Origin of the sequence: Stenotrophomonas rhizophila, assembly GCF_001704155.1 — a bacterium.
GTDB lineage: Bacteria > Pseudomonadota > Gammaproteobacteria > Xanthomonadales > Xanthomonadaceae > Stenotrophomonas > Stenotrophomonas rhizophila_A.
In genome coordinates this window covers 3,850,681-3,966,023 of record NZ_CP016294.1, presented here as the reverse complement: position 1 = coordinate 3,966,023, position 115,343 = coordinate 3,850,681, and the positions used below count along the sequence as shown (strand labels likewise).

95 protein-coding genes and 2 tRNA genes (2 of these 97 only partly in view) are annotated in these 115,343 nt (G+C 66.9%); 54 read left to right on the top strand and 43 right to left on the bottom strand.

The features are described from left to right. Window positions 1-407, top strand: partial view of an adenosylmethionine decarboxylase gene (gene speD, locus BAY15_RS17645; protein ID WP_017354544.1) — the 3' portion only. Its footprint begins 388 nt before the window's first position; 407 of the gene's 795 nt are visible here — the last part of the coding sequence; its start codon lies beyond the left edge, outside the window; it ends in the stop codon at window positions 405-407. A 168-nt stretch (window positions 408-575) separates the two neighbouring features. Next, window positions 576-893 (top strand): DMT family transporter, encoded by a 318-nt coding sequence (locus tag BAY15_RS17640; protein WP_068854281.1) that lies wholly within the window; start codon window positions 576-578, stop codon window positions 891-893. A 2-nt stretch (window positions 894-895) separates the two neighbouring features. Here the strand turns inward: BAY15_RS17640 and coq7 are convergent, their stop codons facing one another. Next, a complete protein-coding gene (coq7, locus tag BAY15_RS17635; protein ID WP_068854844.1) occupies window positions 896-1,540 on the bottom strand; it encodes a 2-polyprenyl-3-methyl-6-methoxy-1,4-benzoquinone monooxygenase in 645 nt (214 codons plus the stop codon). Between the two features lie 182 nt (window positions 1,541-1,722). Here coq7 and rplM point away from each other — a divergent pair, with 182 nt between their 5' ends. Together rplM and rpsI are read left to right on the top strand one after the other, a co-directional pair. Beyond that, a complete protein-coding gene (gene rplM, locus BAY15_RS17630; RefSeq protein ID WP_017354548.1) occupies window positions 1,723-2,151 on the top strand; it encodes a 50S ribosomal protein L13 in 429 nt (142 codons plus the stop codon). Window positions 2,152-2,153: 2 nt separating this feature from the next. Continuing rightward, a complete protein-coding gene (gene rpsI, locus BAY15_RS17625) occupies window positions 2,154-2,546 on the top strand; it encodes a 30S ribosomal protein S9 (RefSeq protein ID WP_017354549.1) in 393 nt (130 codons plus the stop codon). A 100-nt stretch (window positions 2,547-2,646) separates the two neighbouring features. On the opposite strand, the gene BAY15_RS17620 is transcribed toward rpsI, so the two are convergent. Further along, complete coding sequence (locus BAY15_RS17620; protein ID WP_068854280.1) at window positions 2,647-3,282, bottom strand: RNA pyrophosphohydrolase; 636 nt, start codon at window positions 3,280-3,282, stop codon at window positions 2,647-2,649. A gap of 121 nt (window positions 3,283-3,403) precedes the next feature. Here BAY15_RS17620 and BAY15_RS17615 point away from each other — a divergent pair. From BAY15_RS17615 to bfr, 4 genes are all read left to right on the top strand, one after another. Continuing rightward, window positions 3,404-3,480 (top strand) — tRNA-Met (locus BAY15_RS17615). Between the two features lie 49 nt (window positions 3,481-3,529). Beyond that, a tRNA-Gln gene (locus BAY15_RS17610) sits at window positions 3,530-3,604 on the top strand. A gap of 171 nt (window positions 3,605-3,775) precedes the next feature. Next, on the top strand, window positions 3,776-3,985 hold the full coding sequence (locus tag BAY15_RS17605; protein WP_068854279.1) for a (2Fe-2S)-binding protein: 210 nt from the start codon (window positions 3,776-3,778) through the stop codon (window positions 3,983-3,985). 84 nt (window positions 3,986-4,069) lie between these two features. After that, entirely contained in the window at window positions 4,070-4,540 is a 471-nt protein-coding gene (bfr, locus tag BAY15_RS17600; protein WP_068854278.1) for a bacterioferritin, read from the top strand. Between the two features lies 1 nt (window position 4,541). On the opposite strand, the gene BAY15_RS17595 is transcribed toward bfr, so the two are convergent. Genes BAY15_RS17595 through BAY15_RS17585 form a run of 3 tightly spaced genes read right to left on the bottom strand, consistent with a single transcriptional unit; the run spans window position 4,542 to window position 9,376 of the window. Further along, entirely contained in the window at window positions 4,542-6,812 is a 2,271-nt protein-coding gene (locus BAY15_RS17595) for a hybrid sensor histidine kinase/response regulator (RefSeq protein WP_208856154.1), read from the bottom strand. Between the two features lie 38 nt (window positions 6,813-6,850). Next, window positions 6,851-8,728, bottom strand: a complete 1,878-nt coding sequence (locus BAY15_RS17590) for an EAL domain-containing protein (protein ID WP_093534915.1) — start codon at window positions 8,726-8,728, stop codon at window positions 6,851-6,853. A 24-nt stretch (window positions 8,729-8,752) separates the two neighbouring features. Continuing rightward, a complete protein-coding gene (locus tag BAY15_RS17585) occupies window positions 8,753-9,376 on the bottom strand; it encodes a DUF4126 domain-containing protein (RefSeq protein ID WP_068854276.1) in 624 nt (207 codons plus the stop codon). A 182-nt stretch (window positions 9,377-9,558) separates the two neighbouring features. Here BAY15_RS17585 and BAY15_RS17580 point away from each other — a divergent pair, with 182 nt between their 5' ends. The 5 genes from BAY15_RS17580 (at window position 9,559) to ampE (ending at window position 13,198) form a co-directional block, all read left to right on the top strand. Next, window positions 9,559-10,311: a DUF6776 family protein gene (locus BAY15_RS17580; RefSeq protein ID WP_068854275.1), complete on the top strand. Its 753-nt coding sequence runs from the start codon at window positions 9,559-9,561 to the stop codon at window positions 10,309-10,311. Window positions 10,312-10,315: 4 nt separating this feature from the next. After that, window positions 10,316-10,780 carry a bactofilin family protein gene (locus BAY15_RS17575; protein ID WP_068854274.1) on the top strand — a complete coding sequence of 155 codons (465 nt, stop codon included), beginning with the start codon at window positions 10,316-10,318 and terminating at the stop codon, window positions 10,778-10,780. 46 nt (window positions 10,781-10,826) lie between these two features. Next, window positions 10,827-11,222 carry an iron-sulfur cluster insertion protein ErpA gene (erpA, locus tag BAY15_RS17570; RefSeq protein WP_068854273.1) on the top strand — a complete coding sequence of 132 codons (396 nt, stop codon included), beginning with the start codon at window positions 10,827-10,829 and terminating at the stop codon, window positions 11,220-11,222. Window positions 11,223-11,285: 63 nt separating this feature from the next. Next, window positions 11,286-12,191, top strand: coding sequence for an NAD(+) diphosphatase (gene nudC / locus BAY15_RS17565; protein ID WP_068854272.1), 906 nt, complete (start codon window positions 11,286-11,288; stop codon window positions 12,189-12,191). A 113-nt stretch (window positions 12,192-12,304) separates the two neighbouring features. After that, complete coding sequence (gene ampE, locus BAY15_RS17560) at window positions 12,305-13,198, top strand: regulatory signaling modulator protein AmpE (RefSeq protein ID WP_068854271.1); 894 nt, start codon at window positions 12,305-12,307, stop codon at window positions 13,196-13,198. On the opposite strand, the gene BAY15_RS17555 is transcribed toward ampE, so the two are convergent. From BAY15_RS17555 to BAY15_RS17515, 9 genes are all read right to left on the bottom strand, one after another. Continuing rightward, window positions 13,195-13,614, bottom strand: coding sequence for a DUF2752 domain-containing protein (locus BAY15_RS17555; protein ID WP_068854270.1), 420 nt, complete (start codon window positions 13,612-13,614; stop codon window positions 13,195-13,197). The genes ampE and BAY15_RS17555 overlap by 4 nt on opposite strands. 64 nt (window positions 13,615-13,678) lie before the next feature. After that, the gene (locus tag BAY15_RS17550) at window positions 13,679-13,957 is read right to left on the bottom strand and encodes a CD225/dispanin family protein (protein WP_068854269.1); all 279 of its coding nucleotides are present in this window, start codon (window positions 13,955-13,957) and stop codon (window positions 13,679-13,681) included. Window positions 13,958-14,000: 43 nt separating this feature from the next. Continuing rightward, complete coding sequence (locus tag BAY15_RS17545; protein ID WP_414715859.1) at window positions 14,001-14,291, bottom strand: CD225/dispanin family protein; 291 nt, start codon at window positions 14,289-14,291, stop codon at window positions 14,001-14,003. A gap of 153 nt (window positions 14,292-14,444) precedes the next feature. Then, window positions 14,445-16,334 carry an MFS transporter gene (locus tag BAY15_RS17540; protein ID WP_068854267.1) on the bottom strand — a complete coding sequence of 630 codons (1,890 nt, stop codon included), beginning with the start codon at window positions 16,332-16,334 and terminating at the stop codon, window positions 14,445-14,447. 29 nt (window positions 16,335-16,363) lie between these two features. Continuing rightward, window positions 16,364-18,541 (bottom strand): YccS family putative transporter, encoded by a 2,178-nt coding sequence (yccS, locus tag BAY15_RS17535; protein ID WP_068854266.1) that lies wholly within the window; start codon window positions 18,539-18,541, stop codon window positions 16,364-16,366. A gap of 133 nt (window positions 18,542-18,674) precedes the next feature. Further along, window positions 18,675-20,732 (bottom strand): TonB-dependent siderophore receptor, encoded by a 2,058-nt coding sequence (locus BAY15_RS17530; RefSeq protein WP_068854839.1) that lies wholly within the window; start codon window positions 20,730-20,732, stop codon window positions 18,675-18,677. Between the two features lie 221 nt (window positions 20,733-20,953). Beyond that, window positions 20,954-24,076 carry an efflux RND transporter permease subunit gene (locus BAY15_RS17525; protein WP_068854265.1) on the bottom strand — a complete coding sequence of 1,041 codons (3,123 nt, stop codon included), beginning with the start codon at window positions 24,074-24,076 and terminating at the stop codon, window positions 20,954-20,956. Further along, complete coding sequence (locus BAY15_RS17520) at window positions 24,073-27,303, bottom strand: efflux RND transporter permease subunit (protein ID WP_068854264.1); 3,231 nt, start codon at window positions 27,301-27,303, stop codon at window positions 24,073-24,075. Before BAY15_RS17520 ends, BAY15_RS17525 begins: the two co-directional genes overlap by 4 nt. Before the next feature lie 86 nt (window positions 27,304-27,389). After that, the gene (locus tag BAY15_RS17515) at window positions 27,390-28,634 is read right to left on the bottom strand and encodes an efflux RND transporter periplasmic adaptor subunit (RefSeq protein ID WP_068854263.1); all 1,245 of its coding nucleotides are present in this window, start codon (window positions 28,632-28,634) and stop codon (window positions 27,390-27,392) included. Between the two features lie 241 nt (window positions 28,635-28,875). Between BAY15_RS17515 and BAY15_RS17510 the strand changes: the two genes are divergently transcribed. After that, window positions 28,876-30,192 carry a M20 family metallopeptidase gene (locus tag BAY15_RS17510; protein WP_068854262.1) on the top strand — a complete coding sequence of 439 codons (1,317 nt, stop codon included), beginning with the start codon at window positions 28,876-28,878 and terminating at the stop codon, window positions 30,190-30,192. A 24-nt stretch (window positions 30,193-30,216) separates the two neighbouring features. Here BAY15_RS17510 and queF read toward each other — a convergent pair whose 3' ends face one another. Continuing rightward, complete coding sequence (gene queF, locus BAY15_RS17505) at window positions 30,217-31,035, bottom strand: NADPH-dependent 7-cyano-7-deazaguanine reductase QueF (protein ID WP_068854261.1); 819 nt, start codon at window positions 31,033-31,035, stop codon at window positions 30,217-30,219. A gap of 144 nt (window positions 31,036-31,179) precedes the next feature. Here queF and BAY15_RS17500 point away from each other — a divergent pair, with 144 nt between their 5' ends. From BAY15_RS17500 to BAY15_RS17450, 12 genes are all read left to right on the top strand, one after another. Continuing rightward, window positions 31,180-31,476, top strand: coding sequence for a LysM peptidoglycan-binding domain-containing protein (locus BAY15_RS17500; protein ID WP_068854260.1), 297 nt, complete (start codon window positions 31,180-31,182; stop codon window positions 31,474-31,476). A 46-nt stretch (window positions 31,477-31,522) separates the two neighbouring features. Beyond that, a complete protein-coding gene (locus tag BAY15_RS17495; protein WP_068854259.1) occupies window positions 31,523-32,020 on the top strand; it encodes a hypothetical protein in 498 nt (165 codons plus the stop codon). A 166-nt stretch (window positions 32,021-32,186) separates the two neighbouring features. Next, window positions 32,187-34,412 carry an NADP-dependent isocitrate dehydrogenase gene (locus BAY15_RS17490; RefSeq protein ID WP_068854258.1) on the top strand — a complete coding sequence of 742 codons (2,226 nt, stop codon included), beginning with the start codon at window positions 32,187-32,189 and terminating at the stop codon, window positions 34,410-34,412. Window positions 34,413-34,663: 251 nt separating this feature from the next. Next, the gene (locus tag BAY15_RS19305; protein ID WP_157771779.1) at window positions 34,664-35,509 is read left to right on the top strand and encodes a sel1 repeat family protein; all 846 of its coding nucleotides are present in this window, start codon (window positions 34,664-34,666) and stop codon (window positions 35,507-35,509) included. Window positions 35,510-35,528: 19 nt separating this feature from the next. Then, complete coding sequence (locus BAY15_RS19410) at window positions 35,529-35,984, top strand: hypothetical protein (RefSeq protein ID WP_083214226.1); 456 nt, start codon at window positions 35,529-35,531, stop codon at window positions 35,982-35,984. Between the two features lie 299 nt (window positions 35,985-36,283). Then, complete coding sequence (locus BAY15_RS17480; protein WP_068854256.1) at window positions 36,284-37,237, top strand: hypothetical protein; 954 nt, start codon at window positions 36,284-36,286, stop codon at window positions 37,235-37,237. 2 nt (window positions 37,238-37,239) lie between these two features. Beyond that, a complete protein-coding gene (locus BAY15_RS17475; RefSeq protein WP_068854255.1) occupies window positions 37,240-37,788 on the top strand; it encodes a GTP-binding protein in 549 nt (182 codons plus the stop codon). Continuing rightward, complete coding sequence (locus BAY15_RS17470) at window positions 37,781-38,218, top strand: roadblock/LC7 domain-containing protein (RefSeq protein WP_068854254.1); 438 nt, start codon at window positions 37,781-37,783, stop codon at window positions 38,216-38,218. Before BAY15_RS17475 ends, BAY15_RS17470 begins: the two co-directional genes overlap by 8 nt. 27 nt (window positions 38,219-38,245) lie before the next feature. Further along, entirely contained in the window at window positions 38,246-38,605 is a 360-nt protein-coding gene (locus tag BAY15_RS17465) for a hypothetical protein (protein ID WP_068854836.1), read from the top strand. Window positions 38,606-38,719: 114 nt separating this feature from the next. Further along, a complete protein-coding gene (gene aceK / locus BAY15_RS17460; protein ID WP_068854253.1) occupies window positions 38,720-40,456 on the top strand; it encodes a bifunctional isocitrate dehydrogenase kinase/phosphatase in 1,737 nt (578 codons plus the stop codon). A 58-nt stretch (window positions 40,457-40,514) separates the two neighbouring features. Further along, window positions 40,515-41,384, top strand: a complete 870-nt coding sequence (locus BAY15_RS17455) for a hypothetical protein (protein ID WP_068854252.1) — start codon at window positions 40,515-40,517, stop codon at window positions 41,382-41,384. Window positions 41,385-41,401: 17 nt separating this feature from the next. Beyond that, complete coding sequence (locus tag BAY15_RS17450; protein WP_068854251.1) at window positions 41,402-42,271, top strand: hypothetical protein; 870 nt, start codon at window positions 41,402-41,404, stop codon at window positions 42,269-42,271. Between the two features lie 47 nt (window positions 42,272-42,318). On the opposite strand, the gene BAY15_RS17445 is transcribed toward BAY15_RS17450, so the two are convergent. From BAY15_RS17445 to BAY15_RS17435, 3 genes are all read right to left on the bottom strand, one after another. Then, window positions 42,319-43,905 carry a GGDEF domain-containing protein gene (locus tag BAY15_RS17445; RefSeq protein ID WP_068854250.1) on the bottom strand — a complete coding sequence of 529 codons (1,587 nt, stop codon included), beginning with the start codon at window positions 43,903-43,905 and terminating at the stop codon, window positions 42,319-42,321. Window positions 43,906-44,026: 121 nt separating this feature from the next. Next, window positions 44,027-45,043 carry a cupin-like domain-containing protein gene (locus tag BAY15_RS17440; protein WP_068854249.1) on the bottom strand — a complete coding sequence of 339 codons (1,017 nt, stop codon included), beginning with the start codon at window positions 45,041-45,043 and terminating at the stop codon, window positions 44,027-44,029. Between the two features lie 61 nt (window positions 45,044-45,104). Beyond that, a complete protein-coding gene (locus BAY15_RS17435) occupies window positions 45,105-48,113 on the bottom strand; it encodes a TonB-dependent receptor (RefSeq protein WP_068854248.1) in 3,009 nt (1,002 codons plus the stop codon). Between the two features lie 421 nt (window positions 48,114-48,534). On the opposite strand from BAY15_RS17435, the gene BAY15_RS17430 reads away from it, so the two are divergent. Beyond that, complete coding sequence (locus BAY15_RS17430) at window positions 48,535-49,806, top strand: sugar MFS transporter (RefSeq protein ID WP_068854247.1); 1,272 nt, start codon at window positions 48,535-48,537, stop codon at window positions 49,804-49,806. Window positions 49,807-49,810: 4 nt separating this feature from the next. Here BAY15_RS17430 and BAY15_RS17425 read toward each other — a convergent pair whose 3' ends face one another. Next, window positions 49,811-50,818 carry a LacI family DNA-binding transcriptional regulator gene (locus tag BAY15_RS17425; protein ID WP_068854246.1) on the bottom strand — a complete coding sequence of 336 codons (1,008 nt, stop codon included), beginning with the start codon at window positions 50,816-50,818 and terminating at the stop codon, window positions 49,811-49,813. A gap of 330 nt (window positions 50,819-51,148) precedes the next feature. On the opposite strand from BAY15_RS17425, the gene BAY15_RS17420 reads away from it, so the two are divergent. Continuing rightward, window positions 51,149-53,677: a glycoside hydrolase family 3 protein gene (locus tag BAY15_RS17420; RefSeq protein ID WP_083214291.1), complete on the top strand. Its 2,529-nt coding sequence runs from the start codon at window positions 51,149-51,151 to the stop codon at window positions 53,675-53,677. Between the two features lie 154 nt (window positions 53,678-53,831). Beyond that, window positions 53,832-54,044 (top strand): hypothetical protein, encoded by a 213-nt coding sequence (locus BAY15_RS17415; RefSeq protein WP_157771777.1) that lies wholly within the window; start codon window positions 53,832-53,834, stop codon window positions 54,042-54,044. Between the two features lie 116 nt (window positions 54,045-54,160). Here BAY15_RS17415 and rho read toward each other — a convergent pair whose 3' ends face one another. Together rho and trxA are read right to left on the bottom strand one after the other, a co-directional pair. Further along, window positions 54,161-55,933, bottom strand: coding sequence for a transcription termination factor Rho (gene rho, locus BAY15_RS17410; protein ID WP_068854243.1), 1,773 nt, complete (start codon window positions 55,931-55,933; stop codon window positions 54,161-54,163). Between the two features lie 222 nt (window positions 55,934-56,155). Next, the gene (trxA, locus tag BAY15_RS17405; protein ID WP_068854242.1) at window positions 56,156-56,485 is read right to left on the bottom strand and encodes a thioredoxin; all 330 of its coding nucleotides are present in this window, start codon (window positions 56,483-56,485) and stop codon (window positions 56,156-56,158) included. 540 nt (window positions 56,486-57,025) lie between these two features. Here trxA and rhlB point away from each other — a divergent pair. From rhlB to ung, 5 genes are all read left to right on the top strand, one after another. After that, window positions 57,026-58,738 carry an ATP-dependent RNA helicase RhlB gene (gene rhlB, locus BAY15_RS17400; RefSeq protein ID WP_068854241.1) on the top strand — a complete coding sequence of 571 codons (1,713 nt, stop codon included), beginning with the start codon at window positions 57,026-57,028 and terminating at the stop codon, window positions 58,736-58,738. Between the two features lie 82 nt (window positions 58,739-58,820). Continuing rightward, window positions 58,821-59,507 (top strand): cell division ATP-binding protein FtsE, encoded by a 687-nt coding sequence (ftsE, locus tag BAY15_RS17395; RefSeq protein WP_068854240.1) that lies wholly within the window; start codon window positions 58,821-58,823, stop codon window positions 59,505-59,507. Continuing rightward, the gene (ftsX, locus tag BAY15_RS17390) at window positions 59,504-60,454 is read left to right on the top strand and encodes a permease-like cell division protein FtsX (RefSeq protein WP_068854239.1); all 951 of its coding nucleotides are present in this window, start codon (window positions 59,504-59,506) and stop codon (window positions 60,452-60,454) included. Before ftsE ends, ftsX begins: the two co-directional genes overlap by 4 nt. Window positions 60,455-60,466: 12 nt before the next feature. After that, window positions 60,467-61,309, top strand: coding sequence for a response regulator (locus BAY15_RS17385; RefSeq protein ID WP_068854238.1), 843 nt, complete (start codon window positions 60,467-60,469; stop codon window positions 61,307-61,309). Then, complete coding sequence (gene ung / locus BAY15_RS17380) at window positions 61,306-62,010, top strand: uracil-DNA glycosylase (RefSeq protein ID WP_068854237.1); 705 nt, start codon at window positions 61,306-61,308, stop codon at window positions 62,008-62,010. The genes BAY15_RS17385 and ung overlap by 4 nt, the downstream gene beginning before the upstream one ends. Window positions 62,011-62,040: 30 nt before the next feature. Here the strand turns inward: ung and BAY15_RS17375 are convergent, their stop codons facing one another. Continuing rightward, window positions 62,041-62,391 carry a helix-turn-helix domain-containing protein gene (locus BAY15_RS17375; RefSeq protein WP_237334372.1) on the bottom strand — a complete coding sequence of 117 codons (351 nt, stop codon included), beginning with the start codon at window positions 62,389-62,391 and terminating at the stop codon, window positions 62,041-62,043. 582 nt (window positions 62,392-62,973) lie between these two features. Here BAY15_RS17375 and BAY15_RS17370 point away from each other — a divergent pair. The 5 genes from BAY15_RS17370 (at window position 62,974) to BAY15_RS17350 (ending at window position 81,282) form a co-directional block, all read left to right on the top strand. Then, window positions 62,974-64,902, top strand: a complete 1,929-nt coding sequence (locus BAY15_RS17370) for a DUF11 domain-containing protein (protein ID WP_068854235.1) — start codon at window positions 62,974-62,976, stop codon at window positions 64,900-64,902. 97 nt (window positions 64,903-64,999) lie between these two features. Further along, complete coding sequence (locus BAY15_RS17365; protein WP_068854234.1) at window positions 65,000-75,433, top strand: Ig-like domain-containing protein; 10,434 nt, start codon at window positions 65,000-65,002, stop codon at window positions 75,431-75,433. A gap of 10 nt (window positions 75,434-75,443) precedes the next feature. Further along, window positions 75,444-79,058, top strand: coding sequence for a hypothetical protein (locus BAY15_RS17360; protein WP_208856114.1), 3,615 nt, complete (start codon window positions 75,444-75,446; stop codon window positions 79,056-79,058). 305 nt (window positions 79,059-79,363) lie between these two features. Next, the gene (rpoH, locus tag BAY15_RS17355; RefSeq protein ID WP_068854233.1) at window positions 79,364-80,239 is read left to right on the top strand and encodes an RNA polymerase sigma factor RpoH; all 876 of its coding nucleotides are present in this window, start codon (window positions 79,364-79,366) and stop codon (window positions 80,237-80,239) included. Window positions 80,240-80,319: 80 nt separating this feature from the next. Further along, window positions 80,320-81,282, top strand: a complete 963-nt coding sequence (locus BAY15_RS17350) for a hypothetical protein (RefSeq protein WP_157771776.1) — start codon at window positions 80,320-80,322, stop codon at window positions 81,280-81,282. A 140-nt stretch (window positions 81,283-81,422) separates the two neighbouring features. Here the strand turns inward: BAY15_RS17350 and purD are convergent, their stop codons facing one another. The 6 genes from purD to prmA form a co-directional block, all read right to left on the bottom strand. After that, window positions 81,423-82,709, bottom strand: a complete 1,287-nt coding sequence (purD, locus tag BAY15_RS17345; RefSeq protein ID WP_068854231.1) for a phosphoribosylamine--glycine ligase — start codon at window positions 82,707-82,709, stop codon at window positions 81,423-81,425. 44 nt (window positions 82,710-82,753) lie between these two features. Beyond that, entirely contained in the window at window positions 82,754-83,788 is a 1,035-nt protein-coding gene (locus BAY15_RS17340) for a virulence RhuM family protein (protein WP_068854230.1), read from the bottom strand. Window positions 83,789-83,865: 77 nt separating this feature from the next. After that, a complete protein-coding gene (gene purH, locus BAY15_RS17335) occupies window positions 83,866-85,449 on the bottom strand; it encodes a bifunctional phosphoribosylaminoimidazolecarboxamide formyltransferase/IMP cyclohydrolase (protein WP_068854229.1) in 1,584 nt (527 codons plus the stop codon). A gap of 64 nt (window positions 85,450-85,513) precedes the next feature. After that, window positions 85,514-85,789, bottom strand: coding sequence for a DNA-binding transcriptional regulator Fis (gene fis / locus BAY15_RS17330; protein ID WP_068854228.1), 276 nt, complete (start codon window positions 85,787-85,789; stop codon window positions 85,514-85,516). Window positions 85,790-85,901: 112 nt separating this feature from the next. Further along, window positions 85,902-86,642 (bottom strand): DUF3426 domain-containing protein, encoded by a 741-nt coding sequence (locus tag BAY15_RS17325; protein WP_068854227.1) that lies wholly within the window; start codon window positions 86,640-86,642, stop codon window positions 85,902-85,904. Between the two features lie 8 nt (window positions 86,643-86,650). After that, a complete protein-coding gene (gene prmA, locus BAY15_RS17320; protein WP_068854226.1) occupies window positions 86,651-87,571 on the bottom strand; it encodes a 50S ribosomal protein L11 methyltransferase in 921 nt (306 codons plus the stop codon). A 172-nt stretch (window positions 87,572-87,743) separates the two neighbouring features. On the opposite strand from prmA, the gene BAY15_RS17315 reads away from it, so the two are divergent. The 3 genes from BAY15_RS17315 to BAY15_RS17305 all read left to right on the top strand — a co-directional run bounded on the left by BAY15_RS17315 (window position 87,744) and on the right by BAY15_RS17305 (window position 91,399). Further along, the gene (locus BAY15_RS17315; protein WP_068854225.1) at window positions 87,744-88,703 is read left to right on the top strand and encodes a hypothetical protein; all 960 of its coding nucleotides are present in this window, start codon (window positions 87,744-87,746) and stop codon (window positions 88,701-88,703) included. After that, entirely contained in the window at window positions 88,700-89,071 is a 372-nt protein-coding gene (locus BAY15_RS17310) for a hypothetical protein (protein WP_068854224.1), read from the top strand. Before BAY15_RS17315 ends, BAY15_RS17310 begins: the two co-directional genes overlap by 4 nt. 147 nt (window positions 89,072-89,218) lie before the next feature. Then, on the top strand, window positions 89,219-91,399 hold the full coding sequence (locus BAY15_RS17305) for a hypothetical protein (protein WP_068854223.1): 2,181 nt from the start codon (window positions 89,219-89,221) through the stop codon (window positions 91,397-91,399). Between the two features lie 143 nt (window positions 91,400-91,542). Here BAY15_RS17305 and accC read toward each other — a convergent pair whose 3' ends face one another. From accC to aroQ, 3 genes are all read right to left on the bottom strand, one after another. After that, window positions 91,543-92,910 carry an acetyl-CoA carboxylase biotin carboxylase subunit gene (gene accC, locus BAY15_RS17300; RefSeq protein ID WP_068854222.1) on the bottom strand — a complete coding sequence of 456 codons (1,368 nt, stop codon included), beginning with the start codon at window positions 92,908-92,910 and terminating at the stop codon, window positions 91,543-91,545. A 10-nt stretch (window positions 92,911-92,920) separates the two neighbouring features. Beyond that, the gene (gene accB, locus BAY15_RS17295; protein WP_068854221.1) at window positions 92,921-93,409 is read right to left on the bottom strand and encodes an acetyl-CoA carboxylase biotin carboxyl carrier protein; all 489 of its coding nucleotides are present in this window, start codon (window positions 93,407-93,409) and stop codon (window positions 92,921-92,923) included. Window positions 93,410-93,472: 63 nt separating this feature from the next. After that, a complete protein-coding gene (gene aroQ, locus BAY15_RS17290; RefSeq protein ID WP_068854220.1) occupies window positions 93,473-93,916 on the bottom strand; it encodes a type II 3-dehydroquinate dehydratase in 444 nt (147 codons plus the stop codon). Window positions 93,917-94,102: 186 nt separating this feature from the next. On the opposite strand from aroQ, the gene BAY15_RS17285 reads away from it, so the two are divergent. Then, window positions 94,103-94,696: a hypothetical protein gene (locus BAY15_RS17285; protein ID WP_157771775.1), complete on the top strand. Its 594-nt coding sequence runs from the start codon at window positions 94,103-94,105 to the stop codon at window positions 94,694-94,696. 95 nt (window positions 94,697-94,791) lie between these two features. On the opposite strand, the gene BAY15_RS17280 is transcribed toward BAY15_RS17285, so the two are convergent. The 5 genes from BAY15_RS17280 to BAY15_RS17260 all read right to left on the bottom strand — a co-directional run bounded on the left by BAY15_RS17280 (window position 94,792) and on the right by BAY15_RS17260 (window position 101,052). Beyond that, a complete protein-coding gene (locus BAY15_RS17280; RefSeq protein ID WP_157771774.1) occupies window positions 94,792-95,232 on the bottom strand; it encodes a nuclear transport factor 2 family protein in 441 nt (146 codons plus the stop codon). 56 nt (window positions 95,233-95,288) lie between these two features. After that, complete coding sequence (locus tag BAY15_RS17275) at window positions 95,289-96,107, bottom strand: type 1 glutamine amidotransferase domain-containing protein (RefSeq protein WP_068854217.1); 819 nt, start codon at window positions 96,105-96,107, stop codon at window positions 95,289-95,291. 91 nt (window positions 96,108-96,198) lie between these two features. Continuing rightward, entirely contained in the window at window positions 96,199-97,215 is a 1,017-nt protein-coding gene (locus tag BAY15_RS17270; protein ID WP_068854834.1) for an AraC family transcriptional regulator, read from the bottom strand. Window positions 97,216-97,302: 87 nt separating this feature from the next. Beyond that, window positions 97,303-100,329 carry a sensor histidine kinase gene (locus BAY15_RS17265; RefSeq protein ID WP_068854216.1) on the bottom strand — a complete coding sequence of 1,009 codons (3,027 nt, stop codon included), beginning with the start codon at window positions 100,327-100,329 and terminating at the stop codon, window positions 97,303-97,305. Window positions 100,330-100,398: 69 nt separating this feature from the next. Then, a complete protein-coding gene (locus tag BAY15_RS17260; protein ID WP_068854215.1) occupies window positions 100,399-101,052 on the bottom strand; it encodes a hydrolase in 654 nt (217 codons plus the stop codon). Window positions 101,053-101,210: 158 nt separating this feature from the next. Here BAY15_RS17260 and BAY15_RS17255 point away from each other — a divergent pair, with 158 nt between their 5' ends. Then, complete coding sequence (locus BAY15_RS17255; RefSeq protein ID WP_068854832.1) at window positions 101,211-102,104, top strand: LysR family transcriptional regulator; 894 nt, start codon at window positions 101,211-101,213, stop codon at window positions 102,102-102,104. A 28-nt stretch (window positions 102,105-102,132) separates the two neighbouring features. On the opposite strand, the gene arsB is transcribed toward BAY15_RS17255, so the two are convergent. Together arsB and BAY15_RS17245 are read right to left on the bottom strand one after the other, a co-directional pair. After that, window positions 102,133-103,200, bottom strand: a complete 1,068-nt coding sequence (arsB, locus tag BAY15_RS17250) for an ACR3 family arsenite efflux transporter (protein WP_068854214.1) — start codon at window positions 103,198-103,200, stop codon at window positions 102,133-102,135. Window positions 103,201-103,209: 9 nt separating this feature from the next. After that, entirely contained in the window at window positions 103,210-103,524 is a 315-nt protein-coding gene (locus BAY15_RS17245) for an ArsR/SmtB family transcription factor (RefSeq protein WP_068854213.1), read from the bottom strand. Between the two features lie 95 nt (window positions 103,525-103,619). Here BAY15_RS17245 and arsC point away from each other — a divergent pair, with 95 nt between their 5' ends. Together arsC and arsN2 are read left to right on the top strand one after the other, a co-directional pair. Then, entirely contained in the window at window positions 103,620-104,039 is a 420-nt protein-coding gene (gene arsC, locus BAY15_RS17240) for an arsenate reductase (glutaredoxin) (RefSeq protein WP_068854212.1), read from the top strand. Between the two features lie 46 nt (window positions 104,040-104,085). After that, window positions 104,086-104,511, top strand: coding sequence for an arsenic resistance N-acetyltransferase ArsN2 (gene arsN2 / locus BAY15_RS17235; protein WP_068854211.1), 426 nt, complete (start codon window positions 104,086-104,088; stop codon window positions 104,509-104,511). A 44-nt stretch (window positions 104,512-104,555) separates the two neighbouring features. Here arsN2 and BAY15_RS17230 read toward each other — a convergent pair whose 3' ends face one another. The 3 genes from BAY15_RS17230 to BAY15_RS17220 form a co-directional block, all read right to left on the bottom strand. After that, window positions 104,556-105,239 (bottom strand): type 1 glutamine amidotransferase domain-containing protein, encoded by a 684-nt coding sequence (locus tag BAY15_RS17230; protein WP_068854210.1) that lies wholly within the window; start codon window positions 105,237-105,239, stop codon window positions 104,556-104,558. A gap of 101 nt (window positions 105,240-105,340) precedes the next feature. Further along, window positions 105,341-105,946: a TetR/AcrR family transcriptional regulator gene (locus tag BAY15_RS17225; protein WP_068854209.1), complete on the bottom strand. Its 606-nt coding sequence runs from the start codon at window positions 105,944-105,946 to the stop codon at window positions 105,341-105,343. Window positions 105,947-106,012: 66 nt separating this feature from the next. After that, window positions 106,013-106,399: a response regulator gene (locus tag BAY15_RS17220; RefSeq protein WP_068854208.1), complete on the bottom strand. Its 387-nt coding sequence runs from the start codon at window positions 106,397-106,399 to the stop codon at window positions 106,013-106,015. A 401-nt stretch (window positions 106,400-106,800) separates the two neighbouring features. Between BAY15_RS17220 and BAY15_RS17215 the strand changes: the two genes are divergently transcribed. Both BAY15_RS17215 and BAY15_RS17210 read left to right on the top strand, forming a co-directional pair. Next, the gene (locus tag BAY15_RS17215; RefSeq protein ID WP_237334286.1) at window positions 106,801-107,739 is read left to right on the top strand and encodes a DUF1254 domain-containing protein; all 939 of its coding nucleotides are present in this window, start codon (window positions 106,801-106,803) and stop codon (window positions 107,737-107,739) included. 62 nt (window positions 107,740-107,801) lie between these two features. Further along, complete coding sequence (locus tag BAY15_RS17210; RefSeq protein ID WP_068854206.1) at window positions 107,802-108,434, top strand: M23 family metallopeptidase; 633 nt, start codon at window positions 107,802-107,804, stop codon at window positions 108,432-108,434. A 17-nt stretch (window positions 108,435-108,451) separates the two neighbouring features. Here the strand turns inward: BAY15_RS17210 and BAY15_RS17205 are convergent, their stop codons facing one another. Both BAY15_RS17205 and BAY15_RS17200 read right to left on the bottom strand, forming a co-directional pair. Beyond that, a complete protein-coding gene (locus tag BAY15_RS17205) occupies window positions 108,452-109,063 on the bottom strand; it encodes a DNA-3-methyladenine glycosylase (RefSeq protein ID WP_099047418.1) in 612 nt (203 codons plus the stop codon). Continuing rightward, the gene (locus BAY15_RS17200) at window positions 109,063-109,950 is read right to left on the bottom strand and encodes an RNA polymerase sigma-70 factor (protein ID WP_068854205.1); all 888 of its coding nucleotides are present in this window, start codon (window positions 109,948-109,950) and stop codon (window positions 109,063-109,065) included. The genes BAY15_RS17205 and BAY15_RS17200 overlap by 1 nt, the downstream gene beginning before the upstream one ends. A gap of 138 nt (window positions 109,951-110,088) precedes the next feature. Here BAY15_RS17200 and BAY15_RS17195 point away from each other — a divergent pair, with 138 nt between their 5' ends. The 6 genes from BAY15_RS17195 to BAY15_RS17170 form a co-directional block, all read left to right on the top strand. After that, window positions 110,089-110,352, top strand: a complete 264-nt coding sequence (locus BAY15_RS17195; protein WP_068854204.1) for a hypothetical protein — start codon at window positions 110,089-110,091, stop codon at window positions 110,350-110,352. Then, window positions 110,343-111,377: a LysR family transcriptional regulator gene (locus BAY15_RS17190; RefSeq protein ID WP_083214221.1), complete on the top strand. Its 1,035-nt coding sequence runs from the start codon at window positions 110,343-110,345 to the stop codon at window positions 111,375-111,377. The genes BAY15_RS17195 and BAY15_RS17190 overlap by 10 nt, the downstream gene beginning before the upstream one ends. 128 nt (window positions 111,378-111,505) lie before the next feature. Then, entirely contained in the window at window positions 111,506-112,261 is a 756-nt protein-coding gene (locus BAY15_RS17185; protein WP_068854203.1) for an SDR family oxidoreductase, read from the top strand. A 32-nt stretch (window positions 112,262-112,293) separates the two neighbouring features. Continuing rightward, entirely contained in the window at window positions 112,294-112,800 is a 507-nt protein-coding gene (locus tag BAY15_RS17180) for an Ohr family peroxiredoxin (RefSeq protein WP_068854202.1), read from the top strand. A gap of 31 nt (window positions 112,801-112,831) precedes the next feature. After that, complete coding sequence (locus BAY15_RS17175; RefSeq protein ID WP_068854201.1) at window positions 112,832-113,839, top strand: bestrophin family protein; 1,008 nt, start codon at window positions 112,832-112,834, stop codon at window positions 113,837-113,839. Window positions 113,840-114,045: 206 nt separating this feature from the next. Further along, window positions 114,046-115,343, top strand: partial view of a methyl-accepting chemotaxis protein gene (locus tag BAY15_RS17170; RefSeq protein WP_068854200.1) — the 5' portion only. 1,231 nt of this gene lie beyond the right edge of the window; the window shows 1,298 of its 2,529 coding nt (coding positions 1-1,298); its start codon is at window positions 114,046-114,048; its stop codon lies off the right edge, out of view.

The following is a 115,343-nucleotide window of genomic DNA, read 5'->3' as shown; positions in this document are numbered from 1 at the left end:
CGACGTTCCGCGCGGACATCGATGTGGCTACCTGTGGCGTGATTTCGCCGCTGAAGGCGCTGAACTACCTGATCGAGAGCCTGGAATCGGACATCGTGATCATGGACTACCGCGTCCGTGGCTTCACCCGTGACGTGAAGGGCAAGAAGCATTACATCGATCACAAGATCAACTCGATCCAGAACTTCCTGGCCAAGAACATCAAGTCGCGTTACGAGATGTTCGACGTCAACGTCTACCAGGAAAACATCTTCCACACGAAGATGCACCTGAAGGACTTCGACCTGGACCAGTACCTGTTCGAGGAAAAGGCCAAGAACATCTCGTTCAAGGAACGCATGAAGATCGAAGCGCTGCTCAAGCGCGAGATCGAAGAGCTGTTCCACGGCCGCAACCTGTCCGAGTAACACCACGCGACACCCGCCCGGGCCATGGCCCGGGTGGTGCTGCACAAGGCGGGACGCCCCGCCCTGTGGAACATCTGTTTTGCGCAGAAGTAATGTTCCACGGCAAGCTACCGACGACGGTCCGGTGTGAAGACACCGGGCCGTTTTGTTTTTGTTTAGGAGGCACCCATGCCCTGGATCTACCTGCTGCTGGCCGGCATCTTTGAAATCGGCTTTGCGATCGGAATGAAATATTCGGACGGCTTCAGCAAGCCGCTGCCCACGCTCGCCACGGTCGGCGCGGCACTGGTCAGCCTGTACCTGATGAGCCAGGCGATGAAATCCATCCCGGTGGGCACCGCCTACGCGATCTGGACCGGCATCGGCGCCCTGGGCGTGGCCACGCTGGGCATCTTCCTGTTCGGCGACAGCGCTTCGGCGCCGCGCCTGGCCTGCATCGGGCTGATCGTGGCCGGGGTGATCGGGCTGAAACTCGTCTCGGGCTGACCTTAAAGCCGGTACGCGATGGTCTTCATGACCTTGGAGGCCAGCGCCATCACGCCCGGGATCGGCGGCGGCAGCCTCCGCGCGCCGGCATGCTCGGCGTGGTCGGCGTGGCGGGCTTCGTCGATCTTCATCACCTTCAGGATCTCGCGGCTGCGCTGGTCGACCGGGGGCAGGGTGTCCAGGTGCTCGTCCAGGTGGGCTTCCACCTGGCGCTCGGTTTCCACCACGAAGCCCAGGTTCCAGCCATCCCCGCGCAGCCCGGCCAGGGTGCCGATGGTATAGCTGCCGGCGTACCAGATCGGGTTGAACAGGCTGGGCCGGCTGTCCAGCTCGCGCAGGCGCTGGGCGCACCAGGCCAGGTGGTCGGTCTCTTCCTGGGCCGCCTCGAGCAGGTGGGCACGGGTTTCCGGCTCGCGGGCCACCGCGGCCTGGCCGAAGTACAGGCCCTGCGCGCAGACCTCGCCGACATGGTTGATCCGCATCAGGCCGGCCGCGTGGCGGCGGGCCGGGGCGGGCATCGGTGCGTCCGGGGTCGCCTCGGCCGGGTACGGGCGGCTGGCCGGCGGGTTGCCGAATACCGTGTCCAGGGCGCGCTGGGCCTCGGTCAGCAGGTGGTCGAGCGGGGTGATCTGGCGGAGCGCGGTCATGCGGTCGGGCATCGCGGCGGGGGATCATCGATTCTCGCCCCCCGGCGCCGGTCTGCCAAGCCATGCCGCCGGTCGATTTGCATGTGGGCCAAATGGCCAGTACAATCCCGCCTCTTCACAACGCGTGGCAGAGTTCCGGCCGCTCCATGGCCGCAATGAGCCCGACCTACCTGAGTTCTTTCATGAGCACTTTCACTGCAAAGTCCGAGACCGTCCAGCGCGACTGGTATCTCGTCGACGCCTCCGGCAAGACGCTGGGCCGTCTGTCCACCGAGCTGGCCCGCCGTCTGCGCGGCAAGCACAAGCCGGTCTACACCCCTCACGTTGATACCGGTGATTACCTGGTTGTCATCAATGCAGAAAAGATTGCCGTCACCGGCAACAAGCTGCAGGACAAGCTGTACCACCGCTTCACTGGCTACATCGGCAACCTGAAGACCGAAACTCTGGCCCAGGCGCTGGAGCGCCACCCGGAGCGCGTCATCGAAACCGCCGTCAAGGGCATGCTGCCGAAGGGCCCGCTGGGCCGCGCCATGTACCGCAAGCTCAAGGTGTACTCGGGTTCCGAGCACCCGCACGCCGCTCAGCAGCCCCAGGTTCTGGATATCTAATCATGGCTATCACTCAAAACTACGGCACCGGCCGCCGCAAGTCCTCCACCGCCCGCGTGTTCCTGCGCAAGGGCGCCGGCAACATCACCGTCAATGGCCGTCCGCTGGACGAGTTCTTTGGCCGTGAAACCGCACGCATGATCGTGCGTCAGCCGCTGGAACTGACCAAGAACACCGAATCGTTCGACATCATGGTCACCGCCGCTGGCGGCGGCACCACCGGCCAGGCCGGTGCGATCCGCCTGGGCATCGCCCGCGCGCTGGTCGAGTACGACGAAACCCTGAAGTCCGAGCTGCGCAAGGCTGGCTTCATGACCCGTGACGCCCGTGAAGTCGAGCGTAAGAAGGTCGGCCTGCACAAGGCACGTCGCGCCACCCAGTTCTCCAAGCGCTGATCCATCGCGCCTGGCGTGGGATCCTTTGGGATCCCGCTGGGAGGAAAGCAAAAGCCCGGCTTTGGCCGGGCTTTTGTCGTTTCAGCGGGGCAGGTTACGGTTACACCGCCCCCGGCTCACCCTTGGCCTTGCTGCGCGGCCAGTACCCGCCGCCGCGCTTGGGTGCCGGCGCGCGCTTGCGCGGGCGGTCATGGCCCGCCGCGTGCCCCGGCATCCAGGCCTCCTGGGCGGACTTGGGCATCGACTCCACGCCGGTGCCGGCCACGCCCCGGGCCAATGGCGCCAAGTGACGCAGCGCCCGCGCATAGACCCCGCGCTTGAACATCACCACGTGTTCGACCGGGTACCAGAAATCCACCCAGCGCCACTGGTCGAACTCGGGGCTGTCGGTATGGTCCAGCTTCACGTGCGATTCGTCGCCCGACAGGCGCAGCAGGAACCAGACCTGCTTCTGTCCGATGCAGACCTGCTTCTCGTTGCGACGGATGGCACGGGCGGGCAGGCGATAGCGCAGCCAGCCCGGTGTCGCACCCAGCACTTCGACGTGCTCTGGCAACAGCCCGGTTTCTTCATGCAACTCGCGATACATGGCTTCGACAGGCGTCTCGTCGGTGTTCATGCCACCCTGCGGGAACTGCCAGCCATCCCGGCGCACACGTCGTGCCCAGAACACCTGCCCGTCCTGCCGCATCAGCACGATGCCGACGTTCGGTCGATAGCCGTCCGGATCGATCACGATGCGGACTCCTAGAAAAATCTACTGGTCAGGACTGTGACACGCCCGCTGCCCACTCACAAGCGCGGTGAAAAGGTGTTGACAGATTCCGTTTACATGTCCAGAATTGCCGGCTCACTAAGGCTATGTAGCTCAGCCGGTTAGAGCACAGCACTCATAATGCTGGGGTCGGTGGTTCGAGTCCACCCATAGCCACCAAGTCCGCTTGGTTTTCCAGTGAGAAAGTGCAACAATTGCACGCACGTTTTGCCCCGTCGCCAAGCGGTAAGGCACCTGACTCTGACTCAGGCATTCGGTGGTTCGAATCCATCCGGGGCAGCCAAATACGAAAGAGACCGATCGAAAGATCGGTCTTTTTTTTTGCTCCGCGCCGGGCCGGCTGAACGGGCACGCTGAACCGTATCGAGAATGATTCAGTTACGAAATTGACAACCATTCTCGTTTCGATTGGAATACGCACAGGCCGATCCGGGCCTGCCTGCCGAGTCCGCACGTGTACGTCTGCATCTGTAACGGGGTAACCGACCACCAGATCCGCGAAGCCGCCCAGAGCGGTGTCGCCAGCGTGTCCGAGCTGACCATGCGCACCGGCTGCGGCGCTACCTGCGGTTCCTGCCTGGACATGGCGGCCGACCTGCTGGCCAAGGCCCGCAACACCCACGACCTGCCGTTGCCTGTCCTGGGGTTGGCGCAGGTCGCGTAAACCGATCGATCATGATTCGCGTTCCCTCATCGTCTGCGGGGACGCGTTACAGTGCCGGCGTTTTCACGCTGCAGGAGCACGCTCATGAAAGGCGACACGAAGGTCATCGAATTCCTCAACAAGGTCCTCTACAACGAGCTGACCGCAATCAACCAGTACTTCCTGCATGCCAAGATGCTGAAGAACTGGGGTCTGAAGGAACTGGCCGACCACGAATACAAGGAATCGATCGAGGAGATGAAGCACGCTGACGTGCTCTCCGATCGCATCCTGTTCCTTGAAGGCCTGCCGAACTTCCAGGCGCTGGGCAAGCTGCGCATCGGCGAAAACCCCACCGAGATCCTGCAGTGCGACCTGGCGCTGGAGCGCGAAGGCACCGTCACCCTGCGCGAAGCGGTGGCTTATGCCGATTCGGTCGGCGATTACGTCAGCCGCCAGCTGTTCGTGAAGATCCTCGACAACGAGGAAGAGCATATCGACTGGCTGGAAACCCAGCTGGAACTGATCGAGCGCATCGGCGAGCCGAACTACCTGCTCACCAAACTGGAAGACTGATTCAGCGCGCGGCCGTGGCGCCGATGCCGGCCTGGTAGCCGGCCAGCGCCAGCCGTGCACGCGCGTATTCGGCAATCAGCAGCGCCACGGCCACGGCCGGGCGCTCCAGCGTGCCGGCGCGGGCGTCGTGTTCAATCCGACGTGCCGCCACCGACAACGCCATCGCCCCCACGTTCGCACTGGCCGACTTCAGGCTGTGCGCCAGCGCGCGCAGCGTTTCCAGGTCGGCGGCCACCGACGCGTCCTGCAGCTGCCGGATCAAGGGCGGGGTGTCTTCCAGGAACACGGCGATGATGGTGGCGGTCTCCGCACCAATCACCTCCTGCAGCTCATCCAGCACACCGGTGTCGAGCACCCCGGGCGAAACGTCGTCATTGCCGTTGTCTGCGACCAGCGGCGGCAGCGGCGGCGGCAATGGGGTGGGTGTATTGCGCGCGTCGGCGGCGTTGTCTTCCATCGTGAGCTGCCAGCGCAGCAGGCAGGCCTGCAGCGACTCGCGGTTGACCGGCTTGGACAGGTAATCGTCCATGCCCGCCTGCAGGCAGCGCTCGCGGTCGCCGGCCATCGCGTTGGCGGTCATCGCCACGATCGGCAGCCGGGGGCGGCCTTCCGCCGCTTCCTGCTCACGCCAGCGACGGGTAGCGCTGTAGCCATCCAGGACCGGCATCTGGCAGTCCATCAGCACCAGGTCGAAGGCGCGGGTCTGAAGCTGCAGCAGGCCCTGTTCGCCATCGGTGGCGGTGGTGACGGTGCAGCCCAGCACCTGCAGCAGGCGCTGGGCGACCAGCAGGTTGACGCTGTTGTCTTCCACCAGCAGCAGGCGCAGGCCCAGCTGCGGCGCGTCCACCGGACCGCTGTAGGGCTCCACGCTGGCCAGCAGGGGGGCCGGGCGCGCACTGGCCACTGCCGGGCGCAGCACCGCATGCAGGTCCACGTCACCAGCCTCGCGCGGCAACACGCAGGTGTTCTCGCGCAGCAGTGCGGCCAGCTGCTCGTCGCCCTGCAGCCAGAGCAGGCGCGGAGTGGGCGTGCGGGCATCGTGCAGCACCGCGCGGTGCAGGGCGGTGGCGCCGTGGCGTAGTGCATGGGTGTCGGCGATCACCCAGGCAAGGTCCGGCTCGATCCCCGGGCGTACCGGCGCGCGCAGGATGTCCAGCGCGGCGGATGCGCTGTCTACCGTGTGCAGGCGGATGTCGTGGTGCTGCAGCACGCGCTGCAGGCGTTGCACCAGCAGCGGGTCTTCGCTGACCAGCAGGGCGCGCGTGGTGAGCGGCGCGGCCGGCAGGTCGCCGACGACCTTCAGCAGCGGAATCTCGAACCAGAACGTGGCGCCGTGGCGCGGGGTCGAACTCACCCCGATGTTGCCGTGCATGAGGTCGATGATGCGCTTGCAGATGGCCAGGCCCAGGCCGGTGCCGCCGTAGATGCGCGTGGTGGAGGCATCGGCCTGGCTGAAGGACTGGAACAGGCGCGCCTGCAGGGTGCCGTCGATGCCGATGCCGGTGTCGATGACTTCGAAGCGCAGCTGGTGCTGGCTGGCGGTCTCGCCCTGGCGGGTCACGCGCAGGCGGATCTGGCCGCGCTCGGTGAACTTGATGGCGTTCACCATCAGGTTGCCCAGCACCTGGCGCAGCCGCACCGGGTCGCCGCGCACCGACAGGCGCACGGCGGGGTCCAGTTCCAGCGACACCGCCAGGCCCTTGGCTTCAGCGCTGCGCTGCATGAGCTGGACGATGCCCTCCAGCAGCTCGCGCAGGTTGAACGTCGTGATCTCCAGGTCCAGGCCTTTGGCCTCCAGCCGGGAGTAATCCAGGATGTCATCGACGATGCGCAGCAGCTGCTGCGAACTGACCGTGGCGGTCTGCAGCATCTGCCGCTGGTCGGTGCCCAGCTGGCCGCGCGCGATAAGGTCCAGCATCGGCAGGATGCCGTTGAGCGGCGTGCGGATCTCGTGGCTCATGGTGGCCAGGAACTCGCCCTTGGCCAGCGCGGCGGCCTCGGCCGCCTGCTTGGCCTGCAGCAGCTCCTGTTCCAGCATGTCCTGCTGCTGCATGGCGCGCTGCAGGTGGTCGCGCTCAACGGCCAGCGCCTCGTGGCGGCGCTGCCCCAGGGCCAGCTGCGCCTGCACCTCGCGCCAGCGGCTCACGCCGACCAGCGCGGCGATCAGCGCCACTGCGGCGGTGGCAGCGGCAATGACCGGCCATGGGCCGTTGGCGCCGGCGGCGGCCATGCCGCTGGCGGTAGCGGCAAGGGCGGCCGCGATCGCCGCCAGCCACAGTGCGAAGGGAACCCGTCCTTGGGCCGTCATGCTCAGAGCACCGCGGTGTGGAAGTCGAAGTTCAGCTCGCTCCCGGCCGACTGCACCATGTTGCCCTGGATGAAATCGACCCCGCCCATCCACATCGCCGCTGCGGCCTGCGGGTCTTCGATCTGCTGGCCGATGATCTGTGCCCCGGCACGGTGCGCGGCATCGATCGCGCCACGCAGTTCATCGCGGGTCTGCTGGTTGGCATGGCTGCTCGAGAAACGGGCGGCCATGCGCACGAATGCCAGCGGCAGCTGGCCAAGCAGGGCATTGGCTTCACCGCTGGGCTCGAACTGGCTCAGGCAGAAGCGCACCCCGGCCGCGCTCATGCGCGAGCAGAACTGCTGCAGGGTGACGGTGTGGATCAGTGCGTCGGGCAGGCGCACGTCAATGACCAGCGCGCTGCCCGGCAGTCCACGCTGCTGCAGCGTTTCCAGCAACCAGTCGGCGAAAGCATCGCGGGCCAGGGTGCGCAGCGACTGCGACACGAACAGGCTCAGTGGCTGGGTGGCGTGCCGGTACAGATCGAGCAGGCCCAGCGCATGGTCCAGCACCTGCTGGTCGAGGTCGGCGATGCGACCGGCCGCTTCCGCAGCGGGGATCACCTGGCCCGCGTTGAGTACGCTGCCATCGGCCTGGCGCAGGCGCAGCAGCACCTGGTACTGGGCGGTATTGCCACCGGCCACCGCCACGATCGGCTGGTAGGCCGGTTCCAGCTGGCCTTCGAGCATGGCCAGGTGTTCCTGCGCGGCGATGTCCTCGCGCCGCACGTGCGCGGCCACGCCGGAGGGCAGCAGCCGCGCCTGCAGCGTGGTGCGCTCCACCGCTTCCAGCGCCGTGCCGGCATCGCCAAAGCCACCGGAGAGTTGTGCATGCCCGACCACGCCGCGCAGGTGCACCGATTCCTCATCGCGGATCACGAACGAGCGCGCGGACAGTTCATCGCGCAGCTGGTGCGCCATCGCGTCCAGTGATTCCTCGTCCAGGCCACGCGCCACGACGAGGAAGCTGTTGTCGTTCAGGCGCGCCAGCAGGTGCGGGTGTGCGTTGTCGGCCAGCCGCTGCGCGGCCTGCACCATCAGCCGTTCGAACGCGGCATAGCCGTAGCGTTCGCGCAGCCCCAGTGCGCTGGCCACCTCGATGAAAAACAGGCCGCCATGCTCGCCGTGCGCCAGCGCCGCGCCGAGCTGATGCATCACGTGGTGGCGGGTCGGCAGGCCGGTCTCCGGGTTGTTCATGGCCGGCGCGCCCTGCGCACCCGGCTGCAGCGCCGCCTGCGCGCGGGCGCGGCGGATGCGGTTGGAGACGGCGGCAATCAGGTGGCGCGGGCGGATCGGCTTGCTGAGGAAATCGTCGGCGCCGCTGTCGAGCACTTCGAACTGGCGCTCCGGGTCCGGGTCGCCGCTGAGGAATACGATCGGCAGCAGCTGCTGGCCGGGCTGCTGGCGGATCAGCGCGGTCAGGCGCATGCCATCCAGGCCCGGCAGGTGCAGGTCCATCAGGATCAGGTCCGGGCGCTGTTCGTTGATCACCTGCTGCACGCCTTCGGCGTCGCTGTGCACGATCGCTTCCATGCCGGCGCCATGCAGCACGCTCTGTGCGAACAGGGCCTGCGAGCGGTCGTCTTCGACGATCAGCACACGGTAGGGCGCCTCGCTGCCCAGCGGTGGCGTAGTGGCATCGTCCTGCTGCCACTGCGATGGCGGCAGCACCGGCGGGGTGGACACGGCAGCGGCGGCGGCAGCGTTGAGCGGCACCACGTTGCTGGGCGCGGGCGCCACGGCGGGCGCGTCGGCGCTGGCCCAGCGCTGCCAATGATCGGCGGGCGGGGTTTCGGCGCGGGTGGCGCGGGTGGATGCAACAGCGTTGTCTTGGACGGCCATCAGTACTCCCAGTCTGCGGCGCGATTATGCGGCATCGCGGTCGGCCAGTGCCCCGGGCTTGCCCGCCGGTTGCCGCAACAGCCAGCGCATGCCCTTCCAAAGGGTGCGCCAGACCAGCCAGACCACCAGCGCGCCCACCAGGCTGCAGGCCACCACGACGATCAATGCCAGCCACGGGTGCGCCAGCGCCAATGCCAGGCCGCCCACCACCACCGTGTCTTCCGCGGCCGAGGCGACCCAGTTGCTGGCCGGTTCGGGCGAGGTATTGAGCAGGGCGCGGGTACCCGATTTCAGGCCATGGCTGGCCAGGGCCACGCCGGCACCTGCGGCCAGCGCCGTGGTGCTGAGTTCGCCCGTGGGCGAGAGCGTGGCTGCAGCCAGGAAGGCACCCGCCGGTACCCGGGCCAGGGTCTGCACCAGGTCCCAGGCCGAGTCCACCCCGGGGATCTTGTCGGCGAAGAATTCGGTGATGGCCAGCGCGGCCGAGGTGCCCAGCACCCACCAGGACTCGGTCGCCTGCAGCGCCGGCGGCAGCTCGACCCAGCCCAGCATGCCGGCCAGGCCCACCCCGAACACCGTGAGGTACACGCGGATGCCGGCCAGCCAGGCCAGCAGGATGCCGATCACGAACAGGTGGGCCTCGGTCATGGCAGGCGCTCCGGCGAAAGTGTGCACAGGCCCACACTATCGGGGATGACGTCCCTGAACGCTACTGCCCCGCAGGGGGTCAGGGGCGAAAAATGTGCCAACCCTGACTTACACTAAGCAGTCGCTCTTCCCGACAGGGGCCGTGTCGGTATCGCCCAAGCTGCGGTGCCGCCGTATTCGCCATGAACAACCCGACACCTTCCCGCATCCAGATCCGCCGCCCCGGAACCCCGGTGGCGCCCGATCGCCGCCGGCTGCTGATCCTGGCCGGCATCTGGCTGGCCAGCCTGGTCCTGGCCGCGCTGCTGGGGCGCTGGACCGCCGGCCCCGGCGGTGACGCCGGCCGCCAGCTGGACGCCGCCCAAGCGCGTGCCGAAACGCTGCAGAAGCAGGTGGTGGAACTGCAGCAGACCCAGGCCACCCTGCAGGCGTCGGACCGGATCAGCCGCGCGGCCAACAACGAGGTGCAGACCTCGCTGGGCGAGCGCGACGAGGAAATCGCCGGCCTGCGTGCCGACGTGGCCTTCTACGAACGCCTGGTCGGGTCCACCAGCCAGCGCAAGGGCCTGAACACCCATTCCATTGAATTTTCGCCGGAAACGGCGGGCACCTGGCAGTACGCCGTAGTGCTGACCCAGAACCTCAACCGTGGCGCGATCAGCCAGGGCCAGATGCGGTTTACGGTTGAAGGCGTCAAGGACGGCAAGTTGACCTCGGTCAGCTGGGACGAGCTGCACCAGCGCACCAAGGTGCCGGGCCAGGAGTATTCCTTCCGGTACTTCCAGCAGCTCACCGGCAGCGTCATGTTGCCCAAGGACTTCACCCCGCAACGTGTGCGGGTCACGCTGGGAAGCGGCGCAGGGGGCGCCACCCAGGTATTCGACTGGAAGCAGTCCGGAGCACCGGCTGCAGCAACGGCAAAAGAAGGGGAGTAAGCCCATGTTTGGCAGCAACAAATCCAACCGCGACGGGCATCTGGTCGTGGACGCGCTGATCGGCGCGCAGGTGGTGATCCGGGGAGACGTGGAATTCAGCGGTGGCCTGTATGTGGAAGGCACCATCCTGGGCAAGGTGATCGCCCAGGAAGGCGCGACCACGGCCACCCTCACGCTGGCCGAGCAGGGCAGCATCGAAGGCGAGATCCGCGCCCACGTGGTGGTGCTCAGTGGCCGCCTGGATGGCGACGTGCATGCCAGCGAGCGGGTCGAGCTGACCCCCAGCGCCCGGGTCACCGGCAATGTCCACTACCAGGTGGTGGAAATGAACGCAGGCGCCCAGCTGACCGGCCGTCTCATCCATGGTGGCGCCCAGATGGCGCTGCCGCCGCCGGCCGACGACAGTGCCGACCGCAAGGATGGCAAGGACGGCAACGCGCGCAGGAAGCTGGCCGATGCCATGGCCTGAACGGCCGGTGCTTGAAAGCGTGCCCATGCACCCCCATGCTGGGTGCATGAGCACGCTAGTTTCCCTGCCCGGCGCCCCCACCCCCGCCGCTGCGCCGAATTACCAGTCGCTGGACCGTCCCCTGAACTTCACCGAAGCCGCCGCGGCCAAGGTCAAGGAACTGATCCAGGACGAGGCCAGCGATGCATTGGCCCTGCGCGTCTACATCCAGGGCGGTGGCTGTTCCGGCTTCCAGTACGGCTTCGAGTTCGACGAGAACCGCGCCGAGGATGACCTGGCCGTGGACACCAACGGCGTCACCCTGCTGGTCGATCCGCTCAGCCTGCAGTACCTGATGGGCGCCGAAGTGGATTACACCGAAAGCCTGACCGGCGCGCAGTTCGTGATCCGCAATCCGAACGCGAAGACCACCTGCGGCTGCGGCAGCAGTTTCAGCATGTGATCGCCATGGCGGTGCGGCACGGCACCGCTTGCTGTTCCGGTTGAATCGCGGCAGGCTTCAGGGATGTCCAATGTCTCTTTGCCGCTTGCCGGTTTTGCTTTCACCACCGACCCCCTTGAACGCGCCGATACCCTGCGCGACGACGCCGATGCGTTGTTGCGGCTGTGGCCGAAGGCGCACGTGCTGGTGCTGGATCCCGATGGCCGCGCGCTGGCCGGTGACGACGGCCAGCCGCTGGCGCTGACCGGCGCCCAGGTCGGGGGCGGCCCCGGCACGGCCATCTTCCTCGGCCTGCGCGGCGAGCAGGCGTGGTTCTCGGTCGAATCGGCCGCCGTCGATATCCCGGCGCCCCAGCGCGTGGACCTGCGCGAATCGGCCACCACCTGGTCGGCCGCCGATGCCAGCGCCTTCTGTTATGCCCGCGGCATGTCGTACTGGCAGTCCCGCACCCGCTTCTGCGGCGTGTGCGGCGGCGCCGTGGCCTTCACCCGGGGTGGCTTCATCGGCCGCTGCGTCGCGTGCAGCACCGAACACTACCCGCGCGTGGACCCGGCGGTGATCGTGGCGGTGGAAAGCAACGGGCGCCTGCTGCTCGGCCGCCAGGCCAACTGGGCCCCGCGCCGTTACTCGGTGCTGGCCGGGTTCGTGGAGCCCGGCGAGTCGCTGGAACAGACCGTGGTCCGCGAGGTTTTTGAGGAAAGCAAAGTACGGGTGCGCAGCTGTCGCTACCTCGGTACGCAGCCATGGCCGTTCCCGGGCGCGCTGATGCTCGGCTTCAGCGCTACGGCCGAAGACGACGTGCCCACCGTGGATGGCGAGCTGGAAGACGCGCGCTGGTTCACTGCCGAGGAAGTGGGCGCGGCGCTGGCCCGTGACATCGAGGACGATGGGGTGGGCATCCGCCTGTCGCCGCCGATCTCGATATCACGCAGCCTGATCGAGCACTGGTACCGCAGCCAGGTGAGCTGAGCCGGGCACCACGTTGCCGCTGCCTGAACACGGGGCGGCATACATTACCTGTGACCCGGGGAATTGCCGGGTCCCAAGGCATAGTAGCGCCCAGAAACCGAACGGAGGCCGCCATGTTCACCACCCTGGTCGCAGTACTGGTCGCCTTGGCCCTGGGCCATGTCGCGCCTGCCGCGGCCGTGGCGCTGCGTCGATTCGGCTGGTACCGGCGCTGGCTGCAGTGGCTGGACGCTCACGCGGCCGAAACCGGCTTCTGGCGTGGGCGCCACGGCTGGCTGGTGGCGGTGGTTCCGTTCGTGCTGGTGCTGGCCCTGCTGCAATGGGCGCTGCATGACCGTCTGTTCGGGTTGCCGTCGCTGCTGCTGGGCATCGCCACGCTGGTGATGTGCTGGGGTCCGCGCGACCTGGACCGTGACGTGGAAGCGGTGATCGACGCCGATGACGCGCCCGCCCGGCATTCGGCTATCGGCCAGCTGCAGTCCGCCGGCGGCAGCCTGCACGAGGACGTGCCCTCGCTGGTGGAAGCCACCGTACTCAACGCACTGCGGCGCTGGTTCGCGGTGCTGTTTTGGTTCCTGCTGCTGGGCCCTGTAGGCGCGCTGGCGTACCGCCTGCTCGCGCTGCTGGCGGTGGGGCCGATGCGCTCGTTGGCCGACGTGGAGACGGTGGTCGGCGCACGCCAGGTGCTGTCGTGGCTGGAGTGGCCGGTGGCGCAGCTGATGTCGCTGTCGATGGCGCTGGTGGGCAACTTCGACACGGCCTTCAAGGTCTGGCGCGAGGCGCACGGCAATAGTTGGGCCGCGTCCACCGATTTTCTGGGCGCCGTGGCGCGTGCCAGTGTCAGTGCCGAACTGCGCGAAGACGCGCACGATTACAGCGACGCGGGCATGGTGCCGGTGTGGCGCCGCCTGCCGGAGCTGCGCGATGCGATGAGCCTGGTCTGGCGCATGCTGTTGTTGTGGATGGCAGCGCTTGCGTTGCTGGTCATCGCCGGTTGGGTGACCTAGGGCGCCAACAGCGCGAACGGCATCCATGGCAGGTTGCGCAGCACTGCATAGCCGACCAGCAGCACCAGCCAGAAGGTGGGATTGGCCAGCACCCGCATCAGCGGGTCCAGTGCGCGCATGCGCACGCCTGCGTTGTTGAGCAGCATCAACAGCAGGAATGGCAGCGAGATCACCAGCAGCGGATTCATCGCCATCGCGCCGGACCAGTCGAAGTGGACCAGCGAATACAGGCAGCGGGTGCTGCCACAGCCGGGACAGTACAACCCGGTCAACGCATACAGCGGGCAACCCGGCAGCCGACTATTCCCGGCATACGGGCTGACATGACGCAGCACTACGGTTGCGCCCACGGCCAGCCCGGCCGTGACGGCCAGCGGCGCCCAGCGCGACAGGGTGGAACGGGAAGGCAGGCTCATGACGGCAGAACGGCCCGAGCCGGGCACCCTGCGCGGGCGCCGGACCGGGCCGTCCAGGGGGCGATCAGTAGTTGCCGCCGCTCATTGCGCCGCCGACGCCCATCACCACCACCAGGATGATGTAGAGCACGATGGCCACGACGCCGATGATGGCCGACCACATGGCCCACTTCTTGGCGTTGTTCGACGATTCCTGCGCGCCGGCGATGTCACCCGAGGCCAGCTTGCCATTGACCTGGGCGGCATACACGATCGAGACGATGCCGGCCGGCAGGCAGCAGAACAGGGTGGTCAGGATGGCCCAGACCAGGTGGTTGGGGACTTGCGGGGCAGTGGCGTTCATCAGTGAAGCTCCATTTTCTTGGGTGGGTTGAACGAAGGGTGTTTCACAGGTCGGAAAGAGCGCCCAGCGCGGCCATGCCGCCAAACAGGCCAAACCACAACAGCAGCAGTACCGGCAGGGCCAGCGCCGATGCCAATGCCCATCCACCGGCCTTGCGCGATGCGTCGTAGGCACCGGCCAGGTCGCCGGCCGCGCGGCGGCCATCGACCTGGGCCGCGTACACGATCGACACCACGCCCAACGGCAGGCAGCAGAACAACGTTGTCAGGATCGCCCAGACCAGATGGTTGGGGACGACAACGCCCGACGGGGTCGGTGGCGGCAGATGATTCAAGTACGACTCCATTCCATTGGTTGTCCCTTGGCATCTCCCAACGCCAAGCGACACCCCCTATGGGCGGTAATCTACCCGATGTTCCCGCCGATGTATGCGTTTACATGAGCGCCGCATTGGATTTCTTTGCGGAATACCCTGATCTGGTCGCTTTCAGCCTTGATCGCCGCGCAGTGTTCTGACCTGCGCTTCCAGCCCCTCGGCGGTGGCCGCTGCGCCGTCGACCGGCGGGCCGGCCATGACCTCGACGTGGGCGCGCAGGCGGCGCGGCACCCGCATGCGCCCCAGGCGCGTATCGCGGCGGCTCCACATGCTGGTCCACATGCCGCGCAACGCCATCGGCACCACCGGCACCGGCCGGCGCTCGAGGATTTTCTCCACGCCGGATTTGAAGGCGGCCATTTCGCCATCGCGGGTAAGCGCACCTTCGGGGAAGATGCAGACCAGCTCACCTTCGGCCAGCGCCTTGTCCACTTCATCGAACGCGGCCTGCATCAGCGCCGGGTTCTCGCGCGCGCCGGCAATCGGAATGGCCTTGGCGGTGCGGAAGATCCAGCGCATCACCGGGATGTTGAAGATCTTGTAATACATGACGAAGCGCACCGGGCGCGGGATCGTTGCCGACAGGATCAGCGCGTCCATGTAGCTGACATGGTTGCAGACGATCAGCGCGGCGCCTTCATCCGGCACGTTGGCTTCAATGCCATGCGGGCGCAGGCGGTACAGGAAGCGCACCATCACCCAGCTGAGGAACCGCATCAGGAATTCGGGCACGATGGTGAAGATGTAGATCGCCACCACCGCATTGGCGATCGCCAGCGCGAGGAACAGCTGCGGGATCGTCCAGTGCAGGAATTTCTGCGTGGCCAGCGCAATCATCGCCGCGGCGACGATGAAGCCGGAATTCTGGATGTTGAGCGCGGCGAACACGCGCGACATTTCCGATTTCGGCGTGCGGCTCTGGATCAGCGCGAACAACGGCACCACGAAGAAGCCGGTGAACAGGCCGATGCCCACCAGGTCGACGATGATGCGAATGCTGCCCGGCGCGGCCACGAAGGCGGCCACGCCCAGGCCCGCCGTGGTGGCGGTGCCGGCGCGCGCGAAGTACAGGTCCAGCATGAAGGCGGTCATGCCGAAGGCGCCCAACGGCACCAGGCCGATTTCCACGGTGCGGCCGGACAGTTTTTCGCACAGCAGCGAGCCCACGCCGGTGCCGATCGAAAACAGCGCCAGCGCGAAGATGTACAGGGTCGGTTCGCCGCCCAGGTTGACCACCGCGTAGGTGGGCAGCTGCGAGGTGAGCATGGTGCCCACGAACCAGAACCACGACACGCCCAGGATGGCATTAGCCACGGCCTTCTGCTTCTTGGCCAGGCGCAGCACCGCCAGCGATTCCGGGATGGGGTTCCAGTTGATCTTCAGGTCGGGCGCGCCGGCATCGACCCTGGGGATCATGCGCGCGGTGATGTTGCCGGCAATGGCCAGCGCGATCACTGCCGTTGCCGCCACGATCGGGCCGAAACTGCCGGCCAGGGTGAAGATGATGCCGCCGCTGATCATGCCGGTCAGGATCGACATGGAGGTGCCCATTTCGACCAGGCCGTTGCCGCCGGTGAGCTCTTCGGGCTTGAGCACCGAGGGCAGCACCGAGTACTTCACCGGGCCGAACAGCGTGGACTGCAGGCCGGTACAGAACAGGGCAACGAGCAGGATCGGCATGCTCTGGGTGAGGAAGCCGACCGCGGCCAGGGTCATGATCCCGATCTCCATCGTGGTGGTGATCACGATCAGCCGCGATTTCTCCAGCTTCTCGGCGATCTGCCCGGCCAGGGCGGAGAACAGGAAGTAGGGCAGGATGAAGATGGCCGGCGCCAGCGTGGTGTACAGCGACTGCTCGGCCTGGCTCACGCCGAGGTAGAACAGCAGGCCGATGATGGCCTGGCGGTATACGTTGTCGTTGAACGCCCCCAGCGACTGCACGATGAAGAAGGGCAGGAAGCGGCGCTGGCGGAGCAGGGCGAACTGACTGTGGCCGGACATGGAATCTCCTTGCGAACCGGCGCAGCCTATCACGCGGTCCCGGTCCCTATTTCGTTCGCGGCGGCGCGCAGCTTGGGCAGCAGGCGCAGCATCAGGCCGATCTGGGTGCGGATCAGCTGCAGCTTCGGCGGCATCTCATCATTGAGCTGCTCCAGCTGCTCGGCCAGGGCCCGGTCGCCCTCGTTGGCGGCCTCGTCCACTGGTTCGCGCCGTTCCAGCGCGCCGGCGATCTGCTGCATGGCCTGCTGCACGCGTTCGCCGCTGGAACGGGCCAGGGGGTCCTGCGCATAGCTGTCCAGCTGCGCGCGGTGGGCGCCGAGCGCGGACAGGTGGCCGAGCAGGGTGTTGGACAGCGCCAGGAAGCGGAAGCCGGCGTCCAGGTTGCCGCGCACGTGGCCCGGTTCGCGCAGCATGTTGGACAGCGCGGTGGACAGGGCGACGTCTGCGTTGTGCATGTCGCGGCGGGCGATGCGGTAGGCCAGGTCGTCCTGCATGCCGCTGCCATACTGGCCCAGCACCGCCTGCAGGTAGCCGGCGCAGCGTTCAAGCACGCGCGCCATGACCAGGTCGAGGCGGCGGCCCTGCCAGTCGGGCAGGATCAGGAACGCGGCGGCGGCGGCGATCGCGCAGCCCAGCAGGGTATCGACCAGCCGCGGCCAGATCAGCAGGAAGCCATCGCCGATGAGGTTGAAGCAGGTCAGTGCCATCACGGTGATCGCGGCCGAGGCGACCAGGTAGCGGTCGCTGCGGGTAAAGAAGAACAGCAGCGCGGAAAGCAGGGCGATCAACAATTCGATGCGCAGGTCCTGGAACAGCTGCATCAGCGCCCAGGTGAGCACCAGCCCGATCAGGGTGCCGGCGATGCGCTGGGCCAGCCGCTGGCGGGTGGCGCCGAAGTTGGGGCGGCACACGAACACGATGGTGAGCAGCACCCAGGAGCCGTTCTGGGCATTGAACAGGCGGATGGCGGCAAAGCCCACGATCAGCGCCAGCGCCATGCGCAGGCCGTGGCGGAACAGCAGCGAGCCGGGAGTGAGCTGCTGGCGGATGCGCACGCCCATTTCGCGCAGGGTATGCGGGTTGGTGTCGCGCAGGCGGGTGTCGACGTTGTCCAGGGTGGATTCGGACTTGGCCGCTTCGGACAGGCGGCGTTCGATGCTCTGCAGGTTGTGGCCAAGCAGTTCCAGCGAGGAGAGCAGGCGCTGCCACTGGGGGTTGTGCTGGGCGCGCAGCCAGGCGAGGGAATCGGTGAGGTCGGCGGTGGCCTGGCGGGTCCGGTCGCCGTACTGGAACGGCCGGCGCATGCGGATGGCGGTGCCCAGGTTGGCACACGCTTCGCCCTGCAGGGCGAGCAGGCGCTGGCAGCGGTAGAGCACGTCGCTGTGGAAGAAGGCGTCGGTGAGCGCGCCATAGGGGTAGTGCGAGGAACTGGCGCGTTCGTGGAAGTCCTGGGCCATGTAGTACAGGCGCAGGTACAGGCCGGATTGCACGCCCGGGCGGCCGGAGCGGCCAAACCGGGCCAGGATGGCGGTCTTGGCGATGTTGAGCGCTTCAACGACGCGGCGGTTCTGTTCGGCCAGGGCCAGCTGGCGCTTCTGCACGTCGGCATCGCGCACCGGTTCGAACAGGTCGGCCTTGAGCTGAAGATAGCGGCCGAGTTCAAGGTAGAGGCGGGCGAGGCGTTCGCGCACGGGGCGGTTGGCGAACAGGGCGGTCCACAGGATGGACAGCAGGCCGTACCAGAGGGCGCCGGCCAGCAGGTGGCTGACGGCGCTGATGGCCTGGGCGCGGTCGTCCGCGCCGTGCTGTTCGAGGCCGATCATGGTGTAGATGGCCAGGGTGACCGTGGCCTGGGCGATGGAGGCATAGCGTTCGCCAAGCGCGCCGAGCAGGGTCAGGCTGAAGGTGGACAGGGCCAGGGCCGCAATGAACAGCCACGGCCAGGCGAACAGCTCGACCACGGCGGCGGCGGCCACCACGAAGCACAGCAGGGAGAGGGCGACGGATTTGGTGCGGCCCCACCAGTTGTCATCGGTTTCGGCAATGGCGCTGGCGATGATGCCGAGGAATACGCCGGGCAGCGCAGGCAGCTGGTCCAGGTGCCAGCACACGCCCATGGCCACGGACAACGCAATGAACACCCGCAGCCCGTAGCTGGCCTTCTCATGCGCCCACAGGCGACTCAGGCGGGATTCTCGGGCGGACATGCGGACTCGTCGGGCGGTGGCACCTCATTATTGCGTCATCGCGGTGAAGCCGACATAGCCGGTTGGTAGGTACCCACCCCCGCCGGCCTCACCGCTCGCAACGAATGAAATGACGGGCTGCTACGCCCTTCGCTTACAGATCAAACCTGACGCTGACCGCGAACGTGCGCGGCAGGCCGATGCCGGCGTTGGACCAGTACTTCCTGTTGGTGAGGTTTTCGACGCTGGCGCGCCAGGTGACCGGGTGGCCGTTGGCCTGCATGCGGTAGCCGACGCCGGCGTTGACCAGGGTGTAGTCGGGCAGCTTGAGGGTGTTGTCGGCGTCGTAGTACACGTCGCCGTAGTAGCGGGCCAGCGCGTACAGGCCCAGGCCTTCCACCTGCGGCACGCTGTAGTCGGCGTGCACCACGCCGTTCCAGTGCGCTGCGCCGGCGGTGCGGTTGCCTTCCTGGGTGCTGCTGTCGGGCGAGAGCTTGTCGTAGGTCGGGTCCAGCCAGGTCACGCCGCCGCCGAGGGTGAAGGCGTCGGTCAGGCGGACGTCGCCGCTCACTTCCACGCCCTCGTACAGGGTGATGCCGTCCTGCACCAGCAGTTTGCCGCCGCTGGTCAGGCGGTCGATGTTGGCACCGCGCTCCAGTCGGAACGCAGCCGCGTTGGCGTTCCAGCGTGGGTACTCGATCTTGGCGCCGATCTCGAACTGCTTGCTGATGGTCGGGTCGAGCACGTCGCCGGCGTTGATGTAGTCGCTGCCCACCCGGCTGCCCGCTTCCAGCGATTCGACGTAGCTGGTGTAGAGCGTGACTGCATCGGCCGGCTTGAACATCACCGCGTAGGTCGGGGTGACCGGGTAGGTGTGGTAGGCACCCTTGGTCTCGAAGTCGTTGTAGCGCGCACCGGCCAGCACCGACCAGCCGTGGCCGAAATCCACCGTATCGCTGACGAACACCGCCTGCTGTACGGTTTCGCTGCCGCGGGTGAGCTCCTGCGAACCGACGGCGTCATGGCGCAGGGTGGGGCGCTGGTAGAGGTTGCCACGGCCGATGGTGTTCCATTCGTAGGGGCGGTCCCAGCCCAGCCCGGTCTGGTGCGAGACGCCGGCGACGAGCTGGTGCGACAGCGGGCCGGTCTGGAAGCGGCCCTGCACGATGGCCTGGGCCAGCTTCCACTCGCTCTTGCCGCCGAGCTCGTAGACGTTGACGTCGTAGTCGCCATTGACGTCGTCGATGTAGGCGAAGATCTTGTTCACGTCGTTCCACGACGAGGTGTAGCCATAGCTCAGGCTGGCCTTCCAGTCGTCGTTGATCTGCCAGTCCAGGGCAGTGGAGAGCAGGCTGGAGCGGGTGTCGTAGAAGGTGCCCGGAATGGCGTTGTTGACATCGCCGGCGATCGGGCGCGGCAGTTCGGTCAGGCCGATGAAGTAGTACTGCGGCGATTCCTCGCTGAGATCGCGCTCCTGGAACACGCCATCGAAGGTCCAGGTGAGCGCATCGCCCAGGCGTGCATCCAGCGACAGCGCACCGACCTTGCGGTTCACTTCGCCACCGTTGAAGGTTTCGCCCTTCTCCTGGTAGGCGTTGAAGCGGTAGCCGAACATGTCTTCGTTGCCGACGCGGCCGCCGACATCGACCTGGCCGCTGACGATGCCCTGTTCGCGCCAGCCGAGCTGCGCGGAGAAGGTGGGGGCATCGGTGGGCTTCTTCGTGACGTAGTTGATGATGCCGCCGGGCTGGCCGAAGCCGTACATGAAGCCACCCGGGCCCTTGAGCAGCTCCACCTGTTCCATCACTTCCAGCGGCCACTCCGTGCCCCACGAGGAGACCTGCAGGCCGTTGACGCGGTAGCTGTCATAGCTCAGGTCGATGCCGCGGTTGCGGATCGGCGAGCTCCAGCCACTGGCGTAGGCGCTGACCTGGGTGACCACCGACGGGTCGGTCAGGAACGCCTCGCCCAGCGAGACCACCTGGCGCTTCTCGATGTCCTCGCGGCCGATGACGGAGATCGCGAACGGGGTATCGCGTACCGGGCGGTCGCCCAGGGCGCCGGTCTCGGTGTGGGTGCGTTCGGCGGTGACTTTCACCGCGTCCAGCTCGGTGGCCGAGCGGGACTGCGCGTGTGCCGCGCAGGCCAGCGACAGCGACAGGGCAAGCAGGGCCGGGCGCAGGGCGTGGCGCGGAAATACGGAAGCAGGCATCGAGTGGGGGTGCTCTGCGGACAGCAGCACACCGTCCGCGATCAGTTGAAAGCGGAAGAAGAGGGCGTGGCTGAGTCGGGGCACTGCCCGCAAAGGCGGAGTCAGCGCGGTGCGCGAGGCGCGGCAGGACCGTGGCTGGTGCGAATTGTTCTCTTTTGAGTGCCGCGCGTCAAATGATCGTCATGAACGCGGTAGCGCACGACCGTTGGTCGTGCGCCGCGTTACGCGCGTGCAGCGCGCTTGATCATCGCCTTCTCGCGCCGGCGCGCGCGCCAGCCGCGCCAGTGCTGCTGCAGGCACGAGAAGATCACATACAGCGCCGGGGTGCTCAGCAGGGTCAGGCTCTGCGAGAACAGCAGCCCGCCGATCATCGCAATGCCCAGCGGGCGACGCAGCTCGGACCCTTCGCCCAGGCCGATCGCCAGCGGCACCGCCGCCAGGATCGCCACCATGGTGGTCATCATGATCGGGCGGAAGCGCACGATGCTGGCCTCGCGCACCGCTTCCAGCGGGCTCTTGCCGTGCTCACGCTGGGCCACCACGGCGAAGTCGATCATCATGATCGCGTTCTTCTTGACGATGCCGATCAGCAGCACCAGCGCAATCATCGAGATCACCGACAGCTCGGTATTGGTCACGAACAGCGCCAGCAGCGCGCCCACGCCCGCCGCCGGCAGCGTGGACAGGATCGTCACCGGGTGCACCAGGCTTTCGTACAGCATGCCCAGCACCAGGTACACGGTGATGATGGCGGCCAGCACCAGGATCAGCATCGAATTGGGGTTGAGCTGCACGTTGAAGCCGCCGCCATCGCTGATGCGGATGTCGCCGGGCAGGCGCAGCCCGTCCACGGTGGCCTTGATGATCGCCTCGCCTTCGCCGGTGCTCACGCCCGGGGCCAGGTTGTAGCTCAGGTCCATCGTGGTGTACTGGTTCTGGTGGGTGATCTGCGGCGGGGCCAGCCCGGGGACCTGGCGCGCCACGGCGGTGATCGGGATCATCTCGCCGTTGCCGGCACGCACGTGGATCTCATCCAGCGCGCGCGGGGTGGCGGTCTGCTCCGGCAGCGCGTTGACCACCACGCTGTACTGGTTGATGTCCGAGTAGATCGTAGAAATCTGCCGCTGGCCGAACGCGCCATACAGCGCGCCATCGATCGCGCCGACCGACACGCCCAGGCGCGCGGCCTTGGCCCGGTCGATCTCGATGTTCTGGCGCAGCCCGGCGGTGTCCACGTCGGTGCCGACGTCGCGCAGCATGGGGTTCTTCTTCAGTGCGGCCTGCACCTTGGGCAGCCATTCCTGCAGCTGGGCCAGGTCGTTGCCCTGCAGCGACACGCGGTACTGCGCGCCCTGGCTGTTGCCGCCGCCGCCATCGCTGGGAAGATCCTGGATCGCGCGCAGGCGCAGCTCCAGGTCGGGGTAGCGGTCGGCCTTGGCGCTCAGCCGGGCCAGCGCCTGCGCGGTGGTTTCGCGGCGGCCTTCCTTGCGGGTCTTCAGCTCGATGTTGAACTGCGCGCTGGACCCCTGGCGGCCGCTGCCCAGGCGCACGCCCACGGTTTTCACCGCCGGGTCGGCCATCAGCATATCGGTGATGCGGCGCTGGCGGTTGACCATGTCTTCGAAGGACACCGTCGCGCTGGAGTTGGCGCGGCCCCAGATCAGGCCGGTGTCCTGCGGCGGGAACGAGCCCTTCTTGACCGCGCCCGCCAGCATCACCGTGGCCACGATCAGCAGGATCGGGGTCAGCGACAGCAGCAGCGCGTGGCGCAGCGAGAAGTCCAGGCAGACGGTGTACACGCGCAGCATGCGGTCGTGGGTGGCATCCAGGAAGCGGCCGATCCGCGAGGGCTTGTCCGGCTCCGTGTGGGCGCTGAGGAAGCGGCTGCACAGCGCCGGGGTGAGCGTGAGCGAGACGATCATCGAGACCACGATGGCGGCCACCAGGGTCACGGTGAACTCGCGGAAGAACGCACCGACCATGCCGCTGGCAAACAGCAGCGGAATGAACACCGCCACCAGCGAGGCGGTGATGGAGACGATGGTGAAGCCGATCTCGCGGGCGCCGGTCAAGGCCGCCTGCATGCGCGGCATGCCTTCGTCGAGGTGGCGCATGATGTTTTCGATCACCACGATCGCGTCATCGACCACGAAGCCGATCGCGATCACCAGCGCCAGCAGGCTCAGGTTGTTCAGGGTGAAGCCGAACACGTACATCACCAGCGCCGCACCCGCCAGCGACAGCGGCACGGTGATCGCCGCGATCAGGGTCGGCGCCAGCCGGCGCAGGAACAGCGCCATGGTCAGGATCACCATCGCCAGGCTGATCAGCAGGGTGATCTGCACTTCGTGCAGCGACGAGCGGATGGTCGGGGTGCGGTCGAAGTACGGGGTGAGCGTGGTGCCCGGCTGCAGGTAGTCGCGCAGCATCGGGATCTGCGCCTTGACCCGGTCCACCGTCTCCACGATGTTGGCCCCGGCGCGGGTGAACACATACATCACCACCGCCGGTTTGTGGTCGAACCACGCGGCCTGGTAGGCGTCCTGCTGGCCGTCGTAGACGTTGGCCACGTCCTTCAGGCGGATCACCCGGCCATCATCCTGGGTCTTGATCACCAGGTTGGCGAAGTCGGCCGCGCGCGCCACTGAATCGTTGGCGATGATCGCCGTTGTGGTGTTGCCATCGGTCAGGAAGCCGGTGGGCGAGGTCACATTGGCGGCGCGCACCGCATTGCGCAGGTCGTCCGGGGTGAGGTTGAGCGCATTGAGCAGGCGCAGGTTGACGTCCACCCGCACCGCCGGGGTGGAGGCGCCGGCGATGTCCACCGACGACACCCCGCTGATCTGGCGGATGCGCTGGGCCAGCAGCGAATCGGCCACGTTGTACAGCTCATCGGCCGACTGCGTCTGCGAGGTCAACGCGATGGCGATGACCGGATCGTCGTTCGGGTTGGCCTTCTGGAACATCGGCGAACCCAGCCCGGAGGGCAGGTCGGCCTGGGCCGAGTTGATCGCGGTCTGCACGTCCAGCGCGGCCGAATCGATGTCGACCCCGCTCTGGAAGATCATGAAGACCAGCGAGCTGCCTTCGGAGCTGGACGAGCGCATCTGGTCCACGCCGGGCAGCTGGCCCAGGTGGCGCTCCAGCGGCGCGGTGACCGTGGAGGCCATCGTGGTGGCGTCCGCGCCGGACTGGCTGGCGTGCACGAAAATCACCGGGATCTGGATGTTCGGCAGTGCCGACACCCCCAGCTTCAGGTAGCACATCAACCCGACCACGAACAGGCCGATGGCCAGCAGCGCGGTGCCGATCGGGCGGCGGATGAACGGGCCGGAGATGTTCACGCGCGGTCCTGTGAGGTGGCGTTGCGCAGCGCGCGCTGTTCACGGCGCTGGCGCAGCCATTCGGAGTAGCGCTCCATGTACAGGTAGATCACCGGCGTGGTGTACAGCGTGACCAGCTGCGAGATCAGCAGGCCGCCGACGATGGCGATGCCCAGCGGGCGGCGCAGCTCCGAACCGATGCCGGTGCCCAGCGCCAGCGGCAACGCGCCCAGCATGGCCGCGGCGGTGGTCATCATGATCGGGCGGAAGCGCAGCAGGCAGGCGCGGCGGATCGCTTCGTGCGCGTTGGCTCCGGCGCGGCGCGCCTCGATGGCGAAGTCCACCATCATGATGCCGTTCTTCTTGACGATGCCGATCAGCAGCACGATGCCGACAATGCCATCCACCGACAGGCTCAGCCCACACACCATCAGTGCCAGCAGCGCGCCCACGCCGGCCGGCGGCAGGGTGGAAATGATCGTGATCGGGTGGATGTAGCTCTCGTACAGCACGCCCAGCACGATGTAGATCACCACCAGCGAGGCCAGCAGCAGCCACACCACGTCGGTCTGGCTGCCGGTGAACTCGGCGGCCTTGCCGATGAACTGCGCGTGCACCTGCGCCGGCATGTCGAGGCTGGCGCGGGTCTCTTCGATCGCCTTGACCGCATCGGACAGCGAATAGCCCGGGGCGATGTTGAACGAGACCGTCACCGCCGGCAGCTGCTGCTGGTGGCTGACCACCAGCGGGGTACTGGTGACCTTGCCTTCGGCCAGCGCCGCCAGCGGAATGATGTTGCCCGCACCTACCGGAATGCCGGTGTTCTGCGCGCCGATACCGGTGGCGGTGGAGGAGTTGGACGAGGTGACCTGGCCGAAGTTGGTGGCATTGCTGCCGGTCAGCGCGCCGGCGCCGTTGGAGGCCACCGCCAGCTGGTTCATCAGGGCGGTGCTGGTGCGGAACTCCGGCGCCACTTCCAGCACCACGCGGTACTGGTTGAGCTCGGTGAAGATGGTCGAGATCTGGCGCTGGCCGAAGGCGTCGTACAGCGTGTCGTCGATGGTCTGCATCGGCACGCCCAGCACGCTGGCCTTGTCGCGGTCGATGTTCAGCTCCAGCGCGCGGCCCTGGTTGGACAGGTTGTTGTCCACATCCGCCAGTTCCGGACGCTGGCGCAGCGCCTCGGTCAGGCGGGTGGCCTGCAGCGCAACCTGCGCGCTGTCCACGTCCGACAGCGAGTACTGGTACTCGGTCGCGGCCACGCGGGTATCCAGGGTCACGTCCTGCACCGGCTTGAGGTACAGCGCCACGCCGGGGATGCCGGCCACGGCCTGCTGCAGGCGCGGCAGGATGTCTTCCAGCCCGTCGCGGTCGCCGCGCTCCTTCAGCACGATCGACAGCTGGCCCTGGTTGAGCGTGGGGTTCATGCTGCCGGCGCCGATGAAGGCGGCCACGCCGGTCACCGCCGGGTCCCTGCGCAGCGCTTCGGCCACCGCCTTGGTGCGCTGCTCCATCTGCGGGAACGCGATGTTCTGGTCGGCCTGGACCACGCCGGTGATCAGCCCGGTGTCCTGCTCGGGCAGCAGGCCCTTGGGAATGACGATGTACAGCACCACGGTCAACACCAGCGCGCCGGCGGCCACCGCCAGGGTCATGCGCTGGTGGTCCAGCACCCAGTCCAGGCTGCGTTCGTACAGGCCGACGGTGCGGCTCCACACGGTCTGCTTGCCGGCCGCATGCGCACGCTCGTGCGCATCCTCGCCCTCGGGCAGCGCGTCGGGCTTGAGCAGGTAGGCGCACATCATCGGGGTGAGCGTCAGCGAGATCAGCATCGACAGCACCACCGCGATGCTCAGCACCCACGCGAACTCGTGGAACAGGCGGCCGGTGACGCCAGGCATCAGCAGCAGCGGCAGGAACACCGCCACCAGCGACACGGTGAGCGAGAGCACGGTGAAGCCGATCTGGCGCGCGCCGATCTCGGCCGCTTCCGGTCCGCTCTTGCCCTGTTCGATATAGCGCACGATGTTCTCGATCATCACGATCGCATCGTCGACCACGAAGCCGGTGGCCACCACCAGCGCCATCAGCGACAGGTTGTCCAGCGACATGCCGGCAAAGGCCATCACCCCGAACGTGCCCGCCAGCGACAGCGGCACCGCCACCGAGGGAATGATCGTGGCCCACAGGCGGCGCAGGAACACGAAGATCACCGCCACCACCAGGCCGATGGTCAGGATCAGGGTGAACTGCACTTCATGCACGGAGGCGCGGATGGTCTCGGTACGGTCAGAGAACACTTCCAGGTGCACGTCGGCCGGCAGCACGTTCTGCAGCTGCGGCATCAATGCGCGGATGCGCTCCACCGTCTGCACGATGTTGGCACCGGGCTGGCGGCGGATTTCCAGCAGTACCGCCGGCTTGCCATCGGCCCAGGCGGCGAGCTGGTCGTTCTCCACGCCGTCGACCACCTCGGCCACGTCCGCCAACCGCACCGGCGCGCCGTTCTTGTAGCTGATGATGGTCTCGCGGTACTCCGCCGCGCTGGTCAGCTGATCGTTGGTGCCGATGCTGTAGGACTGGGTCTTGCCGTTGAGCGAGCCCTTGGGCGCATTGACGTTGGCCTGGGTCAGCGCGCTGCGCAGGTCTTCCAGGGTCAGGCCCATGTTGGACAGCTGCGCCGGGTTGACCTGGATCCGCACGGCCGGGCGCACGTTGCCGGCGATCGACACCAGGCCCACGCCCTGCACCTGCGACAGGCGCTGGGCCAGGATCGAGTCGGCGTAGTTGTTCACATCGCGCAGCGGCCGCGTGTCGGAGGTGAGCTTGAGGGTGATGATCGCCGCGTCGGCCGGGTTCACCCGGTTGTAGACCGGCTGGTACGGCAGCGATGACGGCAGGGTGGCCTGGCGGATCGCGGCCTGCACGTCCTGTGCGGCGATGTCGATGTCGCGGTCCATCGAAAACTGCAGGATGATGGTGGACAGGCCGGCCGACGAATCGGAGGTCATCAGCTCCAGCCCGGAGATCTGCCCGAATTGACGCTCCAGTGGCGTGGTCACCAGCGAGGCCATGGTGGTGGCGTTCGCACCCGGGTACTGGGTGGTGACCACCAGGCTGGGCGCATCGATTTCCGGCAGCGCCGAGACCGGCAGCTGGCGGTAGCCGAGGATGCCGAGCAGCAGCAGGCCCGCCATCAGCAGCGAGGTGGCGATGGGGCGGCGGATGAAGATCGTCGAAAAGCCCACGGGCGGATCCTTGCTGTTACGTCAGACGGCGATGCGGGAGGCGAACGCCGGCCACCTGGCCGGCGTTGGGGACACGGCGTGCGCGGTCAGCGCGGGCCGCCGCCACGACGCCCACCCGGGCCCTGTTTCTGCGCGGCGGCCTTGAGTTCGGCCTCGGTCGGCGCGGCCGGCGTCTCGCCCGGCTTCAGCGCGGTGACCTTGCTGCCCGGCTTGAGCCGGAACTGGCCTTCGCTGACCACGCGCTCACCGCCCTTCAGGCCTTCGGTGATCTGGATGTTGCTGTCGCCCACTTCCACGCCGCTCTTCACGGTCTGCATGGCCACCGTGTTGTCCGGCTTGACGATATAGACGTACTCGCCATCGGGCCCGCGCATGACGGCCTGAGTGGGGATGACCACGCCGCCGGCAATGGTGCGCAGCTGCATGCGCACGTTGACGAACTGGCCCGGCCACAGGGTGTTGTCTTGATTATCGAACAGGGCGCGCGCGCGGAAGGTGCCGCTGTCGCTGCTGATCTGGTTGTCCACCACGTCCAGCGTTCCGCCATCGGTGAGTACGTGCGAGTCGTTGCGGTCCAGCGCGGCGATGGTCACCGGGCCGGCCTGCTGGGCCTGGCGAACGTCCGGCAGCTGGCGTTCGGGCAGGTTGAACACCACGTGGATCGGGTGGATCTGGGTCAGGGTGACCAGCGCGGTACCGGCGCTGACCACATTGCCTGCATCCACCGCACGGATGCCGGCAATGCCGGAGATGGGCGCGGTCACGCGGGTGTACTGCAGCTGCACCTGGGCCGCGCGCATGCTGGCCTCATTGGCCGCCACCGCGCTTTCGTACTGGGCCACCTGGTTGCGCTGGGTGTCCAGGTCGGTCTTGGCGACGTACTGGCGGTATTCGGGCGAATTGGAGCGCTGGTAGTTCGAGCGCGCCGTGGCCAGCTGGGCCTGGTTCTGCTTCTTGGCCGCTGCCGCTTCGTCATAGCTGGCCTGCAGCGTGCGCGGATCGATCTGCGCCAGCAGGTCGCCCTGCTTCACTTCCTGGCCTTCCTTGAAGTTCAGGCTGATCAGCTGGCCGCCCACCTGCGGGCTTACGGTCACGGTGTTCATCGCGCTCACCGTGCCCAGCGCGCTGGCGTAGACCGGCACATCCTGGCGGGCCGCGTCGATCACCGTCACCGGCACCGGGCCGGTATCGCGTTCGCCGTCCTTGCCGGCCTCGGCCTGCGCCCCTGGCTTGGCATCCTTGCCCTTGCCACCGTTGAGCAGGTGCATGCCGACCAGCCCCACCACCAGCACTGCGATCACCAGCAGCACGATCTTCCAGAAACGCGACATTCAAAACTCCTGAGGCTGGCGAAGGGCGGGGCCCGGTTGGCAGTGGCAAAGCATACCCGCCACCCGTGTCCTTTAATGCATGACAAATGGGACGGGCGGTCAGACCCGCAAGCGCCGACAAGGTTCAACCGACGACGGTTGCTTTCCCGGACAACGTTCCCGGGCGCCGAAAGTTACAGCGAAAACCACCCCGATGCCCTACATTCAGGTTCAAGCCCCTGGAACCCCGTCGGAGACCCGAATGCCCCGTCTGTCGCTGCTGCTGTCCGCCCTGCTGCTCGCCTCGCCCGCGCTGGCCGCCACCGCCCCTGCAGAACGCCCGGAAGTCACCGCCGCCGCCGCTCGTCTGCAGGCCCAGGTAGTGCAGTGGCGCCGCGACTTCCACCAGCACCCGGAGCTGTCCAACCGCGAAGAGCGCACCTCGGCCAAGGTGGCCGAACAGCTGCGTGCGATGGGCCTGAAGCCCAGGACCGGCATCGCCCATCACGGCGTGGTGGCCATCATCAAAGGCGGCAAGCCCGGCCCGCGCATCGCCCTGCGCGCGGACATGGACGCGCTGCCGGTGACCGAACAGACCGGCCTGCCGTTTGCCTCCAAGGCCACCAGCACCTATCGCGGCGAACCGGTGGGCGTGATGCACGCCTGCGGGCATGACGCCCACACCGCCACCCTGCTCGGCGTGGCCGACGCGCTGGTGAAGATGCGCGAGAACCTGCCCGGCGAAGTGATGCTGATCTTCCAGCCTTCCGAAGAAGGCGCGCCGCCGCCGGAAGAGGGCGGTGCCGCGTTGATGCTCAAGGAAGGCCTGTTTGCCGACTTCAAGCCGGATGCCGTGTTCGGCCTGCACGTGTTCTCCAGCGTCCAGGCCGGGCAGATCGCCGTCCGCGGTGGCCCGCTGATGGCGGCCTCGGACCGCTTCGGGATCAAGGTGATCGGCCGCCAGACCCATGGCTCGGCACCGTGGAACGGGGTCGATCCGATCGTGGCCACCGCCGACCTGGTCGGCACCGCGCAGACCATCGTCAGCCGCCGCTCCAACATCTCCAAGCAGCCGGCGGTGGTGTCCTTCGGCGCGATCAAGGGCGGCATCCGCTACAACATCATTCCCGACGAAGTGGAGATGGTGGGCACCATCCGCACCTTCGACGAAGGCATGCGCCAGCAGATCTTCGCCGACCTGCGCAACGTGGCCGAGCACACCGCCGCCGCGCATGGCGCCAAGGCGGAAACGGAAATCTTCGAAGCCGAGGGCAACCCGGCCACGGTCAACGACCCGGCCCTGACCGCGCGCATGCTGCCCAGCCTGCAGGCCGTGGTCGGCGAAGCCAACGTCTACGAGCCTCCGCTGCAGATGGGCGCCGAAGACTTCTCGCTGTATGCCCAGCAGGTGCCGGGCATGTTCTTCTTCGTCGGCTCCACCAGCGAAGGGATTGACCCGGCCAAGGCCCCGGCCAACCACTCCCCGAAGTTCCTGCTCGATGAGAAAGCACTGGATGTAGGCCTGCGGGCGTTGTTGCAGGTGAGCCTGGACTTCCTCAACAGCCCGACGCCGGGCTGAGGTCGCACGACCAACGGTCGTGCGCTACTGGCGCAGGTCCCGCACGGTCCGCGCCGGCTGCTCGATGCCGGCGCTGGCCCGCCACGGGTTGATGTCCAACCCGCCGCGGCGGGTGTAGCGCGCCTCCACTTCCAGCCACTCCGGCTGGCAGCGCAGGGTGAGCTCGTTGAAGATGCGCTCCACGCACTGCTCGTGGAATTCGGCATGCTCGCGGTAGCTCACCAGGTAGCGCAGCAGGCCTTCGCGGTCGATGCGCGGGCCGCGGTAGCGCACGCTCACGCTGGCCCAGTCCGGCTGGCCGGTGACCGGGCAGTTGGACTTGAGCAGCGCCGAACTGAGCGTCTCGGTCACCACCTGGCCGGCATTGGCCGACAGGTACTCCGGCGCCGGCGGGCCGTAGCGCTCGATCGCCACATCCAGCTCATCCAATGATTCGCCTTCGGCCGCTTCCACCAGCAGCGGCACCCCGAACACCACGTTCACTACCGCCCCGGCGCAGGCCGACAGGTCACCGGCAATGCGCTGGCGGGCCTGCTCGTCATCGTCAAAGCGCGTGCTGTTGAGCGAGTTGAGGTAGAGCTTGAACGACTTGGATTCGATCAGGTTCGGCGAGGTGCATGGCACGCTGATGGTGGCCACGGCGACGCGTGGCTTGCCGCGCCGGTCCAGCCAGCTCAGCTCATAGGCCTGCCAGCGGTCATGGCCGACGAACGGCAGGTTGGCCTCGTCCACGCCGAGCTCCTCGCGCGCGGCGCGGCGCGGGATCGGGAAGAGCAGGGCGGGGTCGTACTGGGAGGGGTAAGCAACCTCGCGACCGAGGCTGGAGTCCTGGGGGGTATTCATGGCGCCATTTTAGCGTGGCCGGCGGCCCCTCCAGCGCCCCGTTCAGAAATACGTCCAGCGTCTTCACGCCTGCGCCATGCCCCATTAACAAGGCCTGTGACACCGTGCGATCCAGGTCGTTCTATTCAAGACGGGAGCGTGTGGATGAGTACCGACAAGAAGGCCGATTTCTCCGGCGTCACCTCCAGCGTGGATACCACTGCGCAGAAGGTGGAAAAGGCAGATTTCTCCGGCGTGACCGCTTCGGTGGATACCACCGCCGAAAAGGTGGGGGGTAGCACCTACACCGTAAAGAGCGGTGACTCGCTGTCGAAGATTGCCAAGAACGAGCTGGGCGATGGCAACGCCTGGAAGAAGATTTTCGAGGCCAACCGTGACGTCCTGGATGACCCCGACAAGATCTTCCCGGGCCAGACGCTCAAACTGCCGCCTAAAGACTAAGCCCGCTCCGCCTGCTGTCCATTATTGATTCCCAGGGAGGAATTCCATGAAGAAGACGTCCATCAGTACCGCCGTACTTGCTGCCCTGCTGGCCACCGTTGCGCTGGCCGGCTGCAAGAAGAAGGAAGAAACCGTCGACAACAACGCGCAGCCGGCTGCCCCGGTAGCGACGACCCCGGTCGAACCCGCCGCACCGCAGCCGATGACGGCCGCCGCGCCGGTCAACGTTTCCGGCGTAACTGTCGGCAAGACCGCCGCGGCCGACAAGACCGTCGCGGCGGCAGCACTGTTTGCTCCGAAGGACGTGATCATCATTTCGGTCCGCACCGCAGGCACGGCCACCAACGCCAACGTTGGCGCCAAGCTGACCTATCAGGACGGCCAGGTGGCGGGTGAACAGAGCCAGGTGCTGAACACGACCGGCGATGAGACCACCAACATCAGCTTCACGAATGCCAATGGCTGGCCGGCGGGCAAGTACCGCGCGGAAGTCACGGTAGATGGTAAGGCGGCTGGAACGCCGCAGGAGTTTGAGGTCAAGTAAGTCCCGCCGACTCTCTCCCGGCACGGGCTCACGATGGACGCAGCCGCGAGGCTGCGTCTTTTTTTTGTGCCACACAGCGTTCCAATACCATCGCGTATGGCCCCGCTTTGCTCCCCGGGGCTGAAACCGCGACAATGCGGGGGTTACCCGGAGAGCACTGTCCCCCATGTCGAACACGCCCAAGATTCTGTACACGCTTACCGATGAAGCCCCGTTCCTGGCCACCCAGTCGCTGCTGCCGATCGTCGAGGCCTACACTGCCACCGCCGGCATCGCAGTCGAAACCCGTGACATCTCGCTGTCCGGCCGCATCCTGGCGCTGTTCCCGGATTTCCTGAAGGACGACCAGAAGGAAGCCGACCACCTGGCCGAACTGGGCCAGCTGGCGACCACCCCGGACGCCAACATCATCAAACTGCCCAACATCAGCGCCTCGGTGCCGCAGCTCAAGGCGGCCATCAAGGAGCTCCAGGACCAGGGCTATGCCCTGCCCAACTACCCGGACGTGCCCACTGACGACGTCTCGCGCGACATCAAGGCGCGCTATGACAAGGTCAAGGGCAGCGCGGTGAACCCGGTGCTGCGCGAAGGCAACTCCGACCGCCGCGCGCCGCTGTCGGTCAAGAACTACGCCCGCAAGCACCCGCACCGCATGGGCAAGTGGTCCAACGAATCGAAGTCGCACGTCTCGCACATGGACGGCGGCGATTTCTACGGCAGCGAAAAGTCGGCCACCCTGGCCGCCGCCGGCAACCTGAAGATCGAACTGCAGCAGGCCGACGGCACCACCGTCGTGCTGAAGGAAAAGACCGCCGTTAAAGCTGGTGAGATCGTCGATGCCGCGGTGATGAGCCGCAACGCGCTGGCCGCGTTCGTGCAGGCGCAGATCGCCGATGCCAAGGCCAAGGGCGTCCTGTTCTCGCTGCACCTGAAGGCCACCATGATGAAGGTGTCCGACCCGATCATGTTCGGCGTGGTCGTCGAAGAGTTCTACAAGGACGTGCTGGCCAAGCACGCCGACGTGCTCAAGCAGGCCGGCTTCGACCCCAACAACGGCATCGGCGACCTGTACGCGCGCCTGCCGCAGCTGCCTGAAGCCACCCAGGAAGCGATCAAGGCCGATCTGGCTGCCGAATACGGCAAGCGCCCGGGCCTGGCCATGGTCAATTCCGACAAGGGGATCACCAACCTGCACGTGCCCAGCGACGTCATCGTCGATGCCTCGATGCCGGCCATGATCCGCGACTCCGGTGGCATGTGGAATGCCGATGGCAAGCTGCAGGACACCAAGGCTGTCATTCCTGACCGCTGCTACGCCGGTGTATACCAGGCCGTGATCGACGACTGCATCGCCCACGGCGCGTTCGACCCGGCCACCATGGGCTCGGTGCCGAACGTCGGCCTGATGGCGCAGAAGGCTGAAGAATACGGCTCGCACGACAAGACCTTCCAGATTCCGGCCGACGGCACCGTGCGCGTCACCGACGATGCCGGCAACGTGGTGTTCGAACACGCCGTGCAGACCGGCGACATCTGGCGCATGTGCCAGACCAAGGACGCCCCGATCCAGGACTGGGTCAAGCTGGCCGTCAACCGCGCCCGCCTGAGCAGCACCCCGGCCGTGTTCTGGCTGGATGCCTCGCGCGCGCACGATGCGCAGGTGATCGCCAAGGTCGAAACCTACCTGAAGGACCACGATACCAACGGCCTGGACATCCGCATCCTGGCCCCGGTGGAAGCGACCGCGTTCTCGCTGGACCGCATCCGCAAGGGTGAAGACACCATCTCGGTGACCGGCAACGTGCTGCGCGATTACCTCACCGACCTGTTCCCGATCATGGAACTGGGCACCAGCGCCAAGATGCTCTCCATCGTGCCGCTGATGGCCGGTGGTGGCCTGTTCGAAACCGGCGCCGGTGGTTCGGCTCCCAAGCACGTGCAGCAGTTCGTGGAAGAGGACTACCTGCGCTGGGATTCGCTGGGTGAATTCCTGGCCCTGGCCGCCTCGCTCGAGCACCTGGGCAACCGCTACGACAATGCCGGTGCGACGGTGCTGGCCAAGACCCTGGACCAGGCCAATGGCCAGTTCCTGGACAACGACAAGTCGCCCTCGCGCAAGCTCGGTGGCATCGACAACCGTGGCAGCCACTTCTACATCGCGCTGTACTGGGCCCAGGCCCTGGCCGCGCAGGACGACGATGCCGCGCTGAAGGCCCGCTTCGCCCCGCTGGCCAAGGCACTGTCGGACAATGAAGCGGCCATCGTCGGTGAGCTGATCGCCGCGCAGGGCAAGCCGGTCGACATCGGCGGTTACTACCGCCCGGACGTGGCCAAGGCCAGCAAGGCGATGCGCCCGAGCAGCACGTTCAACGACGCACTGGCAGCACTCTAAGCGTTCGATTCCACCCTGGTGGTGTTCGACAGGAAACCCGCGCTTCGGCGCGGGTTTTTTTGTGGGTTTCTCAGTGAGACACAATCTTCTGTTGCGAGGAGCGGCATAGCTCCATACAGGAACATCCTGACGATAAAGGCCGCATCACTCTGATGTTCGCGGTCTGAGGCGGCGCTTAAGGTCGTACTACGACGTAACCAACTCAGCCCGCCTTGCGCAGGCCGCTCAGATCTGGAATGGAGATCCAACAGATGGTCAAGCTTATTCATGGGATCGCATTGGCAACGCTTCTTGGTGGGTGTGGCGCCAGGGATGGGCCCGCTGAACCATCAAGCGGCCAGGGACAGCGGCTGTCCGGAACATCAACGGATGCCAACAAAGACCCAGGCGTAATGGTCGACAACAACACGCCTGCCGACCCCGAGACTCGATACGGGATCGTGAAAACACAACTAGGTGGCCGTGCCTTCAATGTAAAGGATTTCGGCTCGTCACCCGAGGGCAATGCAACTTCTGTAATCCGCAGGCTGGAGCCCCGTGCGCGTGCAGGAGATGGCAAGGCGTCCTACGAAATCTATCTGAAAATATCGCAATGCATGCTCCTGATGGGGCCGAGCGGCGGAGCGCGATCTTCCTTGGATGAGAAAAGTGAAGAGGAATGTCGAGACATTCCGCTGGAGTATCTGGCAGCGAGATCGGACTGGCTTCGATTGGGCGCCGAGCAAGGCCATCTAGGTGCACAGCTGGTCTTCGTGGCCGATCCAGAACAGGCACTCGGTGGTATCCAGGAAATCTTCAAAAATCCCGACGTAGTTGTCGAGTACAAGCGTCAAACGATGGAGTACTTGGGATCTGCTGCCGGTCGCGGGAGCATCGATGCACTGATGGGACTCGGCAACGCCTACCAGGTTGGGGTGATGACGGAGCAGGACCACACCACCAGCTATGCCTACTACCTGGCGGCAGAGCGCGCTGCTCCAGGCATCGTCTCAAGAAATCGACTGCAGTGGCTTCGGGATGGATTGAATACCGCGCAGATCAGGGAATCAAACGTCAAGGCACAGGAGTTCTATGATGAATGTTGCGCTACTCACTAACACCAATGGACCAAGAGTCATGAAGACCGTGGCGGTCATCGCCGTGCTGACCACTGCAGCGTTGGCCTGCTCGATGTTGTATGCCTTCAATAGGGGGCCGATTGTCTGCGACAACAATTGCGAAGTGCGATCGCCAATCATAGATTCCGCAACGCAGGAGTTCCTTGAGAAGAACCTCGCAATCATCGACGGCTGGATTCCGATGTGGATGTATGCAACGGGTACAAGTTACATGATCTGCAACGCGACGCATTGTGCAACCTACGTGCAGAATCTCAATGGTCATTACGTAACTGATAGGAGGATGCCTATCGATCCACCGCCGGGCGGTATCGGTAGTGGGAATGGGAACCCGGGTGGTGGTTCAGGTGGCGGTGGTGGCGGGTCGGGCGGTGGCGGCGGTGGTGGTGGTGGATCTGGCACCGTGACGGTTGGTGAACCCGACCAGGTCAGGCCCCCAAACCAAGAGAACTGACTATACGCACTGACTTCGCGTCACTTGTTCGATAGGAAACCCGCGTTTAGGCGCGGGCTTTTGTTTTTGGCCGTAAATACGTGACGCCCGTCCGGGTGGCTCTGGCACTCTCTCGCCAGCCGCAGGAGGTAAACAGGGCATGAAACCTGCTTGCCGCCAAGGCGCGCATACCGGAAGGATCCGGCCGTTTCGCCAACGCGAAGTGAGCAATCCGTCACCGAACTGCGCGAGATCCTTGGCATAGGCTATCGGCGAGCGTTCCGCAGTAGCTGTGATCTCTCACAAGCCAGGGGAAGGGCATGGCCAGGGTGCTGGTGGTCGGATCGGATGTCCAGGGAGAACGGGCGTTGCTGCAGCGCCTGCGCGTGGCCGCCTCGTTGCCGGCCGATACGGTACGCAGCTGCCGCGACCTCGACGAGTGCGACCTGCTGGTGATCAAGGACACGCCGGCACTGCGCAACGCCGCGCTGCGCATGGTGCGCGAGCGACCGCGCATCCAGGTCTGGGTGGAAGACCAGAACGGGCAGTTGCACCAGGGACAGGGCGATGATTACGGCGTACTCGACGACCACGCCATCGAAGACGCCTTGCGGCAGATGCCTGGTGCGCCGCTGCGGATCGACGAACCGTGCACGGCGCAGGGCGCCAAGGCGATCACCCGCGCGCTGCGCGAGCGCCTGCCCGCGCGGCAGGGTCACGCAGTGCTGGTGCTCAACGAAGCGCCCACCCTGCTGTTGGATTTCGCGCAGGATCAGATGGTGGTGCTGCCCGGTACCGACCCCTGCAGCCTTGCCCAGCTTCTGTCAGATCAGTTTGAAGCGCTGTCACTGCACGGGCTTTCCGAACGCCGCTACCAGGAACTGGGCGGCGCGCTGCCGCGCCAGCCGCTGCGCCCACTGCTGTGGCAATGGGGCCAGCGCCCCGCGCATTGGCTTGACCTGGATGCCCGGCTGCAACGCGGTGCGCGGGTGAAGCTGCTGCGCTGGCCCGACTTCCGCGTGCTGGGCCACCAGCACGACAGCTTCCGGCTGTGTTCGCTGCTGCTCAAGCGCGCGTGCAGCCTGGACGAGTGCGCCACCCTGCTGGAGGTGGCACCGGATGCGGTGCGCAGCTTCGTGCACCCGGCGTACCTGTGTGGCTATGCCGCGCTGGAAGATGCGCCGGCCAGCAGCGTGCCGCTGCGTGCAGAGGAGGGCGGCGGCACCCTGCTGGCCCGGATGTGGCGCAGCGTTCGCCAGCGCGGTGGGGGCTGAGCATGCGCGAACACAAGATCGTGGTGCTGGGGGGCATGGGGTGCGGGAAGTCGACCCTGGTGCGCGCCATCGCCGCAGGCGCGGTGGTGGATACCGACGTGCACAACAGCGACCGCGCCGGCGCCGACAAGGCCTCCACCACAGTGGCGATGGACTACGCCGATATCGACCTGCCCAACGGCGACCGCCTGCGGCTCTACGGCACGCCCGGGCAGCAGCGCTTCGACTTCATCTGGCCGATCCTGCTGAAGGGCGCCAGTGGTGTGGTGCTGCTGCTTGATGCCACCCGTCACACGGCGGTGGAAGAACTGCAGGGCTATCTGGGTGTGCTGCGCGAGCATGCCACGCAGGTGCCGGCCGTGATTGGCGTTTCGCGCATGGACCTCGCCCCGGACTTCGACCTCGATTCCTGCGCGACGGTCGCGGGTTGGGATGACCGCCTGCTGCCGGTGATGCCCGTAGACGCACGCGAACGCGAACAAGGACTCTTCCTGATGGACGTGCTGATGAGCGAGATGGAAACCCGCGACCTGGTGCTGGCCCATGGCTGACGGGCAGGATGTGCGTCGGCTGGAACCGGCCGTGCGCGACCGTGTTGCCCAGCACCTTCAAGCGTTCGCCGACAGTCTCAATGGGGTGCGCAGCGCGGTGCTGGCCAGCGTGGATGGCTTCGCGCTGGTACCGGCCGCCGGCAGTCACGGTAACGGCGAGCGCCTGGCGGCAATGACCAGCGCGATGCTGGCACTGGCCGCCGCCGTGGGCCGCGAGCTGTCGCTGGGCGAACTGGAAGTGCTGATGCTGGAAGCCGGCGAGGGCAAGGTGCTGATGCTGGCGCTGCCGTGCGCGCCCGCACCGCTGTTGCTGATGGCCGCCTGCGACACGCGCTGCGTGACCGGCAAGGTGCTTTGGAGTGCAAAGGAATGTGGCCGCAACATCATGGCCGAACTCAGCGGATCACGAGCCGATCCGCAGGGGAACTAGGGGCTCGATAACCAAATGGGGTGCAACATGGCAGGTGTGAGCGAAACCTTGAGCGCGCTGATGACCATCGACGGCGCGCAGGCGGTGGCACTGGTGGACTATGAAAGCGGCATGCTGCTGGGCGAAGCGGGCTCGGGCATGGACATGGAAGTGGCGGCAGCGGGCAACACCGAAGTGATCCGGGCGAAGATGAAGACCGCCGCGTCGCTGAACCTCAACGACACCATCGAGGACATCCTGATCTCGCTGGGCAAGGCGTACCACATCATGCGCCCGGTGGCCTCCAGGAAGGGCCTGTTCCTCTACCTGGTACTGGACCGCAACAAGTCCAACCTGGCACTGGCACGGCGCCGGGTGCAGGACGTGGAGGCGTCCCTGGCGCTGTAAGACCTGACTCTGCTGCCGGCCACCCCGGGTGGTCGGTGGCAGCCCGGGATGGGATCGCTTGCCGGCCATGGGCCGGCCCCACTATGGTTGGGGTGGTCTTCCCGGTTGCCCTGCATGCCTGTTGCCCCATCCCCTGATGACGAAGCGCTCGCCACGCGGTTGGCGGCACTGATCCGTGATGCCTTCGAGGATTACCACGCGCGTTTCGCCGGGGTGACGCGCCGCGCGCGGGTACGCTTCGAGACCCGCGACTGGAACGGGGCGCGGCAGGATGCGGTGGAACGCATCGGGCTGTATGACCGCTGCATTGCCGAAACGGTGGATGTGCTGCGGCGGGCAGCGCGTGAGGCCGTGGGTGAGCGCGCGCTGTGGCTGCAGATCCGCAGGGCCTACGCAGGCCTGGTGGGTGGGTTGATCGACGCAGAACTGTACAAAACCTTCTACAACACGCTGGCCCGGCGCCTGTTCGCTACTGAAGGCGTGGATGCCGCAGTGGAGTTCATGGCAATGGATGTGGAGCCATCCGACGCCATCACCCATCCGGTCGCGCGGCATACCTACGCGCTGTCGGCGACGCGGCCGGCCGAGGCCTTCATGCGGGTGCTGGGTGACTATCGCTTCGATGTGCCCTATGCGCACCAGTTGCGCTGTGCGGCGGCCATTGCCGTGCGCCTGCAGGACGACCTGCAGCATTGGGGTACCCAGCCCGTGCGCAGCATCGAGCTGCTGGATACCGTGTTCTACCGCGAGCGTCGCGCCTACCTGGTGGGGCGGGTGTTCGGCGAACACCGCTTCTCTCCCTGCGTGATCGCGCTGGTCAACGACGACAACGGCCTGCGTGCCGAAGCCGTGCTGACCCGGCGTCGCGATGTGGCGCACCTGTTCGGCGTGTCACGCAGCTACTTCCAGGCCGACCTGGCCACGGTGGGAGATGCGGTGGTGTTCCTGCGCAGCCTGCTGCCGGCCAAGCCGATCGATGAGATCTACACCGTGCTGGGCCGCGCCAAGCAGGGCAAGACCGAGCGCTACCGGACCTTCTTCCGGCACTTCCATGACCACCCCGACGAACAGCTGGTGCATGCCGATGGCACACCGGGCATGGTCATGGCCGTGTTCACGCTGCCCAGTTACCCACTGGTGTTCAAACTGATCCGCGACCGCTTCGCCTGGCCCAAGACCATGACCCGGCACCAGGTGGAGGAAAAGTACGCGCTGGTGTTCAACCTGGATCGCGTCGGGCGTCTGCTGGACGCGCAACCCTACCGCCACCTGCGCTTTCCCAAGGCCCGCTTCTCGCCGGCGCTGCGCGAAGAACTGCTGAGCCAGTGCGCGGCCAGCGTGCGTGAGGACGGCGATTCGCTGGTGATCGCGCTGTGCTACGTGCAGCGGCGCTTCCGGCCGCTCAATCTCTACCTGCGCGAACAGACCAGCGAGGCCCGCCGCGCCGCGGCGCTGGACTATGCGCAGGCCATCACCGACATGGCACGCAACAACATTTTCCCCGGTGACATGCTGCCCAAGAACTTTGGTGTATCGCGGCATGGGCGCGCGGTGTTCTATGACTACGACGAGCTGTGCCTCGTCAGCGACTGCGTGTTCCGCGCCTGGCCGACACCGCGCAATGCCGACGAAGCCATGGCCGATGAGCCGTGGTTCCACGTGGGCCCACGTGATGTGTTCCCGGAGCGCTTCGCGCCCTTCATGGGGTTGCCCGCCGACGAGCTTGCCGCCGTGCGCGAACACCACGCCCATCTGTTTGATCCCCAATGGTGGCAGGGGCTGCAGGCGCGGTTCGCGGCCGGCGATTATCCCGATACGCCGCCCTATGCAGCCCATCATCGCCTGGCCTGATTTCCCCCTGACACATCGCTGGGCTATCCTCGGGGTTCATCCACAAGGAGCAGGTGAGATGCGTTATCCCCAATTTCTGGCGTTGGCCCTCGCATTGGGCGGCACCGGGCTGGTCGCGACAACCGATACCGCTGCACAGACTGCGCGTACGGTGCGTGAGACCGCCGAAGCCAGCATGACGCTGACCGGCAAGATCGATATCGGTACCGACGGGCACGTCACCGGCTTCCAGCTGGACCATGCCGACGAGCTGTCGGCTGATCTGGTCGCATTCGTGCAGCACCAGGTGCAGGCATGGCAGTTCCAGCCGGTCGTGGACAACGGCACGGCGGTCGCCACACAGACGCCGGTGACCCTGCGCCTGCTCTCCCAGCCCGGTCCGGGCGGCGCGGGCGACACCGTGCGCGTGGCGGGTGCGAGCTTCAGCAAGTACGACCCGGAAAACACCAGCCGGGTGACCTCCAGCGAGCTCCGCTTGCCGGCCTACCCCAGGAATCTCGCGGCCATGCGCGCCAAGGGCGAAGTGCTGCTGCTGGTGAAGGTCGGCCGCGACGGTACCGTGGACGATGTGGTCGCCGAGCAGGTGAACCTGCGCGTGGTGGGCAAGGAAAACCAGATGCGGCAGGTGCGCAACGAGTTTGCCCGTGCATCGGTGTCCGCGGCGCGCAGCTGGACCTTCCGCCCGCCGACCACCGGCAGGCTCAAGGATGCCGAGTCGTGGACCGTGCGGATCCCGGTCCGCTACATGATGGGCGAACGCACGCCTTACGGCACGTGGGAAGCCTATATTCCCGGCCCGCGCGAGCGCGCGCCGTGGCGCACCTCGCAGGCCGGCGAGGACGCCGCACCGGACCTGCTGACTGCGGGCGGCATCTACATGGCCGACCTGGATGACGGTCCGCGCCTGCTCACCCCGTTGGGCATCTGATCACAAGGAGTCGTGCAATGCGTAGTTCCCTTTACCTGGCACTGGCCCTGGCACTTGGCGGCAGCATCGTCGCCGCCGCACCGGACGCCGCCGCACAGACACGCAGCGAAATGCGCAGGACCGCCGAAGGCAGCATGGTGCTGACCGGGCAGGTCAACATTGGTACCGAAGGGCAGGTGGAAGGCTTCGTGCTGGACCAGCGCGAAAAGGTGCCGGCAGAACTGGCCAGCTTCGTTGACCGCTCCGTGCAGACCTGGCGCTTCGAGCCGATCGTGCGCGATGGCAAGCCCGTGCGTGCGCGCACCCAAGTGTCCATCCGCCTGGTCGCCAACATTGGGCCCGACGGCAAGGACATGGTCACGCTCGACGCCGCGACCTTCGGCGGGTACGACGCCACAAGCACCGACCAGGTCACCTCGATCAAGATGGCGCCGCCGCGGTTTCCCTCGGTCGCACTGAACATGGGCGGAAGTGGCGATGTGATGTTGATCGTGAAAGTCGGCCGTGACGGCAAGGTCATGGATGTGATCGCCGAACAGGTCAACCTGCGCGTGCTCGGTGATGCGCGTCGCATGGAGCGCCTGCGCGAGGCGTTCGCGAAGCAGAGCGTGGACGCCGCACATCGCTGGAGCTTCCGCGCCCCCAGCACGGGTGACGAGAAGGACAAGCCGTTCTGGTCCGTGCGCGTGCCGGTCAGCTTCGACTTCGGCGAAGTCACGCGCGGCTACGGCCAGTGGAACGTCTACATTCCGGGCCCGCGCGCGCATGCGCCCTGGCGGGAGGCCGGACCCGGCGAACAGGATGTGGCTGGCCTGCTGGCGGTCGGCGGCGTGTACATGACCGACGTCAGCACTGGCCCGCGCCTGCTGACCCCGCTGGGCGGGTAAGCAGGTGAAACACCGGATCGGCGCCGCGCGCCGATCCGGTTTCAGCATCAGCTTCCGGCCGGGCCGTCCGGCGCTGGATACACCACGGTCCGGTTGCGACCCTGTTCCTTGGCCATGTACAGCGCCTTGTCGGCCAGACGCAGCGCCTGCTGCGGGTCCTCGTGGTAGGACGGGTAGTGGGCCACGCCCAGCGATACCGTTACCGTGCCGACCTGTTCGAACACTTCTGCTTCCACCTGCAGGCGCAGGCGCTCGGCGATGCCTGCGCTGGCGGTGACGTCGATGCCGGGCAGCAGGATCAGGAACTCCTCGCCGCCATTGCGGCACAGCAGGTCGGTGTCGCGCGAATCGTCGCGCATCAGCTGGGCGATGCGCAGGATCACCGCATCGCCCACCGCATGGCCGAAGCGGTCGTTGATGGTCTTGAAGCGGTCGATATCCAGCGCGATGATCCCGAACGGCTGCCCGCGTGCCTGCCAGTCTTCCAGCCCCTCCTGCAGGCCGCGGCGGTTCTGCAGGCCGGTGAGCGGGTCGGTCATGCTGGCGCGGTTGAGTTTGCCGATACGGTCCTGCAGCAGGTTGAAGCTGTACAGCAGCGCCTGCTTGAGGTGCGCGGCCTCGTAGTACCACGCCTTGATGCCGGTCACGTGGCGGATGGCGATGCCGGTGTCGCGGTTCTGCACGTTGCGCGCCATCTGCCACAGCGGCAGCGAAATGCGCCGGGCGAACCACCAGGTAACCAGCAGCGACAGCACGCCCAGCGGAATGGCATTCCAGATCACCGCTTTCATCAAGCGCGACAGCGGCGCCAGTGTGGCCTCCGTCGGGCGCTGTGCCACCACGCCCCAGCCCACGCTGGGCACCGGCGCGTAGCCGGCCAGCATCAGCACGCCGTGGCTGTTGCGCACTTCCTGCGCGCCCGAGTGGCCCTGGCTCACCGCCTTCACCGCCGGGTTCTCCAAGGCGAACTGGCCAACCCGGGTGGGTTCGATGTGGTACAGGATGCGGCCATTGCGGTCGACCACGTACAGATACGAGCCGTCGCGGTAGTAGTGCTTGCCCAGCAGGCTCTGCAGGATGCTGCGCTGGCGCAGGTAGATGGTGCCGCTCACATAGCCTTTGTACTGGCCCTGCGGGTCGAAGATCGGGTGCGAGATGGCGACCAGCAGGCGGCCGGTGGCCGACTGGTAGGGATCGCTGATGTACGGCTCGCGGCGCTTGAGCGCCTCGCTGTTGCCTTGGCTGTTGAGCACCACGCCCTGCAGGGCCAGGCTCAGCGGCGAGGTGGCCAGCACCGTGCCGGCCGGGTCCACGATCAGTACCGAGTTGAAGCTGTTGGTCTGCAGCTGCAGGCGCGCCGCTTCGGCTTCCAGCTCGGCGCGGGTGTGCGCCCGCTGGCCCAGGCCGGTGGCGGCATAGGCCAGCTGCTGCTGGGCCGACAGCACGAAGTTCTGGGTGCTCTCGGCCAGCTTGCTGGCGTACACCCGGTTGGATTCGAGCGTGGTGCCGATCAGCTGTTCGCGCTGCACGCGGTAGCTGGCGTGCAGGGTGTTGGCCAGGGCGACGAGCGCGCTGAGCAGGGCAAGCGCCAGGATCAGCTTGCCCAGGTTGAGGCGGGACGACAGCAGGGGCATGGCAGAGTGACCGGCAGGATGCTGCGCCAACCGGTCCTACCGATGAGGCTGCAACGGGGCGGATGAGGGGGTCCCGGCGCGGATTATCACGGATTCGCCGCCCAAAGGGGGAGTTCCGGACTCAGCGTTCCATCCGCTTGCGCAGCACGCTGCGCACATTGGCCGCCATGCCCTCATCCAGCGGACCCAGCACGCCGCGCTTGCTGTCGGGGATATGTGCGTTGGCTTCGCCTTCGGCGCCGAACACGTAGTGGTCGAACAGTGCCCGCCAGTGCCTGCGCTGGGCCGGCGGCAGCCCGCGCAGCGCGAGCAGCGACAGCATCAGGGCGTTCATCGGCGGGTCCATCCAGGCCGGCACCGGGCGCCACCAGTAGTTCACCAGCACGTTGAAATCATCCAGCCCTTCCATGTGGTGCCACCACAGGGAAGGAATGAACACGGCATCACCGGGGCCCAGCTCGGCCACCTGCGCGCTGGCCATGGCCCGGGCAAAGCGCGGGAAGCGGTCCAGGTCCGGTTCGGCGAAGTCCACCAGGCTCACTGCCTGGCCGGCCGGGGTGAAATCCAGCGGACCGACATACAGGTTGCCGATCTGATCGGGCGGAAACAGGGTGACCCGGCGGCGGCCGGCGGCGACGCAGGCCAGGTTGTCGGGCACGTCGTGGTGGGCGGCGATGCGCGAGCGGTTGCCGATCCAGATGCTGGCCAGCGGTCCGTCCACGCCCAGCGCCAGCGGATTGTCCTGGCGGAAGCCGGGCAGGAAGCTGTCCAGCGTGGTCGAGGCCACGTAGATGGTGGGCGGTTCGGGCGTGCTGCGGTACTTGAGCAGCGTATCGAGCACCACTTTCAGCGCGATCTGCTCGCGGCGGAAGTTGAAGCCGCTCATGTCCGCGTTGTAGAAGATCCGCCCCTTTGCTGCGGGCGGCGCGGTCGTGGCGGTGACCGGCAGGGTGCCGTGGTCGTACTGCTTGAGGTGGGCGACCGCCGCATCGGCCGAGTCGCGCGCGGCGCCGACCATCGGCCAGTCCGCCACCAGCCCGCGGATCACCTTGGGCGTGGTCCAGCCCGGGAGAACCCCGGCCAGCCGGTGGCGGTCGAGGTCGCGCACTTCGTCGATCGGACCGGGCGTGGCAGGCATGGCAGGGTCGCTTGCAGGCGGTGGCGGTGTGGCGAGTGTAGACCCGCCACACCGCTGCTGCTCAGAACTTGTAGCGGACGCCGAACATGTAGCGCGGGCCGGTCTGGGTGGCGTAGCGCAGCATGTTGGTATGGCGTGCGTAGGTGCGCATGGTCTCGTCGGTGAGGTTGATCGCCTCCAGGCTCAGCGACAGCTGCTCGCTGACCGCGTAGCTGATGTTGAGGTCGAGCTGGCCGTAATCATCGGTGTAGTTCGGGTTGGGACCTTGGCCGCCGATGCCGTTGAGGAACTTGTCGCGCCAGTTGTAGGCCGCACGGATCTGCCAGTTGTGCTTGTCGTAGAACGCCACCAGGTTGGCCGAATCGCTGAGGCCCACCATCGGGTACTGGTCGCCCAGGCTCTGGTTGTCGAAGGTCAGCCCCGACTTCACCTTGGTGTAGTTCGCCGCCAGGCCGAAGCCGGATTGGCCGAACAGGTGCTGCACCGCCACTTCCCAGCCATCGAGATGGTCCGAACGCTGGTTGGCCGGCAGGGTGATGTCGAAGCCGGCGACCGGGTCGCCGGGCTGCCCGACGATGGTGCCGGTGAGCTGGCCGGCCGAGTTGGTGCCGGTGGCGGTCACGCCCGGCTGGCCGTTGAAGTTGGTGAAGATGTAATCGCGGATGCAGGGCATGTCGCTCACCCCGCAGCCGGCTGCCAGCGCTGCGTTCCAGTAGGCGCCACCCACGGGGGTGTGCAGGTTGCCGGTGTTCTCGCGGACGATGGTGTTGCTGATGAAGTTCTTGATGTTCTTGCGGAAGAAGCCGACCGAGGCGTAGCTGGATTCGCCGTAGTACCACTCCAGCGACAGGTCGAAGTTGTCTGACAGCAGCGGCTCCAGCGCCGGGTTGCCGCGCGACCCGCTGCCACCCTGGGTGCGCACGATGTCGGCCAGCGACTGCCCGCTCTGGATCTGGTCCCAGCCCGCGCGGCCCAGGCTGCGGCTGTAGCTGCCGCGCAGCGCCAGCGTATCGCTGATGTCCAGCTTCAGGTCCAGGTTGGGCAGCACATAGTCGTACTTGCCGCTGTCGCTGATGAAGCCGCTTTCGCTGGCGTATTCGATGTTGAGCTCGTTGGCCGAACTCCAGCTGATCCCGTTGGGCACGCGCACCATCGCGGTGGAATCCACGTCGGTCTGCTCATAGCGCACGCCGACGGCCACGTTCAGCGGCATCGACCAGTCGAACGTGGTGCGGTACTGCAGGAACGCGCTCTTGGACGTTTCGTTGGTGCGGATGTCCTGCGAATACTCGGTGGGAGCCACGTAGCAGGTCGGGCAGGCCGGGTCGGACGCGGTGCCGACCTGCGCGGCGCGGTTGATCAGCCTGTCGAAATCGAACACCAGGAACTGGCCGGTCAGGCGCGGATCGTTGTGCCCCGAGAACGCATCGAAGTACCTGGCCATGTCGTCGGCGTACCAGATGCTGTCATCGTAGTCGGCCGGGGTGCCCAGGCCGCCCCACGTATTGCGCTGCATGATCGCCGAGGCCGAGCGGTTCTTGACGTCGGTGTAGCCCACGCCGAAGTCCAACGCGGAGTAGTCGGCGAACTGGAAGGTACCGCGGCCCTGGTACTGTTCCACCTCGGACTTGTTGTAGCTGTTCTGGAACACAGAGCCGGTGACCAGGGCATCGGCCGCCTGCACACCGCCTGGCGGCAGTGCGATGTTGATGATCGGCAGGTCGCCGCTGTAGTCGACCGTGGTCTTGCCGCGCACGAACGCGGCAACCCCGAGCACGCCAGCCGAACCATACGGGCTGTCGGGCTGCGATTCGCCGGTGGAGTGGTGGGCGTCGAAGTTCAGGGTCAACGCATCGTTGACTTCCCACTCCACGTTGAAGCCCAGCGAGTCCAGCGTGTTCTTCGTGGCCAGCTGCGCACCCCCCATCGACACGTCCGAATTGACCATGTCTTCGCTGTAGATGATCGGCGCGGCGACCGGGCCGTTGGTCCAGATGCTGTCGCCGGGGCCGTAGTTGAACCACACCGACAGCTCACTGCGCTGCTGCTGCACCTTGTTTTCCACATAGGTGTAATCCAGCGTGGTGGTCACGTTGTCGACCGGCTTCCACTGCAGGCTGGCCTGGCCGTTGGTGCGCTGGCGCTGCACGCCGTTGACGTTGTAGGCGGTGTTCTGCGGGCGGCCGTACACGTCATCGGGGCCGGGACGGTTCTGGATGCGGTCCGCGTAGCCCTGGCCCGGCTGCGGCAGCACGCGCCAGTCAGTGGTGTTGTCGCCTTCGAACGTGGCCCAACCTTCGGCCACCGTGGCCTGGTTGAAGCCGGAATCGCGCTCCTGGTAGCTGCCGCTCAGCATCACGCCGACGCGACCATCGGCATAGGTGTCACTGAAGATGCCGGAGATCTCACCGGTGTACTTCGAACCCTGCAGCGTGCTGGGCAGGTTGTCGTTGGAGGTGTCGTTGACGGCCTTCAGGCCGACGCTCACCACCGGCGCCGATTCGAGCGGGCGCAGGGTCTTGACGTTGATCGTGGCACCGATGCCACCGGTCGGGTTGTCGGCACGGGTGGTCTTGAACACTTCCACCGCCGAGATCGACTCGGAGGCGATGTTGGCGAAATCGAACGAGCGCGAGCCGGACAGGCCGGCGCCGCCGTTGCCCAGATTGGAGGCCGGCATCTGGCGGCCGTTGAGCAGCACCAGGTTGAAGTCCGGGCCGATGCCGCGAACGGTCACCTTGGAGCCTTCGCCGCTGGAGGTGCGGTCGATCGACACGCCGCTGATGCGCTGCAGCGATTCGGCCAGGTTGGTATCGGGGAACTTGCCGATGTCCTCGGCCACGATGCCGTCCACCACACCCTGGCTGTCGCGCTTGAGGTTCATGGACGAAGTGAGGCTGCCACGGATACCGGTGACCTGCACCGTATCAAGCGTGGCCGGATCCAGCCCTTCCGACGACGACGCAGCGCCGTCGCGGGTGGTGTCCTGGGCCCACGCCGGCCCGGCCAACACGGCGAGCAGCGCGGAAGTGAGCATTGCCTTGCGGGGTACGGCCTTGTACGTCTTCATTGCAGCTCCCTCCCCAGGGAAATCGGTAATGGCAGTCCTACGGCGTCTGACACGATTCAACAACGATGTGGGCGGATTGGGCCGATGCCTGACAGCGTTGTCAACAAACTGCCATGAAGCGCATCGTTCGCGGTGTCGCGCGTGGGTGTCCCTGCGTGTCCCGGGGCGGGTCGCTGTATACGCGCCAAACCCTGCAATGCGGGCCTTTCAGCCCTGTTTTACCGGGACGTCAAGCGCCCGATTCAGTCGGGTCTGCTCGTTGTGCAGTGCAGAACGAAACTGCGCGAAACCCGTTTTCGGGCAGGTGACGGTGACTGTCGCGTGTTCTGACCGGTTGTCTGACAGCGCTGGACAACAGGACGCCAAGCAGGTTCCATGTCTGGCCGCCGCATGGCTGGCATTCCCATCAGAAGGACAGGCAATGGACACTTCCACCGTGGTTCGCGGGCAGCACGTACAGAGCACACGCATGGCACTGGCCGTGGTGACGGCGATCTTCTTCATGTGGGGCTTCATCACCTGCCTCAACGACATCCTGATTCCGCACCTCAAGGCTGCGTTCTCGCTGACCTGGGTGCAGGCGATGCTCATCCAGTTCACGTTCTTCGGCGCGTACTTCCTGATGTCGTTGCCGGCGGGCCGGCTGGTGGCTGCGGTGGGCTACAAGCGCGGCATCGTGGCCGGTCTTGCGATCGCCGGGGTCGGCGCGCTGCTGTTCTGGCCGGCGGCCGCGCTGCATGTATACGGGCTGTTCCTGGGCGCGCTGTTCGTGCTGGCCACCGGCATCACCGTGCTGCAGGTCGCGGCCAACCCGTATGTGGCGCTGCTGGGGCCGGAGCAGACCAGCTCCAGCCGGCTCACCCTGGCCCAGTCGATGAACGCGCTGGGCACCACCATCGCCCCGCTGTTCGGTGGGCTGCTGATCCTGGCGGCCGAACCGCGCAGCGCCGAGCAGCTCGCGCTGCTGCCGCAGGCCGAAGCTCTGGCTTACCGCGCCGCTGAAGCACAATCAGTGCAGGTACCGTACTTCGGCCTGGCCATCGCGTTGTTCGTGCTGGCCGCGGCGATCTGGATGTTCCGCCTGCCCAGCATTGCCGGGGTGGAAGACAGCAAGGAGCAGGGCACGCTCGGTGCGGCGCTGCGCCACAAGCACCTGGCCTTCGGCGTGCTGGCGATCTTCTTCTACGTGGGTGCGGAAGTGTCCATCGGCAGCGTGCTGGTCAACTTCCTGTCCATGCCGGGCATCGGCGAAGGCCTGACCGAGCAGGAGGCCACGCGCTATGTGTCGCTGTACTGGGGCGGTGCGCTGGTCGGCCGCCTGGTCGGTACGTTCCTGCTGGCGCGCTTTGATCCGCGTCGCCTGCTCGGACTGTTCGCGCTGGTGGTGATGGGGCTGCTGGCGGTGACCATGCTCGGCACCGGCGAGCTGGCCAAGTGGAGCGTGGTCAGCGTGGGTCTGTTCAATTCGATCATGTTCCCGACCATCTTCGCGCTCGCCATCGGCGGCCTGGGCCCGCTCACCGGGCAGGGCTCCAGCCTGCTGGTGATGGCGATCGTGGGCGGCGCGGTGGTTCCGCTGGCGGTAGGCTGGTTGGCCGACCACTACGGGCTGCAGGCTTCGTTCCTGCTGCCGATGCTGTGCTACCTTTTCATCGTGTTCTATGCATGGCGCGGGTCGCGCCGCTACGCCTGACCGCTCAACGGCGCCGGGGTGCGTGGGTGGATTCACGCACCAGCACCGCATGGTCCACGGTGACCATGCGGCCGGCCTTCGGCGAGCGGATGCGTTCGATCAGCTGTTCGGTGGCCAGCCGACCCATCGTGTCGGTGGGCTGGCGCACGGTGGTCAGGGCCGGGTAGATGTGCCCGGCAATGGGCGTGTCATCGAAGCCGCACACGGAAAGATCGCGCGGCACGCGCAGGCCGCGCTGGCCAGCCACCCGGAACACCGCGGCGGCCATGTCGTCGTTGGCCGCGAAGATCGCGGTCGGCGGCTCGGGCAGGTCCAGCAGCGTGTTGGCCGCCTCGATGCCCGATTCGAACGAGAACTGGCCGTTCACCACCAGCGCCGGGTCGTACTCAATGCCCGCGTCGCGAAGTGCCTGGCGATAGCCGGCGAGGCGCCACTGGCACGCGCCATGCGCGCGCGGGCCTTTGATATGGGCGATGCGACGGTGGCCCTGCGCGACCAGATGGCCGATCAGTTCCACCACTGCGGTGGTTTCGTCCATGCGTACGCCGATGCGCCCTTCGGGATGGCGCGGTGCGATGCTGGAAAACGGAATCTCGTTGTCTTCCAGGTACGCCAGCACCACCGCATCGTCGGTCAGCGGCGGGATCAGCACCACGCCATCGGGCCTCGAGTTCTCGAACAGTGCGGCGAGGTCGGGCAGGGTGCGCCGGCCGATGCCGACCGGCCCCAGGATCAGGTTGTAGTGGTTGGCATGACAGGCTTCCAGCATGCCGTTCTGGATTTCCATCAGGTAGTTGCGCGAGGGGTTGTTGTAGACCAGCGCCAGTGCATACGAGCGCTGCCCGGCCAGGCTGCGCGCCGACAGGTTCGGTTTGTATCCCAGCCGGGAGACCGCAGCGAGCACGCGGTCGCGCGTTTCCACCCGTACGTTCGGCTCGTTGTTGAGCACGCGCGATACGGTCTTGATCGAAACGCCCGCAATGGCGGCGACATCCTCGATACGACTACGCATGGTGCGATGGATCCTCCTGGAGAGCCCGGCCGGCCGCTGCCGATGGTAATGCGCCTGTGTCGTTTCGGGATTACCGAAGCAGGCGGATGGTGCCACGTTGCGGGGTATTCGTGCACGGTCTGGATTTCCATGCGGCGCTGCAACAGCAACTGCGGATTCCCCGCGTGCGCGAAAAGAGCCAGCCCAACAACGACGGGGATACCAGGACAAGCTGTTCGCCGACCGGTTGACAGCGCCCCGCCGGGCTTATATGACAGCGCTGTCACCGGATGCGCCGAATCAGCCCGCGCCCGGTCCATCATCCGCACATTTTCTTGGAGGTAGATGCACGTGAGCAGCGCCCGGAAGACTCTTCTTACCGTCTGTGTCCTGACGGCATTGGCCGCCCAGGCGCATGCCGCGCCCGCCGCCGAGCGCCTGCAGGACTGGCCGCACGTGACCAGCGCGATCGCCTCCGACCCGGCCATCGAAAGCCGCGTGCGCAGCATCCTTGCGCAGATGACCCTGGCCCAGAAGGTCGGGCAGATGACCCAGCCGGAGATCAAGCAGATCACCCCGGAGCAGGTGCGTACCTACTACATCGGCTCCGTGCTCAATGGCGGTGGTTCGTGGCCGGGCATGGACAAGCACGCCAGCGTGGCCGACTGGGTCAAGCTGGCCGATGCCTATCACGCCGCCTCGCTGGCCACCGACGCGCGCACCCCGGTGCCGGTGATCTGGGGCACCGATGCCGTGCACGGCCACAGCAATGTGTTCGGCGCCACGCTGTTCCCGCACAACATCGGCCTGGGCGCCACCCGCGATGCCGCGTTGATCGAGCGCATCGGCGCCGCCACCGGCACCGCCACCCGTGCCACCGGCATCGGCTGGGTGTTCGCGCCCACGCTGGCGGTCGCGCATGACCCGCGCTGGGGTCGCACCTACGAAAGCTTCTCGTCCGACCCGTCCATCGTGCGCGAATACGCCACCGCCTACGTCAAGGGCGCGCAGGGCCGCTTCACTGGCGACGGCAACGTGGTGGCCACCGCCAAGCACTACATCGGCGATGGGGCCACCGACAACGGACGCGACCAGGGCGAGGCCACGGTGGACAAGGCCACCATGATCAACGTGCACGGCCAGGGTTACTTCGGTGCGCTGGGCGAAGGCGTGCAGACGGTGATGGCCTCGTTCAACAGCTGGAACGACCGCGCCGGCAGCGTGGACTACGGCAAGATGCACGGCAGCCAGGCGCTGCTCACCGGCGCGCTGAAGGAAAAGATGGGCTTTGACGGGTTCGTGGTGTCCGACTGGAACGGCATCGCCCAGGTGCCCGGCTGCCGCAACGACAGCTGCGCCCAGGCGATCAACGCCGGCATCGACATGGTGATGGTGCCTGATGACTGGAAGGCCTTCATTACCAACACCATGGCCCAGGTGGAGAGCGGCGAGATTCCGATGGCGCGCATCGACGATGCGGTGACCCGCATCCTGCGGGTGAAGCTGCGTGCGGGCCTGTTCGAGCACAAGCCGTCCGACAGCCGCTTCGCGGGCGACGCCAACGCCGTGCAGCACCGCGAGCTGGCGCGTGAAGCCGTGCGCGAATCGCTGGTGCTGCTGAAGAACCAGGACAAGGTGCTGCCGCTCAAGCGCGATGCGCGCGTGCTGGTGGTGGGCAAGAGTGCCGACAGCCTGTCCGACCAGGCCGGGGGCTGGTCGCTGACCTGGCAGGGTACCGAGAACACGAACGCCGATTTCCCCAATGCCGATTCGGTGCTGGGCGCGCTGCGCGCCGAGCTGGGCACGAAGCAGGTGACCTACAGCGCCGATGCCAAGGGCATCGATGCGTCAGCGTTCGACGTGGTGGTCGCGGTGATCGGCGAAACGCCGTACGCCGAAACCAACGGCGACATCCTCGCCTCGGACACGGTCAGCCACAGCCGTGCGCAGCCGCAGGACCTTGCCGTGCTCAAGGCCGCCGCCGCCACCGGCAAGCCGCTGGTCACCGTGTACTTCTCCGGCCGCCCGATGTACACCAACGACCTGCTCAACCTGTCGCAGGCATTCGTTGCCGCGTGGCTGCCGGGCACCGAAGGCAAGGGCATCACCGACGTTCTGGTGGCAGGCAAGGACGGCAGGCCCGCGCACGACTTCCACGGCCGGCTCAGCTTCCCGTGGCCGGGCGTGCCGTGCCCGGCACCGATCGACCGCCCGGACCCGAAGCGCCCGGACCTGTTCAAATTCGGCTATGGCCTGAGCTATGCCAAGCCCGCGCAGGTCGCGCGCCTGCCCGAAACCAACCCGGACCATTGCGGCGAAGTGACCACGCTGCCGATCTTCAATCGCGTGGATAGCGCGCCGTTCTCGCTGCACATCGCCGCCGGCGGTGCCACCCAGCCACTCGGCAACGATCTCAACGCCAGCCTGCGCTGGCCCACCGCCACGCCGGTGGCCGACGTGCGCACGGTGCAGATCAACACCCAGCAGGACGCCCGCGAAGTGACCTGGCTGGCCCCGGCGCAGCTGATCGCGCGCAGCACCTCGCGGCGCAACCTGGGCGCGCTGGCGCGCAGCAACGGCGCGTTGCAGTTCGACGTGATGGTGCAGCACCCGCCCGCCTCGCCGGTAATGGTGACCATGCAGTGCGGCACCGGCTGCGAGGGCGGGGTGGATATCGCCCCGGCGCTGGCAACGCTCACCCCGGGCCAGAAGCGCACGGTGACCATTCCGCTGGCCTGCTTCGCCAGCAAGGGCATCGACCTGGGCGCGGTGGAAGCCCCGTTCGTGGTCAGCGCGGACAAGCCGTTCGCCGCGGCCTTCACCCAGGTGCGGGTGGCGACGAAGGCGGACAAGGCCGAGGGGGTGGTGGAGTGCCGGTGAAGCGGTAGGTGATGCATGGGCCGGCCAACGGCCGGCGCTACCACGCCAGGATGTGTCGGGTTTGCCGCGAAAATGGGAGTTGTTGCAGGGGATTCCCGCCGGGTGACGGGTAGCGTGTGAGCTACACGGGCGCGGGGGAATCGATGTGACGCTGATGCATGTTCTGGGTGGGCTGTCGCTGCTGATCCTGGTCGGGGTGGCGACCATGGTGCGGGCAGGGATCGGGTTCGAACACGGGGATGGGACGGCGGTGCAGGAGGGGGCCGCCGAGGTCGATGCAGTGGGCGTGGTGGAGCCGCCGCTGGAACCGGTGGCCTCGTTGGGGACGCTGCAGTTCGGACCATTGCTGGATCGCATGCGGCCGTGAGGCGTGCCGGCCAACGGTCGGCACCTACCGTCAGCCAGCGCTGATCGGTTGGGGCCCCCAGCCATGAAAAAGGCCCCGCAGTGCGGGGCCTTTTTCTGTTTCGATGTTGGCGCCGGTCAGCGCTTCATCGAACCGAAGAACTCGTCGTTGGACTTGGTGTTCTTCATCTTGTCGAGCAGGAACTCCATCGCGGCGATTTCGTCCATCGGGTGCAGCAGCTTGCGCAGGATCCAGATCTTCTGCAGCAGCTCCGGTTCGATCAACAGGTCTTCGCGGCGTGTGCCCGAACGGTTGATGTCGATGGCCGGGTACACGCGCTTTTCGGCGATACGACGGTTCAGGTGCACTTCGCTGTTGCCGGTGCCCTTGAACTCTTCGTAGATCACCTCGTCCATCTTGCTGCCGGTGTCGACCAGCGCGGTGGCGATGATGGTCAGGCTGCCGCCTTCTTCAACGTTACGCGCGGCACCGAAGAAGCGCTTCGGGCGGTGCAGGGCGTTGGCGTCCACACCACCGGTGAGCACCTTGCCGGAGCTGGGAACCACGTTGTTGTAGGCGCGTGCCAGGCGGGTGATCGAGTCGAGCAGGATCACCACGTCCTTCTTGTGTTCCACCAGGCGCTTGGCGCGCTCGATCACCATTTCGGCAACCTGCACGTGGCGCGCGGCCGGTTCGTCGAAGGTGGAGCTGATGACTTCGCCGCGCACGGTGCGCTGCATTTCGGTCACTTCTTCCGGACGCTCGTCGATGAGCAGCACGATCATGTGCACGTCCGGGTGGTTGGTGGTGATCGCCGTCGCCACCTGCTGCATCAGCATGGTCTTACCGGCCTTGGGCGGGGAGACGATCAGCGCACGCTGACCCTTACCCTGCGGTGCCATCAGATCCATGATGCGGCCGGTAATGTCTTCGGACGAACCGTTGCCACGTTCCAGGGTGAAGCGCTTGCGCGGGAACAGCGGGGTGAGGTTCTCGAACAGCACCTTGTTCTTGGACGCTTCCAGCGGCTCACCGTTGATGGTGTCCACGATCGACAGCGCGAAGTAACGCTCGCCGTCCTTCGGGAAGCGGATGCGGCCGGACAGGTGGTCGCCGGTGCGCAGGTTGAAGCGGCGGATCTGGCTGGGCGAAATGTAGGTATCGTCCGGCCCGGCCAGGTAGCTGGCTTCAGCCGCGCGCAGGAAGCCGAAGCCGTCCGGCAGGATTTCCAGCACGCCGTCGGCGGCCACGCCGTCGCCATGGCGGGTGAGCACCTTGAGCAGGGCGAAGATCACGTCCTGCTTGCGGGCGCGGGCGACGCCTTCGGAGATCTGCAGCTGCTCGGCGATTTCCAGCAGCTTCTGGGCCGGCATGCGCTTGAGGTCGCTCAGCGAATAGACCGGGAAGCCCTCGGGCACGTTGGCCTGCTGGCTGCGCACGAACGGCTGCTGTTCGCCATTGTCCTGCGGCATGCCGTCGTCGCGGAAGCCACCACCACCACCGCCGCGATTGCGGTCGCGGTCACGGCGATTGCGGAAACGGTCACGGCGGTTGCCCTGACCTTGGTTCTGGCCCTGGCCCTGGTTCTGACCCTGCTGGTACGGGTTCTGGCCGCCCTGCGGGTTGTTGTTGTTGTTGCGCTGACCGCCGTCGGCGGCGTCCTGGCCACCGCCCTGCGGGGCCGGGGCATCGCCGCCGGAAGCGGCCGGTGCCTGGGAGGCCTGCTGCGGCGCTGCCGGTGCAGCCGGCGCCGGCGCGGAGGGCGCGGCAGCCAGGGGCAGGGCGTTCTGTTCGGGGGAAGACCCGGTGTCGGCGCTGCTGGCAGCGGCCTTGGCGACGCGCGGCTTGCGCACGCGCTTCTCGGCGGGCGCGTCGGCGCTCCCGGGTTCGGAAGTAGTGATATCGGACAAGTGCTGAATTCCTCGCTGGAAGGTGCGAGCGCCCGGCAGGGGCGGCGAACGTTGGGAAGGGATTCTGGAAAGAAACGTCGTCCAGAAGATGCGGCGCGCGAATGCGGCCGGATATGCCGACACTAACACCGGCTCGCGGCAGCGCGCAAGCCGGGTGGGGCAGGGTCATTCATGCGGGCGTGGGGCCCGCGGGGCAGCCGGGGTGGCCGGCTGCCGGGTGGCTCAGGCCAGGGCCTTGTCGAGCAGGCCGGCCAACTGGGCCTTGCCGACGGCACCGATCTGCTCGCCAACCTTCTCACCGCCCTTGAACACCACCAGGTACGGGATCGAGCGCACATGGTACTTGGCCGCCAGTGCGCGGTTGTTGTCCACGTTGACCTTCACGACCTTGGCGCGGCCCTGGTAGGCGTCGGCCAGCTCGTCGAGGGCCGGGGCGATCATCTTGCAGGGGCCACACCATTCGGCCCAGAAATCGACCAGGACCGGTTCCTTGGAATTCAGCACGGCGCTATCGAAGTCGGCATCGCCGACATGTACAACCTTGTCGCTCATCTTGGTCTCTCGTTTTGGAGTGCACCCGGCAGGGCCGGAGGGGTTGAACCTGGACAGGGCTGGGGGCCTGGTCCGCGTCTGCTGCCTCGTGGCCGCGGGTGCGGCCAGCGGTGCGTCCGATGGATGCCTGGACGCTCACGGCCGGCAGTGTACCCCTATCGTCGCGGGGCGACAGACACCGGTTGGAAAGAATCATCCTGTGACCGTCATCGCGCTTTGCCGGGGCTGGCGGGAACGATATGCGGGTGGGGCTCTGGCGGTTCCAGCCCCCTGGATCCCGGCGTTCAACTGGGGGTGGGGGCCGTGAAATGCAGCCACGCAGGGCGAGGCTCCACGGCTGGCCGGGCCGTCGCAGAGGGGGCTGCGACGGCCTCCCCCGGTTTGCCGGCCGCTTTGCGTTAAACTGGCCCACTGTGCGGCGCCCCGGGACCGGTTCGGTCCGGCCTCCGCCTTCCCAGGCGCAGGGCCCAATGGCGACGGTGCCCCCCAAGATTGCAAGCCACCCGCATCTCTGTCGGCTGGCCTTACCAAGACGGACTCATGAGCGACAAACCGCTGACCGATTTGACCTTCTCCTCCTTCGAGCTGCATCCGGCCCTGCAGGCTGGCCTTGAAGGCGCTGGTTTTACCCGCTGCACCCCGATCCAGGCGCTGACCCTGCCCGTGGCACTGCCCGGCGGCGATGTCGCCGGCCAGGCCCAGACCGGTACCGGCAAGACGCTGGCGTTCCTGGTGGCCGTGGTGAACCGGCTGCTGACCCGCCCGGCGCTGGCCGACCGCAAGCCGGAAGACCCGCGCGCGCTGATCCTGGCGCCCACCCGCGAACTGGCCATCCAGATCCACAAGGATGCGGTGAAGTTCGGCTCGGACCTCGGCCTGCGCTTTGCGCTGGTCTACGGCGGCGTGGATTACGACAAGCAGCGCGAACTGCTGCAGCAGGGCGTGGACGTGATCATCGCCACCCCGGGCCGCCTGATCGATTACGTCAAGCAGCACAAGGTGGTCTCGCTGCACGCCTGCGAAATCTGCGTGCTCGACGAAGCCGACCGCATGTTCGACCTGGGCTTCATCAAGGACATCCGCTTCCTGCTGCGCCGCATGCCCGAGCGCACCACCCGGCAGACCCTGCTGTTCAGCGCCACGCTCAGCCACCGCGTGCTGGAGCTGGCCTATGAGCACATGAACGAGCCGCAGAAGCTGGTGGTGGAAAGCGAATCGATCACCGCCGCGCGCGTGCGCCAGCGCATCTACTTCCCGGCCGACGAAGAGAAGATCCCGCTGCTGCTGGGCCTGCTCTCGCGCAGCGAAGGCGCGCGCACCATGGTGTTCGTCAACACCAAGGTGTTCGTGGAGCGCGTGGCGCGCTCGCTTGAGAAGGCCGGCTACCGCGTCGGCGTGCTCTCCGGCGATGTGCCGCAGAAGAAGCGCGAGAGCCTGCTCAACCGCTTCCAGAAGGGCCAGCTGGAAATCCTGGTGGCCACCGATGTTGCCGCGCGCGGCCTGCACATCGACGGCATCAAGTACGTTTACAACTACGACCTGCCGTTCGACGCCGAAGACTACGTGCACCGCATCGGCCGTACCGCCCGCCTGGGCGAGGAAGGCGATGCGATCAGCTTCGCCTGCGAACGCTACGCGATGGGCCTGCCGGACATCGAGGCCTACATCGAGCAGAAGATCCCGGTGGAAGCGGTCACCAGCGAAATCCTGACCGCGCTGCCGCGTCCGGAACGCGCGCCGGCCGCGCCGGGCGAGGAAGGCGACGAGAACGAAAGCGTCGGCCAGATCTTCCGCGAAGCGCGCGAAGCCCGCGCCGCCGAGGAAGAGCGTCGCGGCGGCGGTCGGTCGTCCAGCGGCAGCCGTTCCGGCGGTGGCCGGGGCGAGCGCAGTGGTGAGCGCAGCGGCGAACGCCGTCCGCGTGGCCCGCGCAAGCCGCGCGTGGAAGGCGAGCAGCCCGCTGTGGCCGTGGAAGGCGCTGCACCGGTGGAGGCTGCAAAGCCTGCCCAGGCGCCGCGTCCGCCGCGCGCGGAAGGTGCGCCGGAAGGTGCGGCCGAGGGCGAGCGTGCACCGCGCAAGCGCCGCCGTCGTCGCCACGGTCGTCCGGTGGAAGGTGCCGAGGGTGCCGCGCAGTCGGTCACGCCGGTGCAGGTCACCGCCAAGCCGATGCGCAACACCGCGCCGGCCGCGGACCCGGGTGCAGGCTTCCTGACCCGCATCGGCCGCAAGATCCGCCGCATGCTGTCGGGCGGTTGATCTGATCAACGGTAGCGCCCGGCCGGTGGCCGGGCGACACGACGTTCCCACGCCGCCATCCTCCTCCTGCATAATCGGAGGAATGAGCGTCCTGCGTTTTGACAATGTCAGCAAACACTATGCGGGCGGCCACCAGGCTCTGGTGGACGTCAGCTTCGATGTCGCGCCCGGTGAAATGCTGTTCGTGACCGGGCACTCCGGCGCCGGCAAGAGCACCCTGCTCAAGTTGATCCACCTCGACGAACGGCCCAGCCGTGGCGCGGTGGTGTTCGACGAGCGCAACCTGCTCAAGGTGCGCGGCGGCGATATCCCGCACCACCGTCGCGCGGTGGGTGCGGTCTACCAGGACCATCGCCTGCTGATGGACCGCAGCATTGCCGAAAACGTGGCCCTGCCGCTGATCCTGCGCGGTACCCGGCGGGGCGATATCGGCAAGCGCGTGCGTTCGGTGCTCGAGCGCATGGGCCTTGGCCATCGGGAAAAGGCGCTGCCGTCGCAGCTGTCGGCGGGTGAGCAGCAGCGCGTGGGCATCGCCCGTGCGATCGTCGGCGAGCCCAAGCTGCTGGTGGCCGACGAACCCACCGGCAACCTCGATCCGACCCTGGCCGCTGAAATCATGGCGCTGTTCGCCGAACTGCCCGAGCGCGGCACCAGCGTGCTGGTGGTCAGCCACGACCTGGCGCTGCTGCGCGCCATGCGCAAGCGCGTGCTGATCCTGGACCACGGCAAGCTCATTGACGACATCTCGCCGCAGGACCTGGCCGAATGAGTACCGCCACCAACAAGGAAGCCGCGGCGCCGTCGCGCCTGGGCGTGTGGTTGCACCACCACGGCCACAGCGTGGTGTTCAGCCTGGGCCGTGCCTGGCGCAAGCCGTGGGCCACGCTGTTGACCGTGATGGTGATGGCGCTCGCCCTGGCCCTGCCGCTGGGCCTGTCGATCGCGCTGGACAACCTCAAGCATTTCGCCGGCAGCGTGCAGCAGTCGCGCGACATCAACCTGTTCCTGAAGACCGACGTCGCCGCCGCCGCCGCCCGTCAGGTCGCCGACACGCTGCGCGGTCGCGCGGATGTGGCCGGGGTGACCCTGCGCTCGCCGGACGAAGGTCTGGCCGAGCTGCGCGACAGCGCCGGGCTGGGCGAAGCCATCGATGCGCTGCACGACAACCCGTTGCCCTCGCTGCTGATCATCACCCCGGCCAACGGTACCGACGACGCACGCCTGGCGCAGTCGCTGGAAGGCATGCCGCAGGCCGATCTGGTCCAGCACGATGCGCTGTGGCGCAAGCGCCTGGATGCCTGGCTGGGCTTCGGCACGCGCCTGGTGCAGGTGCTGTCGGTGCTGCTGGGCCTGGGCGCGGCGCTGGTGGTCGGCAACACGGTGCGGCTGGATATCCAGGCGCGCCGCGACGAAATCGGCGTGCTGCAGCTGCTGGGCGCCAGCGATGGGTTCATCCGCCGCCCGTTCCTTTACCTGGGCGCGTGGTACGGGCTGGGTGCCGGTGCGCTGGCCCTGGCGCTGGTCGGTGGGGCAGGGCTCGCGCTGCGCCCGCCACTGGCCGCGCTGTCGCAGAGCTATGCCAGCCCCTTCGTGCTGCATGGGCTGGACCTGTTGCATTCTTCGCTCGTGCTGGTCGGCACTGTCGTGCTGGGCTGGCTGGGCGCGTGGCTGGTGACGGGGCATTTCCTGCGCCAGACCCGTCCGACCGAAACCTGAGGCCTGCCCTGCATGCGTCCGCAAGTACTGAAGCACCTGGTCGACGACGCACCACGCGTCATGGTGGTCGATGGTTCCAAGCTGGTCCGCAAGCTCATCGCCGACGTGTTGCAGCGCGAGCTGCCGGCGGTCGAGGTGGTGGGCTGCGCCAGCATTGAAGACGCGCGCATGGCGTTGGCGGCCGGTCCGGTCAACCTGGTCACCACCTCGCTGACGCTCAGTGATGGCGACGGCCTGGACCTGGCCCGGCTGGTACGCGAAACCGCCGGGCAGGCCTACGTGCCGGTGATCGTGGTTTCCGGTGATGCCCAGCAGCACCTTGAGCAGCGCCGTTTCACCGATTACGTCACCGATTATTTCGACAAGGCGCTGGGCCATGAAGCCCTGGCGACGTTCATCCGTGGCTATGTGCAGCCGGAAACCATTCCCGGCGCCACCATCCTGTACGTGGAAGACAGCCGCGTGGTCGCCGAAGCGACCAAGCGCATGCTCGAACGGCAGAGCCTGAACGTGCTGCACGTGATGACCGCCGAAGAGGCGTTCGCGCTGCTTACCGCCGAATCGCTGGGGCGCAGCAGCCACCGCATCGACCTGGTGCTCACCGACGTCACCCTGAAGGGCGAGCTGAGTGGGCTGGATGTGGTCGAGCGCGTGCGCGTGGACTTCGGCTACGGCAAGCGGCGCCTGCCGGTGCTGGTGATGACCGGCGACGGCAACCCGCTCAACCAGTCCGGGCTGCTGCAGGCCGGCGCCAATGACCTGGTGCAGAAGCCGATCGAAGAACGCCTGCTGGTCACCAAGGTGCTGTTTCAGCTGCGCCTGTCACGCCTCAACGACAAACCCCTGGTGCGATGAACGACGACGTACACCCGACCATCCAGCTTGAACCGAGCTGGAAGGCGCGTATTGGCGATTACCTGCTGCGCCCCGAGATGCGCGACCTGGCGGCCTTCCTGCGCCAGCGCAAGGCGGCCGGCGCGCACGTGTTCCCGCCAGGCCCACAGATCTTTGCCGCGTTCGACGCCACCCCGTTCGACCAGGTCAAGGTAGTCATCCTGGGCCAGGATCCGTACCACGGTGCGGGCCAGGCCCACGGCCTGAGCTTCTCGGTGATGCCCGGCGTGCCGGTGCCGCCGTCGCTGTTGAACATGTACAAGGAACTGGAAGCCGACCTCGGCCTGCCACGCCCGGACCATGGCTGCCTGCTGCCGTGGGCCCGCCGTGGCGTGCTGCTGCTCAACGCGGTGCTGACCGTCGAAGAGGGGCAGGCCGGCTCCCACCAGAAACGCGGCTGGGAAGGCTTCACCGACCACGTCGTGGACACCCTCAACCGCGAGCGCGAGGGCCTGGTGTTCCTGCTGTGGGGCAGCTACGCCCAGCAGAAGGGCAAGGTGATCGATACCGGCCGCCACCGCGTGCTCAAGGCACCGCATCCGTCGCCGTTGTCGGCGCATCGCGGTTTCCTGGGATGCCGACACTTCTCGTCGGCCAACCAGTACCTGGAGCGACGCGGCCTGGGCGGCATCGACTGGTCGTTGCCGCCGATGTCGGTGTAACGACCAACAGTCGTTACCTACCGTCGTTACCTACACACCCAGCATTTCGATGATGGATTGCGCCACCTGCCGCTTGCGCGGCGGCAGGCGCCGGAACAGCGACAGGATGTTGCCCTCCAGGTCGTTGCGCGCGTAATCGGCGGTGGGCGCCGCCGCGCTCAACTCGCCGCCATCGGCCTTGCCGCAGCCCCGCCCGGTGGCCAGCCACTCGAAACGCACCTGCGTCACCACTGCAATGCGGGCCAGGTGCTCCACGCTCGGATGCGTGCCCTCCTTTCTTTCCCATTGCGCTACCGCACTTCTTTTCACGCCAGTCTCATTCGCGAGTTGCGATTGCGACAGCCCTGCACTGGTCCGCGCCCCACGGATCCGGTCTGACATCGTGAGCATGGCAATCCCCTTCCCGTTCCTTGAGTGGTGGATGGTTATCGATACTAACGAGACAGCGATTCTTTCAACAGAATGTACAGAATCGCTGTCCGTCGTTGGCGCCGCAGGGTTACCCATCCGTAAAACCCGCAGCGACAGCCAAACTTCCCTCAGTAAATCTACTGGCCGGTTTGACGATTGTCGCCCGTCCACGTAGTTAATCCTCCATGCCGGCCAGAAAGTCCGCCGGCAGAATCTGAACGAGACAGGCCAGCATCCGGTCACACATGGTAGGTATTTTCCTACCCGTGATGGAGTGCTGCGGCCACGACCGGGGGATGGCCGATGGATAATGTTTCAGGTGTGAAAAGGGTGTTAGTGCGGTTCAGGATTGTCAGTATCTCCGCATTAATTGTGATGGGGCTCGCGTTATCCAGCATTTTCACTGTCGCAAATGCCCAGGATGCGTGCACGGCAAATGGCGCGTGTGTTTCTGCCGGTCCGCGACTTGCGCAGGTGGACAGCACCCAAAGTCCCGTCCTGAACCTGCTTTTCACGACGCTTTTGCCCGGAACGAATATCAATATCAGCGCAGTGGACTGGAACCACATCGCCGGTGCCGATGTGAATCTCAATGCCCTGCTGACCCGCCTCAACGGGGGTGTCGCGGTCAGCGACCCCAGCCAGGTGCTCAACGCCAACATCACCCTGGGCCAGCTGCAGGCCGCGCTGGTTTCGGTGCTCCAGGCTGACGGCAACACGCTGGCCGCCAACGCACTCAACCTGCTTACGCCATCGCTCAGCGGCCTGACCGGCAACATCCGCCTGGCCGACCTGCTGCAGGTGAGCCTGCCGCCCGGCTCGCTGGCCAACGTCAACCTGGACGTCCTGGACCTGATCACCGGTGGCGTGCAGCTGTACAACTTCCGCAACGTGGTGACCACGCCCACCCCGATCACCCTGACCACCGCGCAGCTCGCGCCGCTGGGGCTCGGCGGCCTGGCCAACGTCCGCGTCTGGGCGCAGGTGGTCGAACCGCCCACCTACAACTGCGGCCCGGTCGGTACCGGCTTCCACAGTGCCGCGATCCGACTGAAGTTCGACTTCGATATCGCCCAGGGCCTGACCATCGCGCCGCTGGTGAATGCACTCAATGGGCTGAACATTGCCGGGCTGGTGTCGCTGTCCGGCACCACCATCACCGCGTCGCTGCTGCACCTGTCGGTCTATGCCGACATCGCCCGCGCCGAAGGCACCATCAATGCCGTCAACCTGGCGAGCAGTGCGGTGACCCTGCAGGCCCGTCCGGGCCTGGTCAACCTGTACATCGGCACCATCAGCGATGCCGTGTTCTTCAACCGCACCGCAGTGCTGACCCCCGCCAGCGTCACCCCGATCAATGCGACCACGCTCAACGTAACCGTCGCGGTAAGCCTGCTTTCCGCGCTGAAGGTGGCCGACGTCGACGTGCCGCTGACGGTGTCGCTGCGGGCGGTTGCCACGGGGACGCCGTCGACGCAGTCGGTGGTGTTCACTGGACCCTACCCACAGACGCGCACGCTTTCGGCCGGCACCGTCAGTGCCACCGCACTGGTCACCAGCCTGGTCAACAGCCTGGACATCAGCATCACCAGTGGCACGCCGGTGGTGCGGTTGGTCAACAACCTCGTGCAGTTGCCGCTGCCCGTGAACAGCATCGTCAATGCGGTGGTGCAGACACTCCTGCCGGTCCTGCGGCCGGTCGTAAACACGGTGGTGGCGCCGGTGCTGAGCGCGGTGCTGGGCGGCGTGGTGGACAACCTGCTGGGCCTGCTCGGCATCCGCATCGGCCAGGCCGTGTTCACCGTGGAAAGCATTTCGCAGAGCTGCGCGGCTACCGTGCAGCTGGTCAAGACGCTGGCGCCGACCACCGACCCGGGGCTGTTCAACCTCAGTGTGGCGCAGGGCGCCACGGTACTGGCCAGCGTGGCCAATGTCGGCAACAACGGCGCCACCACCGCAGTGGTCACCACGCCCGGCGCGGTCTACACCCTGGCTGAAACCGCAGGCACCGCCACGGTGCTTGCGCGTTACGCCAGCACTTGGGAGTGCAAGGACCAGGCCGGCACCACGCTGACCAGCGGTACCGGGCAGAACTTCAATTTCACCTCGCCGGCATTGTCGGCGCAGCCGCTCAACGTGGTGTGCCGCATCACCAACCGCACGCGCCAGGCCGATCTGTCGATCACCAAGTCCGATGGCAGCGGTTCCTATACCCCCGGCGGAACCGCCAGCTACGTCATCACCGTCAGCAATGCCGGGCCCGATCCGGTCACGGCGGCGCAGGTGACCGACACCTTGCCGGCCGGCGCCACGCTGAGCGCGCCATGGAGCTGCATCGCGTCGGCGGGAAGCGTCTGCAGCGCCGCCAGTGGCGGTGCGGCGGGAACCAATGGGGTGAGCCTGGGTGTGGACCTGATCAACGGCGGGCAGGCAACGATCACCGTGCCGGTGATCTTCAGCGCCGACCCTGCCGCGTACTAGCCGTATCCACCCGGCGCGCCCGGTGGCGCGCCGACAGCAACGTCGCAACACGTGGTGCGCGGCCGAATGCCTGCGCGCTGCTTTCGAGGAATCCTGCATGTCGACCGCCAGCGCCCGACGCTTCCTTTCCCAGCTCGCTGAAAGCTGCCTGCGCGCCCGCGCGCTGCCGCTGGCCGGCATCCTGCTGATGACCCTGGCCGCGAGCGGTGCGCAGGCGCAGGCCTACCGCAACCCGCTGGTGAACACCGCCACGGTCGCCGCGCCGGCCGACATCTCCGATCCCACCCCGGGCAACAACACCAGCAGCGACAGCAACACGCTGGCCGCCAGCGCGCAGCTGAGCGTGTCCAAGACCATCACCACGCCCACGCCGGTCGCCGCCGGCGGCGCGGTGCAGTACCGCATCGAGCTGCGCAACCAGGGGCCGTCGCAGGCGGTGGGGGCCACGCTGGTCGACAGCGTGCCGGCGCAGCTGACCGCGGTGAGCTGGACCTGCGCGGTGGTCTCGCCCAGCACGCAGTGTGCGGCGGCATCGGGCACCGGCAGCGTCAACATCGGCGTCAACGTCGGCGTCGGTGAGGTCCTGGTGGTGCTGGTCAACGGCACCGCGCCGACCACCACGCCGGCCACCATCGCCGCCAACGTGGCTACGATCACCCCGCCGCTGGGCACCACCGACCCGACCCCGGGCGACAACACCGCCACCACCCCCAGCATTCCCGTGCAGGCCGCAGCGCTGATTGCCAACGACGACGACTTCCGTGCCGCGCCGTTGCCGCCGGGCGTCGGCGGCATCACCGCCAGCGTGTTGACCAACGACACCCTCAATGGCGTCCCGGTCGTGGCCGCCAACATGGTGCTGTCGCTGACCAGTGCGCCGTCGGGTTACAGCATTGCCGCCGATGGCACCGTCAACGTGCCGGCCACCGCCGCCGCCGGCCCGGTGACCTTGACCTACCAACTGTGCGAACAGGCATCGCCGGCCAACTGCGATACCGCCAACGTGCTGCTGGTGGTCGGGCCCAATGCCGTGGACGACAGCTACGCCGTGCAGGCTGGCGCGCAGCTGGTCGCCAACGTGCGCGACAACGACAACTACGTGGTCGACTCCACCTTCACCCAGACCGGCACCGCGCCCACCCAGGGCACCCTGCAGCTGCTCGGCGATGGCAGCTTCACCTACACCGCCAATGCAGGCGCGACCGGCACCGACACCTTCAGCTACCAGTTGTGCCTCCCCGCGCCCAATGGCGCCGCGTGCGATACCGCCACGGTCACGCTGAACATCAACGCCAGCGTCATCGACGCGGTGGCCGATGACTTCACCGCAACCCCGGTGCCGGCACAGAGCGGCGGCACGCTGGCCACCAGCGTGCTGGCCAACGACACCTTCGACGGCAATCCGGTCGTCGCGGCCAATCTGACCACTACGCTCATCACCGCTCCGGCCGGCTACGTGATGGACGCCGGCGGCTTCATCACCGTGCCTGCAGGCACCGCTGCCGGCGCGGTGACCCTGGCCTACCGCATCTGCCTCACCAGCGCGCCGACCCTCTGCGATACCGCCAACGTGCAGCTGGTGGTCGGGCCCGATGCGGTGGACGATGCCGTGACCACGCCCGGTGCAGGGCAACCGGCGCTGGGTAACGTGGGCACCAACGACATTGCCGCGCCCGGCGCAGCGTTCTCGCTGGTTACCCCGGCCACCCAGGGCACTGCCGTCATCGGCGGCGATGGCGCCTTCACCTACACCCCCAACGCGGGTGCTGCCGGCACCGACACCTTCAGCTACCAGGTCTGCCTGCCGGCACCCAATGGCACTGTCTGCGATACCGCGACCGTGACCGTCACTCTCGGCGCGAACGCGCTGCTGGCCAACGATGACACCTTCGCCACCGCCATCCCCGGCGCCGGCGGCACCACGCCCAGCGTGCTGGGCAATGACACCCTCAATGGCAGTGCGGTGGTGCCGGGGACAGTGACCGCGACCCTGCTCTCGACCACGCCCGGGTACACCCTGGACCCGACCTCCGGCACCATCGCCGTGGCCGCCAACATTCCGGCCGGCCTGGTCACGCTCAGCTACCGCCTGTGCGAAGTCGCCGTGCCGACCAACTGCGACGACGCCGACGTCCAGCTGCTGGTCTCGCCCACTGCGCTGGCCGACACCTTCAACGTGCAAGCCGGGCAGTCGGTGAACGGCTCGGTTGCGATCAACGACAACGCGCCGGCCGGTTCGCAGTATTTCGCCCTCACCGCGCCCACGCTGGGCAGCATCGACCTTGCCGGCAACGGTGCGCTCACCTACACCGCCAACCCTGGCACGACCGGTACCGACACCTTCGACTACCGCGTCTGCCTGCCGGCGCCGAACGGTGGCACCTGCGCGACGGCCACGGTGAGCGTGATCATCGCGGCCAATACGATCGACGCGGTCGACGATGTGTTCACCGCCCCGGTGATTTCGCCGGTCACCGGCGGAAGCACCGCGAGCGTGCTGGGCAACGACACCTTCAATGCCGCCCCGGTCACCGCCGCCCAGGTCACCCTGAGCCTGGTCAACGCGCCGCCACCGGGCTTCACCATCACCAGCGCCGGCGTCATCAACGTGCCCGCCGGCGCCGCCGCCGGTGCAGTCAGCCTCACCTACGAGCTGTGCGAAGCCGGCGCGGGCAGCAACTGCGATACCGCGCAGGTGGCCCTGCTGATCGCCCCCGCGGCTGCCGACGACACCTACACCACGCCGGCCGGTCAGCCGCTGGTCGGCGACGTCAGCATCAACGACAACGCACCGGCCGGCGCCAGCTACACCCTGGTCACGCCGCCCGCCGCAGGCAGCTTCACCCTGCAGCCCAACGGCAGCTTCACTTACACGCCGGCTGCCGCCGGCCCGCAGACCGTGCAGTACCAGGTCTGCCTGCCCGCCCCGGACGCCGCGACCTGCGACACCGGCACGGTGAACATCACCGTGGTCGCCAACACCCTCAACGCGCTCGACGACAACTTCCGCGCACCGGTGTTTGCGCCGGGTGTTGGTGGCAGCACGCCCAGCGTGCTGGGCAACGACACCTTCAATGGTGCCGCGGTCAATCCGCTGCAGGTCACCGTGAACCTGGTGGGCGCACCCGCCGGCTTCAGCATCGATGGCGCCGGTGTCATCACCGTGGCCGGGTTCGCACCGGCCGGCGCCACCACGCTCAGCTATGCCCTGTGCGAACTGGGCTCCACGACCAACTGCGACACGGCCGACGTACAGGTGCTGATCGCGCCGGATGCGGCCGACGACACCGCCAGTGTCACCGGCACCCAGCCGGGCAGCTTCAACCTGGCCGCCAATGACAATGCGCCGGCCGGTGCCACCTTCACGGTGACCCAGCTGCCGACCAAGGGCGTTGCCGTGCTCGCGGCCGATGGCACCCTGCAGTACACCGCCAACGCCGGGCAGAGCGGCGCCGACACGCTCATCTACCAGGTGTGCCTGCCGGCACCGGACGGCGCCACCTGCGATACCGCACAGGTCGCGATCACCATTGCCGCGGGTGCCCTGGTCGCGATCAACGACGACTACAGCGCCAGCCCGATCTCGCCCACCGGCGGCAGCACGCCCAGCGTGCTGCTCAACGACACCTTCAACGGCGTGGCCATCGTGCCGGGCACCACCCCGGTCACCGCCTCGCTCACCACGCTGGCCTCGGGCTACAGCATGGCCGCCAACGGCGTGATCTCCGTAGCGGCCGGCACGCTGCCCGGTTCCATCGCCCTGAACTACCAGGTCTGCGAAACCGCGCTGCCCAGCAACTGCGCCACGGCCACCGCCGTGGTGGTGATGAGCCCCGACGCGGTCAATGACGTGCTGCCGGCGGCCGCCGGCGCCACCACCGTGCTCAACGTGCTGGCCAACGACGTGGCGCCGCTCACGCCGGTGCTCAGCGTGACCACCGCCCCGGCCGGCGGCAACGTGGTCGTCAACGGCGACGGTACGCTCAGCTATACGCCCACCGGTGCGTTTGTCGGACCCGATACTTTCACCTACCAACTGTGCCTGCCGGCCCCGCATGGCAGCGTGTGCGATACCGCCACGGTGGCGCTCACGGTGACGGCGACCACGGTGACCGCGACAAACGACGACTTCACCGCGTCGCCGATCCCGCCGGCGGCGGGCGGCAGCACCGCCAGCGTGCTGCTCAACGACACGTTCAATGGCGCGCCGATCGTGCCGGGCACCACCCCGGTGACCGCCACGCTGATCAGTCCGGTTACCGGCTACACGATGGCCTCCAACGGCGTGGTCAGCGTGGCGCCAGGCACCACGCCTGCCGCGGTGACCCTGAGCTACCAGGTGTGCGAGACCGCCCTGCCGACCAACTGCGCAGCCGCCACCGCGCTCATTGCGGTCAGCCCGGACGCGACCGATGACACGCTGCCGGCTACCGCCGGCACCGCCAACGTGCTCAACGTGCTCGCCAACGACAGCGCACCGCTGAACCCGGTGGTCACCGTTGTCGGCGCGCCCGCGAACGGCACGGCCGTGGCCAACGGCGACGGCAGCATCACCTACACCCCGACCGGCGCCTACACCGGTGCTGACAGCTTCACCTACCAAGTGTGCCTCCCTGCGCCGGGCGCCGGGGTGTGTGACACCGCCACGGTGTCGCTGACCGTGAGCGCCACCACGCTCACCGCGACCAACGATGACTTCACGGCCACGCCCATCGCGCCGGCGACCGGTGGCAGCACCACCAGCGTGCTGCTGAACGACTCCTTCAATGGTGTCGCGATCATTCCCGGTACCACGGCGGTGACCGCCTCGCTGTCCTCCCCGGTCACCGGCTACAGCATGGCGGCCAATGGCGTGATCACCGTGGCCGCCGGCACCACGCCGGCGGCGGTAACGCTGAATTACCAGGTCTGCGAGAACGCGGTGCCGACCAACTGCGCCGGTGCCACGGCGGTGGTCGCGGTCAGCCCGGACGCGGTGGACGACGCGCTGCCGGCCACCGCCGGCGCCACCACCGTGCTCAACGTGCTGGCCAACGACACCGCCCCGCTGGCACCGACCGTGACCATCGCTGCCGCGCCGACCAACGGCACGGCGCTCGTCAACGGCGACGGCACCGTCAGCTACACGCCCACGGCCGGCTTCACCGGCGGGGACAGCTTCACCTACCAGGTCTGCCTGCCCGCGCCGGCAGCCGGTGTCTGCGACACCGCCACGGTCGCCGTGACCGTGGGGGTGACCTCGCTCACCGCTGCGGCCGATGACTTCACCGCCACGCCGATCGCCCCGGCTGCCGGTGGCAGCACAGCCAGCGTGCTGCTCAACGACACGTTCAATGGTGCACCCATCGTGCCGGGCACCACCCCGGTGACCGCCACCCTGCTGACCGTGGAAACCGGCTACAGCATGGCCGCCGACGGTGTGATCAGCGTGGCCCCGGGCACCACGCCTGCCGCGGTCACCCTGAACTACCAGGTCTGCGAGACCGCCGTCCCGACCAACTGCGCCGCGGCTGCCGCCGTGGTGGCGGTCAGCCCGGACGCGGTGGACGACACCCTGCCGGCCACGGCGGGTACCGCCACCGTGCTCAATGTCGGCGCCAATGACACCCTGCCGGCCAACCCGTCGATCACGATCGCGGTTGCGCCCGCCAACGGCGTCGCCGTGGTCAATGGCGACGGCACCATCACCTATACGCCCACGGCCGGCTTCACCGGCGCGGACACTTTCTCCTATCAGGTGTGCCTGCCTGCACCGGGGGCGTCCGTCTGCGATACCGCCTCGGTGGCGGTCACCGTCAGCCTGACCGGCCTTGCCGCGGTCAACGACGACTTCACCAACGCGCCCATCACGCCGGCGACCGGCGGCAGTACCGCCAGCGTGCTGCTCAACGACACCTTCAACGGTGCGCCGATCGTGCCGGGTACCACCCCGGTGACTGCCACCCTGCTCACCGTCGAGCCCGGTTACAGCATGGCCGGCAACGGTGTCGTCACCGTTGCGGCCGGCACCACGCCCGCCGCCGTGACGCTGAACTACCAGGTGTGCGAGAACGCGGTGCCGACCAACTGCGCCGGCGCCACCGTCGTGGTCGCGGTCAGCCCGGATGCGGTGGCCGATGCACTGCCGGCCACCGCCGGCACCACCACCGTGCTCAACGTCCTGGCCAACGATGCGGCGCCGCTGAACCCGGTGGTCACCCTTCCGGTCGCACCGACCAACGGCAGCGCCGTGGTCAATGGGGACGGCACCATCAGCTACACCCCGACCGCCGGCTACACCGGCCCGGACAGCTTCACCTACCAGCTGTGCCTGCCCGCACCGGGCGGCAGTGTCTGCGATACCGCCACGGTGACCCTCACCGTCAGCGCCACCACGGTCACCGCCGTGGCCGATGACTTCACCGCAGCACCGATCGCACCGGCGACCGGCGGCAGCACCGCCAGCGTGCTGCTGAATGACACCTTCAACGGCGCCCCGATCGTGCCTGGCACCACCCCGGTCGCGGCATCGCTGGTGACCCCGGTGACGGGGTACAGCATGGCCACCAACGGCGTGGTCAGCGTGGCCCCCGGCACCACGCCGGCGGCGGTGACGCTCAGCTACCAGGTGTGTGAAGTGGCCGTGCCGACCAACTGCGCGCAGTCCACCGCCGTGGTCGCGGTCAGCCCGGTCGTGGTTGATGACACGCTGACCGCAGCGGCGGGTACCACCACGGTGCTCAATGTCATCGCCAACGACACCCTGCCGGTCAATCCGACCATCACCGTGCCGGCCGGACCGGCCAACGGTACGGTCATCGTCAACGGCGACGGCACCATCAGCTACACGCCCAACACCGGCTACACCGGCCCGGACAGCTTCACCTACCAGGCCTGCCTGCCCGCCCCGGGTGCCGGCGTGTGCGACACCGCGACGGTCTCGATCACCGTCGCCGTCACCACGGTCACCGCCGTTGCCGATGACTTCAGCAGCACCCCGATAGCACCGGCTGCCGGTGGCAGCACGCCCAGCGTGCTGCTCAACGACACCTTCAACGGCGCCCCGATCGTTCCGGGGACCACGCCGGTGACTGCCTCGCTGGTCGGCGCGGTGCCGGGCTACAGCATGGCCGCCAACGGTGTCGTCACTGTTGCGGCCGGCACCACGCCCGCTGCAGTAACGCTGAACTACCAGGTCTGCGAGACCGCCGTGCCGACCAACTGCGCGCAGTCCACCGCGCTGGTGGCGGTCAGCCCGGCCGCTGCGGACGACACGCTGTCTGCCGCGGCAGGCACCACCACGGTGCTTGCGGTGACCGCCAACGACACGCTGCCGCTCAACCCGACGATCACCATTCCGGTCGCGCCGGCCAACGGCACCGCCGTGGTCAATCCCGATGGCAGCATCAGCTACACGCCAACCGCAGGCTTCACCGGCGCGGACAGCTTCACCTACCAGGTGTGCCTGCCCGCACCGAATGGCAGCGTGTGCGATACCGCGTCGGTGAGCCTGACGGTGACGGCCAGCGCCCTGGTCGCGCAGGCCGATGACTTCAGCAGCGCGCCGGTTGCGCCGACCGGTGGCACCACCGCCAGCGTGCTGCTCAACGACACCTTCAACGGCGCCCCGATCGTTCCGGGGACCACGCCGGTGACCGCCTCGCTGGTCGGCACGGTGCCGGGTTACAGCATGGCCGCCAACGGCGTGGTGACCGTGGCACCGGGCACGCTGCCGGCAGCGACCACGCTCACCTACCAGGTGTGCGAGAACGCACAGCCGGGCAACTGCGCCCAGGCCACCGCGCTGGTCGCGGTGCGCCCGGATGCGGCCGACGACGCGCTGCCCGCCGGGACCGGTACCACCGTACTGGCCGTGGCCGCCAACGACACCTTGCCGGTCGGCGCGGTGTTCACCGTGCCGGTGCCGCCGTCCAACGGCACCGCCGTGGTCAACGGCGACAACACCATCAGCTACACCCCCAACGCAGGCTTCACCGGTACCGACACCTTCACCTACCAGGCGTGCCTGCCCGCGCCCAACCTCAACGTGTGCGACACCGCCACGGTCAGCGTGACTGTCACGGCCGCGCTGCTGGACGCTGTGGACGACACCGCCAGCAACGTGCCGGCAACCGGTGCGCTCGGCCTGCTCAATGTGTTCGCCAACGACACCTTCAACGGCGCCGCGCTCGACCCGGCCACGGTGGTGCTGACCCCGAACAACACCACCGCGCTGACCATCCAGCCCAACGGCAGCCTGGACGTGGCGGCCGGTACCCCGGGTGTCACCTACACCACCACCTACCGCCTCTGCCTGGTGGCACAGCCGACGGTGTGCGACATCGGCACGGTGTCGGTCACCCTGGCCACCACGCCGGGCCTGCTCGACGCGGTGGACGACACAGTGACCAATGTGCCGGCCGCCGGCGCCAACGGTGTGGCCAACGTGTTGACCAACGACACCTACAACAGTGCCGCGCTGGACCCGGCCACCGTGGTGCTGACCCCGGTCAACACCGCCGCCATCACCATCCAGCCCAACGGCAGTGTCAACGTCGCGGCGGGCACGCCCGGCACCACCTACACCACCACCTACCAGATCTGCCTGGTGGCCCAGCCGGCGGTGTGCGATATCGGCACGGTGTCGGTGACGCTGGCCAGCGCGGGCGTACTGGTGGCCAATGACGACAGCGTGCCCGGCGTGCCCCCGGGCGGCGCCACCGGCGTGACCAACGTGCTGACCAACGACACGTTGAACGGCACGCCCGTGGACCCGACCACGGTGGTGCTGACCCCGACCAACACCCCGGCGCTGACCATCCAGCCCGACGGCAGCGTCGACGTCACTGCCGGTACGCCCGGGACGACCTACACCACCACCTACCAGATCTGCCTGGTGGCGCAGCCCACGGTATGCGCGGTGGGTACGGTGTCGGTGACCCTGGCGGCAGCGCCGAACAGCGTCCCGGTGGCCAACAACGACCAGGCCAGCACGCCGCAGGACACGGCCGTCGATGTGCCGGTGCTGGCCAACGACCTGGCCAATGGCGCGCCGGTCGACCCGGGCACGGTGGCGGTGACCATCACCACCGCGCCGACCATGGGCACGGCGGTGGTGCTGCCTGACGGCAGCGTGCGCTACACACCGATGACCCACTTCAGCGGTGCCGACAGCTTCACCTACAGCCTCTGCAACCAGGCCTCGCCGGCGGTCTGCAGCAGTGCCACGGTCAACGTGCAGACCCAGGTCAACGACGTGGACGTGGTGGACGAGAACATCACCGTGCTCAGTGGGACCACCACCACCGTACCGCTGCTGGACAACCTCACCACCAGCGGTGCGCGCATCAACCCGGCGTCGATGCGACTGGGCAGGGCGGCTGGCAACGGGCGCGCAACCTGCGGCAACGGCGAATGCATCTACACCGCCTTCGTCGGCTACAGCGGCCTGGACAACTTCAGCTACAACATCTGCGATGCCTCGATGCCGACCCCGGTGTGCGTGGAAGGCTGGGTCAACGTGGTGGTCACCGCCGATGCGGTGGTGCTGCGCCTGACCAAGCAGGCCACCCAGCGCAGCGTGAAGGTGGGTGACGTGGTGCGCTACGTGGTCACCGTGGAGAACATGGGCGACTTCGACGCGCTGGGCGTCACCCTGTTCGACACCCTGCCCAGCGGCTTCACCTTCATCCCGGGCGGGTTCGAAGCGCAGGACATCGACAACGCCGCACGTGCCAGCGGCGTGGCACCGCTGCGCATCGACGGCCTGGACATCCGCGCCGGTGGTTCGGCCACGCTGGTGTACTACCTGCGGGTGGGGGCGGGCGTGGGGCTGGGTGTGCATACCAACCGCATCACCGCCAATGACGTGCTGGGCACCACCATCAGCAACGTGGCCTCGGCCGACGTGGAGGTGATCGGCGACCCACTGCTGGACGAAAGCCTGGTCATCGGCAGCGTGTTCAATGATCGCAATGGCAACGGCGTGCAGGACGCAGGCGAACGTGGCATCCCCGGTGTCCGCGTGGCATCGGTGGAAGGCCTGGTGATCGAAACCGATGCGTACGGCCGCTACCACCTGGTCGGCATCAACGGTGGCCAGGCGCGCGGACGCAACTTCATCCTCAAGGTCGATCCGACCACGTTGCCAGCCGACGCGCGCTTCACGACCCGCAATCCGCTGCTGCGCCGGATCACCCCGGGGTTGCCGGTGCGCTTCGACTTCGGCGTGGCATTGCCGGAAGGCAGGTTCAACGCCGGGCCACCGCAATCGGTGCTGGAGGTCGGGGAAGGGCTGTTCGTTCCCGGCCAGGCCACGCTGGGCGCCGCTGCCGAGACGGTGCTGGCGCATGCAGCACGCACGCTGGAGACGCAGGGTGGGGGGCAGGTGAGCGTAGCCGCCGGGCAGGCCACGCCCGCACTGGCCGGGCAGCGCGCCGAGGTGCTGCGCAAGGCCCTGCTGCCACGGCTGCCTGCCGAGGTTGCCGCCCGTGTGCAGGTCCAGGTGCAGCCCGCTGCGCCGGCCCGCCCCGCCGACCGTGCGGACCGCTGAGGAGATGACCATGAACCGCAAGACCTCACTCAGCCCCCTGATGCTCCTGTTGGCGTTGTGGTCGCCGATGACCCACGCACAGGCGCCGCAACCGCTGCCCGAAGTGCCCACTACCCTGTGCGGGGTGGACGGCTGCCGGCAGGGCAATGACCTGCTGCTGCAGGTGCGTCCGGCCGCGGATGCTCCCGTCGGTCCCGCAGAACCCGGTGCGGTGGTGCCGGCACCCAATGGTGCGTCGGCTACCGAGCTCCCCGATGGCGCCGTGGTCTGGGCCACCGAAGATCCGGCGCTGTCGGCGCCGGTGCTCAATGTGCAGACCGGCTCCATGGCCCCGTTCGAGAACGGCCGGCTGACCAAGCCGCTGCGCTTCCACGGCTACAACAACTACGCCTCGTTCATCGAGCGCCTGGAGGTAGTGATCTACCGTGGCAGCGACATCGACCTGGTCACGCCGCTGGCGCGCATCGAGATGCCGGTGGACTACGTCGGCAATACCGAATGGGATGGGCAGCTGCCGGAAAACCTCAACCTGCGCGTTGGCGACGACCTGCAGTACATCGCCCGGGCCTACGGCCGGGATGGTTCCTTCGATGAAACCAACGCGCAGCGCTTCCAGCTGGTACTGCCCACCGACTACGAACGCGGCACCCAGCTGGTGCGGGACAACGTGCAGCGCACCCTGGGTCGCGTGCTGGATGGCGACGATGCGCAGGCCCAGCAGCTGAGCAATGCCATCTACGGGCAGAACGCGCTGCGCCAGCAGAACATCCCCATCTACGGCTCGCGGGTGCGGATCTACGGGCGTGGGTTGAGCCCCAATGCACGGGTGATGATCAACGGGCAGAGCTTCCCGGTGGACCTGGAGCAGAAGTTCGCCGCCGAGTTCCTGGAGCCGATCGGCGAGCACCGGTACACCGTGCAGGTGGAGGCCATGGACGCGCCGACGCTGACCCGCACGCTCGACGTGGAAGTGACCGGCAGCTACCGCTTCCTGGTGGCGCTGGCCGATGTAACGCTGTCGCGCAATACCGCCAGCGGCAACCTGGATCCACTCGCCGCCGACCGCGACCAGGACGACAGCTTCCTCAGCGAAGGCCGGTTGGCGTTCTACCTGAAGAGCAAGCTGCGCGGGAAGTACCTGGTCACCGCGCAGGCCGACACCTACGACCGCGAGCTGAAGCGGCTGTTCGACGGCTTCCTGGATGCCGACGCCCGCGACGTGTTCCGCCGCCTGGATCCGGACCAGTACTACCCGGTATACGGTGACGACTCCACCACGTATCGCGACATCGACACCCAGGGCAAGCTGTACGTGCGCGTGGACTGGGACCAGAACCAGGCGCTGTGGGGCAACTTCGCCACTGGCTTCACCGGCACCGAGTACGGCCAGTATGTGCGTTCGCTGTACGGCGCGGCGGTGAGCTGGCGCTCGCGCGCAACCACCCCGCTGGGCGACCCGCGTTCGCTGCTCAAGGCCTTCGGTTCCGAGGCGCAGTCCGCGCTCGGCCACACCGAGTTCCTCGGCACCGGCGGCAGCCTCTACTACCTGCGCCACACCGACCTGCTGCCCGGCTCGGAGCAGGTGGTGATGGAAGTGCGCGATCGCACCACCGGGCGCACCGAGACACGCACCACCCTGCAGCGCGGTCGGGATTACGAGATCAACGAGATCCAGGGCCGCCTGTTCCTGACCCGCGCGCTGTCGCAGATCACGCGCGAGAACGTACGCACGCTGACCCGCGATACGCCGCTGGATGGCTATGACCAGCTGCTGCTGGTGGACTACGAGTACATCCCGCTGGGCTTCAGCACCGACGACGTGAGCGCCGGCCTGCGCGGCAAGCAGTGGTTCGGCGACCACGTGGCGGTGGGCGGCACCTACGTCGACGAGAACCGCAGTGGCGACGACTACAGCCTGATGGGCGCCGACCTGACCCTGCAGGCCGGGCGTGGCACCTACCTCAAGCTGGAGCAGACCCGTACCGAAGCCACCGCAGCGCCGATCTTCTACTCCGACAACGGCGGCCTGAGCTTCATCCAGCGCAACCCGGTCAGCGGCGACCGCAAGGGCGATGCCCGCGCGGTGGAAGCGCGCGCCAACCTGCGCGAGCTGGGCTGGACCAAGCAGGATTGGAGCATGGGCGCCTGGTGGCGCGACGTGGACGCCGGCTTCTCGGTCTCGCGCATGGACAGTGGGCTGGCGCTGGAGGAATACGGTGCCGAATTCCTGGGCTACTTCACCGACAACTTGAGTCTGTATGGCCGGCACAGCCGCGCCGAGCGCGGTGAGGTGGCGGTGGAGCAGTCGCAGCTGACCATGGACTGGCGGCTGGGCAACGACGGCCAGCTCGGGGCCGAGCTGCGCCGCGTGCGCGAAGAGAACGCCGGCACCGACGTGGACGGCACCCTGGCGGCACTGAGTTACCGGCAGCGCTTCGGTGCCAAGTGGGAGCTGTACGGGGTAGGGCAGCTGACCGTGGATGACGACAGCGGCGCCTACGAGAAGAACGACCTGGCCACGCTGGGCGCGCGCTACCTGTTCGGCGACCGCTCCAGTCTGGGGGCGGAAGTGAGCAGCGGCAGCCGCGGCGATGGCGCCAAGCTCGAGGGCGAGTACTGGATGACCCCCGAGCACAGCTTCTATGGCAACTACAGCTACAGCACCGACCGCACCACCACCGACCCGCTCTACGACACCGGGCTGCAGTCGGGCTGGACGCTCGGCCAGCGCTGGCGCCTGAGCAACCAGGTCAACGTGTTCAACGAAAGCCAGTACCTGAAGGACCGTCGCGACGACAGCGCCGGGCTGGTGCATACCTTCGGCATGGACTTCTACCCCGCGCAGGGCTGGACGCTGGGCTTCAGCGTGATGGACGGCGAACTGGACGCGACGACCGGGCGCGTCGATCGCCGCGCCTACAGCGTCAGCGGTGGCCGCACCGATGCCGATACGCAGTGGACGAGCAAGCTCGAATACCGCCGCGACGAAGGCGCTGAGGATCGTCGGCAGTGGGTGACCACCAACCGGCTGCTGTACAAGGTCAACGAGGACTGGCGCATCGCGCTGCGCGCCAACTACGCCGACACCGATGACAAGCGCAACCCGCTGGCCGATGCCAAGCTGGTGGAGTCCAACCTGGGCTTTGCCTGGCGTCCGCACGACAACACGCGCTGGGCGGCCTTCGGCAAGTACACGTATCTCTACGACGTGGCGTCGCTGGGCCAGGAAGGTGGCAACGTGTACGACCAGAAATCGCAGATCGTCTCGTTCGAAGGGGTGATGCAGCTCAGTGACCGGTGGGAGCTGGCCGGGAAGCTGGCCGGGCGCTGGGGCGATTACCGTACCGGGCGCGGCGAGGGTGCGTGGCTGGACAGCCGGGTCAACTTCTCCGCGTTGCAGCTGCGCTACCGGTTGTTCGCGCAGTGGGAGGCGATGGGCGAATACCGCTGGCTGGACGTGCGCGAGGGCGGCGACAGGAAAGGCTGGCTGGTGGGCGTGGACCGCCAGGTGGGGCAGAACTTCAAGATTGGTGCGGGATACAACTTCACCGAGTTCAGTGATGACCTGACCGAGTTGCGGTATGAAGCGAAGGGGTTCTTCCTGAATCTGTCCGGGTATTACTAGGCTTCGGCATTGTCTGGCCTGCCACCGTTCATCTCATTCGGGCGCTTCGGCTGAATGCCTGGCAACGTTTTCATCCTGAATGGGCCAATCTTTGTGGGATTGTCCTGCCCAAAACGACGTGGTGGTTACGTTTTGGTTCGTATCGTATTGATTTATATTGGAATTGCGCGAAACGGCGGCCACTCGCAACTGTCACCATTTCGCGGTACGTTAGGGGCCTGATCTGCGTCAGCGTTTCACCTGCGGAACGCTGGAACTTTTTGAACTGTCAGCAGTCCAAATACAGGACTGATAAGATGACCCCTATGAGCCAGAACATGTCTACTGCCCTTGTGGCAAACAATCTTCCGATTCCCAGTGCGCTCGGTTCGCTGGACGCCTACATCGGCGCCGTGCACCAGATCCCGGTGTTGACGGTCGATGACGAGCAGGACCTGGCCCGCCGCTTCCGCGACGAGCAGGACCTGGACGCCGCGCGCGAGCTGGTCCATTCCCACCTGCGCTTCGTGGTGCACGTAGCCCGTGGCTATAACGGCTACGGCTTGCAGCTGGGCGACCTGATCCAGGAAGGCAACATCGGCCTGATGAAGGCGGTGAAGCGCTTCGACCCGGACATGGGCGTCCGCCTGGTGTCCTTCGCGGTGCACTGGATCCGTGCCGAGATGCACGAGTTCATCCTGAAGAACTGGCGCATCGTCAAGGTCGCCACGACCAAGGCGCAGCGCAAGCTGTTCTTCAACCTGCGCAAGTCCAAGACCCGCCTGGGCTGGTTGAACGCGGCGGAAGTCACCGCTGTCGCCAAGGACCTCAACGTGTCCGAACGCGAAGTGCTGGAAATGGAATCGCGCCTCTCGGGTCGCGATATCGGTTTCGATGCGCCCAGCGATGACGACAACGAACATGCGCCGCCGTCGCCGGCTGCGTTCCTGGTCGCCAACGACGAAGACCCGTCGATGGCGTACGAGCGTGCCGACAGCGAAGACAACCAGCTGCAGCTGCTGCGCGAAGGCTTGGCCGAACTCGACGCCCGCTCGCGCGACATCATCCGTCGCCGCTGGCTGGATGCCGACAGCAAGGTCACCCTGCAGGAGCTGGCCGATGAGTACGGCGTGTCCGCCGAACGCATCCGCCAAGTCGAGGCGAACGCGCTGAAGAAGATGAAGGCGCTGTTCACCGCGTAACGCGGCATCCAACGCAGTAGACAGAAAACCCGGCCTCGCCGGGTTTTTTGTTTTTGCCGGCAGCATGTCGACCAGCCGCCATGCCGATGGATTCTGGAAAGCGCGACGCCACCCATGGCAATTACGCTTCCTGCCCCCACGGCAAATGCGATATCGCGATGATTGGATCCACCGTACCCGGCGCAGGTGCTTCCGCTGCGCCTATTCCTCGAGAACAACTTCCGCAGAATGCGGCGCCGGCCTCGCCACCGATGGATGCCATAGCACTCTGCGGCCACGCGAGCTACGGCTCGATGGTAATCAATTGCCGCGGGCGCGAGGGCAGGACCCAGCTGCATGAAGCGGCTGAAGCGGGAGACACCGCCCGCGTCATGGAGCTGTTGCAGCGTGGTGCGGACGTATTCATGAGGGACGAGAACGGTGCTACTGCCCGCTGGTTGGCAGACGAGAACCAGCGGTCGGACGTGGTTGCCGCCATCGATGACTGGAAGTGCAGGCTGATGCGCCAGTTCATCGACGTCGCCGGCCTAGGCGACGCGGCGGCTGTACAGCACTTCTCCGACAACACCAGCATTTCCTACAGCGAGCGCGTGCAGGTGCTGACGGCCGCCGCCCAAGGCGGGGGCGTAGCGGCGGTGGAGCGCCTGCTTGAAACGTTTGCCTTCGCCGAGCAGGACCTCGACAGCCTCGTCCAAGCTGGCGTTGGCGGCAACAGCGTTGAGCAACTGCTGCTCGGGAAGATGCTCTTTGCCCGCGTCAATCACTGGACACCACGCCAGCTGCACGCGTTTCTAGAGAGGTACCCGCACCTGGACGTGAATCGAACATGGAGCGGCAGTTCAGCCCTGCACCACGTTGTCAGGTACGGGGAGTTCCCCGAGGACCTTGGCAAGGTGCGTGTATTGCTTGATGCTGGAGCAGTCCCAAGTGTGGTGGATGGCGACGGTTTCACGGCCGATGCACTGGCAAGCGTGAAGGGAATGAACGAAGTGGTGGCAGTACTCCTCAAGCAGGATCGCACCTCCAGCGCATCCGTCGGCTGAAGGCGCGTTCCACCACCTGATCCGTCAACGCACGCATCAAACAGAAAACCCGGCATCGCCGGGTTTTTTGTTACGCCAAAGGCGTGCCCACCAACGGTGGGCACCTACCGAGGGTAGAGCCGACTGTTAGTCGGCTGCTCTTACGCCTTCTCGCGCGCGATCGCCCGCCAGCCAATATCATTGCGGTGGAACTCATGTTCCCACGTCACCTTCGCCACGCCCGCATACGCATTGGCCTGCGCATCGCCCACGCTGTCGCCCAGCGCGGCCACGCACAACACGCGGCCGCCAGCGCTGAGCACCTGGCCCTGCGCGTCCAGCGTGGTGCCGGCGTGGAACACCTTGGCCGTAGACGGCACCTGGTCCAGCCCGCGGATCACATCACCGGTGATCGGCGTTTCCGGATACGGCGCCGACGCCATCACCACGCCCAGCGACGGACGCGGGTCCCACCGCGCTTCCACTTCATGCAGGCGTGCATCGATCGCCGCCTCCACCAGTTCCACCAGGTCCGACTGCAGGCGAAGCATTACCGGCTGGGTTTCCGGGTCGCCGAAGCGCACGTTGAATTCAATCACCTTCGGCGCGCCGCTGGCATCGATCATCAGCCCGGCATAGAGGAAGCCGGTGAACGGGATGCCATCGGCGATCATGCCCTGCACGGTGGGATTGACCACTTCACGCATCACCCGTGCATGCACTTCATCGGTGACCACCGGTGCGGGCGAGTACGCGCCCATGCCGCCGGTGTTCGGACCGGTATCGCCATCGCCCACGCGCTTGTGGTCCTGCGAGGTGGCCATCGGCAGCGCTGTGGTGCCATCGACCATCGAGATGAAGCTGGCTTCCTCGCCATCGAGGAACTCCTCGATCACCACGCGCGCGCCGGCATCGCCGAACGCATTGCCCGACAGCATGTCGCGCACCGCGTCTTCGGCTTCCTGCAGGGTCATCGCCACGATCACGCCCTTGCCCGCCGCCAAGCCATCGGCCTTGACCACGATCGGTGCGCCCTTCTCGCGGACGTAGGCCAGCGCAGCATCCACCTCGGTATGCACGGCATAGAACGCGGTGGGAATGTTGTGGCGGGCCAGGAAGTCCTTGGCGTAGGCCTTGCTGCCTTCCAGCTGCGCCGCTTTCGCTGTCGGCCCGAAGATGCGATGGCCCGCAGCGCGGAAGCGGTCGACCACGCCGGCCACCAGCGGCACTTCCGGGCCGACCACGGTCAGCTCGACACCTTCCGCCTGCACAAGTGCCAGCAGCCCGTCCAGGTCCGTGACTTTCACCGGGACATTGCGGCAGCCGGCCTCGGTGGCGGTGCCCGCATTGCCCGGTGCAACCAGCACCTCGGTGACACGGGATGACTGGGCCAGCTTCCAGGCCAGGGCATGTTCACGGCCGCCGGAGCCGATGACGAGGATTTTCATTGAGGCATTCCTGGGGTAACAGTAAGAAAGTAGGGTGGAAGCGGTCAGTCCGGCTTCACGGAAGAGACAAGACGCTTGGCTTCGGTGTGCAACTGCTGCAGGTCGACCTCGGCCTCGCGTTCTGATGTGATCCTGTCCGCTCCGCGCCGCTGCGCATCGAATGCTGCGTAGCGCTCCGCGATGATCAACTCCATCTGCTGACTTGAGATGCGGCCCGGACCGTTGAGCACAGCGCGTTCGTTGAAGTCGAGGAAACGGTCGGTCTGCGTGATCCAGTCGTCCATCCGCATTTCGATGCGACGCTCGGCACGGTCTTCTGCGAAGTCGAGGAACATGGTGACCAGCCGGTTCAGCTGATCGAGTTCCCTCTGTGTCAGGTAGTTCTTTGACACGACCGCGTCGGACTTGCGGAGCTTGTCGCCGGACCAGTTTGTCAGGCCCATGTGAGGCACGTCGGGATCGGCGCGCTCGACAATCAGCTGCGCAGCGGTGCGGCCGGTAATGGCGAAGACCAGCTTGTTCTGGATGGTGGCGAAGAACGTCTTGGCTGTTGCTGCCGTGCCGTCGTAATCGCTGCTGCTGGCTTTGAACAGATCACGCAGCGTCTGGTAGAACCGCTTCTCCGAACTTCGGATGTCGCGGATGCGGAGCAGCAGTTCTTTGAAGTAGTCCGCGCGCTCGGCGTCCTTGAGTCGTTCGTCGTTGAGCAGGAAGCCTTTTACCAGGTACTGCGACAGGCCCTCCGCTGCCCAACGGCGAAACTGCGCGCCTCGTGGTGATCGCACGCGGAACCCCACCGCCATGATGAGTTCAAGCCGATAGGTCTTCACGGTACGCCGCACCTCGCGGCTCCCTTCCTGTCGAACCTGTAAGTATTCCTTACACGTTGCCGACTCTTCAATCTCAGCGTCATCGTAGACTGACTGGATGTGCTGGGTGATGTTCTGGGGCGTGGTTTGGAACAAGGCCGCCATTTCTGCCTGCGTCAGCCAGACCGTACCTTCCGCGGCGCGCAGATGAACCTCCGTCCGACCGTCATCGGTGCGGTACAGAATCAGCTCGCCATGGTTGTCGGTCATGCGATCACCCTCCAGCTCCGGTCAGAACCTGTCAGCGGGCGCCGACGCTTGGTCGGCCCCCACCTTACGCCGAACAATCAATGGCGGAAGTGACGCACGCCGGTAAACACCATCGCCAGGCCGTGTTCGTCAGCCGCGGCGATCACCTCGGCGTCGCGCATCGAACCACCCGGCTGGATCACCGCCTTGATCCCGGCCGCCGCAGCGGCGTCGATGCCGTCGCGGAACGGGAAGAACGCGTCGGACGCCATCACCGAACCTTCGACCACCAGGTTCGCGTCGGCGGCCTTGATGCCGGCGATGCGGGCCGAGTACACGCGGCTCATCTGGCCGGCGCCGACGCCGATGGTGCGGTTGTCCTTGGCATAGACGATCGCGTTGGACTTGACGAACTTGGCCACGCTCCAGGCGAACAGCAGGTCGGTGAACTGCTTCTCGGTCGGGGCCAGCTTGCTGACCACGGTCAGTTCGTCACGGCGCATGCCACGGTTGTCCGCGCTCTGCACCAGCAGGCCCGAGCCAATGCGCTTGGTGTCGTAATTGTTGCGGCCTTCGCCGTGCGGAATGCGCAGCACGCGCACGTTGGCCTTCTTCGTGGCGTACTCCAGCGCAGCCGGTTCGTAGTCCGGGGCGATCAGCACTTCCACGAACTGGCGGTCCAGGATCACCTTGGCCGTGGCGGCGTCGAGCGGCTTGTTGAAGGCGATGATGCCGCCGAAGGCGCTGGTCGGGTCGGTGGCGTACGCCAATTCGTAGGCATCGCCGTTGCCGGCGCCCACGGCCACGCCACACGGGTTGGCATGCTTGACGATCACACAGGCCGGCGCGTCGAACTGGCGCACGCATTCCCATGCGGCATCGGCATCGGCCAGGTTGTTGTAGCTCAGTTCCTTGCCCTGCAGCTGCTGGAACGTGGCCAGCGTGCCGGCGACCGGCGACAGGTCGCGGTAGAACGCGCCGGCCTGGTGCGGGTTCTCGCCGTAGCGCAGGTCCATGACCTTCACGAAGCTGGAATTCATCTGCGCCGGGAACTCGGTCCGCAATGGCACGGCCGCATCGGTGGCGGTTACCGCCGACAGGTAGTTGCTGATCGCCGCGTCGTACTGCGCCACGCGGTTGAACGCGGCCACCGACAGCGCGAAGCGCTTGGCGGCCGACAGACTGCCGTCATTGGCATCCAGCTCGGCAAGCAATTCGGCGTACTGCGACGGATCGGTGGCCACTGCAACACGGGCGAAGTTCTTCGCCGCCGAACGCAACATGGCCGGGCCGCCGATGTCGATGTTTTCCACCGCATCGGCCAGCGTGCAGTCCGCGTTGGCGGTGACGCGCTCGAACGGGTACAGGTTCAGCACCAGCAGGTCGATCGCCGCGATGCCATGTTCGGCCATCACCGCCTCATCCTGGCCGGCACGGCCAAGCAGGCCGCCGTGCACCAGCGGGTGAAGGGTCTTGACCCGGCCATCCATCATTTCCGGGAAGCCGGTGACGTCGGCCACGTCCTTGACCGGCAGGCCGGCGTCGCGGATTGCCTTGGCGGTACCGCCAGTGGAAAGCAGCTCGACGTTGCGCGCGGCGAGGGCGCGGGCCAGGTCGATCAGACCGGTCTTGTCGGAAACGGAAAGCAGGGCCCGGCGCACGGGCAGCAGATCGGAACTCATGGGGGCAGGAGATCGAAGCGGAGCGGGCCCATATTGTAGGCCGTCCCGCACCCCCACCGGGGCCTCAGGTGGCGATGCCGTACTCTTTCAGCTTCTTGCGCAGGGTGGCACGGTGGATGCCCAGCATCGACGCCGCGCGGCTCTGGTTGCCTTCGCAGTGGTTGAGCACTTCCACGAACAGCGGGATTTCCATTTCACGCAGGACGATCTCGTACACGTCATCCGCATCGCAGCCGTCCAGGTCGCGCAGGTAACGCCGGACCGACTGGGCCACGTGTTCGCGCAGCGGCGGCTTCGGCGCGCCACGACTATTGTCAGGACGAGAAAGGACAGCGTTCAAGAAGGATCCCGGTGCGAAGCCAGGGCGGACCACAACCCTGGCGGAGAATTTGGAGGGGGCCAGTCTAGCGCGTGCGTGGCCGTGCCGCCACGCTCGTTGGCAGGACGCCGGGTTACAGGAACTCGAAGGTGAATGCGACGGTGGACGCCGCCGGTTCGCGCACCCGGAACGCTATCTGCGCGCTCTGGCCCGGTTCCAGTACGGAAGCGGCATCGGCCGTAGGGTCCAGGTAGTCGTGCGGCGCGAACACGCGGGTACCGATCACGCGGCCATCGGCGTCGGACAGCGACAGCCGCAGCGATGGCCAGGCCTGTGCCCAGCGGGCATCGTTACGGAAACTGGCCTGCACCTGCAGCGCGCCGGGCTGGCCGGGCACCGGCCGCACATCGCGGCTGATCATGCTGAAGGCGGCCGGTTCCTGCCAGGCCGGCAGGCTGCAGCGCAGCACGCTGCACAGCCCGGCAATCCACGGCCGGCTTCCAGCATCGGCGGCCAGTCGCGCGCGGTCGGCGACGGCGATCTGCAGCGACAGCAGCACGACCAGGCCACCGACCAGCGCCCACTGCCAACGCGGCGTGGGCGCTGCACGTTCGGGGGCGCGCATGAAACTGGGTGCGGGCGTGGCAGCAACGTTGGGCGCGATGGCCTCCGCCGCCGCGACCGGAGCGGGGTCGATATCCGCTTCGGTCTGCTCGATGTCCTCCACATACGCCTCGGCAACAACGGGACTGTCCTCGTTGTTGTCCACCTCGCTGTCCGGGGCGACCGCGTCGACCGCCTCGGGCGTGGGTTCAGTGGACGCACGCAGGAACGTGGCCAGGGGACGTCGCGGTGGCGGAGTCGGTTCGCTCATCGGGTCATTCAAGCACGGCGCACGCCGGTGATGCGCATCCAGTCGTCGTCGCGCGCCACTTCAAGCTGCTCGAACCAGGGCGCATACCGCACCAGCAGTTCGTCTTCCTGCCCATGCAGGATGCCCGACAGCGCGATGCGGCCGCCGGGTGCCACGCGTGCGGCCAGCACATCGGCCAGCGCATCCAGCGCCGAGGCCAGGATATTGGCTACCACCACCGGGTAGGTGGCCTGCGGTTCGTCGGCCGGCAGGTAGACCTGCATGCGGTCGTGCAGCGCGTTGCGCTCGGCGTTGTCGCCCGTGGCGAGTACCGCCTGCGGGTCGTTGTCCACGCCCACGGCCCTGGCCGCGCCGAGCTTGAGCGCAGCCAGCGCCAGGATGCCCGAGCCGCAGCCGAAATCCAGTACCGTCTGCCCGGCCAACGCGCCTTCGGCGGCCAGCCCGTCCAGCCAGCGCAGGCACAGCGAGGTGGTGGGGTGGGTGCCCGAACCGAACGCCAGGCCCGGGTCCAGCCTTACCACGGCAGCGTCAGTGGCTTGCGCAGCCTCGGGCAGTTCGTGGTTCCACGGCACGATCCAGGTGCGGTCGCCGAAGGCCATCGGCTGGAACTGGTCCAGCCAGGCGCGTTCCCAATCCTCGTCCTGCACTGCGCGGAAGCTGACATCGCTCCATGCCAGGCCCGGGTCGAACGCCTCCAGCGCGGCCAGCAGCGCCAGGGCATTGGAATCGGCGGGGAACAGGGCGCTGAGCACCAGGTCATTCCACAACGGGGTTTCGCCCACGCCCGGTTCCAGGATGGCGCGCTCGTTGCTGGTGTCGGCATCGGCGTCGAGCAGGGTCACCGCCAGCGCGCCCACGTCGTCCAGCGCATTCTCATAGCGCGGCTGGGTGGCTTCGGTGCAGTGGAGGGTGAGTTCCAGAAACGGCATGGGCGATAAGGACCTGCGGAAAACGGTGAATGCTAGACGATTGCGGACGGTCGCGGCGACGACCGTCTCAGACGATGGTGAGAAACGACGCGACGGCCTGTTCAGACAACAGGGTACGCCATTGCTAAACTCCGCATCCTGCCGTCTGTCTCCTTTGAACCGGTTCCGCCGAATGGCCCTCGCGCCCACGCTCAAAACCTGGCTGCTGGTGGTACCGGCCCTGGCGTTGCTGGGGGTGGTGGGCTACCGCGCGGGCGGCCGCGCGCTGCAGGCCGACCATGCATCGGCTGCCGTGAGTGAGCTGCAGGTCGGCACGGGGTCGGCTGCGCCGCTGCAGGCCCAGCAGTTGGCGCGCCAGTTGCTGGCCAGCGAGCGCAGCACGGCGGTGCCGTCGGGATTGCCGCTGGACATCCGCGCCGATATCGAGGGCGACACCGACCTGTTCGCCTACGCCCAGCGCCTGCGCCTGCAGGCCGCCAACGGCAATGCCGAGGCAGGCTGGATGGTCAGCCGCGTGTATGACTACTGCGCGATCTATGCGATGGACCCGGGCGGTTACCAGCTCGACAACAACGTGCTTACCGGGCTGGGCATGAACGCATCTTCGCCGATGGTGCAGGCACGCGAGCGTGTAGCGCGCCGTTGCGCGGGATTCGTCTCCAGCGACGGCCTTGGCCGCTCGTTGATTGTCACCCAGCGCGTGCTGGCTGCGCGCGCAGGCAACCTGGCGGCCGAGGCGGCGCTGTTTGCCGATGGCCAGCCATTGAAAGACACCCCCGAGTACCGCCGTGGCCTGGTGGAGCGGGTGATGGATTCGCGTGATCCAGAAGCGTACATGGCCATTTCCACCGCCATGGGCCAGCGCGCCAGTGGCGACGGCGCCCTGCAGGGCCTGGTGGCCGGCGACCAGTTCAGTGAACTGGCCTGGCGCCTGGCGGCGTGCGAGCTGGGCATGGCCTGCGGGCCGGACAGTGTATTGATGAACAATTTCTGCGCGAACGGAGGGATCTGTTCGCAGGACGGTGGGCAGGACTTCGCCACTTTTGTGTATGACGCTGCGGTTTCGCGGCAAGGTGCGGGGAAAATGAAAACGTTGGTTGAGCAGTTGATCAAGCGGAGTGACCGGTCATGAATTACCGTCGATTCCTGCATGGTGCCAAGTTCTGGTTCTGGGTGGCATTGTTCGTGGCCTACTCGGCCGGTGCCGTGGGCCTGGTCATGATCGACACCTACGATGACCGCTACCGGAAGTTGTCGAAGGTGACCCTGACCTCGGTGAAGGCACACGAAGACGTGCGCCGCGCCGGTGCCAGCCAGGTGGCTGCGGTGTACCGCGCGCAGAGCGGCATGCCCTTCGCTTCGTTGCCGGCGGGCAGTACGTTCCAGGTGGTCTGGCCGGACGGCTCGACCGAAACCATGGTGATCGTCGACCCGACGTCGTCGCTGGGCGTGGCGCCGGTCAAGGACACCCAGATCACGGCCGCCGACGCCAGCCGCTGATGCAGGGCCTTGGCACCCCGCTGCGGGGCCTGGGTCGCATCAGCGATTGTCCACGCCTATCAGAGATGCGATCCCGGTAGGGATATTCGCTTGGACAGAAAGGCGTAGCTTCGATCTCATCGGGCTCGCCTTCTGAACGAGCCCTCCATGCCCACCACCGCAGTCGATCACCGGCATGCCGCCGGTCGCTTCCACGCCCGCAGTCCTGTCACCGGTCCGCAGCCGCAGCCGGTGGACCCCACCGTCATCCGTCGCGTTGAAACACCCATGCAGGCCCTGGCGGCGGTGCTGACGGTGACCAATGCCGCGAGGCTGCCACTGAGCACCGCGCGGCCGCTGCCAGCGCACGCAGCTCCCAGCGCACGCCCGGCCAACTGCATCCCGGTGCCTGTCTCGCCGAGCCTGCCGGGCGTGCTGCATGGCGTCGCGGGCTTGTTGCGCAGCCCGGTGACCGAGCTGTTCAGCGACACCCGCACCGCGTGGCTACGGCACGAAGGAGTACGGTGTGCGCCGCCGTTGGGCACGGGCATGCGCGCGCTGCTGCAGGTGGGGGATGCGCTCTCCACCCTGGCCGAAGCTGCCATGCTGGGCGGGCGCAGCGTGCTGGGCATGCAGGAGGCGGCGGTCGTACTCGATATGGGCGCCGATGTGCTCGACCATCAACCACTCGATCGGAGCGAGCTGACCGACGCGGTGATGGTGCTGGGCGGCATGCATGGACTCGAACCCGGCGCACCCGCAGGACCGGAAGCCGAGGAGCCGGTGCCAGCCGCCGCCGCGTCGCGTGGCTCTGGCGAAAGTGACACCCCGCCGGTTGCGCCTCGGCGGCCGGGCATGACGATCCGCCAGACCACCGCCGACCTGCACCACGGCCGCGTCCAGGTGCGGTTTGAGGGTGCCGAACGGGATCTCAGCATCAGTGAGGGGCGGCTGCAGGTGCTGACCGATCATGGCACCGTCGATGTGATCTTCGATACCGGCGACTGGCAATGGAAACGCGCACCGGCCACACGGCCGGCAACGTCCAGCGTGCACCGCGCGGACAGCTCCATTGCGGTGTTCGACCACCTGGCCGGGCGGGTGCATCAGCAGGCGCCAATCGAGCATGCCCGGCTGCGCCTGGACCTGCTTGGACCCGATGGCATCCTGTACTACAACGATCCGGCCGCGCAGCTTGCAGGCAACGCCGTGTGCGTGGATGGGCGCTACTACGCCGCCACGCTGACCGATGGACTGGGCCTGCGCATCGGCGCGCTGGAACTGGTCAAGCGCGACGGCGTCTACCAGCTGCGCGAGGAAGCCCCCAAGCCTGTCCGCACGCTGCGCTGTCGCCGGGCACCGGGCGACGTCTGCGCCGCGCTGCCACCCGAGTTCTCGCCGGAACTGTCCCGCCAGCTGGAGACCCATCACGGGCAGGCGCTGGGCGAGCACCAGGCGCGCCGACGGGGCATCGTGCCCGATGTGGGCCGGCCAGGCTGGTACATGAGCCGCCAAGGCAACCGGCTGCGCCACTACCTGCGTTTCAACGACCGCTACTTCCGCGTGCGCCTGCGCCAGGTGGACGAGCACACCCAGCGGATTTCGGTGTACCTGCCACGCGGCGCCGGTGCCGGCCGCCTGCATCGCCGAAATCACCCGGCGCACCGCATTGTCGACATCCGCCAGGCGATTCCGGCGCAGGAGCATCGCTTCATGACCCAGGCCGAGTTCAACGTGGAATATCGCGGCATGCCCAGCCTGGAAGCGGCGCAGGTGTATGAAAGCGCCGTGGCGCAGAACGCGCGGCTGCGGTTGAGCCAGCTGCAGCGCGCCGCCATCCGCAGCTACCTCACCTGGCGCCGCCGCTCCATGGACGATTTCCTGCAATACGGCAGCCTGCAGCCTGTGTTCCGCGATTCGGAGCAGGCGGTGGCGCGCATCAACCGCGCCCTGGCGCGCATTCCGCCGCACGCCGGCCGGGTGTACACGGCGCTGGCGCTGGATGCCGCGCAGTTCGCCGGCCTGCAGGAAGGGCAGACGCTGTACAGCCGCACATTCCTGGTGGCCAGCGGTGACCGTGGGCGTGCGGTGCATGCCGCCGCTGCAGCCAACAGCAACAGCGTGCGGGGCGCCACCACCCTGGTGACCCTTGCCATGCGCCAGCATGCCCATCCCACCGGCCTGCTCTCGCTGCAGGACGAAGCGCAGGTCATGATCGGCAACAACGTGCTGTTCAAGGTCATCGCCAAGGCACCCGGCGAGCTGCACCTGGAAGAGCTGGGCGCCGCACGGCAGGCCATGGGTACCCTCGGCGCGCAGCCGCTGCTGGCCATCCCGCTGCGCGATTGAGCACCGCGCGCTGCCCGGGTAGCGCCGACCGTTGGTCGGCCCATGTAGAGCAGGATCACCCGGCAACAGTGAGTCACCCATGACGCAATAAAGCAGAAAGGCGGGCAATGCCCGCCTCCCTGTTCAATCCACCACCGAACGGATCAGGTCAATGCAATCGACTTGTTCTTGCGCTCGGCCAGCCGCTTCTCCAGGTAATGGATGTTCTGCCCACCGGCCTGGAAGCCCTTGTCCCGCATGATGCGCTGCTGCAGCGCCACGTTGGTCTTGATCCCGTCCACCACCATTTCGCTCAGCGCCACGCGCATGCGCGCGATGGCCGTTTCGCGATCCGGCCCGTGCACGATCAGCTTGCCGATCATCGAGTCGTAGTTCGACGGCACGCGGTAGCCGGCATAGATGTGCGTATCCACGCGCACACCCGGACCGCCAGGCGGATGGAACGCGGTGATCAGGCCCGGGCTCGGCACGAAGGTTTCGGCATCTTCAGCGTTGATGCGGCATTCGATCGCATGGCCGGTGAGCACCACATCGCTCTGCTTGATGCTGAGCTTGTGGCCGGCGGCGATCTTCAGCTGCTCCACCACCAGGTCGATGCCGGTCACCATTTCGGTTACCGGGTGCTCCACCTGGATGCGGGTGTTCATTTCGATGAAGTAGAAGCGGCCGTCTTCGTAGAGGAACTCGAAGGTGCCCGCGCCGCGGTAACCGATGCGCACGCAGGCTTCGGTGCAGACCTTGCCGATCTCTTCGCGCTGTTCGGCGCTGATGCCCGGTGCCGGCGCTTCTTCCACCACCTTCTGGTGGCGGCGCTGCATGGAGCAGTCGCGCTCACCGAGGTGGATGGCGTTGCCCTGGCCATCGGCCAGCACCTGGATTTCCACGTGGCGCGGATTCTCCAGGAACTTCTCCATGTAGACCTCACCATTGCCGAACGCGGCCTTGGCCTCGCTCTTGGTGGTTTCAATGGAGGTCTTCAGCGATGCCTCGGCATGCACCACGCGCATGCCGCGACCGCCGCCGCCACCGGCCGCCTTGATGATGACCGGGTAGCCGATCTCACGGGCGATCTTGGTGTTGGCCACGATGTCTTCGCCCAGCGGGCCGCCCGAACCCGGCACGCACGGCACGCCGGCGGCCTTCATCGCGCGGATCGCTTCGACCTTGTCACCCATCATGCGGATGGTGTCGGCCTTGGGGCCGATGAAGATGAAGCCGGATTCTTCGACGCGCTCGGCGAAGTCGGCGTTTTCCGACAGGAAACCGTAACCCGGGTGGATGGCCTGGGCATCGGTGACTTCCGCCGCCGCGATCAGCGCCGGAATGTTGAGGTAGCTCTGCGGCGACGGCGCCGGACCAATGCAGACCGACTCGTCTGCCATGGCCACGTGCTTGAGGTTGCGGTCGACCGTGGAATGCACGGCCACCGTGCGGATGCCCAGGGTATGGCACGCGCGCAGGATGCGCAGCGCGATCTCCCCTCGGTTGGCAATAACGACTTTGTCGAGCATGGACGGATCCTTAGCCGATCACGAACAGCGGCTGGTCAAATTCGACCGGAAGGCCGTTTTCAGCCAGGATGGCCACGATGGTGCCGGAAGCATCGGCTTCGATCGGGTTGAACATCTTCATCGCTTCGATGATCGCCAGCGTTTCGCCGGCCTTGACCTGCTGGCCAATGGTGACGAAGGCCGGCTTGTCCGGTGCGGACGAGGTGTAGAACGTGCCGACCATCGGCGAGCGCAGCACGTGGCCATCCGGCAGCGCCGGGCCCGGCTTGGCGGTACCGCCGGTGGAGGCTTCGGTCGGCGACTGCATCGGCATCGCCTGGGCGGCCGGCTGGGCCGGGGCCGGGGCCATCATCATCTGCGGCTGGGCCGGCACCATGCCGTAGCCCGACACCGGGGCGCGCGACAGGCGGACGGATTCTTCGCCTTCCTTGATTTCGATTTCGGCAAGGTTCGACTCTTCCAACAGGTCGATCAGCTTCTTGATTTTGCGGAGATCCATAGGGGCCTCTGGTGTTTGATGTCAGTGTGGTGGGAAGCGCGGAGCGCTCGGGTCAATGGGGTTTCAGGCGGCGGCCAGCCGCACCAGCGCCGCGTCCATCGCGTAGCGGTAGCTGTCGGCGCCAAAGCCGCAGATCACGCCTACCGCCTTGTCGCTGAAGTAGCTGTGCTGGCGGAACGGTTCGCGGGCGTGCGGGTTGGACAGGTGGATTTCGATGAACGGCACATCCACCGCCGCCAGCGCATCGCGCAGGGCGACCGAGGTGTGGGTGAACGCAGCCGGATTGATCAGGATGAAGGTGGTACCGTCGGTACGGGCGGCCTGCACCCTGTCCACCAGCACGTGCTCGGCGTTGGACTGCAGGCTTTCCACCGCGTGCCCGGCGCCCTGCGCCTGAGCCAGCAGGGCCTGGTCGATCTGCGCCAGCGTGGTGTGCCCATACACCCCCGGCTCGCGCGTACCGAGCAGGTTGAGGTTGGGGCCATGCAGGACCAGCAGTTTCGCCATGGGAGCCAGAGAACAGGAAAGGGCGGAGTCTGGCGGAACCGGTGGATCGTGTCCAGTTCGGCGAAGTTACGGGCGTTTCAAGCGATCGTTTGAATTTGTGGTCCACCGCTTGTGCCGCAGGGGATGTCGCATCTCGACCGTCGCTGAACCGTCCGCCATGGTCGGCTGAACCCGAGGAGAGCTACGATGAAATGGAGTGCAGTGCTGGTGTCGTGCTTGATGGCTGCCGGCGCAGCCCGCGCCCGCCCGGCGGAGCCGGTGGAGCTGCTGACGTCGGTGCCGCCCACCTGCGTGGCGGAGCGGTTCGGCGGGCGTCACCAAGCCGCAATTGATGGTGAGGATGTGCTGAAGGAATTGAAGGCCGCACGCGACACCCTCAACCAGCCCGATGACATCCGCCTCATGCTGGTCATGTCGGGCTCGGACCGGGACAAATTGAGCCGACTTACAAATTCCAAAGCGGCCGCCTTCCACGGATCAAAGGTGAAGCTGCTTCCCTTGCTCGACGGGTACTACGTTGGATGGCTCAGTGGGCTGCTCGCACAAAGCAACCCGAAACTGGGCTCAGTCAACATCGGCGTGCTCAGCGATGCATTCGACATCCTTGGTCGCAGACCCAAAGTGCTGGACTATGCCATTGGCGGCGCGCTCAATCCTGTGACGCAGGGCGGCCTGGCGTTCGAAGCGTCGGTGTTCGACCACGCCCAGGCGATAGTACGCGCCGAGCATGCGCGCTATTCCGACTGCTTCGCCGCGCGCACTCCGACGCAGTGGGCTTGATGACCTTGGCATGGTCGACTGGTACGAACAGGCCAAGGCATGTGGCGAGTGGCGCGGGATAGGTTGAAGGCGCCGTTTGGCGGCGCCTTCAATGCTTACGGCGCCGCAGGCTTGCTCTTGCCGCTCCACGATTTGCTGATGATCATCCACTTGCCGTCGATCTTCGCCAGCGCGAGGTAGTCCACGCCATCCCAACGCGGGTAATCGAGCATCACCTTCACCTGCGCGCCGGTCTCGGTGACATCCAGGATCTCGTAGCGGCGGTGGCGCTTGTCTTCGTCGTCGGCGGGTTTGCCGGGGAAGCCCTTGGCCCACTCTTCGGCGCTTATCTGGGACAGGGCCTTGGTGACGGGTGAGTAGCCCACCACCACGCCGTCCTTGTTCAGCACCTGCAGGATCAATGTCGGGTCGCCGGCTTCGAAGCCCCGCATCATCGTCTGCATGACCTGGTCCACTGCCTCACGGTCCGTGGTCTGCGCCATCACGGCGGTGGGGGTCAGGACGAGGGCGGCGGACAGGCAAAGGGATCGGAACATGGTGTTCATGGCTTTCCTGGGTATGAGTGGTGTGTCTGGGCAATCGCACTCGGCGATCAGTTGGTCGCCGCGACGGGCTTCTGCGGCTGTGCGGCCTGCATGCGCAGGACTTCGACTACGGCCTCGGCGACGGGCTTTGCAGAGGCGTAGTTCTGGCCCGTGACCACGCGGCCGTCGGTCTGGATGTAGGGCGCTTCGCTGTCGATGGCACTGAACAGGCCGCCGCGCGCTTTGACGGTCTGGCCCATCAGGAACGGGAACTGCTGGAAGTAGGCCGCGTCCTGCTGCTCGTGCTGCTCGGGGAACCCGGTGATGCGCTTGCCGGCCAGCAGGTTCTGGCCGCTGGCCAAGGTGAGGTTCACGATGCCGGCCGTGCCGTGGCAGACCGCCGACACCACCCCCCCGTTGCGCTCATACACGTGCATGGCGATGCGCTGCAGGGCGGTGTTGTCCGGCACGCCGTACATGGCATTGCTGCCACCGACGTAGTACACGGCGCGGTAGCGGGCGGGATCGATCTGGGCCGGGGTGGCGGTGTTGCGCAGGCCGGTCATGATGCGCGGGTCCTCCAGGCGTGCTTTCACCTCATCGCCGACATAGGCGTCCAGGAACGGGACGGCGCCGCCGTCGGGCGAGACGAAGTCCACCGCATAGCCGGCGGCATGGAAGGTGTCCCATGCGTGCACGACCTCGCCGAAGCTGACGCTGGCGGGCAGGCTGGAGGTCCCGTGGACCTTGCTGCTGGACACGATGAAAAGAACGCGCTGTTGATCGGCACCGCGCGGGTCGGCGGACGCGTCGGCCAGGCAGACCCCGCCGGTGAAGTTGCAGAACAGCAGAAGCAGCAGGGAGAGGAGGTAGCGGGAAGTGAGCATGGGCGCTGGCTCGCAGGGAGGAGCCGCTACGCTAGCCAATCGCTTTCAGATCAATATCTTGAAACCATTTCCCGGAGTGCTGGAATCCATTTCAGGAGACGGTTGCGGCCGCGCGGAACGCCGCCGGGGTGATCCCCTCGTGCTTTTTGAAGGCGCTGTGGAAGGTGGACATCGACTGGAAACCGGCCTGTTCGGCCACCAGCTCCAGCGGTCTGGGCGGCAGCTGGCGCAGGAGCACCTTGGCCTCCAGCACCCGCAGCTGGGCCAGGTACTGCTTGAACGAGGTCTGGTTGTTGTCGTTGAGGAGCTGCGACAGCCGGGTCTGTGGCATGCCCAGCCGTCGGGCCAATCGGGGCAGGGTAAGACCAGGGTCCAGGTGCAGCCGTTCCTTCGCCATCAGCTCGGCAAGGGCCTGCAACTGCATGGTGGCCTCCGGCTCGGCAATGCGGCGGTCCTGGTAGGGTTCCACCGTGGCCTGGCCGGCGCGCTGGCGCAGGTACACCACCACGCTCGATGCCAGCACGAAAGTGAAGGACAGTGCGCCGACGATGTAGGAGGTGTATCCAGCGGTGAAGTACGCAATCCAGATGACCCACACCCCCGCCAGTGCGCCCAGCAGCAGCGGACCGGTCGGCGCGCCTGCCAACCGGGTGCGATGGCGGAACAGCTGGACGGATGCAAGCAGCAGGTAGCCGAGCCAGACGTAGTTGATGCCGGGAGTGATGACATGGCGCCATAGCGCGGGATGCCCGGTGTAGGGCAGGAACACATTCACCCCGACGGCGAGGATGACCAGCCCGGCGATATGCCAGCGGTCCAGCAGGCTCGGTCCGGATGTGTCGCTCTGGCATGACCGCACCAGGAAAAACAGGCACGGACCGATCATGAAGCAGGCGGTCAGGCCGAACTGCAGGACGATCCTCGGAATATCAGGCCAGAAATGGAAGGCAACCGATTTGCCAGTGCGCACGCCGACCGCCAGGATCAGCAGCGACAGCCAGCGCAGCGCGGGCTTTCCCCTCGCACGCCACCACAGGAACGCGGCCAGTCCGATGCCATTGAAGGCGCCGAGCATGGCAAAGAAGAACAGCAGGTGCTGGCTCAACATGATCGATCCATCGAAAACCCGGCCCTTGGTCAGGTGTGCCTCCATGGTAAGGGGGCAACGCGGGGGCCATTCTTGCATGGGCAGCCCCTATGCCGGTCCGCTCCTGCGTAACGTGAACCTGCGTACCCACCTGCCGGACGGCACCTGCGTGTAGAGACGGCCGCCGGGCACCGAGAGGGCCACGTCGGTCCCCCGCGTAGGCCGGGACAGGACCCGCAGGGTGCCCCCGATGCGCGCGGCGCGCTCGTGCATGCCCTGCAGACCCCAGTGCCCTTCCCGCGCGGCACCTTCGGTCATGCCGCGGCCGTTGTCGCGCACGTGCAGGCGGAAGCGGCCGCCGAAGTTCAGCTCGACCTCGATGTCGGTCGCGTCCGAATGCGCCAGGGCGTTCCGGATCGCTTCGCGCCCGATGAGGAAGATCTCCTCAGCGGTGGTGTGCCTGAGTTCGGGCGGCTCGCCTTTGACCGCCATCCGCAGGCGCATGCCGGCAGGGTTCGCTTCTTCGTTGTAGACAGCGGTCAGCGCCGCGGCGAGGTCGCCGCCGCTGCCGTCGCCGCGCAGCGACAACACACGTTCGCGCCCCTCCCGGAGGCTGTCCTCGGCAGCCTGCATGGCCGACTCCAGGCGCGCCTGCGCTTCGCCAGGCAGCATAGGCATTGCGCTGATCGCGTGCAGCCGCAACAACAGGCCCTGTCCGCCCTGCAGCAGGGTGTCGTGCAGGTCACGGGCAATGCGCTCACGTTCCTCCAGCCGCTCTTCGTAGCGCGCTTTGACCAGGGCGGTGATGTGGCGGCCCCGCACGCGCGCGGCCGCAGCGACGAGCACCACCACCGCGATCAACAACAGCCCGCGGAACCAGAACGTCTGCGTCAGCAGCGGCTCGATCCGGAAGGCACGCGTGGTTGGGGTGCTCCCCCATACGCCGTCTTCGTTGGCAGCCAGCACCTCGAAGGTGTAGCTGTCCGGGCCAAGGTTGGTGTAGTACGCCGTGGTGGTGCTGCCGGCATCGCGCCAGCCGGGGTCCACACCGGAAAGTCGGTACCGGTAGCGGTTGCGTTCCGGGCGGGCCAGCGACTGCGCGACGAAGTCGATCTGCAGCTGGGTGATGCCCGCGGGAACCACGGTGCCGTCGCGCAGGGGCAGGGTTTCATCGCCGAAGTGCACATCGCCGATGCGCGCGCTGGGGGCGGCGCGCGTGCGGTGGAGGCGGGTGGTATCCAGCCACGCCAGGCCCTGGTTGGTTGCAAGCCACAGCAGTCCATCCTTCGAGAGTTGCGCGGTGGGAATCGGGCCGCTCTGCAGCGCGATACCGGGCATGCCATCGACGTCATCGAACAGCCTCGGCGAGACGGCGTTTCCGGTGCGCGCGCTGGCGATCGCATCGGCAAGATCCAGGCGCACCAGGCCGCGCCCGCCGTTCAACCACACCTGCTGGTCCGGGTCGATGACGATGCCGGTAATGCCTTCCAGCACGCCGGGAATGTCGGCGGTTACCGCGCTGAACGTACCTCCGTTGCTGCTGATGCTGAAGCCCTTCTCGCCGGCAACCAGCAGCAGGTGCTCGTGGGCAAGCATGGCGGTGACCGGCCCTGCATCGAGGCCGCGGGTCGAGCCGATGCGGTGCACCCCGGTGGCATCGCGCAGGACCAGCTCGCCGCTCGCATAGCCGAACAGCAGGCCCTGCGCGCTGCCCGGTGCAATGACGGTGCAGCCGGGCAGGGTGATGCGCGCGTCCTCCGTCCACAAGCCGCGCAGGTAATGCACGACGCGGTTCTCGCCCACGCAGGCCCAGGCTTCTTCGGCGCCCGGAAAATGCAGTGCCTGCGGTTGCAGGCCGCGTGCAGTGCCGGGGAACTGCATTACCTCCAGCGCCGTTCCCCTGCGCCGGGCGAGGCTGGTCCATTCGAACTGCCACAGCGGGCGGGTGTCCTTCAATGCCGCGCGCTGCAGACCGGCCCGATCCAGGCCAAGACCGTGGCGGTCGAGGTCATACGGCACCATGTCTTCGCCATACCCGAACAGCGCGCCGTCCGCATTCCTCGCCAGGATGCGGTAAGGATCGTTGGGCCCTTCCGTGAGAGTGCGCACGCTCTGCGCGCGGAAGCGGTTGAGGCCGAGGTTGGTACCCACCCACACGTTGCCCTCGCGATCCTCGAAGACCGGCACGGCCGAGGTGGAGGTCAGCCCCTGCGGAACATCGAAGCGCTCCATGCGCACCGCGTGCTTGCCGTCGAACAGCACCCGCAGGATGCCGCCGCCCCCGCGCATGGGCGCCCACATGGCGCCGTCCGAGGTGAAATGCAGGCGGCTGGCCAGCACGTCCGGAAGCAGGCGGGCCTGCCGTTCAGCGGCGGGGAGCAGGCCGTTGGCATCGGCGATAGGCACCGCACCGCGGCGCCGGTCGGCCAGCCAGATCTCGCCCGACGGGCTTTCGGCCAGCGTCGCCATCAAGGACACCTCGATGCCGGTGGGGACGAACGCAGCGCCGCCCTTGGGAATGAACCACACCTTCTGGCCGACCAGCGCCCAGAACCGGCCCCGCGAATCGTTGAGCAGCCAGTGCGCGTGGCGCTCGGGCAGGCCCATGGATGCGGGCGGTTTCTCCCAGCGCGTGCCGTTGAACCGGCGCAGGCCTTCGTCAACCGCTGCCCAGAGCACGCCGTTGCTGTCGTATGCAAACCCCGACACCACGCCCGGCGGCACCCCTTCATTTCGCTGGTAAGAGCGCAGGGTGCCGTCGCTGCCCAGATGGGCGATGCCGGCGTGGTAATACCCCAACCACAGGCCACCGCTCCTGTCGCCCAGCAGGGTCACCAGGTTGAGCGAGGGCTGCGCAGCACCGGCGTTCGTCTGCTGGCGTACGTACCGGTGCCCATCGAAGCTGTACAGCCCGGAGCCTGTCGCCAGCCACAGCGTGCCGTTGGGGTCCTGCTGGATGTCCCAGATATCGCCCGGTGCGCCCTGGCCGGCCCGCCACGCGGTGTGGTGGTAGCCGGTAAACCCGGTGCCGGGCGACGGATGCTGTTGCGCAAGACCCGGCGGAGCCAGGCTGAAAAGAACAACCAGCAGCAGCGCACGCATGGCGTGGCCGGGGAACGAAGACAACAGGGGCATGCGGTGAACTACGGGGCCGGGGCAGGGGCCCGCTGCGGTGACAACCGCAGCGGGACGCGCCGGAGCTTATCACCCGGCGCTGGGCGGCACCGGCGTGCTGAGCAGCTGCTGCTCCCACAGGTAGGCGATGCCACTGCCGGCGGCGTGCTGCTTGAATACCTCGGTCACTTCGGCCACGTGATCCAGCCGTGCCCAGTCGCGCTGCCATTCGCCAGCCAGGGCCATCCAGGTCATCACGTTGGCGCCGGCAGCGATCATGCGCTGGATGGCAACCTGGTGCGCTTCCACCGATACCGCGCCACATGCATCGGTAATGACGGTGACATCCCAGCCCTCGCCGAGCGCCTGGATGACCGGCATCGCTACGCAGATCTCGGTCCACAGACCCGCGATGATCAGCTGCTTGCGGCCGGTAGCCTTGACCGCATCCACCACCGCCTTGTCCTGCCAGGTGTTGATCAGGGTGCGGTCGATGACCTGCTGGTCTGGAAACACATCGGTGATGTGCGGGAAGATCAGCCCGCCGCGTTCGGCGATCACGCTGGTGAGGATGGTGGGAACGCGGTAAGCCTTGGCGGTCTTGGCCAAGGCCGTGGCACTGTTCACCACGGCATGCGGGTCGTGGCTGTTGAGGTTGGCCAGCTGGTAGGGCTGGTGGTCGATGAGCACGAGGACGGAATCTTCGGGGCGAAGCAGCGAGTCGAGGCCATTGCGGAAGGTCATGGGTTCATCCTGTGTGGGTGGGGCAGAGCAAGCCCAAACCTTGTCATTCCCCTCCATGAGGCGGTAGCCGCGTTCCGTGCCAAGCTGTGTCGCGGAAAGTGGAACGCGCGTTGGGCCATTGCTGTGTCAGGCTGGTGGGCGAACCCGGGAGGAACGGCGTGGATATCGAAGACCTGCGGACATTCGTGGAAGTGGCCAGCGCCGGTGGCGTGTCACCGGCGGCGCGTCGACTCGGCGTGGCCAAGTCGATCGTCAGCCGACGGCTTGGGCGCCTCGAAGACGAGCTGGGCGTGCAACTGCTGGCGCGGACCACGCGCGGTGCATCGCTGACCGAGGCCGGTGCCACGTTCCGTATCCACGCGGCCAAGGCCTGCGCGGAGATCGATGCGGCGCGCGATGCCATCCTGCCCAGTGGCGACCTGCGCGGGCGGCTGCGCGTTGCAGCGCCGCTGACCTTTGGTCCCACCCACTTCGCACCGGTCTTCGCGGACCTGGCACGGCGACATCCCCAGCTGCACGTGCATGCTACTTACAGCGATCGCTTCGTCGATCTGGTGGGAGAAGGCTATGACTGTGCGATCCGCGTGGGGTATCTGCAGGATTCCAACCTGATCGCGCGCTGCGTCGGGCCGCTCCACGGCGGCCTGGTCGCCAGCCCGGGCTATGTCACCGCGAACGGCTCCCCGCAGTCGCCGGACCAGCTGGCCGACCACGAGGCGCTGATGCAGGGCACCGAAGCGTGGCAGTTCATGGACGGCGACAGCGTGGTGACGGTGCATCCGCGTGGTCGCTTCAAGGCCGACAACGGTACCGCGCTGCTTGCCGCCGCCCTGGCCGGCCTCGGCATCGCGTGGCTGCCCGATGGCATCACCCGTGAGCACCTGGATGCGGGTGCGCTGGTGCCGGTCATGCCGCGCCATCCGCCACCGCCGGCCGGCATCTATGTCGTCAGGCCGCCGGGCCAGCACCCGTCATTGAAGGTGCGGGCGCTCACCGAGCTGCTGATCGCGTGTTTCGATCTGGCGCCTCTGCCAGTGAAGCATTCGCGGTAGTGCCTCAGGCTGGCCGCGTCCGGGGCCATCATCTGCGCTGTTTGATCGCGTGCCCGGCGGGAAAGAAGCGCCCGCCCAGCCCCAACGCCACGCGGACCAGCAGCACCAGCACGGGTACTTCGACCAGTGGCCCGATGACGGCGGCAAAGGCCACCGGGGAGGCAAGCCCAAAAGCAGCGATGGCAACGGCGATGGCCAGTTCAAAGTTGTTACCGGCGGCAGTGAAGGCTATGGCCGTGGTACGCGGATAATCCCTTGCGATGAGCCGCCCCATGAAGAAGCTGAGGCCGAACTGGATGATGAAATAGAGCGTGAGCGGAATGGCGATGCGCACCGCATCGAACGGAAGGCGCAGCACGTCGGCGCCCTTCAGGCTGAACATCGCCACGATGGTCAGCAGCAGTGCAACCAGCGTGATCGGGCTGATCGCCGGCAGGAAGCGCTCTTCGTACCAGCGTTCACCCCTGGCGGCTCGCAGCCAGCGACGGGTGAGGTAGCCGGCGAGGAATGGAACGCCCAGGTAGATCAGCACCGCTTCGGCGATGGTCCACATGCTGACGTTGACCACGCTTCCCTGCAGGCCGAACACCGGCGGCAGCCAGGAAAGGAAGAACCAGGCGTACACGCTGAAAAACAGGATCTGGAAGATCGAGTTGAAGGCCACCAGCCCGGCCACGTACTGGTTGTCGCCGCGTGCAAGCTGGTTCCACACCAGCACCATGGCAATGCAGCGCGCCAACCCGATCAGGATAAGCCCGGTCATGTACTCGGGGGAATCGCGCAGGAAAAGCACCGCCAGGCCGAACATGAGGCACGGCCCCACGATCCAGTTCTGCAGCAGCGAGAGCGCCAGCACCCGTTTGTCGGCAAACACCTCTGGCAGCGCCTCGTACTTCACCTTGGCCAGCGGCGGATACATCATCAGGATCAGGCCGATGGCAATCGGTACGTTGGTCGTGCCGATCGACAGGCGGTTCAGCGCGGTGGGAACGTCGTGGAACAGTGCACCGAGGCCCACGCCCAACGCCATCGCGGAGAATATCCACAGCGTCAGATATCGATCGAGGAAGGACAGGCGGGAGGTCTCCATGCGCATGGAAGGGACTCAGCAGCAGCCAGGCCGCTCGGACGGCGTGTCGTCAGCGCAGCAGTTCTCGGTGAGGTAGCCGACCAAGGCGTTCATTGCAGTGAAGTTCGCCCGATAGCAGATGGACCGGCCCAGGTGTTCGGCGGTAATCAGCTTGGCGGCTGACAGTGCCTTCAAGTGGAAAGACAGCGTCGCGCCAGGCAGGTTGAGTGCCTGGGCGATATCGCCCGCCAGTTTGCCGCCCGTACCGGCCTGTACCAGGAGACGGTAGATGGACAGGCGGGTGGCATGGCTCAGGGCGGCGAGGGCCCGGGTTGCGCGCTTATGTTCCATAATTCTAGAATAATGGAAATAGTACGACACGACAAACCATGACTGACCTTCGCTGCTGCCGGCGTCGTCGTAACCGTTCTTGATCAGGAGGGCACATGAAGGCCGTCATCTACCACAACCCGAAATGCGGCACCTCGCGCAACACGCTGGCGTTGATCCGGCATGCGGGGATCGAACCTGAGGTGATCGAGTACCTGGTTGATCCGCCAAGCCGTGCGCGCCTGGTCGAACTGATCAATGCCGCCGGCGTTAACGTACGCGGCGCCATCCGCAAGAAAGAGAAGCGCTACCTGGAATTGGGGCTGGACGACGTTGCGCTCAGCGATGACGCATTGCTGGATGCGCTGATGGACAACTCGATCCTGATCGAGCGGCCGTGGGTGCAGACCGATCTGGGAACGCGCCTGTGTCGGCCTTCCGAGGTCGTCCTGGAAATTCTTCCGACCGTCACCATGCCCTTCGCCAAGGAAGACGGTGAGGTGGTGATCGATCAGGACGGCAAGCGGGTTTCCTGATCACCGCCGTAGTGCAGCCAGGGTCAGCCCTGTTGGAGCCGAGAACATGTTGTCCTTCAAGCAGATGGCATTGAACGCAGAGGTCATTGCGTTGCTTCAACGCGTCGGGTTGCCCACCGAAGACCTCGACCCGGTGTCCACCACGTTCTGCGGTATGTGGGAAGACGAAATGCTGTGCGGGGCCATCGCGATCGAGCCGTACCACGATGTCGGACTGCTGAGGTCGCTCGCGGTCAGCCCCGCGTTTCGAGGCCGCGGCCAGGGTGAGGTGCTGGTGGGCAAGGCGGAGGAGCTTGCCCGCCGCGTGGGCGTGGAGGAGCTTTATCTGCTTACGGTCTCTTCCAGCACCCTGTTCGAGCGCTGCGGCTTTGCCCACGTTGCACGGGACGATGTCCCCGTTTCGATTCGGGAAACCAGGCAGTTTTCGGGCCTGTGCCCGGCCACCTGCGCGGTCATGCGCAAGCGGATCTGATACGCATCGCCCGCCGCACGGCGGGCGATGGTCGCAGGCTGCGCTTACTTCGCCGCCAGCCGCTTCAGCAGTACGGCGGCGGTTTCAGCGGAGGACGCGGGGTTCTGGCCGGTGATCAGCAGGCCATCGCTGACCACGTACGAGCCCCAGTCCGGCCCCTTCGAGTAGTCACCGCCCAGCGCCTTGAGCGTGTCTTCGACCAGGAAGGGCACTACGTCGGTCAGCCCCACGCCGGCTTCCTCGCTGTTGGTGAAACCGGTGACCTTCCGGCCCTGCACCAGCGGGTTGCCGTTGGCGGCCTTGACGTGGCGAAGCACGCCCGGGGCGTGGCAGACCAGCGCGACCGGCTTTTCGGCGGCGATGAACGATTCGATCAGCGCGATGGACTGGCTGTCTTCGGCCAGGTCCCAAAGCGGCCCGTGGCCACCGGGATAGAACACGGTGTCGAAGTCGGCCTGCGAAACGCTGTCCAGGCGAACGGTGTTGGTCAGTTGTGCGTTCGCCGCCGCATCGGCCTCGAAGCGACGGGTGAGGTCGGTCTGGAAGTCGGGCTCGTTGCTCTTTGGATCCAGCGGCGGCTGCCCGCCGTTGGGCGAGGCCAGGGTGATGGTGGCGCCCGCGTCCTGGAACGCGTAGTAGGGCGCGGCGAGTTCTTCGAGCCAGAAGCCGGTCTTGCGACCGGTGTTGCCAAGCGTGTCGTGGGAGGTGAGGACGATCAATACCTTCATGGGGAACGGTTCCTGGTAGATGGAGGAGCACAGTAGACCGGTCGTCTAGACTACCGGCGTGAAAAAACGCCCACAGGGCGTGAAGTACCTGCGGCCTGGGGTCAGGGCGAAGGGTGGAGAATCTGTTGCGTGGTCCGCCACGCGGCGTCGAAGGGCTGGGTATCGCGCACGATCTTCACCATCAGGCTCGCCCCCAACCACAGCGCGTAGAGGCTCTGCGCCACTGCGTCGGGTTTGCCGGTGAAGGCAAACGAACCCTCGGCGGTGCCCGCTTCCAGTACATGCGCCAGCCGCTCGATGATGCCGGCGGTGCCCCGCTGCAGCGTTGTGCGCATGCTGTGGGACAGGTCTGCCACTTCGGCGCCGAGTTTCACCGCCAGGCACTTGCCCTGGCAGTCCTCGAACGACTGGTTGTCCTTCCAGGCGGCGAAATACGCCTCCAACTGCTGCGCGCGGTTCTTCCCGGGCTGGGCAAAGGTGCGGTCCATGTCGGCCAGATAGGCCGCGAAGTAGTCGTCAAGAAGCGCGTCGCCGAAGGCTTCCTTCGACGCAAAGTAATGGTAGAACGAGCCTTTCGGTACGCCTGCGGCACTCAGCACTTCATTCAAGCCCACCGCCGAGAACCCCTTGCCGCCCATGATGCGCTGGCCGGTGGACAGGATCCTGTCGCGGACGTCGGTGCTTTCAGTGGCTGCGGTCGGGCTCATGGACCGCACTGTACTCTCGATTAGACCGGTCGTCTAGTGTCGCGACACGGTCGGCCGGCGCCCAAGCTAGCTGGCCTTCCGGCTGCAGCCCAACGCACGCTCCACGTGGGCCAGCAGGTCGTCTATCTCGAACGGCTTGGCGATGAAGGGCACCGCCTTGTGAGCAGCGGGCACTGCCTGCAGGTACACGGCGGACGCAAACAGATACGGTGTGCCCAGACGCGCAAGGCGATCAGCGACCGGGAACACGGCGCCGTCGCGCAACTCAACGTCCAGGATCGCCGCGTCGAACGGCTGATCGGCAATGGCGAACAGTGCATCGGTCACCGAGTAGGCCGGAACGACCGTGTAGCCCGCGCCACTGAGTACTTCAATGAAGAGTCTCGAGAGCTCGATTTCATCCTCGACCACCAGGATGACCTTGTTTGTACGTGATGACGCCAGGGTGCTCATGAAGTGCGCAGGAACGGTAGATAAGCCTAAGGTCTACCTTCAGGTGTCAACGCGGCGGAAAGTCCTCTAGTCGCGGTCTTCATCACAGCGGTCGACCCCACTGCGGGCAATGCGGGCCGAACCGCAGTAGAAGTACGGTTTTTGGCGCGCGGGGCCATTGCTACGCTCCAGCTTTCCGCGTTGGAGATCCCGCCGTGAATCACGACGTTACGCGCAAGTCCCACTTCGCCCTCCCGTTGGTCGCCCTCGCCTTAGCGGTGGCCTTATCCGCCTGCCGACGCGAGCCGGACGCGCCGGCCGCAGACGCAGCCAGTGCGCCACCGACGCCTGCTTCATCAACGGCGCCACCCGCACCGGCGCCCGCCGAACCCAACCGCGCGCCAGAACCCGGAAGCGTGCCGGTGACCGCCGACAACTTCGTGCGCGCCGAATCCGATCGCTATCTCGGCGCGCTGGTGAAGGAGCAGGGACTGGGCAAGCTGTTCCATCATCGCGAACCGGCATCGATCGACAGCCAGACCGTGGTCCGTTTGAATCGCGACACGCTGTACTCCAGCGCGGTTTTCGACCTCGATGCCGGCCCGGTCACGATCACGCTCCCCGATGCGGGTGATCGCTTCATGTCCATGCAGGTCATCGACGAAGACCAGTACACCACCCAGGTCAACTACACGCCCGGCGACTACACGCTCAGCCGTGGCAAGGACGGCACCCGCTACGTGGTGGTCGCCCTTCGAACGCTGGTGGATCCATCCAGCCCGGATGACGTCGCAAAGGTGCACGCGCTGCAGGATGCGATCAAGGTCCAGCAGGCCGCGCCGGGCAGCTTCGAGGTACCGAAGTGGGACACGGTGAGCCAGGACAAGGTGCGCGCCGCGCTGCTGACGCTGGCATCCACGCTGCCGGACACCCGGCACATGTTCGGCACCCGCGACACGGTCGACCCGGTGCGCCGCGTGATCGGTGCCGCCTCGGCCTGGGGCGGCAACCCTGACAAGGACGCGATGTACCTCAACGTGGTGCCGGCCCGGAACGATGGCAGCACCGTGTACCGGCTGCACGTGGCCGATGTGCCCGTGGACGGGTTCTGGTCGGTGAGCCTGTACAACGCCGACGGGTACTACGAAAAAAACCCGCAGAACGCCTACACGCTCAACAACCTCACCGCGAAGAAGAGCGCCGACGGCTCGATCGACATCCAGTTCGGTGGCTGCGATGGCCAGGTGCCCAACTGCCTGCCCACCATGGCCGGCTGGAACTACATGGTGCGGCTGTACCGGCCCCGTGCGGAGATCCTGGAAGGGCGCTGGACCTTCCCTGACGCCGTGCCGGTGCAATAGCGCAGCCGGCCGCGGCCCCTCCGTACAGGTGCCGTGTACGCGGCACCTGCGATGCTGTACGCATGAATCCGTCGACCCGTTCCGATCATGAAGCCAGCGTGGCAGCAGACAACCCGCCGCGCTCGCGAGCGTTCGCACTACGCCGCTGGCTGGGCTGGCTGGTGTTTCCGCTGCTGCTGGGCCTGGTGCTGCTGACCCTGTGGAATGGCGAGTGGCTCAAGGCGCCACGCGCGATGTGGGAACTGTCGCGCATGCCCGCGCCGACGACGTTGCCGGTTCCGGTGGACGGGGTTGCGGCCCGGCGCATCGCCGATACGTTCGGCGCGCCGCGCGGACGCGACCGCACCCATGCCGGCGTGGACATCTTCGCCAAGCGCGGCACGCCGGTACGGAGCGCGGCGCCGGGCGTGGTTGTCGCGGTGCGCGACAGCGGGCTGGGCGGGCGCCAGGTATGGGTCATTGGACCGGCGCGCGAGCGCTACTACTACGCGCATCTCGAGGACTGGCGCAAGGGGCTGGCCGAGGGCGAAGTGGTCAGCGAAGGCACCGTGCTGGGCTACGTCGGTGACAGTGGCAATGCGGCCGGTACGCCGCCGCACCTGCACTGGGGGATCTACGGTGTCGATGGGGCCTACGATCCGCTGCCGCTGCTGAAGGCGCACCGCACCACCAACGGTCGTGCGCTACCCCGGTAGGTAACGACCGTTGGTCGTTACGCCTTCGACCGCCGGCCGGACACGTGCGCATGCCCGCGCACATGCCAGCGCCATGGGAACTCCACTGCGCGGCTGATGCCGATGCGGGGACCCGCTGCCGGATCCTCCGGTGGCGCCATCCCGTCCGACACGATCCGGATGCCGCGGTCATTGCTGACGAGGTCCGCGCCATCCAGTGCCTTGTCGATGCCCATCGCCTGCGACAGCCGTCCAGGCCCGCTGGCCAGTTCGCGATCGCGGCGAATGGCTGGCCGCGCCTCACGGATCAGTTCCAATCCCTGCACGGGTTCCAGTGCCCGCAGCAGCACGCCCCAGCCCTGGCCGACCTCGCCGCAGACCGCGTTGCTGCCCCAGTGCATGCCGTAGGTGAAATAGACATAGAGATGGCCGCACTCGCCAAACATGGTGGCCGTACGCGGGGTCATCCCCCGGAACGAATGCGCGGCCGGGTCCTGGTCGCCTGCATAGGCCTCGACTTCCACGATGCGACCGGCCCGGCCATCGTCGCGCACCAGCAGCTTGTTCAGCAGCTCGGGCGCGACCTCGGTCGGATGCCGCCGGTAGAAGCTGCGCGGGAGCGTACGCCAGCGCGACGGAGGCAGGGTCATCAGCGTAGCGCCGGATGCTGCGCGGCCAGGATCCGCGCCAGCTTGTTCGGATTGCGCTGCACCAGGATCTGGGTGATGCGCTCGCCATCGGTATCGAACGACATCGCCGAATCCAGTTGCTCGCCAAAGTAGCGCAGCACCCCCAAGCGGCCATTGATGAACGCGGGCACCATGCGCAGCTCGGCGCGGCGCCGCAGGGTGGGCGCGAACAGGAGCTGGGCGATGCGCGCACCGCCAAGCATCGGCCTGGGGAAGCTGCTGACGAAGCCGCCACCATCGCCGATCAGCTGCGCCGACGTGTCCATCAGCGCGATCATCGACTTCAGGTCGCCCTTGTCCAGCGCCTCGGTAAACGCCTGCAGCAGTTGCTGGTGGGTGTGGTGCGGCACCGCGTGCATGGGGCGCTCCTCGCGCAGGCGGGCGCGTGCGCGGTGCACGATCTGCCGGCAGGCTGCTTCGCTCTTGTCGAGGATGCGGGCGATTTCGGGATAGTCACGGTCGAACACATCGTGCAGCAGGAAGGCGGCGCGTGCTTCCGGCGCCAGCCGTTCCAGTACCGCCAGGAAGGCAACGGAGAGATCGCTGGCCGCTTCGTGCAGGCGCTCCGGCGTGCTGGCATCGTCCGTCAGTACCGGCTCGGGCAGCCAGATGCCCACATAGTGCTCGCGGCTGCGGCGCGCCATGCGCAGCTCGTCGATGGCGATGCGGGTGGTGGTGGCGACCAGCCAGGCTTCGGCGTTCTCGATGGCGTCGCGGTCGGTGCCGTTCCAGCGCAGCCACACCTCCTGCGCGACATCTTCGGCTTCGGCCATGGAGCCCAGCATGCGATAGGCCACGCCAAGCACGCGCGGGCGCAGCTGGGTGAAGCGGTCGAGGGAAGTATCCATGGCGGCATTCAACACGAGCGCGCGCCGCAGGGACAGTGCCGTAAGCAGGATACTGTTGACGCACGGTGTTGAGCGCTGGGCACCAATCCAACGGACGCGGGGCTGTCACAGCGCATCGCGCTGGTCCGTCTGCCTTGCATGATCACCTCATCCACCGCCGACGCCGCAGGCCTGCCACGCCCCGCCGACCAGGTCTGGACCACGTTCCTGTGTGCGCTGGAGGCGCTGCCTGCCGACGCCCGCCTGCTGCTGTTGCTGCATGACGTGGCCGGTGCGTCGATCGAGGAGCTCATGCCGTTGCTGGGGTTGCCTGCTGCTGAATGCAGGCAACGGCTGGAAGCGGCCCACGCCTGCCTGCGCGCACATGCGCGCCATCTTGGAGCGCCGCCCGCATGTCCCTGACTGATCCGGCCACCGTAGACGACGGTGTCGACCCGCTCACCACCGGCTTTTCGGCCAGCTACGCCGGGGTGATGGCGTTCATTGCCGTGGCCCACGAGGGCAGCTTCTCGCGCGCGGCCGACCGTCTCGGCATCGGACGCTCGGCGGTCAGCCGCAGCGTGCAGAAACTGGAGGGGCAGCTGGGCGTGCGCCTTTTCCTGCGCACCACCCGGTCGACCTCGCTCACCCGCGAAGGCGAGCTGTTCCACGACGGCTGCCGCCCCGGTGTCGACCGCATCCTGCAGGCGCTGGAGGAAATGCGCGACCTGCGTGACGGGCCGCCACGGGGGCACCTGCGGGTGAGTGCCACGCACGGGTTCGGGCGCAAGGTGATCGCGCCGCTGCTGTCGGCATTCCGGGCCCACTTCCCCGATGTCACCCTCGAACTGCAGCTGGAAGAGCGCCCGCTGGACCTGGCCGCCGACCGGATCGATGTGGCGTTCCGCGACGGCGTGCTGGAAGACAGCGAGGTCATCGCAAAGCACCTGATCCCGATGCAGATGCTGGTCTGCGCCGCACCGGACTATGTGGTGCGGCACGGCCTGCCGGCCACCGTTGGCGAACTGGCCGCGCATGCCTGCATCAGCCAGCGACAGGCCAACGGGCGGCTGCAGCCTTGGGAGTTTCGTGTGGAAGGCCGGCCACTGAGCGTGGAACCGGCGTCGGCGCTGGTGTTCAACGACGCCGACCTGGCGCTGCAGGCGGTCCTGCAGGGACAGGGCCTGGCGCAGCTGCCGAACTACCAGGTGCGCGCTGCGCTGGATGCCGGGTTGGCGGTCAGCTGCCTGGACCAGTACGCCGCCGACGACCGCGGGCACTACCTGTGCTATCTCAGCCGACGCCAGCTGCCCAAGCGCATCCGCGCGTTCATCGATTTCATCACCAGCGAGGTGCGTGCACTCGACCTGGACGTGGTGACCCATTGGGAAAGCGTGCAGCAGGCCAGTGCACCGGCGCGCGACGTCGATGCCGGCGCGTGGCAATGAACGCCATTGGTGCCTGACAGGCAACAGTGCGCGTCCGCGCGCGGACCTACTGCCGCCGCAGCGGCCTGCCTAGCATCGTCACATGCCCCGGCCACCGGGGTTCCACCTTCCCCTCCTGGAGCAAGTACATGAAGATCCTGGTCATCGGCGGCACCGGCCGCATTGGCAGCAAGGTCGTCGACCGCCTGCGCGCGGCAGGCCATGACATCGTCATCGCCGCACCGTCCACCGGCATCGACATCATCAGCGGCGACGGCCTGGAGGCGGCCATGGCCGGCACCGACGTGGTCATCGACCTGGCCAACTCGCCATCGTTCGAAGACGCAGAGGTGCTGGCCTTCTTCCAGACCGCGGGGCGCAACATCCTGGCCGCCGAAGCCAAGGCCGGCGTACGCCATCACGTGGCCCTCTCCGTGGTGGGCACCGACAAGCTGGCGGCCAGTGGCTACTTCCGCGGCAAGATCGCGCAGGAAAGGTTGATCCGCGAGGCGGGCATCGCCTACACCATCATCCATTCCACCCAGTTCTTCGAATTCCTGCCGGGCATCCTGCAGTCCGCCGGTGAAGCGCTGCGCCTGCCCACCGCGCTGGTGCAGCCGATTTCGGCGGACGACGTGGCCGACGCAGTGGCGCGCATCGCGCTGCAGCCTGCCGTCAACGGGGTGGTGGAGATCGCCGGCCCCGAGCGCGCACCGATGGACGAACTGGCACAGCGCTTCCTCGACCGTACCCACGATCCCCGCCAGGTGGTGGGCGACGCACAGGCACCGTACTTCGGTGCGCAACTGCAGGACGACACGCTGGTGCCGGTCGGCCAGGCGTGGCTGGGCCGGCAGGGCTTCGATGCCTGGCTGCAGCAGTCCGGGTGGGTACGCAGCAACTGATTGCCCGTCCGCCCGCACCTCGTGGAAACGCCATGTCCGACCTGAAGCCGCCGTCGCCCACCGTTCTCGACAAATACCGTGGCGACGAGGTGCGCCCGCTCTACACCGGGCGGGTGCGGGTGAGCGGCGGCGAGACGGGACACGGACGCGCTTCGGGCGTGGTCGTCTCCGACGATGGCGCCTTGGCACTCGACCTGCGCCTGCCTCCCTCGCTGGGCGGTCCAGGGGGCGGCAGCAACCCCGAGCAGCTGTTGGCTGCCGGCTATGCGGCCTGCTTCCACGGCGCGATGAACCTGCTGGCCAGCCGTGCCGGGCTGGTGCTGGTAGACCCCTGCATCGAGGTGTCGGTGACCTTCTCGCGCGACCCGATCGACGGCCTGTACCTGCTGTCGGCCGAGGTGGAAGCCTACCTGCCCGGCCTGGAGGCCGGCGTGGCTGCCGAGCTGGTGCGCAACACCGAACGTGTCTGCCCCTACGCAAAGATGTTCCGCAACGGCATCACCCACGTGGTGAGCGTGGTGCCCACCGCCGCCCCCTGAGCGGCGCTTCCCCCTGCTGGAGAACACCCTCATGCACGCCGGCCGCTCCTATACCTTCACCGAGTTCCTGCTGTGGACCCGCCGCCCGCTGTACCTGCTGATCCTGCTGGATGTGGCGCTGGTGGCGCTGTACCAGCTCGGCGGGCTGCACTGGCTGGCGGTGCCATGGAACGTGATCTTCATGCTGGGTACCAGCGTGGCGCTGATCGCAGGCTTCAAGAACACCCAGACCTACAACCGGTTGTGGGAAGCGCAGCAGGTGTGGGCCTCCATCACCGCCGCCAGCCGCCTGTGGGGCACGATGAGCCGCGACTACGTGGCCCATCCCGAACACACCCGGCGGCTGGTGTACCGCCACCTGGCGTGGCTGACCGCGCTACGCTACCAGATGCGCGAAACCAAACCCTGGGAGACCGTGCAGCTGGCGCCCAACGTCGAGTACCGCAAGCGCTATGACGTGCCGGAAAAGGTGCGCACGCTGGATGCCGAGCTGATCAAGTACGTCACTCCCGAAGAGCGCTCGCGCATCCTGGGCGCTGGCGGCAAGGCCACCGAAGTACTTTCCCTGCAGGGCGCATCGCTGCGTCAGCTGCTGGATGCAGGTGACATACCGCAGGCCAGCTTCGCCGAACTGCAGCGCGTGCTGCGCGACCTGCACGACCAGCAGGCGCGCAGCGAACGGATCAAGAACTACCCCTACCCGCGCCAGTACGCGGTGATCAACGTGATCTTTGTCCGCATCCTGTGCCTGCTGCTGCCACTGGGCATGATCGACCTGCTGGCACCCATGAACGACACCGTGGGCGGGGCGATGGCCGGGCAGATGGTGTGGCTGGCGATTCCGTTGAGCGTGCTGGTGTCGTGGATGTACGCCGCGCTGGACCAGGTCGGCGAAAGCAGCGCCAATCCCTTCGAAGGTGGCGCCAACGACATTCCGATTTCGCAGCTGTGCACCTCCATCGAGCTGGACCTGCGCCGGCTGCTGGATGAGCGCGACATTCCGGTGCCGCAGGTGCCGGCCAGCCCCATCGTGATGTGATCGCGCCGGCGTTGCGCACTACGTTGGCCTCTGCCGCGGGTGCACCTCCCCAATCCAATGCCCGCACCGCCGACCGTCATCGTGCGGTCTTCAACGCCCGCTACAACGTAGGCACTGCGCGGACAGCGCAGGATGCAGGTGGATCCAGCCCTAAAGTCCAAGCGAATGCGGCCGATACCGATGCGTCCTTCTGTCTGGAGTGCGTCATGTCGGCCATCCCCCGCCGTGTGCTGTCGTCCCTCGCCCGCAGGGCTGAACCCCTGCGCCGGCTCAGCGTGGCGCGCAAGCTGAAAATCAGCCTGGTGGCCTGTGCAGCGGGCCTGCTGCTGGTGGCCGCCGTCTACGCCTGGACAAGGTACAACAGCGAACGCGCCGCCGACACCTTCGCCTCCCATCAGCAGGCGACCAGCCTGATGGCGGCACTGGGCACCCAGGTGGCCGATGCCCGCCGCCTGCAGACCCGCTACGCAGCGAGCTTCGACGATGCCGACCGGGAGGCGCTGCAGCAGGCACGCCAACGCCTGCAGGTGTCGCTGGAGGCACTGCAGCGCACCGCCGCCGCCAACGGCAATGCGGCTTCACTCAGGGCACTGGCCACCCGCATCGGCGAGTTTGCCGAGGGGATCAACGCGCTGAATGCACGCGTGGATGAAATGGGAAGGGGCGAGGCCGGGCTGCGCGCGCAGCTGGAGGCCGCCGCTGCTGCGATGGAGGCCGAGCTGGCCCCCCTGCAACAACCCGCACTGGACGCCCAGTGGCAGGCCATCCGCCGGCAGGAAGCGCTGCTGCTGCTCAGCGGCGATTCCACCCATGCCGACCGCGCCAGCGAAGCCAAGCTGCCGTTCGAACTGGCGCTGGCAGCGCCGGGCGTGCCGGCGGCCGCCCAGGACGCGCTTCGCACCGCGATGGACAGCTACCAGGGTGCACTGCTTGGCTACACCGCCGCGCGAGTGGGGTTGGATGTGGAAGCGCAGTCGCTGGCCGATACCGCTGCACAGATCGCGCCGTCGCTTGAGCAGGTGCAGCGTGCACAGGCAACGGCGCTGGAGGCCGCGCGTGGGCGCCTGCAGGCACAGGCGAGGGCGATGACGGTGGTGTTCGCGGTCACGCTGCTGCTGGTGGCTGGGTTGCTGATCGCCACGTTGCTGCTGACCCTGCAGGCGGTGCAGCGCCCGATCGCCAACACGTTGCGCTTCGCCGAGGACATCGCCGAGGACCGGCTGGATACGGTGCTGGTCGTGCATAACCCGCACGATGAGTTCGGCCAGCTGGCGCAACGCCTGCGACATATGCAGGAACGGCTGCGCGGCCGGATCGTGGCCGAGCGGGCCGCCGCGCGCGACAACACCCGTGCGCGCCAGGCCCTGGACAGTGCCCAGACCGGCTTGATGGTGCTGGAGCCTGACGGCCGCATCGGCTTCCTCAACCATGCGCTGTGCACTGCGCTGGGCTGCACGCCCAGCCAGTGGCAGGGCCAACCGGCGCAGGTGCTGCATCCGGTGTT

Excerpts from the sequence above, each read along its gene's own strand:
- BAY15_RS17640 (WP_068854281.1), top strand. The coding sequence starts at position 576 with ATGCCCTGGATCTACCTGCTGCTGGCCGGCATCTTTGAAATCGGCTTT.
- coq7 (WP_068854844.1), bottom strand. The coding sequence starts at position 1,540 with ATGACCGCGCTCCGCCAGATCACCCCGCTCGACCACCTGCTGACCGAG.
- rplM (WP_017354548.1), top strand. The coding sequence starts at position 1,723 with ATGAGCACTTTCACTGCAAAGTCCGAGACCGTCCAGCGCGACTGGTAT.
- rpsI (WP_017354549.1), top strand. The coding sequence starts at position 2,154 with ATGGCTATCACTCAAAACTACGGCACCGGCCGCCGCAAGTCCTCCACC.
- bfr (WP_068854278.1), top strand. The coding sequence starts at position 4,070 with ATGAAAGGCGACACGAAGGTCATCGAATTCCTCAACAAGGTCCTCTAC.
- BAY15_RS17590 (WP_093534915.1), bottom strand. The coding sequence starts at position 8,728 with ATGGCCGTCCAAGACAACGCTGTTGCATCCACCCGCGCCACCCGCGCC.
- BAY15_RS17585 (WP_068854276.1), bottom strand. The coding sequence starts at position 9,376 with ATGACCGAGGCCCACCTGTTCGTGATCGGCATCCTGCTGGCCTGGCTG.
- BAY15_RS17580 (WP_068854275.1), top strand. The coding sequence starts at position 9,559 with ATGAACAACCCGACACCTTCCCGCATCCAGATCCGCCGCCCCGGAACC.
- BAY15_RS17575 (WP_068854274.1), top strand. The coding sequence starts at position 10,316 with ATGTTTGGCAGCAACAAATCCAACCGCGACGGGCATCTGGTCGTGGAC.
- erpA (WP_068854273.1), top strand. The coding sequence starts at position 10,827 with ATGAGCACGCTAGTTTCCCTGCCCGGCGCCCCCACCCCCGCCGCTGCG.
- nudC (WP_068854272.1), top strand. The coding sequence starts at position 11,286 with ATGTCCAATGTCTCTTTGCCGCTTGCCGGTTTTGCTTTCACCACCGAC.
- ampE (WP_068854271.1), top strand. The coding sequence starts at position 12,305 with ATGTTCACCACCCTGGTCGCAGTACTGGTCGCCTTGGCCCTGGGCCAT.
- BAY15_RS17555 (WP_068854270.1), bottom strand. The coding sequence starts at position 13,614 with ATGAGCCTGCCTTCCCGTTCCACCCTGTCGCGCTGGGCGCCGCTGGCC.
- BAY15_RS17550 (WP_068854269.1), bottom strand. The coding sequence starts at position 13,957 with ATGAACGCCACTGCCCCGCAAGTCCCCAACCACCTGGTCTGGGCCATC.
- BAY15_RS17540 (WP_068854267.1), bottom strand. The coding sequence starts at position 16,334 with ATGTCCGGCCACAGTCAGTTCGCCCTGCTCCGCCAGCGCCGCTTCCTG.
- yccS (WP_068854266.1), bottom strand. The coding sequence starts at position 18,541 with ATGTCCGCCCGAGAATCCCGCCTGAGTCGCCTGTGGGCGCATGAGAAG.
- BAY15_RS17530 (WP_068854839.1), bottom strand. The coding sequence starts at position 20,732 with ATGCCTGCTTCCGTATTTCCGCGCCACGCCCTGCGCCCGGCCCTGCTT.
- BAY15_RS17515 (WP_068854263.1), bottom strand. The coding sequence starts at position 28,634 with ATGTCGCGTTTCTGGAAGATCGTGCTGCTGGTGATCGCAGTGCTGGTG.
- BAY15_RS17510 (WP_068854262.1), top strand. The coding sequence starts at position 28,876 with ATGCCCCGTCTGTCGCTGCTGCTGTCCGCCCTGCTGCTCGCCTCGCCC.
- queF (WP_068854261.1), bottom strand. The coding sequence starts at position 31,035 with ATGAATACCCCCCAGGACTCCAGCCTCGGTCGCGAGGTTGCTTACCCC.
- BAY15_RS17500 (WP_068854260.1), top strand. The coding sequence starts at position 31,180 with ATGAGTACCGACAAGAAGGCCGATTTCTCCGGCGTCACCTCCAGCGTG.
- BAY15_RS17495 (WP_068854259.1), top strand. The coding sequence starts at position 31,523 with ATGAAGAAGACGTCCATCAGTACCGCCGTACTTGCTGCCCTGCTGGCC.
- BAY15_RS17490 (WP_068854258.1), top strand. The coding sequence starts at position 32,187 with ATGTCGAACACGCCCAAGATTCTGTACACGCTTACCGATGAAGCCCCG.
- BAY15_RS19305 (WP_157771779.1), top strand. The coding sequence starts at position 34,664 with ATGGTCAAGCTTATTCATGGGATCGCATTGGCAACGCTTCTTGGTGGG.
- BAY15_RS19410 (WP_083214226.1), top strand. The coding sequence starts at position 35,529 with ATGAAGACCGTGGCGGTCATCGCCGTGCTGACCACTGCAGCGTTGGCC.
- BAY15_RS17480 (WP_068854256.1), top strand. The coding sequence starts at position 36,284 with ATGGCCAGGGTGCTGGTGGTCGGATCGGATGTCCAGGGAGAACGGGCG.
- BAY15_RS17475 (WP_068854255.1), top strand. The coding sequence starts at position 37,240 with ATGCGCGAACACAAGATCGTGGTGCTGGGGGGCATGGGGTGCGGGAAG.
- BAY15_RS17470 (WP_068854254.1), top strand. The coding sequence starts at position 37,781 with ATGGCTGACGGGCAGGATGTGCGTCGGCTGGAACCGGCCGTGCGCGAC.
- BAY15_RS17465 (WP_068854836.1), top strand. The coding sequence starts at position 38,246 with ATGGCAGGTGTGAGCGAAACCTTGAGCGCGCTGATGACCATCGACGGC.
- aceK (WP_068854253.1), top strand. The coding sequence starts at position 38,720 with ATGCCTGTTGCCCCATCCCCTGATGACGAAGCGCTCGCCACGCGGTTG.
- BAY15_RS17455 (WP_068854252.1), top strand. The coding sequence starts at position 40,515 with ATGCGTTATCCCCAATTTCTGGCGTTGGCCCTCGCATTGGGCGGCACC.
- BAY15_RS17450 (WP_068854251.1), top strand. The coding sequence starts at position 41,402 with ATGCGTAGTTCCCTTTACCTGGCACTGGCCCTGGCACTTGGCGGCAGC.
- BAY15_RS17445 (WP_068854250.1), bottom strand. The coding sequence starts at position 43,905 with ATGCCCCTGCTGTCGTCCCGCCTCAACCTGGGCAAGCTGATCCTGGCG.
- BAY15_RS17440 (WP_068854249.1), bottom strand. The coding sequence starts at position 45,043 with ATGCCTGCCACGCCCGGTCCGATCGACGAAGTGCGCGACCTCGACCGC.
- BAY15_RS17435 (WP_068854248.1), bottom strand. The coding sequence starts at position 48,113 with ATGAAGACGTACAAGGCCGTACCCCGCAAGGCAATGCTCACTTCCGCG.
- BAY15_RS17430 (WP_068854247.1), top strand. The coding sequence starts at position 48,535 with ATGGACACTTCCACCGTGGTTCGCGGGCAGCACGTACAGAGCACACGC.
- BAY15_RS17425 (WP_068854246.1), bottom strand. The coding sequence starts at position 50,818 with ATGCGTAGTCGTATCGAGGATGTCGCCGCCATTGCGGGCGTTTCGATC.
- BAY15_RS17415 (WP_157771777.1), top strand. The coding sequence starts at position 53,832 with ATGCATGTTCTGGGTGGGCTGTCGCTGCTGATCCTGGTCGGGGTGGCG.
- trxA (WP_068854242.1), bottom strand. The coding sequence starts at position 56,485 with ATGAGCGACAAGGTTGTACATGTCGGCGATGCCGACTTCGATAGCGCC.
- rhlB (WP_068854241.1), top strand. The coding sequence starts at position 57,026 with ATGAGCGACAAACCGCTGACCGATTTGACCTTCTCCTCCTTCGAGCTG.
- ftsE (WP_068854240.1), top strand. The coding sequence starts at position 58,821 with ATGAGCGTCCTGCGTTTTGACAATGTCAGCAAACACTATGCGGGCGGC.
- ftsX (WP_068854239.1), top strand. The coding sequence starts at position 59,504 with ATGAGTACCGCCACCAACAAGGAAGCCGCGGCGCCGTCGCGCCTGGGC.
- BAY15_RS17385 (WP_068854238.1), top strand. The coding sequence starts at position 60,467 with ATGCGTCCGCAAGTACTGAAGCACCTGGTCGACGACGCACCACGCGTC.
- ung (WP_068854237.1), top strand. The coding sequence starts at position 61,306 with ATGAACGACGACGTACACCCGACCATCCAGCTTGAACCGAGCTGGAAG.
- BAY15_RS17375 (WP_237334372.1), bottom strand. The coding sequence starts at position 62,391 with ATGTCAGACCGGATCCGTGGGGCGCGGACCAGTGCAGGGCTGTCGCAA.
- BAY15_RS17365 (WP_068854234.1), top strand. The coding sequence starts at position 65,000 with ATGTCGACCGCCAGCGCCCGACGCTTCCTTTCCCAGCTCGCTGAAAGC.
- BAY15_RS17360 (WP_208856114.1), top strand. The coding sequence starts at position 75,444 with ATGAACCGCAAGACCTCACTCAGCCCCCTGATGCTCCTGTTGGCGTTG.
- rpoH (WP_068854233.1), top strand. The coding sequence starts at position 79,364 with ATGAGCCAGAACATGTCTACTGCCCTTGTGGCAAACAATCTTCCGATT.
- BAY15_RS17350 (WP_157771776.1), top strand. The coding sequence starts at position 80,320 with ATGCCGATGGATTCTGGAAAGCGCGACGCCACCCATGGCAATTACGCT.
- purD (WP_068854231.1), bottom strand. The coding sequence starts at position 82,709 with ATGAAAATCCTCGTCATCGGCTCCGGCGGCCGTGAACATGCCCTGGCC.
- BAY15_RS17340 (WP_068854230.1), bottom strand. The coding sequence starts at position 83,788 with ATGACCGACAACCATGGCGAGCTGATTCTGTACCGCACCGATGACGGT.
- purH (WP_068854229.1), bottom strand. The coding sequence starts at position 85,449 with ATGAGTTCCGATCTGCTGCCCGTGCGCCGGGCCCTGCTTTCCGTTTCC.
- BAY15_RS17325 (WP_068854227.1), bottom strand. The coding sequence starts at position 86,642 with ATGAGCGAACCGACTCCGCCACCGCGACGTCCCCTGGCCACGTTCCTG.
- prmA (WP_068854226.1), bottom strand. The coding sequence starts at position 87,571 with ATGCCGTTTCTGGAACTCACCCTCCACTGCACCGAAGCCACCCAGCCG.
- BAY15_RS17315 (WP_068854225.1), top strand. The coding sequence starts at position 87,744 with ATGGCCCTCGCGCCCACGCTCAAAACCTGGCTGCTGGTGGTACCGGCC.
- BAY15_RS17310 (WP_068854224.1), top strand. The coding sequence starts at position 88,700 with ATGAATTACCGTCGATTCCTGCATGGTGCCAAGTTCTGGTTCTGGGTG.
- BAY15_RS17305 (WP_068854223.1), top strand. The coding sequence starts at position 89,219 with ATGCCCACCACCGCAGTCGATCACCGGCATGCCGCCGGTCGCTTCCAC.
- accC (WP_068854222.1), bottom strand. The coding sequence starts at position 92,910 with ATGCTCGACAAAGTCGTTATTGCCAACCGAGGGGAGATCGCGCTGCGC.
- accB (WP_068854221.1), bottom strand. The coding sequence starts at position 93,409 with ATGGATCTCCGCAAAATCAAGAAGCTGATCGACCTGTTGGAAGAGTCG.
- aroQ (WP_068854220.1), bottom strand. The coding sequence starts at position 93,916 with ATGGCGAAACTGCTGGTCCTGCATGGCCCCAACCTCAACCTGCTCGGT.
- BAY15_RS17285 (WP_157771775.1), top strand. The coding sequence starts at position 94,103 with ATGAAATGGAGTGCAGTGCTGGTGTCGTGCTTGATGGCTGCCGGCGCA.
- BAY15_RS17280 (WP_157771774.1), bottom strand. The coding sequence starts at position 95,232 with ATGTTCCGATCCCTTTGCCTGTCCGCCGCCCTCGTCCTGACCCCCACC.
- BAY15_RS17275 (WP_068854217.1), bottom strand. The coding sequence starts at position 96,107 with ATGCTCACTTCCCGCTACCTCCTCTCCCTGCTGCTTCTGCTGTTCTGC.
- BAY15_RS17270 (WP_068854834.1), bottom strand. The coding sequence starts at position 97,215 with ATGTTGAGCCAGCACCTGCTGTTCTTCTTTGCCATGCTCGGCGCCTTC.
- BAY15_RS17265 (WP_068854216.1), bottom strand. The coding sequence starts at position 100,329 with ATGCCCCTGTTGTCTTCGTTCCCCGGCCACGCCATGCGTGCGCTGCTG.
- BAY15_RS17260 (WP_068854215.1), bottom strand. The coding sequence starts at position 101,052 with ATGACCTTCCGCAATGGCCTCGACTCGCTGCTTCGCCCCGAAGATTCC.
- arsB (WP_068854214.1), bottom strand. The coding sequence starts at position 103,200 with ATGCGCATGGAGACCTCCCGCCTGTCCTTCCTCGATCGATATCTGACG.
- BAY15_RS17245 (WP_068854213.1), bottom strand. The coding sequence starts at position 103,524 with ATGGAACATAAGCGCGCAACCCGGGCCCTCGCCGCCCTGAGCCATGCC.
- arsC (WP_068854212.1), top strand. The coding sequence starts at position 103,620 with ATGAAGGCCGTCATCTACCACAACCCGAAATGCGGCACCTCGCGCAAC.
- arsN2 (WP_068854211.1), top strand. The coding sequence starts at position 104,086 with ATGTTGTCCTTCAAGCAGATGGCATTGAACGCAGAGGTCATTGCGTTG.
- BAY15_RS17230 (WP_068854210.1), bottom strand. The coding sequence starts at position 105,239 with ATGAAGGTATTGATCGTCCTCACCTCCCACGACACGCTTGGCAACACC.
- BAY15_RS17225 (WP_068854209.1), bottom strand. The coding sequence starts at position 105,946 with ATGAGCCCGACCGCAGCCACTGAAAGCACCGACGTCCGCGACAGGATC.
- BAY15_RS17220 (WP_068854208.1), bottom strand. The coding sequence starts at position 106,399 with ATGAGCACCCTGGCGTCATCACGTACAAACAAGGTCATCCTGGTGGTC.
- BAY15_RS17210 (WP_068854206.1), top strand. The coding sequence starts at position 107,802 with ATGAATCCGTCGACCCGTTCCGATCATGAAGCCAGCGTGGCAGCAGAC.
- BAY15_RS17205 (WP_099047418.1), bottom strand. The coding sequence starts at position 109,063 with ATGACCCTGCCTCCGTCGCGCTGGCGTACGCTCCCGCGCAGCTTCTAC.
- BAY15_RS17200 (WP_068854205.1), bottom strand. The coding sequence starts at position 109,950 with ATGGATACTTCCCTCGACCGCTTCACCCAGCTGCGCCCGCGCGTGCTT.
- BAY15_RS17195 (WP_068854204.1), top strand. The coding sequence starts at position 110,089 with ATGATCACCTCATCCACCGCCGACGCCGCAGGCCTGCCACGCCCCGCC.
- BAY15_RS17190 (WP_083214221.1), top strand. The coding sequence starts at position 110,343 with ATGTCCCTGACTGATCCGGCCACCGTAGACGACGGTGTCGACCCGCTC.
- BAY15_RS17185 (WP_068854203.1), top strand. The coding sequence starts at position 111,506 with ATGAAGATCCTGGTCATCGGCGGCACCGGCCGCATTGGCAGCAAGGTC.
- BAY15_RS17180 (WP_068854202.1), top strand. The coding sequence starts at position 112,294 with ATGTCCGACCTGAAGCCGCCGTCGCCCACCGTTCTCGACAAATACCGT.
- BAY15_RS17175 (WP_068854201.1), top strand. The coding sequence starts at position 112,832 with ATGCACGCCGGCCGCTCCTATACCTTCACCGAGTTCCTGCTGTGGACC.